117 protein-coding genes, 4 tRNA genes and 2 pseudogenes (2 of these 123 only partly in view) are annotated in these 108,433 nt (G+C 71.3%); 74 read left to right on the top strand and 49 right to left on the bottom strand.

What is annotated here, in order from left to right:
- On the bottom strand, positions 1-465 hold the beginning of the coding sequence (locus tag AB5J73_RS13830; protein WP_370970122.1) for a tetratricopeptide repeat protein. Its footprint begins 579 nt before the window's first position; only the first 465 of its 1,044 coding nucleotides appear in the window; its start codon is at positions 463-465; its stop codon lies beyond the left edge, outside the window.
- Between the two features lie 175 nt (positions 466-640).
- On the opposite strand from AB5J73_RS13830, the gene AB5J73_RS13835 reads away from it, so the two are divergent.
- From AB5J73_RS13835 to AB5J73_RS13845, 3 genes are all read left to right on the top strand, one after another.
- Positions 641-1,315, top strand: a complete 675-nt coding sequence (locus AB5J73_RS13835) for an HNH endonuclease family protein (RefSeq protein ID WP_370970123.1) — start codon at positions 641-643, stop codon at positions 1,313-1,315.
- A 10-nt stretch (positions 1,316-1,325) separates the two neighbouring features.
- The gene (locus tag AB5J73_RS13840; RefSeq protein WP_370970124.1) at positions 1,326-1,964 is read left to right on the top strand and encodes an alpha/beta fold hydrolase; all 639 of its coding nucleotides are present in this window, start codon (positions 1,326-1,328) and stop codon (positions 1,962-1,964) included.
- A gap of 149 nt (positions 1,965-2,113) precedes the next feature.
- Entirely contained in the window at positions 2,114-2,863 is a 750-nt protein-coding gene (locus tag AB5J73_RS13845) for a 3D domain-containing protein (RefSeq protein WP_370970125.1), read from the top strand.
- A 143-nt stretch (positions 2,864-3,006) separates the two neighbouring features.
- Here the strand turns inward: AB5J73_RS13845 and AB5J73_RS13850 are convergent, their stop codons facing one another.
- The gene (locus AB5J73_RS13850) at positions 3,007-3,645 is read right to left on the bottom strand and encodes a nitroreductase family protein (protein ID WP_370970126.1); all 639 of its coding nucleotides are present in this window, start codon (positions 3,643-3,645) and stop codon (positions 3,007-3,009) included.
- Between the two features lie 18 nt (positions 3,646-3,663).
- On the bottom strand, positions 3,664-4,641 hold the full coding sequence (locus AB5J73_RS13855; protein ID WP_370970127.1) for an aldo/keto reductase: 978 nt from the start codon (positions 4,639-4,641) through the stop codon (positions 3,664-3,666).
- A gap of 47 nt (positions 4,642-4,688) precedes the next feature.
- Between AB5J73_RS13855 and AB5J73_RS13860 the strand changes: the two genes are divergently transcribed.
- Complete coding sequence (locus AB5J73_RS13860; RefSeq protein ID WP_370973141.1) at positions 4,689-5,168, top strand: MarR family winged helix-turn-helix transcriptional regulator; 480 nt, start codon at positions 4,689-4,691, stop codon at positions 5,166-5,168.
- Here the strand turns inward: AB5J73_RS13860 and AB5J73_RS13865 are convergent, their stop codons facing one another.
- The 3 genes from AB5J73_RS13865 to AB5J73_RS13875 form a co-directional block, all read right to left on the bottom strand.
- Positions 5,169-5,588 (bottom strand): ATP-binding protein, encoded by a 420-nt coding sequence (locus AB5J73_RS13865; protein ID WP_370970128.1) that lies wholly within the window; start codon positions 5,586-5,588, stop codon positions 5,169-5,171.
- Positions 5,589-5,650: 62 nt separating this feature from the next.
- Positions 5,651-6,430, bottom strand: a complete 780-nt coding sequence (locus tag AB5J73_RS13870; protein ID WP_370970129.1) for a SigB/SigF/SigG family RNA polymerase sigma factor — start codon at positions 6,428-6,430, stop codon at positions 5,651-5,653.
- Entirely contained in the window at positions 6,427-6,843 is a 417-nt protein-coding gene (locus AB5J73_RS13875) for an anti-sigma factor (RefSeq protein ID WP_370970130.1), read from the bottom strand. The genes AB5J73_RS13870 and AB5J73_RS13875 overlap by 4 nt, the downstream gene beginning before the upstream one ends.
- A gap of 163 nt (positions 6,844-7,006) precedes the next feature.
- Here AB5J73_RS13875 and AB5J73_RS13880 point away from each other — a divergent pair, with 163 nt between their 5' ends.
- The 3 genes from AB5J73_RS13880 to AB5J73_RS13890 all read left to right on the top strand — a co-directional run bounded on the left by AB5J73_RS13880 (position 7,007) and on the right by AB5J73_RS13890 (position 8,730).
- Positions 7,007-7,315: a WhiB family transcriptional regulator gene (locus AB5J73_RS13880; RefSeq protein WP_160697384.1), complete on the top strand. Its 309-nt coding sequence runs from the start codon at positions 7,007-7,009 to the stop codon at positions 7,313-7,315.
- 218 nt (positions 7,316-7,533) lie between these two features.
- Positions 7,534-7,887, top strand: a complete 354-nt coding sequence (locus AB5J73_RS13885) for an STAS domain-containing protein (RefSeq protein WP_086862300.1) — start codon at positions 7,534-7,536, stop codon at positions 7,885-7,887.
- Between the two features lie 54 nt (positions 7,888-7,941).
- Positions 7,942-8,730, top strand: coding sequence for a metal-dependent hydrolase (locus AB5J73_RS13890; RefSeq protein ID WP_370973143.1), 789 nt, complete (start codon positions 7,942-7,944; stop codon positions 8,728-8,730).
- On the opposite strand, the gene AB5J73_RS13895 is transcribed toward AB5J73_RS13890, so the two are convergent.
- Complete coding sequence (locus AB5J73_RS13895) at positions 8,693-9,409, bottom strand: nuclear transport factor 2 family protein (RefSeq protein WP_370970131.1); 717 nt, start codon at positions 9,407-9,409, stop codon at positions 8,693-8,695. The two genes, AB5J73_RS13890 and AB5J73_RS13895, sit on opposite strands and share 38 nt — an antisense overlap.
- A gap of 141 nt (positions 9,410-9,550) precedes the next feature.
- Between AB5J73_RS13895 and AB5J73_RS13900 the strand changes: the two genes are divergently transcribed.
- Entirely contained in the window at positions 9,551-10,111 is a 561-nt protein-coding gene (locus AB5J73_RS13900; protein ID WP_370970132.1) for a TetR/AcrR family transcriptional regulator, read from the top strand.
- Here AB5J73_RS13900 and AB5J73_RS13905 read toward each other — a convergent pair.
- Both AB5J73_RS13905 and AB5J73_RS13910 read right to left on the bottom strand, forming a co-directional pair.
- A complete protein-coding gene (locus tag AB5J73_RS13905; protein WP_370970133.1) occupies positions 10,085-11,410 on the bottom strand; it encodes a LuxR C-terminal-related transcriptional regulator in 1,326 nt (441 codons plus the stop codon). The two genes, AB5J73_RS13900 and AB5J73_RS13905, sit on opposite strands and share 27 nt — an antisense overlap.
- Positions 11,411-11,419: 9 nt before the next feature.
- Positions 11,420-12,652: an MFS transporter gene (locus AB5J73_RS13910; RefSeq protein WP_370970134.1), complete on the bottom strand. Its 1,233-nt coding sequence runs from the start codon at positions 12,650-12,652 to the stop codon at positions 11,420-11,422.
- A 140-nt stretch (positions 12,653-12,792) separates the two neighbouring features.
- On the opposite strand from AB5J73_RS13910, the gene AB5J73_RS13915 reads away from it, so the two are divergent.
- Both AB5J73_RS13915 and AB5J73_RS13920 read left to right on the top strand, forming a co-directional pair.
- Positions 12,793-13,116 carry a hypothetical protein gene (locus tag AB5J73_RS13915; RefSeq protein WP_370970135.1) on the top strand — a complete coding sequence of 108 codons (324 nt, stop codon included), beginning with the start codon at positions 12,793-12,795 and terminating at the stop codon, positions 13,114-13,116.
- Between the two features lie 38 nt (positions 13,117-13,154).
- Positions 13,155-13,622, top strand: coding sequence for a hypothetical protein (locus AB5J73_RS13920; protein ID WP_370970136.1), 468 nt, complete (start codon positions 13,155-13,157; stop codon positions 13,620-13,622).
- On the opposite strand, the gene AB5J73_RS13925 is transcribed toward AB5J73_RS13920, so the two are convergent.
- Positions 13,619-15,256 carry an ABC transporter permease gene (locus AB5J73_RS13925; RefSeq protein WP_370970137.1) on the bottom strand — a complete coding sequence of 546 codons (1,638 nt, stop codon included), beginning with the start codon at positions 15,254-15,256 and terminating at the stop codon, positions 13,619-13,621. The two genes, AB5J73_RS13920 and AB5J73_RS13925, sit on opposite strands and share 4 nt — an antisense overlap.
- A complete protein-coding gene (locus AB5J73_RS13930; protein WP_370970138.1) occupies positions 15,253-16,149 on the bottom strand; it encodes an ATP-binding cassette domain-containing protein in 897 nt (298 codons plus the stop codon). Before AB5J73_RS13930 ends, AB5J73_RS13925 begins: the two co-directional genes overlap by 4 nt.
- Positions 16,150-16,242: 93 nt before the next feature.
- Here AB5J73_RS13930 and AB5J73_RS13935 point away from each other — a divergent pair, with 93 nt between their 5' ends.
- Positions 16,243-16,731 carry a GbsR/MarR family transcriptional regulator gene (locus AB5J73_RS13935; RefSeq protein ID WP_370970139.1) on the top strand — a complete coding sequence of 163 codons (489 nt, stop codon included), beginning with the start codon at positions 16,243-16,245 and terminating at the stop codon, positions 16,729-16,731.
- Here AB5J73_RS13935 and AB5J73_RS13940 read toward each other — a convergent pair.
- Positions 16,728-17,291 carry a TetR/AcrR family transcriptional regulator gene (locus AB5J73_RS13940; RefSeq protein WP_370970140.1) on the bottom strand — a complete coding sequence of 188 codons (564 nt, stop codon included), beginning with the start codon at positions 17,289-17,291 and terminating at the stop codon, positions 16,728-16,730. The genes AB5J73_RS13935 and AB5J73_RS13940 overlap by 4 nt on opposite strands.
- Positions 17,292-17,373: 82 nt before the next feature.
- Here AB5J73_RS13940 and AB5J73_RS13945 point away from each other — a divergent pair, with 82 nt between their 5' ends.
- The 4 genes from AB5J73_RS13945 to AB5J73_RS13960 all read left to right on the top strand — a co-directional run bounded on the left by AB5J73_RS13945 (position 17,374) and on the right by AB5J73_RS13960 (position 20,208).
- Positions 17,374-17,985: an NAD(P)-dependent oxidoreductase gene (locus AB5J73_RS13945; protein ID WP_370970141.1), complete on the top strand. Its 612-nt coding sequence runs from the start codon at positions 17,374-17,376 to the stop codon at positions 17,983-17,985.
- Between the two features lie 65 nt (positions 17,986-18,050).
- Complete coding sequence (locus AB5J73_RS13950) at positions 18,051-18,713, top strand: SGNH/GDSL hydrolase family protein (protein ID WP_370970142.1); 663 nt, start codon at positions 18,051-18,053, stop codon at positions 18,711-18,713.
- A gap of 419 nt (positions 18,714-19,132) precedes the next feature.
- Positions 19,133-19,738: an RNA polymerase sigma factor gene (locus AB5J73_RS13955; protein ID WP_370970143.1), complete on the top strand. Its 606-nt coding sequence runs from the start codon at positions 19,133-19,135 to the stop codon at positions 19,736-19,738.
- Positions 19,735-20,208: a carboxypeptidase regulatory-like domain-containing protein gene (locus AB5J73_RS13960; protein WP_370970144.1), complete on the top strand. Its 474-nt coding sequence runs from the start codon at positions 19,735-19,737 to the stop codon at positions 20,206-20,208. Before AB5J73_RS13955 ends, AB5J73_RS13960 begins: the two co-directional genes overlap by 4 nt.
- Here the strand turns inward: AB5J73_RS13960 and AB5J73_RS13965 are convergent.
- Both AB5J73_RS13965 and AB5J73_RS13970 read right to left on the bottom strand, forming a co-directional pair.
- Complete coding sequence (locus AB5J73_RS13965; RefSeq protein WP_370973145.1) at positions 20,205-20,960, bottom strand: polysaccharide deacetylase family protein; 756 nt, start codon at positions 20,958-20,960, stop codon at positions 20,205-20,207. The two genes, AB5J73_RS13960 and AB5J73_RS13965, sit on opposite strands and share 4 nt — an antisense overlap.
- A gap of 114 nt (positions 20,961-21,074) precedes the next feature.
- Entirely contained in the window at positions 21,075-21,512 is a 438-nt protein-coding gene (locus AB5J73_RS13970) for an SRPBCC family protein (protein ID WP_370970145.1), read from the bottom strand.
- 68 nt (positions 21,513-21,580) lie between these two features.
- On the opposite strand from AB5J73_RS13970, the gene AB5J73_RS13975 reads away from it, so the two are divergent.
- Together AB5J73_RS13975 and AB5J73_RS13980 are read left to right on the top strand one after the other, a co-directional pair.
- The gene (locus tag AB5J73_RS13975) at positions 21,581-23,548 is read left to right on the top strand and encodes an FUSC family protein (protein WP_370970146.1); all 1,968 of its coding nucleotides are present in this window, start codon (positions 21,581-21,583) and stop codon (positions 23,546-23,548) included.
- 23 nt (positions 23,549-23,571) lie between these two features.
- A complete protein-coding gene (locus tag AB5J73_RS13980; RefSeq protein ID WP_370970147.1) occupies positions 23,572-23,781 on the top strand; it encodes an antitoxin in 210 nt (69 codons plus the stop codon).
- Here AB5J73_RS13980 and AB5J73_RS13985 read toward each other — a convergent pair whose 3' ends face one another.
- The 3 genes from AB5J73_RS13985 to AB5J73_RS13995 are packed head-to-tail and all read right to left on the bottom strand — an operon-like array spanning position 23,782 to position 27,340.
- The gene (locus AB5J73_RS13985; RefSeq protein ID WP_370973147.1) at positions 23,782-24,735 is read right to left on the bottom strand and encodes a prephenate dehydrogenase; all 954 of its coding nucleotides are present in this window, start codon (positions 24,733-24,735) and stop codon (positions 23,782-23,784) included. It abuts the gene before it with no gap.
- Positions 24,736-24,785: 50 nt separating this feature from the next.
- Positions 24,786-26,798, bottom strand: a complete 2,013-nt coding sequence (locus tag AB5J73_RS13990) for an FAD-dependent oxidoreductase (RefSeq protein WP_370970148.1) — start codon at positions 26,796-26,798, stop codon at positions 24,786-24,788.
- Entirely contained in the window at positions 26,798-27,340 is a 543-nt protein-coding gene (locus AB5J73_RS13995; RefSeq protein ID WP_370970149.1) for a PadR family transcriptional regulator, read from the bottom strand. Before AB5J73_RS13995 ends, AB5J73_RS13990 begins: the two co-directional genes overlap by 1 nt.
- Positions 27,341-27,444: 104 nt before the next feature.
- On the opposite strand from AB5J73_RS13995, the gene AB5J73_RS14000 reads away from it, so the two are divergent.
- Positions 27,445-28,383, top strand: a complete 939-nt coding sequence (locus AB5J73_RS14000) for a patatin family protein (RefSeq protein WP_370970150.1) — start codon at positions 27,445-27,447, stop codon at positions 28,381-28,383.
- On the opposite strand, the gene AB5J73_RS14005 is transcribed toward AB5J73_RS14000, so the two are convergent.
- Complete coding sequence (locus AB5J73_RS14005) at positions 28,380-29,222, bottom strand: SAM-dependent methyltransferase (RefSeq protein ID WP_370970151.1); 843 nt, start codon at positions 29,220-29,222, stop codon at positions 28,380-28,382. The genes AB5J73_RS14000 and AB5J73_RS14005 overlap by 4 nt on opposite strands.
- A complete protein-coding gene (locus AB5J73_RS14010) occupies positions 29,219-29,668 on the bottom strand; it encodes a MarR family winged helix-turn-helix transcriptional regulator (protein WP_370970152.1) in 450 nt (149 codons plus the stop codon). Before AB5J73_RS14010 ends, AB5J73_RS14005 begins: the two co-directional genes overlap by 4 nt.
- A 151-nt stretch (positions 29,669-29,819) precedes the next feature.
- Here AB5J73_RS14010 and AB5J73_RS14015 point away from each other — a divergent pair, with 151 nt between their 5' ends.
- Both AB5J73_RS14015 and AB5J73_RS14020 read left to right on the top strand, forming a co-directional pair.
- The gene (locus tag AB5J73_RS14015) at positions 29,820-30,782 is read left to right on the top strand and encodes an alpha/beta hydrolase (RefSeq protein ID WP_370970153.1); all 963 of its coding nucleotides are present in this window, start codon (positions 29,820-29,822) and stop codon (positions 30,780-30,782) included.
- Between the two features lie 147 nt (positions 30,783-30,929).
- Positions 30,930-32,135, top strand: a complete 1,206-nt coding sequence (locus AB5J73_RS14020) for an alpha/beta hydrolase (protein ID WP_370970154.1) — start codon at positions 30,930-30,932, stop codon at positions 32,133-32,135.
- A gap of 3 nt (positions 32,136-32,138) precedes the next feature.
- On the opposite strand, the gene AB5J73_RS14025 is transcribed toward AB5J73_RS14020, so the two are convergent.
- On the bottom strand, positions 32,139-33,017 hold the full coding sequence (locus AB5J73_RS14025; protein ID WP_370970155.1) for a hypothetical protein: 879 nt from the start codon (positions 33,015-33,017) through the stop codon (positions 32,139-32,141).
- A 190-nt stretch (positions 33,018-33,207) separates the two neighbouring features.
- Between AB5J73_RS14025 and AB5J73_RS14030 the strand changes: the two genes are divergently transcribed.
- On the top strand, positions 33,208-33,849 hold the full coding sequence (locus tag AB5J73_RS14030) for a DUF4383 domain-containing protein (protein ID WP_370970156.1): 642 nt from the start codon (positions 33,208-33,210) through the stop codon (positions 33,847-33,849).
- 15 nt (positions 33,850-33,864) lie between these two features.
- Here AB5J73_RS14030 and AB5J73_RS14035 read toward each other — a convergent pair whose 3' ends face one another.
- Entirely contained in the window at positions 33,865-34,854 is a 990-nt protein-coding gene (locus AB5J73_RS14035; RefSeq protein ID WP_370970157.1) for an SCO0930 family lipoprotein, read from the bottom strand.
- 119 nt (positions 34,855-34,973) lie between these two features.
- Entirely contained in the window at positions 34,974-36,353 is a 1,380-nt protein-coding gene (gene pcaB, locus AB5J73_RS14040; RefSeq protein ID WP_370970158.1) for a 3-carboxy-cis,cis-muconate cycloisomerase, read from the bottom strand.
- Positions 36,354-36,421: 68 nt separating this feature from the next.
- Here pcaB and AB5J73_RS14045 point away from each other — a divergent pair, with 68 nt between their 5' ends.
- Positions 36,422-37,063 (top strand): TMEM175 family protein, encoded by a 642-nt coding sequence (locus AB5J73_RS14045; protein WP_370970159.1) that lies wholly within the window; start codon positions 36,422-36,424, stop codon positions 37,061-37,063.
- A gap of 4 nt (positions 37,064-37,067) precedes the next feature.
- Here the strand turns inward: AB5J73_RS14045 and AB5J73_RS14050 are convergent, their stop codons facing one another.
- Positions 37,068-37,610: a DinB family protein gene (locus tag AB5J73_RS14050; RefSeq protein WP_370970160.1), complete on the bottom strand. Its 543-nt coding sequence runs from the start codon at positions 37,608-37,610 to the stop codon at positions 37,068-37,070.
- 212 nt (positions 37,611-37,822) lie between these two features.
- Here AB5J73_RS14050 and AB5J73_RS14055 point away from each other — a divergent pair, with 212 nt between their 5' ends.
- The gene (locus tag AB5J73_RS14055) at positions 37,823-38,668 is read left to right on the top strand and encodes a hypothetical protein (RefSeq protein WP_370970161.1); all 846 of its coding nucleotides are present in this window, start codon (positions 37,823-37,825) and stop codon (positions 38,666-38,668) included.
- A gap of 23 nt (positions 38,669-38,691) precedes the next feature.
- On the opposite strand, the gene AB5J73_RS14060 is transcribed toward AB5J73_RS14055, so the two are convergent.
- A complete protein-coding gene (locus tag AB5J73_RS14060) occupies positions 38,692-39,228 on the bottom strand; it encodes an AAA family ATPase (RefSeq protein ID WP_370970162.1) in 537 nt (178 codons plus the stop codon).
- A gap of 112 nt (positions 39,229-39,340) precedes the next feature.
- Between AB5J73_RS14060 and AB5J73_RS14065 the strand changes: the two genes are divergently transcribed.
- A tRNA-Lys gene (locus AB5J73_RS14065) sits at positions 39,341-39,413 on the top strand.
- A gap of 6 nt (positions 39,414-39,419) precedes the next feature.
- Here AB5J73_RS14065 and AB5J73_RS14070 read toward each other — a convergent pair.
- Positions 39,420-40,346, bottom strand: coding sequence for a hypothetical protein (locus tag AB5J73_RS14070; protein ID WP_370970163.1), 927 nt, complete (start codon positions 40,344-40,346; stop codon positions 39,420-39,422).
- A 284-nt stretch (positions 40,347-40,630) separates the two neighbouring features.
- Here AB5J73_RS14070 and AB5J73_RS14075 point away from each other — a divergent pair, with 284 nt between their 5' ends.
- The 8 genes from AB5J73_RS14075 (at position 40,631) to AB5J73_RS14110 (ending at position 47,828) form a co-directional block, all read left to right on the top strand.
- Complete coding sequence (locus tag AB5J73_RS14075; protein WP_370970164.1) at positions 40,631-41,395, top strand: trypsin-like serine protease; 765 nt, start codon at positions 40,631-40,633, stop codon at positions 41,393-41,395.
- A gap of 95 nt (positions 41,396-41,490) precedes the next feature.
- Positions 41,491-42,198, top strand: coding sequence for a trypsin-like serine protease (locus AB5J73_RS14080; protein WP_370970165.1), 708 nt, complete (start codon positions 41,491-41,493; stop codon positions 42,196-42,198).
- A gap of 50 nt (positions 42,199-42,248) precedes the next feature.
- Entirely contained in the window at positions 42,249-42,752 is a 504-nt protein-coding gene (locus tag AB5J73_RS14085) for a histidine phosphatase family protein (RefSeq protein ID WP_370970166.1), read from the top strand.
- A 56-nt stretch (positions 42,753-42,808) separates the two neighbouring features.
- Complete coding sequence (locus AB5J73_RS14090) at positions 42,809-44,896, top strand: xanthine dehydrogenase family protein molybdopterin-binding subunit (RefSeq protein WP_370970167.1); 2,088 nt, start codon at positions 42,809-42,811, stop codon at positions 44,894-44,896.
- On the top strand, positions 44,893-45,147 hold the full coding sequence (locus tag AB5J73_RS14095) for a hypothetical protein (RefSeq protein WP_370970168.1): 255 nt from the start codon (positions 44,893-44,895) through the stop codon (positions 45,145-45,147). Before AB5J73_RS14090 ends, AB5J73_RS14095 begins: the two co-directional genes overlap by 4 nt.
- Positions 45,144-45,986: a xanthine dehydrogenase family protein subunit M gene (locus AB5J73_RS14100; protein WP_370970169.1), complete on the top strand. Its 843-nt coding sequence runs from the start codon at positions 45,144-45,146 to the stop codon at positions 45,984-45,986. Before AB5J73_RS14095 ends, AB5J73_RS14100 begins: the two co-directional genes overlap by 4 nt.
- Complete coding sequence (locus AB5J73_RS14105; protein ID WP_370970170.1) at positions 45,983-46,444, top strand: (2Fe-2S)-binding protein; 462 nt, start codon at positions 45,983-45,985, stop codon at positions 46,442-46,444. The genes AB5J73_RS14100 and AB5J73_RS14105 overlap by 4 nt, the downstream gene beginning before the upstream one ends.
- Before the next feature lie 85 nt (positions 46,445-46,529).
- Positions 46,530-47,828, top strand: a complete 1,299-nt coding sequence (locus tag AB5J73_RS14110; protein WP_370970171.1) for an alginate lyase family protein — start codon at positions 46,530-46,532, stop codon at positions 47,826-47,828.
- Positions 47,829-47,875: 47 nt separating this feature from the next.
- On the opposite strand, the gene AB5J73_RS14115 is transcribed toward AB5J73_RS14110, so the two are convergent.
- The 3 genes from AB5J73_RS14115 to AB5J73_RS14125 all read right to left on the bottom strand — a co-directional run bounded on the left by AB5J73_RS14115 (position 47,876) and on the right by AB5J73_RS14125 (position 49,514).
- The gene (locus tag AB5J73_RS14115; RefSeq protein WP_370970172.1) at positions 47,876-48,592 is read right to left on the bottom strand and encodes a trypsin-like serine protease; all 717 of its coding nucleotides are present in this window, start codon (positions 48,590-48,592) and stop codon (positions 47,876-47,878) included.
- 162 nt (positions 48,593-48,754) lie between these two features.
- Entirely contained in the window at positions 48,755-49,126 is a 372-nt protein-coding gene (locus tag AB5J73_RS14120; RefSeq protein WP_290050714.1) for a hypothetical protein, read from the bottom strand.
- 22 nt (positions 49,127-49,148) lie between these two features.
- A complete protein-coding gene (locus AB5J73_RS14125) occupies positions 49,149-49,514 on the bottom strand; it encodes a hypothetical protein (RefSeq protein WP_370970173.1) in 366 nt (121 codons plus the stop codon).
- A gap of 445 nt (positions 49,515-49,959) precedes the next feature.
- On the opposite strand from AB5J73_RS14125, the gene lanKC reads away from it, so the two are divergent.
- The 4 genes from lanKC (at position 49,960) to AB5J73_RS14145 (ending at position 56,452) form a co-directional block, all read left to right on the top strand.
- Complete coding sequence (lanKC, locus tag AB5J73_RS14130; protein ID WP_370970174.1) at positions 49,960-52,515, top strand: class III lanthionine synthetase LanKC; 2,556 nt, start codon at positions 49,960-49,962, stop codon at positions 52,513-52,515.
- A 39-nt stretch (positions 52,516-52,554) separates the two neighbouring features.
- Positions 52,555-52,701, top strand: coding sequence for a SapB/AmfS family lanthipeptide (locus tag AB5J73_RS14135; RefSeq protein WP_370970175.1), 147 nt, complete (start codon positions 52,555-52,557; stop codon positions 52,699-52,701).
- 128 nt (positions 52,702-52,829) lie between these two features.
- Positions 52,830-54,497, top strand: a complete 1,668-nt coding sequence (locus AB5J73_RS14140) for an ABC transporter ATP-binding protein (protein ID WP_370970176.1) — start codon at positions 52,830-52,832, stop codon at positions 54,495-54,497.
- Entirely contained in the window at positions 54,494-56,452 is a 1,959-nt protein-coding gene (locus AB5J73_RS14145; RefSeq protein WP_370970177.1) for an ATP-binding cassette domain-containing protein, read from the top strand. Before AB5J73_RS14140 ends, AB5J73_RS14145 begins: the two co-directional genes overlap by 4 nt.
- A gap of 271 nt (positions 56,453-56,723) precedes the next feature.
- On the opposite strand, the gene AB5J73_RS14150 is transcribed toward AB5J73_RS14145, so the two are convergent.
- Both AB5J73_RS14150 and AB5J73_RS14155 read right to left on the bottom strand, forming a co-directional pair.
- Positions 56,724-57,137 (bottom strand): acyl-CoA thioesterase, encoded by a 414-nt coding sequence (locus AB5J73_RS14150; protein WP_370970178.1) that lies wholly within the window; start codon positions 57,135-57,137, stop codon positions 56,724-56,726.
- Complete coding sequence (locus tag AB5J73_RS14155; protein WP_370970179.1) at positions 57,131-58,411, bottom strand: hydroxyacid-oxoacid transhydrogenase; 1,281 nt, start codon at positions 58,409-58,411, stop codon at positions 57,131-57,133. The genes AB5J73_RS14150 and AB5J73_RS14155 overlap by 7 nt, the downstream gene beginning before the upstream one ends.
- A gap of 135 nt (positions 58,412-58,546) precedes the next feature.
- On the opposite strand from AB5J73_RS14155, the gene AB5J73_RS14160 reads away from it, so the two are divergent.
- From AB5J73_RS14160 to AB5J73_RS14215, 12 genes and pseudogenes are all read left to right on the top strand, one after another.
- Entirely contained in the window at positions 58,547-60,205 is a 1,659-nt protein-coding gene (locus tag AB5J73_RS14160) for a thiamine pyrophosphate-binding protein (RefSeq protein WP_370973149.1), read from the top strand.
- A 214-nt stretch (positions 60,206-60,419) separates the two neighbouring features.
- Positions 60,420-60,593, top strand: coding sequence for a hypothetical protein (locus tag AB5J73_RS14165; RefSeq protein WP_166640346.1), 174 nt, complete (start codon positions 60,420-60,422; stop codon positions 60,591-60,593).
- Between the two features lie 206 nt (positions 60,594-60,799).
- Positions 60,800-61,003, top strand: coding sequence for a cold-shock protein (locus AB5J73_RS14170; protein ID WP_004563013.1), 204 nt, complete (start codon positions 60,800-60,802; stop codon positions 61,001-61,003).
- A gap of 64 nt (positions 61,004-61,067) precedes the next feature.
- A pseudogene (locus AB5J73_RS14175) lies at positions 61,068-61,286 on the top strand (heavy-metal-associated domain-containing protein); the annotation flags it as partial.
- A 197-nt stretch (positions 61,287-61,483) separates the two neighbouring features.
- Positions 61,484-62,519, top strand: a pseudogene (locus tag AB5J73_RS14180) (ATP-NAD kinase family protein).
- Positions 62,516-63,415 (top strand): thiamine pyrophosphate-dependent dehydrogenase E1 component subunit alpha, encoded by a 900-nt coding sequence (locus AB5J73_RS14185; RefSeq protein WP_370970180.1) that lies wholly within the window; start codon positions 62,516-62,518, stop codon positions 63,413-63,415. Before AB5J73_RS14180 ends, AB5J73_RS14185 begins: the two are co-directional and overlap by 4 nt.
- A 10-nt stretch (positions 63,416-63,425) precedes the next feature.
- Positions 63,426-64,376 (top strand): alpha-ketoacid dehydrogenase subunit beta, encoded by a 951-nt coding sequence (locus AB5J73_RS14190; protein WP_370970181.1) that lies wholly within the window; start codon positions 63,426-63,428, stop codon positions 64,374-64,376.
- A gap of 77 nt (positions 64,377-64,453) precedes the next feature.
- Positions 64,454-65,716, top strand: coding sequence for a GAF domain-containing protein (locus AB5J73_RS14195; protein ID WP_370970182.1), 1,263 nt, complete (start codon positions 64,454-64,456; stop codon positions 65,714-65,716).
- A gap of 18 nt (positions 65,717-65,734) precedes the next feature.
- Positions 65,735-66,847 carry a sensor histidine kinase gene (locus AB5J73_RS14200; protein ID WP_370970183.1) on the top strand — a complete coding sequence of 371 codons (1,113 nt, stop codon included), beginning with the start codon at positions 65,735-65,737 and terminating at the stop codon, positions 66,845-66,847.
- Positions 66,848-66,941: 94 nt separating this feature from the next.
- On the top strand, positions 66,942-68,360 hold the full coding sequence (locus AB5J73_RS14205; RefSeq protein WP_370970184.1) for a hypothetical protein: 1,419 nt from the start codon (positions 66,942-66,944) through the stop codon (positions 68,358-68,360).
- On the top strand, positions 68,357-69,331 hold the full coding sequence (locus AB5J73_RS14210; protein WP_370970185.1) for a glutamate ABC transporter substrate-binding protein: 975 nt from the start codon (positions 68,357-68,359) through the stop codon (positions 69,329-69,331). The genes AB5J73_RS14205 and AB5J73_RS14210 overlap by 4 nt, the downstream gene beginning before the upstream one ends.
- Before the next feature lie 55 nt (positions 69,332-69,386).
- A complete protein-coding gene (locus tag AB5J73_RS14215) occupies positions 69,387-72,047 on the top strand; it encodes a tetratricopeptide repeat protein (protein WP_370970186.1) in 2,661 nt (886 codons plus the stop codon).
- 38 nt (positions 72,048-72,085) lie between these two features.
- On the opposite strand, the gene AB5J73_RS14220 is transcribed toward AB5J73_RS14215, so the two are convergent.
- Entirely contained in the window at positions 72,086-72,679 is a 594-nt protein-coding gene (locus AB5J73_RS14220) for a PaaI family thioesterase (RefSeq protein WP_247015589.1), read from the bottom strand.
- 237 nt (positions 72,680-72,916) lie between these two features.
- Between AB5J73_RS14220 and AB5J73_RS14225 the strand changes: the two genes are divergently transcribed.
- Positions 72,917-74,251 carry an MFS transporter gene (locus AB5J73_RS14225; RefSeq protein ID WP_370970187.1) on the top strand — a complete coding sequence of 445 codons (1,335 nt, stop codon included), beginning with the start codon at positions 72,917-72,919 and terminating at the stop codon, positions 74,249-74,251.
- A 340-nt stretch (positions 74,252-74,591) separates the two neighbouring features.
- Here AB5J73_RS14225 and AB5J73_RS14230 read toward each other — a convergent pair whose 3' ends face one another.
- The 4 genes from AB5J73_RS14230 to AB5J73_RS14245 form a co-directional block, all read right to left on the bottom strand.
- Positions 74,592-75,059 (bottom strand): hypothetical protein, encoded by a 468-nt coding sequence (locus tag AB5J73_RS14230; protein ID WP_370970188.1) that lies wholly within the window; start codon positions 75,057-75,059, stop codon positions 74,592-74,594.
- Between the two features lie 5 nt (positions 75,060-75,064).
- Entirely contained in the window at positions 75,065-75,616 is a 552-nt protein-coding gene (locus AB5J73_RS14235; protein WP_370970189.1) for a SigE family RNA polymerase sigma factor, read from the bottom strand.
- Positions 75,617-75,620: 4 nt separating this feature from the next.
- Complete coding sequence (locus AB5J73_RS14240; protein ID WP_370970190.1) at positions 75,621-75,923, bottom strand: hypothetical protein; 303 nt, start codon at positions 75,921-75,923, stop codon at positions 75,621-75,623.
- Positions 75,924-76,204: 281 nt separating this feature from the next.
- Positions 76,205-77,416 carry an Ig-like domain-containing protein gene (locus AB5J73_RS14245; RefSeq protein ID WP_370970191.1) on the bottom strand — a complete coding sequence of 404 codons (1,212 nt, stop codon included), beginning with the start codon at positions 77,414-77,416 and terminating at the stop codon, positions 76,205-76,207.
- A gap of 457 nt (positions 77,417-77,873) precedes the next feature.
- On the opposite strand from AB5J73_RS14245, the gene AB5J73_RS14250 reads away from it, so the two are divergent.
- The gene (locus AB5J73_RS14250; RefSeq protein ID WP_003097368.1) at positions 77,874-78,077 is read left to right on the top strand and encodes a cold-shock protein; all 204 of its coding nucleotides are present in this window, start codon (positions 77,874-77,876) and stop codon (positions 78,075-78,077) included.
- A gap of 89 nt (positions 78,078-78,166) precedes the next feature.
- On the opposite strand, the gene AB5J73_RS14255 is transcribed toward AB5J73_RS14250, so the two are convergent.
- Positions 78,167-78,601, bottom strand: coding sequence for a hypothetical protein (locus tag AB5J73_RS14255; RefSeq protein WP_247015575.1), 435 nt, complete (start codon positions 78,599-78,601; stop codon positions 78,167-78,169).
- A 667-nt stretch (positions 78,602-79,268) separates the two neighbouring features.
- Here AB5J73_RS14255 and AB5J73_RS14260 point away from each other — a divergent pair.
- From AB5J73_RS14260 to AB5J73_RS14310, 11 genes are all read left to right on the top strand, one after another.
- Positions 79,269-79,523 (top strand): hypothetical protein, encoded by a 255-nt coding sequence (locus tag AB5J73_RS14260; protein WP_086860904.1) that lies wholly within the window; start codon positions 79,269-79,271, stop codon positions 79,521-79,523.
- Positions 79,524-79,673: 150 nt separating this feature from the next.
- The gene (locus AB5J73_RS14265; RefSeq protein WP_370970192.1) at positions 79,674-80,447 is read left to right on the top strand and encodes a hypothetical protein; all 774 of its coding nucleotides are present in this window, start codon (positions 79,674-79,676) and stop codon (positions 80,445-80,447) included.
- 99 nt (positions 80,448-80,546) lie between these two features.
- A tRNA-Glu gene (locus AB5J73_RS14270) sits at positions 80,547-80,619 on the top strand.
- Between the two features lie 21 nt (positions 80,620-80,640).
- Positions 80,641-80,714 (top strand) — tRNA-Asp (locus AB5J73_RS14275).
- 31 nt (positions 80,715-80,745) lie between these two features.
- Positions 80,746-80,819 (top strand) — tRNA-Phe (locus AB5J73_RS14280).
- Positions 80,820-81,180: 361 nt separating this feature from the next.
- A complete protein-coding gene (locus AB5J73_RS14285) occupies positions 81,181-81,582 on the top strand; it encodes a hypothetical protein (protein WP_370970193.1) in 402 nt (133 codons plus the stop codon).
- Between the two features lie 264 nt (positions 81,583-81,846).
- Positions 81,847-82,185, top strand: coding sequence for a tyrosine-type recombinase/integrase (locus AB5J73_RS14290; protein WP_370970194.1), 339 nt, complete (start codon positions 81,847-81,849; stop codon positions 82,183-82,185).
- A gap of 43 nt (positions 82,186-82,228) precedes the next feature.
- The gene (locus AB5J73_RS14295; RefSeq protein WP_370970195.1) at positions 82,229-82,810 is read left to right on the top strand and encodes a class I SAM-dependent methyltransferase; all 582 of its coding nucleotides are present in this window, start codon (positions 82,229-82,231) and stop codon (positions 82,808-82,810) included.
- Positions 82,811-83,416: 606 nt separating this feature from the next.
- A complete protein-coding gene (locus tag AB5J73_RS14300; RefSeq protein WP_370970196.1) occupies positions 83,417-84,811 on the top strand; it encodes a hypothetical protein in 1,395 nt (464 codons plus the stop codon).
- A 120-nt stretch (positions 84,812-84,931) separates the two neighbouring features.
- Positions 84,932-85,282, top strand: coding sequence for a YciI family protein (locus tag AB5J73_RS14305; protein WP_370970197.1), 351 nt, complete (start codon positions 84,932-84,934; stop codon positions 85,280-85,282).
- 33 nt (positions 85,283-85,315) lie between these two features.
- Positions 85,316-86,101 (top strand): arylamine N-acetyltransferase, encoded by a 786-nt coding sequence (locus AB5J73_RS14310; RefSeq protein WP_370970198.1) that lies wholly within the window; start codon positions 85,316-85,318, stop codon positions 86,099-86,101.
- Here the strand turns inward: AB5J73_RS14310 and AB5J73_RS14315 are convergent.
- Positions 86,095-88,416, bottom strand: coding sequence for an EAL domain-containing protein (locus tag AB5J73_RS14315; RefSeq protein WP_370970199.1), 2,322 nt, complete (start codon positions 88,414-88,416; stop codon positions 86,095-86,097). The two genes, AB5J73_RS14310 and AB5J73_RS14315, sit on opposite strands and share 7 nt — an antisense overlap.
- Before the next feature lie 40 nt (positions 88,417-88,456).
- On the bottom strand, positions 88,457-89,185 hold the full coding sequence (locus AB5J73_RS14320) for a rhomboid-like protein (RefSeq protein WP_370970200.1): 729 nt from the start codon (positions 89,183-89,185) through the stop codon (positions 88,457-88,459).
- Positions 89,186-89,354: 169 nt separating this feature from the next.
- On the opposite strand from AB5J73_RS14320, the gene AB5J73_RS14325 reads away from it, so the two are divergent.
- Positions 89,355-89,873: a hypothetical protein gene (locus tag AB5J73_RS14325; protein WP_370970201.1), complete on the top strand. Its 519-nt coding sequence runs from the start codon at positions 89,355-89,357 to the stop codon at positions 89,871-89,873.
- Here AB5J73_RS14325 and AB5J73_RS14330 read toward each other — a convergent pair whose 3' ends face one another.
- Positions 89,874-90,320, bottom strand: coding sequence for a pyridoxamine 5'-phosphate oxidase family protein (locus AB5J73_RS14330; protein ID WP_370970202.1), 447 nt, complete (start codon positions 90,318-90,320; stop codon positions 89,874-89,876).
- 87 nt (positions 90,321-90,407) lie between these two features.
- Between AB5J73_RS14330 and AB5J73_RS14335 the strand changes: the two genes are divergently transcribed.
- Complete coding sequence (locus AB5J73_RS14335) at positions 90,408-90,983, top strand: TetR/AcrR family transcriptional regulator (RefSeq protein ID WP_370970203.1); 576 nt, start codon at positions 90,408-90,410, stop codon at positions 90,981-90,983.
- Here AB5J73_RS14335 and AB5J73_RS14340 read toward each other — a convergent pair.
- The gene (locus tag AB5J73_RS14340) at positions 90,934-92,256 is read right to left on the bottom strand and encodes a nucleobase:cation symporter-2 family protein (protein WP_370970204.1); all 1,323 of its coding nucleotides are present in this window, start codon (positions 92,254-92,256) and stop codon (positions 90,934-90,936) included. The genes AB5J73_RS14335 and AB5J73_RS14340 overlap by 50 nt on opposite strands.
- Before the next feature lie 119 nt (positions 92,257-92,375).
- Here AB5J73_RS14340 and AB5J73_RS14345 point away from each other — a divergent pair, with 119 nt between their 5' ends.
- The 5 genes from AB5J73_RS14345 to AB5J73_RS14365 are packed head-to-tail and all read left to right on the top strand — an operon-like array spanning position 92,376 to position 96,648.
- The gene (locus tag AB5J73_RS14345) at positions 92,376-93,515 is read left to right on the top strand and encodes a 5-methyltetrahydropteroyltriglutamate--homocysteine S-methyltransferase (RefSeq protein ID WP_370970205.1); all 1,140 of its coding nucleotides are present in this window, start codon (positions 92,376-92,378) and stop codon (positions 93,513-93,515) included.
- Positions 93,515-93,832 (top strand): NIPSNAP family protein, encoded by a 318-nt coding sequence (locus tag AB5J73_RS14350; RefSeq protein WP_370970206.1) that lies wholly within the window; start codon positions 93,515-93,517, stop codon positions 93,830-93,832. Before AB5J73_RS14345 ends, AB5J73_RS14350 begins: the two co-directional genes overlap by 1 nt.
- A gap of 1 nt (position 93,833) precedes the next feature.
- Positions 93,834-94,625, top strand: coding sequence for an IclR family transcriptional regulator (locus AB5J73_RS14355; protein ID WP_370970207.1), 792 nt, complete (start codon positions 93,834-93,836; stop codon positions 94,623-94,625).
- A 24-nt stretch (positions 94,626-94,649) separates the two neighbouring features.
- A complete protein-coding gene (locus AB5J73_RS14360) occupies positions 94,650-95,879 on the top strand; it encodes an NAD(P)/FAD-dependent oxidoreductase (RefSeq protein WP_370970208.1) in 1,230 nt (409 codons plus the stop codon).
- Positions 95,880-95,910: 31 nt separating this feature from the next.
- The gene (locus tag AB5J73_RS14365) at positions 95,911-96,648 is read left to right on the top strand and encodes a Clp protease N-terminal domain-containing protein (RefSeq protein WP_370970209.1); all 738 of its coding nucleotides are present in this window, start codon (positions 95,911-95,913) and stop codon (positions 96,646-96,648) included.
- 96 nt (positions 96,649-96,744) lie between these two features.
- Here AB5J73_RS14365 and gndA read toward each other — a convergent pair whose 3' ends face one another.
- Complete coding sequence (gndA, locus tag AB5J73_RS14370; protein WP_370970210.1) at positions 96,745-98,184, bottom strand: NADP-dependent phosphogluconate dehydrogenase; 1,440 nt, start codon at positions 98,182-98,184, stop codon at positions 96,745-96,747.
- Between the two features lie 84 nt (positions 98,185-98,268).
- Positions 98,269-99,189: an MBL fold metallo-hydrolase gene (locus AB5J73_RS14375; protein ID WP_370970211.1), complete on the bottom strand. Its 921-nt coding sequence runs from the start codon at positions 99,187-99,189 to the stop codon at positions 98,269-98,271.
- Between the two features lie 237 nt (positions 99,190-99,426).
- Here AB5J73_RS14375 and AB5J73_RS14380 point away from each other — a divergent pair, with 237 nt between their 5' ends.
- The 4 genes from AB5J73_RS14380 (at position 99,427) to AB5J73_RS14395 (ending at position 102,659) form a co-directional block, all read left to right on the top strand.
- The gene (locus AB5J73_RS14380) at positions 99,427-100,290 is read left to right on the top strand and encodes a helix-turn-helix transcriptional regulator (RefSeq protein WP_247015542.1); all 864 of its coding nucleotides are present in this window, start codon (positions 99,427-99,429) and stop codon (positions 100,288-100,290) included.
- Positions 100,291-100,378: 88 nt separating this feature from the next.
- A complete protein-coding gene (locus AB5J73_RS14385) occupies positions 100,379-101,209 on the top strand; it encodes an SAM-dependent methyltransferase (RefSeq protein WP_370973152.1) in 831 nt (276 codons plus the stop codon).
- The gene (locus AB5J73_RS14390) at positions 101,206-102,054 is read left to right on the top strand and encodes an SAM-dependent methyltransferase (protein WP_370970212.1); all 849 of its coding nucleotides are present in this window, start codon (positions 101,206-101,208) and stop codon (positions 102,052-102,054) included. Before AB5J73_RS14385 ends, AB5J73_RS14390 begins: the two co-directional genes overlap by 4 nt.
- On the top strand, positions 102,051-102,659 hold the full coding sequence (locus AB5J73_RS14395; protein WP_370970213.1) for a trans-aconitate 2-methyltransferase: 609 nt from the start codon (positions 102,051-102,053) through the stop codon (positions 102,657-102,659). The genes AB5J73_RS14390 and AB5J73_RS14395 overlap by 4 nt, the downstream gene beginning before the upstream one ends.
- Positions 102,660-102,738: 79 nt before the next feature.
- On the opposite strand, the gene AB5J73_RS14400 is transcribed toward AB5J73_RS14395, so the two are convergent.
- Entirely contained in the window at positions 102,739-102,993 is a 255-nt protein-coding gene (locus tag AB5J73_RS14400; protein ID WP_370970214.1) for a hypothetical protein, read from the bottom strand.
- 3 nt (positions 102,994-102,996) lie between these two features.
- Complete coding sequence (locus AB5J73_RS14405; RefSeq protein ID WP_370970215.1) at positions 102,997-103,266, bottom strand: hypothetical protein; 270 nt, start codon at positions 103,264-103,266, stop codon at positions 102,997-102,999.
- Between the two features lie 287 nt (positions 103,267-103,553).
- On the opposite strand from AB5J73_RS14405, the gene AB5J73_RS14410 reads away from it, so the two are divergent.
- Positions 103,554-103,808: a DUF397 domain-containing protein gene (locus AB5J73_RS14410; RefSeq protein ID WP_370970216.1), complete on the top strand. Its 255-nt coding sequence runs from the start codon at positions 103,554-103,556 to the stop codon at positions 103,806-103,808.
- A 135-nt stretch (positions 103,809-103,943) separates the two neighbouring features.
- Here AB5J73_RS14410 and AB5J73_RS14415 read toward each other — a convergent pair whose 3' ends face one another.
- The 5 genes from AB5J73_RS14415 to AB5J73_RS14435 form a co-directional block, all read right to left on the bottom strand.
- Positions 103,944-104,489, bottom strand: coding sequence for a hypothetical protein (locus tag AB5J73_RS14415; RefSeq protein WP_370970217.1), 546 nt, complete (start codon positions 104,487-104,489; stop codon positions 103,944-103,946).
- On the bottom strand, positions 104,482-105,624 hold the full coding sequence (locus AB5J73_RS14420; RefSeq protein WP_370970218.1) for a hypothetical protein: 1,143 nt from the start codon (positions 105,622-105,624) through the stop codon (positions 104,482-104,484). The genes AB5J73_RS14415 and AB5J73_RS14420 overlap by 8 nt, the downstream gene beginning before the upstream one ends.
- A 15-nt stretch (positions 105,625-105,639) precedes the next feature.
- Positions 105,640-106,032 carry a FixH family protein gene (locus AB5J73_RS14425; RefSeq protein WP_370970219.1) on the bottom strand — a complete coding sequence of 131 codons (393 nt, stop codon included), beginning with the start codon at positions 106,030-106,032 and terminating at the stop codon, positions 105,640-105,642.
- On the bottom strand, positions 106,029-107,426 hold the full coding sequence (locus AB5J73_RS14430; protein ID WP_370970220.1) for a hypothetical protein: 1,398 nt from the start codon (positions 107,424-107,426) through the stop codon (positions 106,029-106,031). The genes AB5J73_RS14425 and AB5J73_RS14430 overlap by 4 nt, the downstream gene beginning before the upstream one ends.
- A 95-nt stretch (positions 107,427-107,521) precedes the next feature.
- Positions 107,522-108,376, bottom strand: coding sequence for an alpha/beta fold hydrolase (locus AB5J73_RS14435; protein WP_370970221.1), 855 nt, complete (start codon positions 108,374-108,376; stop codon positions 107,522-107,524).
- Between the two features lie 54 nt (positions 108,377-108,430).
- On the opposite strand from AB5J73_RS14435, the gene AB5J73_RS14440 reads away from it, so the two are divergent.
- A protein-coding gene (locus AB5J73_RS14440; RefSeq protein ID WP_370970222.1) for an ABATE domain-containing protein crosses the window boundary here: on the top strand, positions 108,431-108,433 show its 5' end (the start). It continues 552 nt past the right edge of the window; the window shows 3 of its 555 coding nt (coding positions 1-3); the start codon lies at positions 108,431-108,433; its stop codon lies beyond the right edge, outside the window.

Here is a 108,433-nt window from a genome sequence, read left to right on the forward strand (position 1 = left end):
GTCGATCATCGCGCTGGTGGTGCCGGCGTCGGCGGCCTGCCGCAGCCACGACTCGGCCTCGTCGCCCTTGCCCTGCTCGCGGAGCAGGTGCCCGAGCGCGGCGATCGAGGGCAGGTCGCCGGTGCGGGCGGCCTCGCCGTACCAGTGCTGGGCCTCGTCGCGCTTCCCCTGCCGTTCGTACGAGCGGGCGAGGTTCAGCATCCCGTGCGGGTCGCCGGCCAGCGCCGCTTCGTGGTACCAGCGCTCGGCCTCTTCCTGGGCCCCGCGCTCGGCCAGCAGGTGGGCCAGCGACGTCATCGAGACGCGGTCGCCGCCCATGGCGGCCTTGCGGTACCAGGACTCGGCCTCGGCGAGCTCCCCGCGTTCGCGCATGGCCGAGCCCATCCTGGCCATGGCGACGACGTTGCCGCCTTCAGCGGCTTTGCGCTGGAAGAACTCGTCGAACTTCTTGAGCCGACCGGGCATCGGCTGCTCCCTCCGGATGGGTCCTGCTCCGGTAGTCGCAGTTCTTGGGCCCGGTGTGACACCGCCGTGGGTGGGCGAGATCACATTCGCGCCAGGTCGTCGTGTCGGCGCGGTTGTCCCAGGCCGGCACGGGTGAGACTACGCCGCGCGCACCCGCAGGTGAGAGGAGAAAATCTTGGCGGCCCGCAGCTTTCGGCTCAGCGTGACGCAACGGATCCTGCTGGTAGTCGCGATCCTCGCGGTCGCCCTCTTCGGGTACTGGGTGACGAGCAGGGGGGCGGGCGCGACCCCGCCGTCCACCGCGGGCCCGGTGCCGGTCAGCGCCGCCGACGCGCAGAAGCAGCTCGACGAGCTGACGATCGCCGCGCGGACGTCCATGGACGGCTACTCGCGCGAGAAGTTCAAGCACTGGGACAGCCAGGGCTCCGGCTGCGACACCCGCGAAGTCGTGCTCAAGCGGGACGGCAAGGACGTCCAGACTGACAAGGACTGCAAAGCGACGGCCGGGACGTGGACCAGCATCTACGACGGCGAGACGTGGACGAAGCCGACCGACCTCGACATCGACCACATGGTCCCGCTCGGCCAGGCGTGGGCGAGCGGCGCGAAGACGTGGACGGCCGAGAAGCGCGAGCAGTTCGCCAACGACCTGACCCGGCCGCAGTTGTTCGCCGTCACCGACAACGTCAACCAGCAGAAGAGCGACAAGGCGCCCGACCAGTGGAAACCGCCGCTGGTGGCGTTCTGGTGCACCTACGCGACCGACTGGATCGTGGTGAAGCACCACTACGGCCTGACGATCACGCAGGGGGAGAAAACGGCCTTGACGGACATGTTGCGCCGCTGCTGAGCTGGCCGCCATGACGACTTTCGCGCTGGTCCACGGGGGCGGCGGCAGCGGCTGGGACTTCCACCTCCTCGGCCCGGAGCTGGTCGCCCGCGGGCACGACTTCGTCGCGCCGGACCTGCCGATCACCGACCGGGCGGCCGGGCTTTCCGACTTCACCGACACGGTGCTGGCGGCCTTGGGGGACGCGTCGGACGTCGCCGTCGTCGGGCATTCGTACGGTGGGTTCACGGCGCCGCTGGTCGCGTCGAAGGTGCGGGCGCGCCTGCTCGTCTACCTGGCCGGGATGGTCCCGGCGCCGGCCGAGCCGCCGGGGGAGTGGTGGGGCAACACCGGCTTCGCCGCACCGGCCGGGCTGTCCGAGGCCGAGCAGTTCTTCAACGGCGTCCCGGCCGCGCTGGCCGAGGAGTGCCAGGCGCACGGGCGCGAGCAGGTCAGCAAGGAGTGGGACGAGCCGTGGCCGCTGGCGGCCCACCCGGACGTCCCCACGCGGGTGCTGCTCTGCCGCGACGACCGGTTCTTCGCGCCGGACTTCCAGCGCCGCGTCGCCCGGGAGCGCCTCGGCTTGACGCCGGACGAGATCGACGGCCCGCACTGCGTCACCCTCAGCCACCCGGTCCAGCTGGCCGACCGCCTGGTGAGCTACCTCTAGTTCACCGCCGCTGCGCCGATCGGGTACCGGGAAGCCTTAAAGGTCTAGACCTATTGACTGTGTGGTCCAGGCCACTTAACGTCGTTTTCCGGCGGTGAACCCGCTCGCGTCACCTCCACCCCGGTCCCCACCATGGAGGTTTCCCCGTCATGCGCCCAGTCCGGGTCCTCGCACTGGCGGCGCTCGCCGCCGGCGGTCTGCTCGTCGCTCCCGCCGCACCGGCGTCGGCCGCGGCTTTGCCCGCCTGCCGGCACTTCTACCCGGGCCCGATCCCGGACCGCCCGGTCACCGGCGGACAGGGCCCGGGCACCCTCGTCGGCGCGGTGGACGTGAGCGGCCGCCTGCCCGCCCCCGGTTCCGTCAGCGGCGGCCTCGGCGCCGACGGCAAGGTCACCTTCACCTTCGCCCGCGTCCCCGGCGCGAAGGCGTACCGCGCGTTCCGCAACGGCCAGGCCCTGCAGTGGATCAGCGACTGGGGCCAGCCGACGCTCACCGTCACCGACGCGAGCCCGTGCCAGGACGCGAACTACCAGCTCTACGCCATGACGGCGGAGGACAACTCACCCGGCTCGCTCGGCCGGATCTCGACGGCCTACCGCCTCGACACCGCGAACCGGCTCGCGACCTACCGCATCCCCGCCGGCACCACGCTGGACTACCGCGTCACGTCCTACAACGACGTCGCCCAGACCGCGCTCGGCTACAGCGCCGGCCCGGGTTTCTGCGCCGTCGACGCCCGGATCGTCCCGTGGGGCACCCGGTTCTCCGTCCCCGGCTACGGCGAGTGCTACGCGGCGGACATCGGCAGCTGGATCGCCGGCGACATCGTCGACGTCTGGCTGCCCGGGTCCCAGGCCGACGCCTGGGGCATCCAACGGCTCACCCTGACCGTCCGCTGAGGAGGGACCGTGAAGGCCGAGTCCGCGCTCGCGGCGACATTCAAGGCCGGCACCGGCTGAGCCTCCCGCCCGCCGAAAGGCCGTGAAGGCCTCCTTGCCGACGTCCCCCCCCTCTGCCCCGGCAAGGAGGCCTTCATGGGCGGTCACCAGCGATCGAGGTGCAGCACCTCTTCCAGGGGCTGCCGCGCCGCGGGCTTGAACGTGTCGCCCGTGTAGAACGCCGTCGGGATCAACGCCGCCTGGTGCACGTTCTTCGGCAGCTCCAGCACTTCGGCCGCCTCCTGCTCGTACTTCAGGTGCAGCGTCGTCCACGCCGTGCCGAGCGTCACCGAACGGGCCGCCAGCATGTAGCTCCACACCGACGGCAGCAGCGACGCCCACATGCCCGCCTGGTTGCCCGCCGGCAGCTCCGCGGACGCCGTCTCCAGGCACGGCACCACCAGCACCGGGACGTCACCCATCCGGTCGGCCAGGTACGCGACGCTCTCGCCGACCCGCTTCTGCACCGGAGCCCGCGAAGGGTCGTCCGCGAACTGCTTGCCCGCTGCGTTCGGCGACGCCAGGTACTCGTGGCAGGCGCGGCTGTAGATCCGCCCGAGCGCGGCCCGCTGGTCCTCGTCGGTGACCACCAGCCACTGCCACCGCTGCGTGTTCGAACCGCTCGGCGCCTGCAGCGCCACCTGCACGCAGTGCTTCACGAGGTCCAGCGGCACGGGGCGATCCAGGTCGAGCCGCTTGCGCACGGTCCTGGTGGTGGTCAGGAGCTCTTCGGGCGTCATCATCGGCCCATCATGCCGGGCTCACCAGCGATCGTGCACCAGCGGCCGGATCAGCTCGTCGTACGTTTCGCGGACGCCCGCCAGCGCCTCGGGGGACAACGCGGGCAGCGCCGCCGCCGTGGTGTTCGCCGTGGCCTGCGCGGCGTTGCGCGCGCCGGGGATCACCGTGCTCACGCCCGGCTGGTCGATGATCCAGCGCAGCGCGAACCGCGCCAGCGCCTGCCCCTCGGGCACCAGCCCGCGCAGCCGCTCGACGGCCGCCAGCCCGGCCTCGTAGGGCACGCCCGAGAACGTCTCGCCGACGTCGAACGCCTCGCCGTGGCGGTTGAAGTTCCGGTGGTCGTTCTCCGCGAAGGTCGTCGAAGCCGTGTACCGGCCGGACAGCAGGCCCGACGCCAGCGGCACCCGCGCGATGATCCCGGCGCCCGCCTCCGCCGCGACCGGCAGCACCCGCTCCAGGGGCTTGAGGCGCAGGCAGTTCAGGATGATCTGCACCGACGCCACGTGCGGCCGCGCCAACGCCGTCAGGGCTTCTTCGCACGTCTCGACGCTGACGCCGTAGGCCTTGATGCGGCCCTCGTCGACCATCGCGTCCAGGGCGTCGTACACCGCGTCCGAGGAGTACACCGGCGTCGGCGGGCAGTGCAGCTGCACCAGGTCGAGCGTGTCGACGCCGAGGTTGCGGCGCGACCGGTCGTTCCACTCGCGGAAGTTCGCGGCGACGTAGTTCTCCGGCACCTGCTCGACCCGGCGGCCCATCTTGGTCGCCACGAAGACGTCGCCGCGGTCGGCGAGGAACCGGCCGACCAGCCGCTCGCTGCGGCCGTCGCCGTAGACGTCGGCGGTGTCGAAGAAGGTGACACCGCCGTCGGCGGCCGCGTGCAGCACGCCCAGCGCGTCGTTCTCGTCGACCTCGCCCCAGTCGGCGCCGAGCTGCCAGCAGCCGAGCCCCACGACGGACACCTCGCGGCCCAGCCGGGCGATCTTCCGGTTCTCCATGCCGCGATCCAAGCACACGGCCCCGCCTATGATCGGCCGTCATGGCCATGACTTCGGGTCCGGACGGACTGGGGACCCGGCTGCGGCACGTCCTCGAGATCCTCGACGGCGACGTCGCGCGGTTCCTCGCCGACATCGGCCTCGACGGCTACCGGCCGCGCTACTCGCCGGTGGTGCGGGCGCTGCTGGCCCGCGGCCCGCTGGCCATCCGCGACCTCGCCGCGGAGATGCGCGTGACGCACTCGGCGGCCAGCCAGACCGTCGCGCAGATGAACCGGGCCGGGCTCGTCGTCCTCGAACCGGGCGCCGACGCCCGGCAGCGGATCGTGTCGCTCACCGCGAAGGCGCGTGACCTGCTGCCGCTGATCGAAGCGGAGTGGGCCGCGACGACGGAGGCGTCGGAAGCGCTGGAAGCCGAGCTGCCGTACTCGCTGCGCGCGCTGCTGGACGCGATCGTCGAAGCCCTCGACCGGAAGCCGTTCCGCGAGCGGATCGGGGAGACCGACGCCGCGCGCGAGCTGCGCTGATCAGGCGTCGGCGACCCGGAAGACCGCCCAGACGTACTTGCCGCCGGGGCAGCGTTCGAAGCCCCAGTCCACCGACAGCGCCTGGACCAGCACCAGCCCGCGGCTGCGCGCCTCGGCCGGGGACGGCGCCCGCAGCTCGGGCAGCAGCGCGCCGGTGTCGTACACGCGCAGCGTCAGGTGGCCGTCCGCGTACTCCAGCTCCAGCCGCTGCGGCCGCTCGCCGTGCTCGAAGGCGTTCGTGACCAGCTCCGACGTGGCCAGCAGGACGTCTTCCAGCCGGCGCTCGCACACGCCGAAGCCGAGCAGCGCCGACCGGACCTCGTGCCGGGCCAGCGCCGGGGCGGTGACATCGGCCGGGAGGAACACCCGCAGGGGGGCGGCTGCCGCGGCGGTGTGCTGCGGCATCTTCGACGTCGTCATCCGGTCCCCCTCCCAGTGAGTTCGGTACCGCCCGCGAAGTACCCAAGCGGGTGAGCGGCTAATCAGGTGCCTTCGGCCAGCTCGGATTCGTCCAGGCCCGAACGCAGCTTCTTCAGCGTCGCAGCCAGCAACCGCGACACCTGCATCTGGGAGACCCCGACGCGGCGCGCGATGTCCGATTGGCTCATCCCGGAGCCGAACCGCAGCGCCACGATCTTGCGCTCCCGGTCCGGCAGGCTCTCCAGCATCGGGCGCAGCGCCTCCCGCAGCTCGGCCTGGCCCAGCTCGGCGTCCGGCGCCCCGAACCTCGTGTGCGCCGCGTTCTCCAGCAGGTGGTCGAGCGAAGCGCCGTAGCGGCCCTGGCCGGCGCGAAGACCCTCGTAGACGTCTTCGATGGGCACGCCGAGGCGCCCGGCGATCTCACTCGGCTTCGGCGCGCGGGAGAGCTGCACGGTGAGCTCTTCGCGGGCGGCCGAGATGTTCGCGTTCAGCTCCTTGAGCCGCCGCGGCACCCGCACCGACCAGCTGTTGTCCCGGAAGTGGTGCCGCAGCTCCCCGGAGATGGTCGGCACCGCGAACGCCAGGAAGTCCGTCCCCTGATCGGGGTCGAACCGGTCGACGGCGTGGATCAGCCCGACCGTGGCGATCTGGACCAGGTCCTCCATCGCCTCGTCGCGGTTGCGGAACTTGCGGGCCAGGTTGCGCGCGAGCTCCAGGTGGGCGCGCACGAGGGTGTCGCGGATGCGGTCGCGTTCCGGCGAGTCCGCGGGCAGCGCGGCGAGCTGGGCGAACAGCGCGCCGACGTCCGGTTCGTCCCCCCTGCTCTCGGCGGGACCGCTCACGAGTCCGCCACCTGGCTTTCCCGGACCAGGTCGACCCGGGACAGGTAGCGGCCGTCCTTCGGCGTGATGGTGCGCTCGGCCGTCGTCGCGAGCGCGGTCAGCAGCTGCCACGAAAGCCCGGTGTCGTCCTCGTGGTCCGGGGAGTCCGAAAAGACCGAGACCGAGACCTCGATGCGCGGCCCGCTCCACGAGAACACGCACGTGAGCTTGCCGTCCGCGCTGGCGGGGAGCAGCAGCGAGCAGGCTTCGTCCACCGCCATCCGGAGGTCCTCGACGGCGTCGAGGTCGAAGTCCTGGCGCATCGCGATGTCGGCCACGATGGTCCGCAGCGTGGGCACGACGTGCGGGATCGCGGCCGTCCGCACCTCGATGACCTGCGCGCCTTCCGGGACGAGCGGGGCGTTGTCCTCCACGTTTGTTCCTTTCTCCGGCTCGCGCTGCGGGGGGTCGGCGGTGTCCTCTCACGCCCGGTCAGCGAGATGCCCGTGGGGTGAGCAAACCAAACCCGCGTTTGATCCGCTCCACCGGCGGGCATGTAGCCGTCGACATGCTGATCCTGGGAAAGGCGGGGACGACATGGCTGACGTGAGCCGGCTGCCCAACGTGGTTGCTGAAGAGTGGGAATGGCAGCTGAACGGCTCGTGCCGCGGTGCGGACAGCAGCCTGTTCTTCCACACGGACAACGAGCGGGGTTCCGCGCGCGAGCGGCGCGAGTCGCGGGCCAAGGCCATCTGCCAGACCTGCCCGGTCCTGGCGCAGTGCCGCCGGCACGCGATGACCGTGCAGGAGCCGTACGGCATCTGGGGCGGCCTCGGCGAGATCGAACGGCGGCAGCTGTTCCTCCGCCAGCGACGGGCCGCGCGGAAGACCGTGAGCGCGCACTGACCAGGCACGATTCAGGTGCACGTGAACAGCTCGCGCGAAAGGGCGGCGGCCGTGGCGGGCTCGGTCGCTTCCTGGGTTAGGGTTGGCCCCGGAGTTGCCTTGACCGTGCCGGGCGCGGGGTTCTGCCCCGGGCTGTGGAAGGCGCGGTGACACGGTTGCCGCTTGAGACAGCAGGCGCGTACCCGGCGCAGGAGCAGCGCCTGACGAGGAGAAACTGCATGCCCGCAGCCGACCAGAACGCCACCCCGCCCGGGTTCGGCATCACGCTGGACACCGACGCGACGGAGCCCCGGGTGGTGGTCACCGGCGAGCTCGATCTGCTCACCAGCCCGCAGCTGCAGGAGGCCCTGGCGGGGCTGATCGCGGACAAGCGCGCGCAGCGGGTCGTGGCCGATCTGACCGGGGTGACCTTCTTCGATTCCTCCGCGCTGAACGTGGTGCTCCGCGCACAACGCCAGGCCGGCGAGCAGGACGTCGAACTCGAGGTCGTCCCGAGCCCCGCGGTGAGCCGAGTGATCGAGCTCACCGGCGTGGCCGAACACCTGAGCGTGTCGGAGGACCCCCAAGCCTGACCGCCCGCTACGGTTCCGCGGACTGGTTCGCGGGATCCTGGGGGCGGCACGATGATGGGGCGGACGCATGCCCTGAGCGGCTGGTGCGCGGGCTTGGCCCTGGCGCCCGCGGTCGGGGTGGGTTCGGTGCACCAAGCGGTGGTCTTCGCGGCCACCACAGCGGGTTTCACCCTGCTGCCCGACCTCGACCACCCCGGCGCGAGCGCGTCCCGCCTCCTCGGCTGGCTGACCGGCGCCCTGTCGTGGCTGCTGCGGCGCGTCTCGTCGGCGTTCTACGCGCTGACGAAGGGCCCGCGCGACGAGAAGGTCACCGGCCAGCACCGCCACCTTTCCCACACGATCCTCTTCGCCGCGGGCTTGGGCGCGTTGACGTCGTGGGGCACCGAAAAGGGCGGCCCGTGGGCGGTCGTCGGCGTGGTGGTCTTCGGCTTGATGCTGGCGGAAGGCGCACTCGGCGACTGGCTCCTCCCGGTGAGCGGCGCGGCGGTGGCGTGGTGGTTCTTCACCGCGCCCCCGGACCGCGCCGGCGAACTGGCGTCCATCTCGGGCTGGCTCGGCATCGCGGTCGCGGCGGGGTGCCTGACCCACTGCCTGGGTGACGCGCTCACCGAGTCCGGTTGCCCGTTCCTCTTCCCGATCCCGATCGCCGGCGAGACCTGGTACGAGCTGGGACCCCCGAAGGCCCTCCGGTTCAAGACCGGCAAGAAGGTCGAGAAGCGGTTGATCTTCCCGGTGTTCGTGGTGCTCGGCGTGCTGCTGGTGCCCGGGGTGTGGGACTGGTCGGTCAGCACGTTCGAGCGGCTGTTCATCCCGCCGTCGTCCCAGCAGGCGACCACGCCTTGAGCCGCTCGGCGGCCGCGGCGGTGTCGGTGTAGTCGCGGGTGTGCTTGATCCGCCCGTCCTCGACGGTCAGCACCATGACGTAGGAGACGGCGAAGGCCTCGCCGCGCACCTCCTGGTGCAGGTCGAACTCCGCGACGAGCTTCCGCGGGTCCGCCGTCTCGTGGACGACGACGTTGGCGGCTCCGGTGATCCGCCGGCTCCCACCGGCGGCGTGGAAGCGGCGGCGGAGCTCTTCGCGGCCCTTCGTCACGCGGGGCACGCCGGGGAGGGTGAAGGGCATTTCGAGGGTGACGTCTTCGGCGTAGAGGTCGGCGAGGTCGTCCCACCGGTTCTCGACCGAGGCGGCGAGGAAGCGGTCGAAGACCTCACGCGTGCGGAGCGCGGCGAGGGCGGTGTTCGGGTAGTCGCGGTACGCCGTGATCTCCCCGCCGGTCACCGTCACCACCCCGACCGACGAAGGGTGGCCGGACACCCGCAGCTCCAGGACGAAGCCCGTCTCCGTCACCTCCGCCGTGACCTGGGCTTCCCGCACGCCCAGCGCGCGCGCCCGGGCACCGGCCGCGCCCAGTTCGGCGACGATCGCCTCCCGGCCTTCGGTGCGCAGGCCGAGGAACGGCCGCTCGTACACCGCGTCGGCGGCGAAGAGGTCCGCGAACGGCCCGGTGTCGAGAGTGGACATACCAAGGCGGACCAGCCGGGCGATTTCGGGCACGGTGCGGGTCATCGGAATTCTCCTGGAAGACTGGACGTTGAATCGGAACGGTGCACCCGCTTACGACGATACGGAGCGAGCGCTCCGTTTGTCAACGAGGAGAGCTTGATGGAGAAGATGCGCGCGGACGCACGGCGCAACCGGGCCAAGGTCCTGGCCGCCGCGGAGGAGGCGTTCGCCGTCGACGGGCTGGCCGTGCCGCTCGACGACATCGCGCGGCTGGCCGGCGTCGGGGCCGGCACCGTCTACCGGCACTTCCCCAGCAAGGAAGCGCTCTTCCAGGCCGTCGTCCTCGAGCGCATCCAGCAGTTCGCCGAGGAAGCCCGCGCGCTCGCCGAAGCGGACGAGCCCGGTGAGGTCTTCTTCGACTACTTCGTCCGCGTCATCCACCAGGCGTCCCTCAACCGGGCCATCTGCGACGCCCTGGCCGAGTCCGGCGGGCACGCCTTCAAAGCCGGGGCGGGCGACGACTTCCGCGCGGGCTTCGCGCGGCTCCTCGAGCGGGCGCAGGCGGCCGGCGCCGTCCGGCGGGACATCGACGGGGACGACCTGCGCGCGCTCATCGTCGGCTGCCTCGCCGTCGAGCGGTACGCGCCGGGCAGCGAGCACCTCGTCCGCGTCGTCGTCGACGGGCTGCGGGCGTCAGCCGGACAGGGCGATGTCGCGTAGCTGCGCCCGGCTCGCGATGCCGAGCTTGGGGAACACCTTGTACAGGTGGTAGCCGACGGTGCGCGGGCTCAGGAACAGCCGCGCGCCGATCTCGCGGTTGGACAACCCCGCCGCGGCCAGCTCCGCCACCTGGCGCTCCTGCGCGGTCAGCCGCCCGCCGCCGCCCGCGGCCGACCCGGTCGCCCGCAGTTCCCGGCCCGCCGTCGCGGCCCACTCGGTCGCGCCGAGGCTGTCGAACAGCTCCCAAGCCGTCCGGAGCGCCACCTTCGCCTCGGTGATCCGACGGTCGCGCCGCAGCCGCTGGCCTTCGCGCAGCCGGGCGCGCGCCCGCTCGAAGGGCCGGTCGTCGGGCGGAGCCGGGGAAAGCCCGCCGGACGACGCCTCGGCGTGGTCGCGGGCGGCCGCGGCGGCGACGTCCCGGTGGCCCAGCGCGGAAAGCCGTTCCACGGCCGGCTCGTACTCGCCGCGGGAGAGGTGCAGCGAGCCCAGCGCCCAGCGGGCCTGCGCCGCCGCCAGCGCGTTGTCTTGGGCCGGTGCTTCCCGCAGCACGAGCGTCGCGTGCTCCCGGCACGCCTGCGCGTCACCGCGCAGGGCGGCGAGCCGGGCCAGCACCGCGTGCGCGTCCGCCGACGTCACCCGCTGCTCGGCGGCGGTCCGCAGCGCCTCCGCCGCGTGCGCCCGCGCGTCGGCCCAGCGGCCCAGGTCCAGCTCCACTTCGGACAGCCACGTCAGCAGGACCGCGTACAGCGCGAGGATCCCGTTGGCGCGCAACCGTTCCGCGGCGACGAGCCCGAACTCCCGGGTCGCCTGCCGGTGCGGCCCGCGGCGGCTGATCGCCATCGGGACGAGCCAGCGGTGGGCGTGCCGTTCGGTGAGCGACGCCGGGACCGCGTCGAGGAGCTCCCACGGGTCCGGCACTTCGCCGTCGCCGGTGAGCAGCCCGGCCAGGACGTGGTAGCCGGGTTCGCAGTCCAGCGCGGTGATCCGCCGGGCCAGCCCGGCGACGTCGGCCCACCGGTCGCGGTGGTGCGCGGCGTCGATCGCCAGGAACAGCAACCGCGCCGCACGCTCGGGACCGACCTGGTCCGCGAGCCGCGTCAGGTGGTCCTGAGCGGCGGCGAGGTTCCCGCTGTAGAGCTCGATCAGCCCGCGCAGCCGTCCGGTCAGCGGCCGCGCGACGGGCTCGCGGACCGTCGAAGCCATGACGTCCAGGAGCCGCCGGGCCCGCACGGGGTCACCGGCCTTCCACGCCGAGTGGGCCGCCTCGCAGAGCCGGTGCGCCCGCGCGCTTTCGTCCATGCCCCGAAGCTAGGTCCGCCCCGCTGAGACGCCGTTCAGGTCACGCAGCTTCCGCAGCGGCGAGCACACCAGGATCGCCGCCGAAGCGAGCACCCCGGCGGCGGCGAGCTGCATCGTCGCCCGCATCCCGAACGCGGTCGCGAGCGCCCCGCCGAGCAGGCTGCCCAGCGGGACGACGCCGAGGATCAGCGTGCGGGTGATCGAGTTGACCCGGCCCAGCAGCTCCGGCGGGGCGACCGCCTGCTGGAAGCTCATCCCGAACACGTTCAGCACGATGACGCCGTAGGTAGCGAAGAACCCGGCGGCGACGTAGCAGGCGAGCGCCCACCCGCGGCCGGTGAACGGGTAGAGCTGGTAGGCCAGGCCGAACAGCACCCCGGCACCCCAGAGGGCCCGCGCCTCGCCGATCCGCGCGCCGAGCCGCCGCGCGGTGAGCCCGGCGGTGAGCGCCCCGGTCAGCGACGCGGTGCCCAGCAGTCCGATCGCCCACGCCGAGAGCCCGACCTCCCGGGACAGGAAGGCGATCACGATCGCCAGGTGGGCCGACTGGAAGAGGCTCGACACCGCGCCGTGCGCGCTGATCGCCAGCAGGACGCGGTTGCCGCGCACCACTCGCAGTCCTTCGCCGATCTCGCGCAGGAGCCGCCGCGGCCGAGGGGCGGGACGCACGTCCGGCGTCTCGATGCGGCGCAGCCACAGCGCCGACCACAGGTAGCTGACGGCGTCGGCGGCGAGCGCGGTCGCGGCGCCGAGCGCCTGGACGATCAGCCCGGCCAGGCCGGGGCCGGCGACCGCGGCCATCGACAGGTTCGTCTGGAGCCGGGCGTTCGCGTCCGGCAGCTGCTCGCGCGGCACCAGCCGGGGGAGGTACGTCTGGTGCGCGATGTCGAAGAACACGCCCAGGAGCCCGGCCCCGAGCACGACGAGGAGCAGCTGGGGCAGGCCGAGCACGCCGAACAGCGCGGCGACCGGGATCGTCGCGAGCAGCGCCGCGCGTCCGGCGTCGGCGGCGATCAGCAGCGGGCGCTGGCGGATCCGGTCGCACCAGGCGCCGACCTGCAGGCCGAGCACCAGGTAGGGCAGCGTCTGCGCGGTGCGCAGCAGCGAGACCTCGAAGACCGACGCGCCGAGGGTGGCGACCGCCAGCAGCGGCACCGCCAGCACGTCGATCCGGCTGCCGAACTGGCTGGCGAGGTCGGCGATCCACAGTCGCCGGAAGTCGCGGTTCCCCAGTGCCCCCATGATCCCAACCTGGCAGGTGCGCGCGCAGAGCGCAACAAAGTTGAGCTGACTCGACTCAAGCTGCACTTTCGGTAACGGGAAGTAAGATCGACGCGAGTTAGTCCTCGTACCTGCGCTGCGCGTGGCGAGGGGGTGCCCGGATGAGTGGCCGACCTACCTGGGGTTCCGCCGCGGTCACCGGGCTGGCGGGCTTCGCCACCGGACTGCTCGTCGCCGCGCTCCTCGTCGCCGGCCGGCCGACGCCGCGGCCCGCCGAAGTCACCGCGCCGCCGACCAGCACCGTGCCCGCTGTCCCGGTCACGGTGACCGCGTCCGTGCCGCCGTCGACGGTGGTCTCCGTCGAGACGTCCCCGCCGACGACCACGACGAGCCGGGTGGAGGTCACGGTGACCTCGACCCCGACCTCGGTCACCCCGACGTCGACGTCGCCGGTCCTGCCGTTGACCAGCGGCTGGCGCGACTGACGGTGCAACCGTCCGGCCGCCGGTCCCGTCTGGCCGTCATGCGAAGGATTCCGTGGATCGCCGTGGTCCTGATCGGCGCGGCCGGGTGCGGGCGGGCGGAGGTCGCCTGCACGGCGATCGGCACCCCGGTCGGCATCGGCCTGTCGGTTCCCGACCCGGCCGGCATCACCCGCGCGACGCTCGACGCCTGCTGGGGCGACCGGTGCGTCACCCGGCAGGTCGCCCTCTTCCCCGCGACGGCGGCGGGCGCGACCTCCTGCACGGGGACCGGACCGGACGCCGCCTGCGGCGTGTCGATGGTCCCGACCGGTGGCCTCCAGGGCTTCGCCGACGTCCCGGGCCTGCCCGCCGAGCCGGTGCGGGTCACCGTCCGGTTCGACGACGACAGGCCGCACGGCGTCGAGGTGACGCCGTCGTTCAGCGAGCCGAACGGCCCCGCCTGTGGGAAGGCGGGGCCGCAAGCCCAGCTCCTGGTGGGCGCCGGCGGCGAACTGCGGGTGCGTTAACCGACGTCCCGGCGCTTCCAGCCGGCCAACCCGGCCCCCAGCGCGACGACCGCGACGGCGAGCAGCCAGACGATCGGCGTCGCGGTGAGCTCCTGGCCGGGGAGCTTCGGCGGGTGCTGGAACGGCGAGACGTCCAGCACCGCCTGCGGCAGGTTCACCACCGGGCCGAACAGGCTGAGCAGCAGCGCCAGCGCGCCCACCGCCCACGCGGCGGCCGAGTAGCCCGGCAGCAGGCCGAAGATCGCCACCGCGAGCGCGACCACCACCCAGGCCGCGGGCAGCTGGACGAGCATTCCGGCGAGGGAGTCGCCGACCGAGCCGCCGACGTCGCCGGTGCGCAACCCGTTGGCCAGCCCCATGAACAGCCCGCCGGCCAGCAGCAGCACCGCCGTGCCGAAGAACGCGAACACCAGGTGGCCCACCGCCCAGCGCAGCTTGCCGACGCTCGTGGCCAGCACCGGCTCGAGCCGGATCGCGGTCTCCTCGCCGCGCATCCGCAGCACCGCCTGGATCCCGTACAGCGACGCGACCATCGCGAACATCCCGGCCATGGCGGCGAGGAACGCCTGCGTGAGCGCCTCGCTGCCGCCGAGGCGCGCCATGATCTCCTGCGCCTGCGGGCTGGAGCCGACCAGGCCGCCGATGCCACTGGCGATCGAGCCGAACACCGCGCCGACCACGGCCATCCCGATCGTCCAGCCGAGCAGCGGCCCGCGGTGCAGCCGGACGGCGAGCGCGAACGGCGTCCGCAGGCCCGCCGCCGCCCGCGCCGGGCCCGGCCGCGGCGGCAGGATGCCGACCCCGACGTCACGCCGCGGCAGCAGCCAGTACCCGGCCGCGCCGACGACCAGTGCGAAGGCCACCGGCAGCAGGAGCACCCACCAGCGTTCGCCGGCGAACGCGCGGACCTGCTGCACCCAGCCGATCGGCGACAGCCACGACAGCCAGCGGGCGTCCACAGTGGAGTCACCGGCGCCGCGCAGCAGGAACGCGGCGCCGACCACGGCGGTGCCGATCCCGTTGGCGGTGCGGGAGTACTCGGCGAGCTGGACGGCGACGGTCGCGACGGCCGTGAAGACCAGTCCCGTCAACGCTTGCGACGCGCCGAAGGCGAGCGAACCGGCGGCGGGCAACCCGGCGCCGACCATGCTGCCGCACTGGATCAGGCCGATCAGCACGCTCGCCCCGCCGGCGACCAGGACGGCCGACGTCAGCGCCGCGTACCGGCCGACGACCGCGGACGCCAGCAGCTCCGCGCGGCCCGTGTCCTCCTCGGCGCGGGTGTGCCGGGTGACCGTGAAGACCACCATCAGCCCGGTGAGCAGGGCCAGGAACCCGCACATGCGCCAGGAGATGAACCCGCCGGCGGTGGTCAGGTCGAACGGCGGCCCGTAGAGCAGCGCGTACGACGGGTTCGTGTTCGCGCCGGCCTGCAGCGCCTGCCGGTCCGCGGCGGTCGGGTAGAACTGCGTGAACGTCTTGACCGTGCTGGCCGGGACGATGCTGAGCAGCACGATCCAGATCGGCAGCACGACGCGGTCGCGGCGCAGCGCGAGCCGGGTGAGGTGCCAGGTGCCGGCGAGTTCGTGCGCCGGCGCGACCTCGGCTTCGGCACGGGAGAGCGTCGCGGTCATTTCGCGCTCGCCTCGGTGGTGTAGTGCCGCAGGAACAGCTCTTCCAGCGTCGGCGGCTGGCTGACCAGGCTGCGGACGCCGACCTGGGTCAGCTGGCGCAGGGCCTCGTCGAGCGAGCGCGTTTCGACGTCGAACCGGACGCGGTTGCCGTCGACCTTGAGGTCGTGGACGTTCGCCAGCTTCGTGAGCCCGTTCGGCGGGCCGGCCAGCTCGGCGGTGATCGACGTCCGGGTCAGGTGGCGCAGTTCGGCGAGCGTGCCCGACTCGACCGTGCGCCCGTTGCGGATGATGCTGACCTTGTCGCACAGCGCCTCGACCTCGGCGAGGATGTGGCTGGAGAGCAGCACGGTCCGGCCCTGCTCGCGCTCCTCCTGGATGGCGTACTGGAACGTCGCCTCCATCAGCGGGTCGAGGCCGGACGTCGGCTCGTCGAGGATCAGCAGGTCGACCCGCGAGGCGAGCGCGGCGACGATGGCGACCTTCTGCCGGTTGCCCTTCGAGTACGTCCGCCCCTTCTTCTTCGGGTCGAGGTCGAACCGTTCGATCAGGTCGGCGCGGCGCTTCTCGTCGAGCCCGCCGCGCAGGCGGCCGAGCAGGTCGATCACCTCGCCGCCGGAGAGGTTGGGCCAGAGGTTGACGTCGCCGGGCACGTAGGCCAGGCGGCGGTGCAGGCTCGCGGCGTCCTTCCAGGGGTCGCCGCCGAGCAGCCGGACGTCCCCCGAGTCCGCGTGGAGCAAGCCGAGCAGGACCCGGACGGTGGTCGACTTCCCGGCGCCGTTCGGGCCCAGGAAGCCGTGCACCTCCCCGGCGGGTACCTGCAGATCGAGGCCGTCGAGGGCCTTCGTCCGGCCGAACGACTTGTGGAGGCCGGAGATCGCGATGGCGTTTTCCATGCTTCGGAAGCTACACTGGTTTCACAAAGTTGTGAAGTTAAGAAAATGTCTAGATTGAGTGATCTTGCTGGGGGCTTACGGGAGGATGGGCCGATGACGACGCCTGACACGAAGCGAGATGAGGACGCCGTCCGCCGGTACGTCGAGAGCCTCGGGCTCGTGCTCTCGCAGATCGGGATGCAGCGCATGCCCGCCCGGGTGTTCGCCGCGCTGATGACCACCGACGACGCCCGGTTGACCGCCGCCGACCTGGCTTCGCAGCTCTCGGTCAGCCCGGCGGCCGTCTCGGGCGCGGTCCGCTACCTCGAACAGATCGGCCTGGTCGCCAAGGAGCGCGAGCCGGGCGAGCGCCGCGACCACTACCGCCTCTACGACGACCTCTGGTACGCCACCTTCCTCAAGCGCGACCGCATGATCATCATGTGGCGCGACGCGGCCGAAAACGGCATCGACGCCTTGGGCGAGGACTCGCCGGCCGGGAAGCGGCTCGCCGAGATGCGGGACTTCCTGTCCTTCATGCTGGTCGAGCTCAACGGCATGTACGAGCGCTGGCACAAGCTGCGCGAGGAGAAGAACGCCTAGAGCGCGGCGAGCAGCGTGTCCGCGAGCCGGCCGGCGAGATCGGCGGGCTCGCGCTCTTCGAACGTCGCCAGGAACGCCTGCTGGAAACAGGCGCCCAGCAGCAGGGACGCGGCCGCCTCGACGTCCGTGCCGGCCTTGACCCGGCCCAGTGAAACCTCGGCCCGCAGGTAGCCCGCGACGCCGTCGAGCAGCACCCGCGGGCCGTGCTCGCCCAGCCGCTCCCGGTGGGACCGCAGCAGCTCGCGCGAGGAGAACACCGAAACCGCGATCGGGAACCCCTCGAGGTAGAACGCCAGGCCGAGCCGCGCAACCCGGGTGAGGTTGTCCCGCAGCGACGCCCGCCCCGGATCCGCGGTGAGCTCGCCCAGTGCCGCTCCCAGCGCGGGCAGCTCCTCGCCCAGCACGCTGAGGAACAGGTCGGTCTTGTCGCGGAAGTGCTTGTAGAGCATCGCTTCCGAGTACCCCGCGGTCTGCGCGATGACCTTGGTCGTCGCGTGGGCGTAGCCCTGCTCGCGCATCACCTTCGCGGCCGCGGCGACGATCTCTTCGCGGCTTCCCATGGCGGCTCCTGAGTGCGTTCTCAGCGTGGTTAGTGAACACTCACCCTACCTGGTGAGTGTTCACTAACCGAGGAGGAGACACATGCGGATCACCGTTCTGGGCGCGACCGGCGGCGTCGGCGGCGAGGTCGTCAAGCAGGCTTCGGAGCGCGGCTGGCACGTCACGGCCGTCGTGCGCGACCCCGCCAAGCTGCGGCTGCCCGCCGAGGTCGTCGTCGCCGGCCTGCACGAGCAGGGGAAGCTGGCGGCCGCGTTCGACGGCCGGGACGCGGTGCTCTCCGCGCTCGGCTCCCGGGATCGCAAGCCGACGACGGTCTGCGCCGACGGCGCCCGCGCCGCGCTCGAAGCCGGGGTCAAGCGCCTGCTGGTGGTCAGCGCCGCCGGGCTGGACACCGACGGGGACGGCATGTTCACCCGCACGCTCGTGAAGCCGCTGCTCGACGCGGTCCTCAAGCACGGGTACGCGGACATGCGCGCGATGGAGGACCTGGTCATGGCCAGTGCGGCGGACTGGACCGTCGTCCGGCCGCCGATGCTGCTCAACGGGCCGCGCACCGGCGTCGTGAAGAGCCGCCTCGACGGCAACGTGCGCGGCAGCTACACGATCCGGCGCGCCGACGTCGCCGCGTACCTGCTCGACGCCGTGGCGGACCCCACGCTGATCAGGGCGAAGGTTTCCATCGCCCACGGCTAGCCTCCGCCTTCCTCCCCGCCGCCGCCCTCAACGGAGGCGCTTCGCGCCGCTGGTCTAATTCCGGGATGGTGATCCTCGCGCAGGCTGTCTACGTCAAGCGGACGACCCCGCGGCTCCCGGGTGCCGCGGGACCCACCGAAGGGCTCGTCCCCGGCGACGGCGAGCCGTTCCGGCTGGCCGTCCTCGGCGAGTCCACAGTGGACGGCGTCGGCGCGGCGGACCACGAGGAAGCGCTCACCGGCTGCCTTGCCCGCGAGCTCGCGCGCGACGGCCGGGCCGTGCGCTGGCAGGCGGTCGGGCGGACCGGCGCCAACGCCCGGACCGTCCGCGCCGAGCTGGTCCCGCTGCTGCGCCCGGCCGACCTCGTCGTGGTCGCCCTCGGCGTCAACGACACCATCGAGCTCCGGACCGCCCCGGCCTACCGCCGCGACCTCCTGGCCCTGGTCGTCGAGCTCCGGCGGCGGTTCGGCCCGGTCGACGTCGTCCTGGCCGGGGTGCCGCCGATGTCCCGCTTCCCCGCGCTGCCGCGGCCCTTGCGCGACGTCCTGTCGGCGCGGTCGACGGCGCTCGACGCGTCCGCCGCGGCCCTCGCCCGCGTCCCCGGCGTCACCCACCTCCCGATGGACCCCGCGCTGCTCGACCCCGCGGCCTTCGCCTCGGACCGCTTCCACCCCGGGCCCGCGGGCTACGCGCGGTGGGCGCAAACGCTTGCGGACCACATTCGGTGATCGTCCGGCCTCGATCCGTCGATCTTCAAAAAACTTCGCCGGTTCGTGTATCTGGCCGTCCCGCCACTGCGTCCTGTGGAGCAGCCGAGGACGGAAGAACGCGACAGGGGGTGTCGAGTTCGACGAAAACGCGGTGCCCGGGAGCCGAGGGGGCTTCCGGACACCGTCGGCCGGGTGCCCTTCGGGGGAGGGGACACCTGGCGGGGCCCGTTGGGGAGCGGGTCCTTGAGGGAGGGGAGCACCGGTCGGTGCGGGCGCATCCGCGCCGGCCGGTGCCTCCCGCAGCAGACCACTGACCGCCAGCGCACGAAGTAAGTGACTTGATGTATCCGAGATCCACCTGCACGCTCCTTCCCCCCGAAGGACCCGCGATACTGCCATTGCCGACTCGAAGACTCTTCCGAAGAGGGGCAGATACCGTGACCGACGTGCAAACCACAGAGGTGGACCCGCCGTGGGAGGGTCTGACCGGCGCCGAGCTGCACGCCGCGTGCATGCAGGCCGCGCGGGACGGTGACCGCCGGGCGATGGACCGCCTCGTCGCCGAACTCACCCCGCTTGTGTGGCACGTCGCCCGCGCCAACGGCCTCGACCGCTCGGTCGCCGAAGACGTCGTCCAGACCGTGTGGCTCGCCCTCTTCAGCCAGCTCGGCAAGCTCCGTGATCCCAAGGCCCTCGCCGCCTGGTTGATCACCACCACCCGCCGCGAGGCCACCCACCCGTTCGGCCGCCGCATCCAGCCCGTGCCGTTGAGCGACGAGGTCGCCGACGCGATGCCGAGCACCCAACCGGCCCCCGAAGACGAAGCCGTCCGCGCCGACCGCGACCGCCGGGTCTGGCGCGCCTTCGTCCGGCTGCCCCAACGCTGTCAGGAACTGCTCCGGCTGACCGTGCTCGCGGGTCGGGCGGAATACCAGCTCGTCGCCGAGGCGCTGCGCATGCCACGCGGCAGTGTCGGACCGACCAGAGGACGCTGCCTCGACCAGATGCGCGACCTCCTCGTCAGTGAAGGGGGAAGCCGATGAACGACCTCGGAGCGCCGGGTGAGGCCTTTTCCGATGACCTGATCCTGGCCGGGATCGGCAGCTTCCTCGACGAGTTCGACCCGCCACCGGGTGACCTGGTGCAGCGGGTCCAGTTCGCGCTCGCGCTCGGGGACCTCGACGTCGAGGTGGCCCGGTGGGAGCGGCTCGACGACCTCGCCGGGGTCCGCGGCGGCGGCACGGGCACGATCACGTTCACCGTCAGCGACCTGACGGTGATGATCAACCTGACGAAGATGGGCAAGCTGCACCGCATCGACGGCTGGCTGGTGCCGGCCGGGCAGTACGGGGTCGAGGTGCGCGTCGCCGAGCACGGCACGTCGTCGACGACCGCCGACGAAGGCGGCCGGTTCGTGCTCGACAACGTGCCGCGCGGGACGACGCAGATCCTCGTGCACCTCGGGGACGTCACGTGCCGCCGGACGGTCGTGACGCCGACCGTGGTGCTCTAACCGAGGAAGTCGGCCAGGGGGACGGGGGTGAGCCCGTCCTTCTTCGCCTGCTCGACGAACGCCGTGTAGTCCTCTTTGAACGTCTTCCGGAAGTGCATCAGCACGATGTCACCCGGCTTGAGCTTGTCGCCGGCCTGGAACTGGACGTGCCCGTCGTTGACCGCGGCGGTCCACAGCACCGCGGCGCGCATCCCGCACGCGGCCGCCGCGCGCAGCGTGTTCTGGTCGTAGTTGCCGAACGGCGGCCGGAACAGCGCCGGCCGGACCCCGAGCGACGCCTGGAAGTCGTCGGCGTCCTCGCAGATCTCCTTGCGCTGGAACTCGTACGGCTTGCCCTTGAGGTTCGGGTGGTCGACCGTGTGGTCGCCGAGCGTCGCGCCGGTGGCGTCGAGGATCTGCTTGAAGTAGGCCTCGTGGCCCTTCACGTACTTCTGGTTGAGGAACAGCACCGGGTGGGTGCCGTTCTGCTGCATCAGCTTCAGCGCGTCCGGGTCCTTCACGGCGCCGTCGTCCATGGTGAGGAAGACGTACGGCTTGTCGGTGGTGATCCGCTTGACCACGGGAACCTGGCCGTTCTCGACCGCGGGCGCCTTCTGCTGGACCGTGCCGAACGGGTACGGACCCGGTGTCGTCGCGCCCGGGCCGCCACCCGGCGCCGGGTTCGGCTGGCTGGTGCCGAACTCCCGCTGGTCCGGCTCGCTCGCCGAGCACGCTGTCAGCGCCAGTGCCGCCGCGACGACGATCGCCGCCATTCGCTTCATCCCGCGTCCCCTCCCCGGTGGCCGAAAAGACCACCCGAAAGAGTGACGTGGGAGGGCGGCGGGAAGTTGCGCCGGACGATCTTGGTGTGGCCTGGCGCACCCAGGTCAGCGCCCGGTTTCGGCCGCCTTGACGAGCTTGCCCGAGAACAGCCGGATCACCGCGCGCAAGCCGGCGGCCAGCGCCGGGCCGCTGCCCTTGACCGGCTCGGTGAACGACCCCGTCCACCGCAGGTGCGTACCGCCGTCGGCGGTGGGGGTGAGCAGTACCTCGGCCCGGTAGTCCTTGATCGGGTTGGCGCCGAAGAACGTGTAGACGTGCTTGCGGCCGGGCTCGTATTCGACCGTCTCTTCGCGGATCAGCACCGGCCACAGCCCGACCTCGCGGACGGCGCCGACACCGGGGCCCGGCCGCTTCCAGCGGGCCTGCACGATGAGTGGCTTTCCCCACTCCGCCCAGCGCGGGCCCTCGGCCTCCCGGGCGAACAGCGCTTCGGGTGGCGCCGTGCTCGTGCGGTTGACCTCGAAGGAGTACTTGCGGCCCACCGGAACCTCCCGCGTTGTTGACAGATTGATAATTAAGCGTGTCCGGCAGCGTAGGTCAAGATGGGGGCGTGAGCACGCCGCGTCCCGACCTCGCCGCGCCGCACTGGCTGACCCAGCTCCTGCGCAGCAAGCCGGTCCCGGTGCCGTGGAACATGGTCGCCCGGGCCGTCGTCGCGCTGGCCGTACCGCTCGCGGTGGCGTACGCGGCGGGCGACATCGCCGTCGGCGCGCTCATCTCGACCGGCGCGCTGCCCGCCGTGCTGTCCGAATCGGCCGGGCCCTACCGCTACCGCGCGCGCCGCCTCGGCGGTGCGACCCTGGCCGCGACGGCCGGGTACCTGGTCGGGCTGCTCACCGGCGGCGTCCCGGCGCTGTCGGTGCCCGCGGTGATCCTGGTCGCCGCGGTGTCCGCGCTGATCAGCGCGGCCGGCAGCAACGCCTCCGTCGCCGGCCTGCAGATGTTCGTGTTCTGCGTGCTCGGCACCGGCCAGCACGCGACCGGCGTGCGCGTCGAAGCCCTCTTCGGTTTCTTCTGCCTCGGCGCCGCCTGGAGCTTCCTGGTCGCGCTGGTCAGCTGGACCTTCCGGGCGACCAGCCCCGAACGCACCGCCGTCGCGCACGTCTACGTCGAGCTGGCCGCGATGCTGTCCGCGACCGACGAAGCCGTCTCGCGGGTGGCCCGCCACCGGCTGACCACCGCGATGAACACCGCCTACGACCAGCTGCTCACTGCGCGCTCGTGGCTGTCCGGCCGCGACGCCGCCTACCGCCAGCTGCTCAACCTGCTGTCGGCCACGACCCCCGCGGTCGAGGCGTCGGTGGCACTGGTCCACGCCGGGCGCCGCCCACCGCGGGAGGTCATCGACCACTTCGTCGCGCTGTCGGCATCGGTGCTGGCCAGCCAGCCGCTGCCGGAACCGCCGCCGGCGCCGCCGGAGGAAAGCGATCCGCGGCTCGCCGCGCTGTACGCGGGCCTGGTCCGGATCGGCAAGGGCGACGACCGCAAGCGCCGCGAGCCGACGCCCTGGTACCGGCGCCTGCGGGCGTGGGCGGGGTCGTTGGCGTCCGGCCCGCTGACCTGGATCGCCGCGCTGCGGCTGACCCTCTGCGTCGCGATCGCCGAGGTCGTCGGCCTGCTGGTGCCGTTCGAGCGGTCCTACTGGATCACGCTGACCGTCGGGATCGTGCTCAAGCCCGACTTCGGCTCGGTCTTCGGCCGCGCGGTGCTGCGCGGCATCGGCACGCTCGTGGGCGTCGGGATCGGGGCCGTGGTGCTCGCGGCGGGCGGGCGCGGCTGGGTGCTGGTCGCACTGATCGCGATCTTCGCCGGCGGCGTCGCGGTCGGGAAGGTGCGCAACTACGGCATCCTCAGCGCGTTCGTGACGCCGCTGATCATCCTGCAGATGGACCTGGCCAACACCGGCAGCTGGAACGTCGTGGTGGCGCGGCTGGTCGACACCGCGCTCGGCTGCGTGATCGTGCTGGTCTTCGGCTACCTGCTGTGGCCGGGCAGCCGCCGTCCCCAGGTCGGCGGGCGGCTGGCCGACGGGCTGGACGCCGTCGCGAAGTACGTCTCGTGCGCGCTCGTCGAGGCGTCTTCGGGGGAGGCCCGGCTGGCGCGGTCGCGGGCCCGGCGTGGCGCCTACCGCGCGCTGGCGGACCTGCGGACGGCGTTCCAGCAGGTCGTCGTGGAGCCGTCGGCGAACGGCCGCCAGGCGGTGGCGTGGTGGCCGGTGATCGCCGCGCAGGAACGCGTCGCGGACGCGGTCACCGAGGTCGGCGTGACGATCGGGCGCGGGGTACCGCCGCCGGACCCGGCCGACGTCGAGCTGCTCACGGCCGCGCTGGACGAGCTGGCGGCCGCGATCCGCGAGCAGCGCGAACCGCGGTCGGTGCCGCTGCCGGACCGCGAGCAGCTCTCCGGCGTGGTCGACCAGCTGGAGTCGGCGTTCGACGCCGTCCGCGGCCCCGACCTGGCCGAACGCACCCCGCCGCGGCTCGTCCGGCGGTTCCTGCCCTACCACAGGCGCACGTGACGTCCGTGTTGTTCAATTGCCCCATGGGAATCGACTTCGAGGCGTTGAAGGGCAAGGCCGAAGAGGCCCTGCGCGAGCACAACGACAAGATCGAGGAGGGCCTCGACAAGGCGGCGGACTTCGCGAAGTCCAAGTTCGCCGGCCACGACTCGCAGATCGACGGCGGCGTCGAAAAGGCCAAGGACTTCCTCAACAAGTTCGACGACACCCCGGACAACCCGCCCGCGCGCTGACTACTGGACCTCGCCGGTGGCGATCCCGTCGGACAGCCCGGTGATCCGGCCGCCGCGCTCGCCGAGCGCGATCAGGCCCTGCCGGGCGTCCGGCGCCGCCAGGCTGATCCGGACGCCCGCGCGTTCGGCGTCCAGGTTGGCGGCGAGGGCCTGCGCGCCCTCGTAACCCGCGTTGATCGTGGCCGCCAGCCCACCGGTCGACGCGAGCGAGCCGCGCGCGGCACCGAGCCGGCCGAGGGCTTCGTCGACGATCGGCAGCAGCGCGTCCCGGTTGCCTTCGGTCATCGCGCGCACGAGGTGCGGGTTCGAGCCCGCGACCCGCGTGCCGTCCCGGTAGGACCCGGCCGCGAGCGACATCGCGAGCGGGCCGCCCTCGGCGCCGATCGTGGCCAGGATGGCCGCGAACAGGTGCGGCAGGTGCGAAATCCGGGCGACGGCCTCGTCGTGCGACTCCGCCGGCAGCGGCACGACGTGCGCCCCGATGTCGAGCACGAGCGCGGCGACCTCGGCCCAGGCCTCGAGGTCGGTGTCGTCCTCGACGGCGACGACCCAGGCGGCGCCCTGGAACAGCGTGGCGTCCCCGGCCAGCCAGCCCGAGTTCGACGTCCCGGCCATCGGGTGCCCGCCGACGTACCGCGTGTACGGCACGCGGCGCCGGACCGCGTCCAGGACCGGCGCTTTCACGCTGGTCACGTCGGTGAGCAGGCAGTGCGACGCGTGCTGGTTGACCAGGCGCAGCAGGTCTTCGACGGCCGGGAGCGGCACCGCGAGCACGACCAGCGCGTCGTCGGCGGCGGCCCGGTGCAGCGCGGCTTCGACGTCGGTCGTGACGTCGTAACCCGCTCTGCTGGCCGCGTCGGCGTCCCCTTCGGAAACCGCGGCGCCGAACGCCGTGCGGCCGCTGGCGGCGGCCGCACGCAACAGCGACCCGCCGATCAGCCCGAGCCCGATCACGCATACGTCTCGCACGGGCCCCATCCTGCCAGTGCCGGACGCATTCGGTGCTACAGCGATGCGGCGAGCCTCGTTCCCTGGTCGATCGCGCGTTTCGCGTCGAGTTCCGCGGCGACGTCGGCCCCGCCGATGAGGTGCACCGGGAGCCCGGCGGCGCGCAGTTCGTCCGCGAGGTCCCGCACGGGCTCTTGACCGGCGCAGACGACGACCGTGTCGACTTCCAGCAGCCGCGGGGTGCCGTCGACGGTGATGTGCAGGCCCTCGTCGTCGACCCGGTCGTAGCTGACGCCGGGGAGCTGCTCGACGCGCTTGGCCTTGAGCGCGGCCCGGTGCACCCAGCCCGAGGTCTTGCCGAGCCCGGAACCGATCCCGGTCTTCTTGCGCTGCAGCAGGTACACCTGCCGCGGCGACGGCTCGGGCTTCCGTTCGGCGAGCCCGCCCGGCGCGGTCTCCGGGTCGGTGACGCCCCACTCGGCCATCCACGCGTCGAGGTCTAGGGCCGGCGAGTCCGCGTGCGTGAGGAATTCGCTGACGTCGACGCCGATGCCGCCGGCCCCGATCACCGCGACCCGCGCGCCGACCGGCTTGCCGTGCTTCACGACGTCGACGTAGGACAGCACCTTCGGGTGGTCGATCCCGGGCAGCGACGGCACGCGCGGCGCGACGCCGGTGGCGAGCACGACCTCGTCGAAGCCGGCGAGGTCGGTGGCTTTCGCGCGGGTGCCGAGGTGCAGCTTCACACCGGTGACTTCGAGGCGCCGCTGGTAGTAGCGGATGGTCTCGGCGAACTCCTCCTTGCCGGGGATCTTCCGCGCGATGCCGAACTGGCCGCCGATCTCGTCGTCGGCTTCGAACAGCTCGACGCGGTGCCCGCGCTCGGCGAGCGCGGTCGCGGCGGACAGCCCCGCAGGCCCGGCCCCGACGACGGCGACGTGCTTCTGCCGCCGCGTCGGCGACAGCGTCAGCGTGGTTTCGTGGCCGGCGCGCGGGTTGACCATGCAGGACACCAGCTTGCGCTTGAACGCGTGGTCGAGGCAGGCCTGGTTGCAGGCGATGCAGGTGTTGATCTCGTCCTCGCGGCCGGTCTCGGCCTTCCGGATCCACTCCGGGTCGGCGAGGAACGGCCGCGCCATCGACACGAGATCGGCGTCGCCGCTGCTCAACGCCTCCTCGGCGACCTGCGGCATGTTGATCCGGTTCGACGTGACGACCGGGATCCCGACGTGCGGCTTGAGCTTCCCGGTCACCCAGGTGAACGCGGCGCGCGGCACCGACGTGACGATCGTCGGCACGCGGGCTTCGTGCCAGCCGATGCCGGTGTTGATGATGGTGGCCCCGGCGGCCTCGACCTCCTTGGCGAGCGCGACGACGTCTTCCCAGCGCTGGCCGCCCGGGACGAGGTCGAGCATGGAGAGCCGGTAGACGATGATGAAGTCCTCGCCGACCTTTTCCCTGGTGCGCTTGACGATCTCGACGGCGAACCGGCGGCGCTTCTCCGGCGTGCCGCCCCAGGCGTCGCTGCGCTTGTTGGTGCGCTCGGCCAGGAACTGGTTGATCAGGTAGCCCTCGGAGCCCATGATCTCGACGCCGTCGTAGCCCGCTTCGCGCGCGAGAGCGGCGCAGTTCGCGAAGGCGTCGATCTGCTTGCGGACGCCGTGGCCGGTCAACGCGCGCGGCCGGAACGGGTTGATCGGCGCCTTGATGCTCGACGCGGACACGCTCAGCGGGTGGTAGGCGTACCGGCCCGCGTGCAGGACCTGCAGCGCGATCTTGCCGCCGGCCTCGTGCACGGGAGCCGTGAGCTGCCGGTGCTGCTTCGCCTCGGCGGACGTCGTCAGCTTGGACGCGAGCGGCAGCAGCCAGCCGGTCTTGTTCGGCGCGAACCCGCCGGTGACGATCAGCCCGACCCCGCCGCGGGCGCGTTCGGCGTAGTACTCGGCGAGCTCGGGGAAGTGGGAGGCCTTGTCCTCGAGGCCGGTGTGCATCGAGCCCATCAGGACGCGGTTGCGCAGCGTCGTGAAGCCGAGGTCCAGCGGCGAGAGCAAGGTCGGGTACGGGGTCATCAGGCGTCCTTGGGGTGGTGGAGGGCGGCGAGGACTTCGTCGAACCACTCGACCTGGCCCTCTTCGACGCGGATGCCGCCGCGCAGGACCAGGTACTGGTGCAGGTGCCGGCCGTGGAGGGCCGCGGGCGCGGGGAAGTCGCGCTTCTCGATCTGGCGGTAGACGTCGAGGCGTTCGGCGTGCTGGTCGCGGTGCCGGACGATCTCTTCGGCGACCTTCGCCGGATCGCCGAAGGTGGCGCCGCGGATCTTCACGGCGAGTTCGACCGGACCGGCGCCCGGGTCGGGCTCGGCCAGCCAGCGGACGAGTTCGGCGCGGCCGTCGGCGCTGACCGTGTAGACCTTCTTGTCCGGCCGCCCCGACTGCGCGACGACGTCGACGGCCACCCAGCCGGCCTCTTCCATCCGCTTCAGCACGCGGTAGATCTGCTGGTGGGTGGCGCTCCAGAAGAGCCCGATCGACTTCTCGAAGCGGCGCGTGAGCTCGTAGCCCGAACCGGCGCGCTCGGACAGCGAGACGAGGATCGCGTGCTCCAATGCCATGGGCCGAGCGTCCTATGCAACGAGTTGCAGTGCAACGAGGCGCGCATCACTTCACCCCCCTGAGTGAGGCAAATCGGGTCGACTCCCCGCGCGAAACGACCAGGATGGGAGGAGTGCACCCGGTACTCGAACTGATCTCCGAACGGCTGGCGACGGGCAGCGTCCCGGGCGCACGCACCGACGGCAGGCGCCTCGCGCTCGCCATCGAAGGCGGCAGCAGCCGCGGCACGTACTCCAGCGGCATGGCCCTGGCGCTCGACGAACTCGGCGCCGTCCCGGTCTTCGACGCCGTCTACGGCTCATCGGCCGGCGCGCTGAACGGCGCCTGGCTGCTCAGCGGGTGCTCGTCGACCGGCGTACGCACCTGGTGGAACCCGGTCGTCATGCGCCGCATCATCAACCCGCTGCACACCCTGCGCGGCCGCGCGGTGATCGACCTCGAATACCTCGTCCACCAGGTCTACTCGGTGCTGGAACCGATGGACTTCCCGGCGATCCTGGCCAACCCGGTGACGTTCCACCCGCTGGCCACCGACGCCGACACGGGGGAGTCGACCGACCTGCACCCCTTCCTCGGCGACGTCGACGCGATCAAGGTCGCGCTCGCGGCGTCGTCGTGCATGCCGGTGCTGGCCGGGCCGCCGATCCCGATGGCGGGCCGCCGCTTCGTCGACGCGGGCGTCGCCGAGCCCATCCCGTACCGCACCGCGCTGGCCCAGAACGCGACCGACGTCCTCGTGCTGCGCACCCGCCGCGCGGACGAGCTGCCGCTGCCGCCACCGCGCGCGTACGACGTCGTGGTGCCGAGGTTCCTCCGGCGCCAAGCCCCGGGCACGATCCCGGCGTGGCGCGACACCTACCGCCGCGACGTCGAGGACGAAGAAGTCTTGGCGTCCGATTCGCGCATCCTGAGCATCCGGCCACCGGTGGGGGCACCGGACGTGGCCACGCTGGAGCGGGACCCAGAGGTGCTGCGCAAAGCCGTCGAGCTCGGCAAGAGCGCGGTCCTCGACGTGCTGGAAAGCCTGCGAGAAGCCTCTTAGGGCTTGCGCGCGACGCCGCCGATCACCCGCGACTCCGACGGCGACCCGGCGAACACGGTCCGCTCGTCGGGGTGCCACGCCGGCGCGTAGACGAGGCCGGGCGCCAGCATCGGCCAACCGCCGAAGAAGCGTTCGAACTCGGCCATCGGCCGCAGGAAACCGGGGTTCGTCGTGGTCTCGTAGTACTCGAGCAGGTCGATCAGCGCCTGGCGCTCGTCGTCGTTGACCGGGTTCTCGTTGGTCATCTGCGACAGCACCAGCAGCGAGCCGGCCGGCAGCCGGTCGCGGTAGAACTCGAGCAGGTAGTCCGGGTTCTGCTCGTCCTTGATGAAGTGCATGACGGCGTTGATCACCAGCGCCATCGGCTCCCGCACGTCGATCACGTCGGACGCGGCCACCCGGTCCCAGAGGTCTTCCGGCTGCAGGAAGTCCGCGGCGATGGCGTGGTGGCGCTCGGGGTCGGCGGTGTCGGCGAGCAGCAACGTCGAGTGCGCGAGCGCGATCGGCTCGTTGTCGATGTAGAGCACGCGCGTGTCGAGCTCTTCGCGCTCTTCGTCGGCGACCTCGTGGACGTTGCCCGCGGTCGGCAGCCCGGAACCGATGTCGACGAACTGCCGGATGCCCTCGCGGACGCACTGGCGGACCGCGCGGCCGAGGAACTGCCGGCTCGTCAGGCAGTACTCGCCCATCAGCGGGAGCCGCGCGCGGACCTTCTCCGCGAACTCGCGATCGATCGCGTAGTGCGTGTTCCCGCCGATGAAGTAGTCGTAGATCCGGGCCGCCGAGGGGCGGTCCAAGCTGCTTTCGACGGCCTTCAGCGCGTCATCGTGGTTGATCATGCCGGTGCCTGAGCCTCCCGATAGGCGTTCACCGACTCTGTCAGGCGGTCCAGCTCGGCCCGCAGCCGGGCCACCCCGGCGTCGTCCAGGCTCATCGCCGTGCCGATCACGCCGGGGATGCCCTGCGCCTTCTCGCGCAACGCTTTCCCGGTCTCGCTCAGGCTGACGCGGACCGACCGCTCGTCGTCGGCCTGCCGGTTCCGGACCACCAGTCCCGCCGTCTGCAGCCGCTTGAGCAGCGGCGAGAGCGTGCCCGAGTCGAGGTTCAGCTCGGCGCCGAGCTCCTTCACCAGGCGGTGGTCCTGTTCCCAGAGCGCCAGCATGACCAGGTACTGGGGGTAGGTCAGGTCGAGGTCTTCCAGGACGACCCGGTACAGCGACGTCACCGCGCGCGACGCCGAGTACAGCCCGAAGCAGAGCTGGTCGTCCAGCCGCAGCGATGCCATGGCGGCCTCCTCTCTCGTAACGCTCCATGCTCCCCGACATCGGACTGCGCGGCAACTTAAGTGCGCTGCATCTCATTGGACATCATTCAGTTGTGCACAACTCAGTTGGGAGCTACCTTGATGGCATCAGCTTCGAACCGAGGAGGACGACATGACCGCCAACCCGCACAACCTGGCCCTCGAACCGGCCGCGCAGGCGTTCGCCGAGGCCACCGACCAGCCGCCGTACCTGTTCCAGCTGCCGCCCGCGGAAGGTCGCAAGGCCGTCGACGGCGTCCAGGACGGCGACGTCGCCATGGCCCCCGCGACGGTCGAGGTCATCCAGGTGCCCGGCGGCCCGACCGGTGAGGTCGAGACCCGGATCGTCCGCCCCGAGGGCGTCGAGGGCCCGCTGCCGGTGATCGTCTACATCCACGGCGCCGGCTGGGTCTTCGGCGACTTCCACACCCACCAGCGGCTGGTGCGCGAGCTCGCGGCCGGCGTCGGTGCCGCCGTCGTCTTCCCGGAGTACGACCGCTCGCCGGAGGCGCGCTACCCGGTCGCCATCGAGCAGAGCTACGCCGTCGCGAAGTGGGTCGCTTCGAACGGTGCTTCGCAGGGGCTGGACACTTCGCGCATCGCGATCGCGGGCGACTCCGTCGGCGGCAACATGACCGCGGCGCTGACCCTGCTCGCGAAGCAGCGCGGCGACGTCACCTTCAAGCAGCAGGTGCTCTTCTACCCGGTCACCGACGCGAACTTCGACACCGCGTCGTACCTGGAGTTCGCCGAGGGCTACTTCCTCGGCCGCGAAGGCATGAAGTGGTTCTGGGACCAGTACACGACCGACCCCGCCCAGCGCGCGGAGATCACCGCGTCCCCGCTGCGCGCGTCGCTCGACGAGCTCGCCGGCCTGCCGCCGGCCCTCGTGATCACCGGCGAGGCCGACGTCCTGCGCGACGAGGGTGAGGCGTACGCGGCGAAGCTGCGTCAGGCCGGCGTGCCCGTCACGGCCGTCCGGTACCAGGGGATCATCCACGACTTCGTGATGGTCAACGCGCTGCGCGAGACCCACGCCGCCGAGGCCGCGATCACCCAGGCCATCACGGTGCTGACCCGCGCTTTGGGGAAATAACTGAGAAAACGCTGAGTTCGGCGTGCGTTGCGGCCCTATGACAGAAGTCACAGGGCCGCAACTTGTCCATGGGCTCAAACGTGATATATACGCGAGTCCCGGGGGGTTCCGGGTGCGCATTCACTGCCCGCCCGGAAGGACCGACCCATGAACCTGAGCAGCATCCGGCTGGATTCGCCGGTCAACATGATCGTGGTGGTCGTGCTGACGCTGCTCGCGATCATCGCGGTCCCGTGGTTCTGGGACCGCTGGAAGCGCAAGCGCCTGTGGCGCAGCGCCACGATCCTGCTCGCGGTCGTCCTGCTGGTCTTGACCACCGGCATGGCGGGCAACATGATCGGCGGCTTCTTCCCCACGGTCGGCTCGCTGCTCGGCACCGGCGTCTACGCCGGCCAGGGCACCGACGCCGAGGCGGCGCAGAACGGCGAGGACCTCGAGAAGCTGCGCGACACCGGGGTGGCGCACGCCCGCGAAGGCAAGGGCACGGTCGTCCACATGAAGGTGACCGGCCGCCGCACCAAGCTGACCCGCGACGTCACGGTGTACCTGCCCCCGCAGTACTTCGACGCGGCGTACAAGGAACTCCGGTTCCCGGCGATCGAGTGGATCCCCAACTACCCGTCCGGCCCCGAGGTCTTCGCCGTCTACGGCATGCCCCAGCAACTCGACGCGGCGATCGCGCGCAAGGCGTTGCCCCCGACGGTGGTCATCGTCCCCGACCCGACGGGCGTCCCCAAGGTCGGCCACGACACCGAATGCGTCGACGAGGTCAACGGAACGGCGAACGACACCTACCTGACGGCCGACCTGCGCGACTGGGCCCTGCAAAAGCTCGGCGTGGCCCCGAACCGCCAGGCGTGGACGATCGCGGGCTGGTCGTCCGGCGGGTACTGCGCGATGAACCTGGTGACCCGCCACCCGCAGTGGTACGGCCAGGCGGTCAGCGTCAGCGGCTACGACAAGGCCCAAATCGACGCCGAGACCGAGGACCTGTTCCACGGCCGCCAGGACATCAACGACGCCAACAACGTCCGCGTCAACGTCCGCCTCCACCCGTCCCCGGTGCAGATCCTCGCCATCTCCGGCGAGAAGGAGAACTACGAGAGCTACGCGATCGACCAGATCCGCGCCGCGGCCCGCCCCCCGATCCAGTTCACGTCGTGGCGCATCCCCGACGCGGGCCACAACATGAACACCTTCAAGTCCCAGATCCCCGACGTCCTGGCCTGGATCGGCGCCCACACGACGAGCCCGGCCCCGGCGGGCCGCCAAGCGGAGACGACGGGCGGCGTCCTGCCGTGGCCCTTGCCGAAGTCCGGCGCGCACGGAGCACTGGCGGACACCGACCAGTAGGCCTCAGCCGAGCAGCGCGCGGACGATCGCCGTCACCCGCTTCGAACCGGTCGCGTAGTCGACCGAAGCGGGGTGCTCGCTCAACACCACCACGATGTAGCGGTCCCCGTCGCCGACCACACCCGAGGTGTGCAGCATCCGCGTCGGCCGGCAGCACGACCAGCCCTGCTTGACCGCCCACGGCCGGTCCCCGGCGGCGTCCGGGATCCCGAAGTACTGCCGGAACCCGTCGGACCCCCGCTCGGTCGCGTCCCGCAGCGCGGCCATGATCGCGCCCGGCGCGTGCTCCAGCACGTACTGGTAGATCCGCACGACGTCCCGCGCGGTGATCCGCGTGTCACCCCAGCGCCCGGGATCCTCGGGCGCCCGCGTCCCGGTGAGCCCGAGCTTCGCCGCCCAGCGCGTCACGATCGCCGGCCCGCCGTAGGCCGACCAGAACTGGCTCGCGAGCTCGTCATCGCTGCGGGACAACATCTTCTGCACCGACGCCGTGGGCCCGCCCCGCTCGAGCACGGCGAGCGCGATCAGCAGCTTCACCAGCGACGCCGACGTGTACGCGCGGTCCGCCCGCACCGACGCGGTCGCCTCCCCGCGCTGCCGGTCGAACACGACCGCGCTGACGGTCCCGCTCGACATCAGCCGGTCCAGCTCGGCAGCCGCCACCTTCGGCGCGCTCTTGGGCGTCGGGGTGGCGCTCTTGCTCGGTGTCGGCGTCGGAGTGGGGGTCGGCGTGCTCGCCGGAGATTCCGACATCGTTGTCAGCGATTCCGCGACCGCGAGTGGCGCGGACGCCGCCGGGACGTCTTGACGCGCGGTGATCACCACCGCGCCGACCGCCCCCAGGCACAGCCCCACCAGGAAGATCCCGCTCAGCTTGCGCATGATCCGAATTGCCTGGAACACCGCGCGCTGTTCGCCGAAACGGGTGAATTTGTGGGATAGGTCTCGCCGGCCGCCCCAACCGCGAACGCGCAGGTGGCCCGCGGGCAAGCACCGTCGTTTCGCTCACCGTGTTCGCGGGGTACCTGAGGGCGGTGACGGTCGTCACCACCCGCTGGGAAGGACTGGAGTCATGACTCACGCGAAAGGCGCACGAATCCGGGTTCGCGGCCTGCAGCCGGCGCAGGTGCTGGCCGGACTGGCCGGGATCGCGTTCCTCGTCGTCGGCATCATCGGATTGACCAGGACGGGCTTCGGCAACTTCGCCGGCCACCACGACGCGGGCTTCTGGCGGTTCTCCGCCAACCCGCTCATGAGCCTGGTCCGCATCGGAACCGGCGTCATCGGCCTGCTGCTGGCGTTCGGCTCGGGCCGCGCCCGGACGTTCGGCTGGCTGCTCTTCATCGGTTACGGCCTGCTGTTCGTGTGGGGCCTGATGATCGACGGCCTCATCTCGACCAACCCCTTCGCCACCGCCGGCAACCCGATGGACATGGGCCCCGCCGACACGTGGCTGCACCTCGGCGTCGCGGCGCTCGGTCTGCTGATCGCCGTCTTCCCGGCCCGCCGCACCATCCTGCTGCCCGAGGACGAAACGGCCGACGAGCCGGCGCTCGCCGAGCAGCACACCGAGGTCATCGACCGCGACCGCGTCACCCGCACCGACGAGCCGGTGACCGACCAGCCGCGCCGCCGGTCGTTCCTGCGCCGCCACCACGACGAGCGAGGCCCGGAGGCCGCTCGTGAAGAGCGTCCGCCGGGCCTCGCCCACTAGGGATTTCGGGGTGGCTCAGTAGGTGGTGCCACCGGCGCCGGAGTTGCTGCTCCCAGCGCCACTGTCAGCCGGAGCCTGGTTGGCGGTGGAGCTGGGAGTGGTGCCGACCTTGCAGCCGTTGGGCTCGATGACGAACCAGGTGCCGTTGACGCCCATGCCGTTCGCGTCGCCCGGCTTCAGGTCCTTCGAGAAGGTGTAGACCGGCCAGCCGCCGATGGTGACCTGCTCGGTGCCGTCCGCGCGCTTGATGCTGCCGAGGAGCTTCGAGTCGATGCCCTGCAGTTCGACCTTGCCGTTGTTCGACAGGACCGCGGGCCACGTCTTGGCGCAGTCACCGTTGCAGGCCGACGTCTTCGCCTTCTTGGTGTCCTTCGTGAACAGGTAGAGCGTCATCCCGTTCTGGTCGACGATCGCGTCCCCGAGCCCGTCGATCTTGCTCGCGCTGAGCTTGACGACGCCGGCTTCGGCGGCGGCCTGCCCGGCCTTCCCGCCCTTGGCGTTGGCGGCGTACCAGGCGCCACCGACACCCTGCCCGGTCGCGTCCCCGGCCTTGGTGTCCTTGGCGTAGCGGTAGAGCGCCCACCCGCCGACGGTGATCTGCTCGGTGCCGTCGGACCGCGTCACCTTTCCGACGAGGCTCTTGTCGACACCCTGGACCTGCACGTCCCCGGTCGCCAGCATCGGCGGCCAAGCCTTGGCGCAGTCACCGTCGCAATTGGACTTCGGCGGCTTCGCCGTGTCCTTGTCGAACCGGTAGAGCGTCATCCCGTTCTGGTCGGTCAGCACTTGCCCGACGCTGGCGACGTCCGCGACGACGAGTTTCGATTCGTTCGACGCCGGAGCGGCGTTGCCCACCTGGCCGTTGGCGATCTGACCGCCGCCGGTGCCACCGGCCGCCGCCGGGGCGATGACCGGCTGAGCAGTTTCGGCACCCGAGCAAGCGGTGAGCACTGCCAGCCCGGCTGCCGCCGCGGCGACGGAGACGGCGATGCGCGTGCGAAGCATGGAAGTTCTCCTTGTGTCCGTTGGGGTTTCCCGCCGCTCGGTGCGGCTGCTTGATACCCACTACACGGACACCCGCCGGAGGCGGTTCAAAGTTTTTTCGCCCCGCCCCTGAGCTGCCGCTACGCCCCTTCGAGCGCCCGGTCGACCAGGACACCGGCGGCCCCGGTGTACCCGGCGGGGTCGAGCAGCTCGTCCAGCGCGGCCGGAGTCAGCACACCGGTGACGGCGGGCAGCTCGTCCAGCACATCCCGCAGCGGCCGGTCTTCCGCCACCGCCCGCCGCGACGCCTCACCCAGCAGCTCCTTCGCCTTCGCCTTCCCGAGCAGCGGCGCGAGCACGGCGGACAGCCGTTCCGAGACGATCAGCCCGTGCGTCGACGCCAGGTTCGCCCCCATCCGCTCCGGCTGGGCGCTGAGCCCCCGCGCCAGCTCGACGGCGGTGTGCGCGGCCCCACCGGTCAGCCGCAGGCACTCCCGCACCAGCTGCCACTCGGCGTGCCACACCCCAGCCGACCGTTCGTCCTCGGTCAGCATCGACTGCGTGACCCCCGCGGCCAGCACCGGCACCTGCAGCGCGGCCGAACGGATCAGCGTCGCGAGCACGGGATTCCGCTTGTGCGGCATCGCCGACGACCCACCCCGCCCATCGGCGGCGGGTTCGACAACCTCACCCAGCTCGGTCCGCGTCAGCGTCGCGACGTCCACCGCCAGCTTCCCCAGCGCACCGGCGGTGAAGGCGAGCGCCCCGGCAAGGTCGACGACCGGCGTCCGCAGCGAATGCCACGGCAACACCGGCACGGCGAGCCCGGTCTCCTCGGCGAACGCGGCGACGAGCCGTTCGGCGTAGTCCCCGCCGGCGGCGCCGTCCCCGGCCAGTCGGGCGTACTCCACGTACGCCGCCAGCGTCCCCGCCGCCCCGCCGAGCGAGACCGGCAGGCCGCCGTCGAGCAGCCGGCGGATCCGGACGGCCGCGTCCAGCACCAGCTGCCGCCAGCCCGCGGCCTTGAGCCCGAACGTCGTCGGCACCGCGTGCGCGGTCAGCGTGCGCCCGGCCATGGTCGTGTCCCGGTGCGTCCGCGCCAGCCCGGCCAGCGCCTCGGCGGTGGCGTCGAGGTCGGCGGCGAGCGGCCGCAGCGTCCGGTCGGCGACCAGCATCATCGCGGTGTCGAAGATGTCCTGGCTCGTCGAGCCGCGGTGCACGTACTCGGCCGCACTCCCACCGACCGCCGACGTCAGCGCCTTCACCAGGCCGACGACCGGGTTCGCGGTCGCCCGCGACCCCCGCGCCAGCTCGACGACGTCGATCCGCGCACTGCCCGCCGCCGCCGTGATCGCGTCCGCGGCCTCGGGAGGTACCGTCCCGAGCCGCGCTTGCGCCCTCGCCAGCGCCGCCTCGGCGTCGAGCATCGCGCGCAGCCAAGCCTCGTCGCCGGTCGATGCTTCGGCCGGCGTACCGGCCCGTACCGGGGACAGCAGTCCGGAATCGGGGTCGACGGTCATGGCGTCAGCATCGCACGCGCCTGGCCTCGGCGACGGTCACGCCGCCGCGTCTGGCACGCTCATCGGCCATGAGCAGTGCTCCGTCCACCGAGGACACCACCGGCGCCGAACCCCGGGGTTTCGCCGCCGAGCGGCTGACCTTCTTTTCGGACGCCGTCGTCGCCATCGCGATCACGCTGCTCGCGCTCGAGCTGCCGCTGCCGGAGGGCGCCACCAGCGCCGAACTGCTGCGTTCACTCGGCCATCACCAGTCCGAATACGTCTCCTTCCTGATCAGTTTCGTCGTGATCGGCGGCCACTGGCGCGCCCACCACCGCTTGTTCGACCACGTCACCACCCTCGACGGCGGGCTCATCCGGCTCAGCTTCGGCTGGCTGCTGACGCAGGTGATCATGCCCTTCGCCACGAAGGTGATCGCCGAAGACGAAGGGTTCGAATTCCGCTTCGTCTTCTACGCGCTCGTGCAGGTCGTCGCGCTGACGCTGTTCCTCCTCATGGCCCGGCGCATCCAGCGCAACCACCACTACCGCGCGGACACCCCGCCTGAGCTCTTCGGCAGGGTCTACCGCGGGGTCGGCACGATGGCCGCCGCCTTCACCCTCTCGATCCCGGTCGCCTTCCTCACGCACTGGGCCTACGCCTGCTGGATCGTCGTTCCGCTCGTGGTCAACCTCCTCTTCCGCCTCCGCCGCCGCGCGGCCACCGCCTGAACCGCTATTCGCCCGTCACACCGTCGATCCGCTCCCGGACCAGGTCGGCCTGACCGCAGTGCCGCGCGTACTCGCCGATCATGCGCAGCATCAGCCAGCGCAGGGCGAACGGTTCGCCCGTGCTGCGGCGGATGCCGGTCTGGTCCAGCGAGCTCGCCGCGACGATCTCCCGGGAGCGCGCGCACTCGGCGTGCCACAGGGAGAAGGCCTCCGCCACGTCACCGTCGAGCGAGGTGAAGTCCTGCTCCGGGTCGTCGTCGGAGTAGTACAGGTTCGGCAGGTCCTCGGCGGCGAACTGGATCCGGAACCACCAGCGTTCGACGCCCGTGAGGTGCCGCAGCAGGCCGTGCAGGGTCAGCGTCGACGGTGGTACCGAGCGTTCGGCCAGGCGGCCGGGGTCCAGACCGGCGCACTTGAGCTCGAAAGTGCGCCGGTAGTAGTCGAGGCTCTCGGTGAGAGCCTGCCGCTCGCCGGCGATCGGTGTCAGGTCCTCGCGGGGGCCGGTCAACCGGGCCGGGGCCGCGACCGGAGTGCTGTGTTCGGTCATGTGCGGAGCGTGCCACGTGGGTCCGACAATTTTCGGGGCGCCGGGGTGTCCGGTGAGCGGGCAACGGCCGGAAACCCCCAGTTCAGACACGGTTTCGCGAACCAGGTAACGAATTTCGGGGACGGCCGATCTGATCTTCGTCACCCCCGCTGCGCACACCGGTTCCCACGGTCGGAGCGGCACCCCTCGGTTCGGAACCAGGAGATCAAGACATGCAGCGAACCGGACGAAGAACCGCAGTACTGGCCGCGCTGACGAACGCGGCCCTGATCGCGGCCCCCGCCGTCGCGTCCGCGGCGCCCCCGCCCAGCTCGATCGACGTCAGCGCGACCACCGTCCACGCGGGCGACACGCTCACGGTCACCGAGCAGCTGTACAACCCGACGGACTTCACGGTCACCGGCGCGAAGGCGGCGCTCTACGCCAAGGAGAAGCCGGTCGTCGACCTGGTCGACCTGGTCTCCTGCACCGGCGCGATCGCGTGCTCGCCGTACCTCAGCAGCTTCCGCGGCGGCGTCGGCGACCTGGGTGCCGGCGAGAGCAAGACGGTGACGTTCACCTTCCGCGTGAAGGACGACGTCCAGCCCGGCCAGTTCACGCTCCAGCACCAGTTCGCCGGCGACAACTACGCGTTCGGCGTGGAGGACGGCCCGGTCGTCACGATCCCCGCGCCGAACGAGGCCGACGTCAAGGTCGCCCTGACCGGGACCGCGCGCCCCGGCCTGGTCGCCCGCGTCGACTACGTGATCACGGTGTCGAACACCGGCCCGGCCACCGCGACCGGTGTCCGCGTGACGGCCAATGCGGGTTCGGGCCGCACGGTCACCACCCTGACCGGCTGCACCCGCTCGGGCACGGCCCTGACCTGCACGATCGGCAACCTCGCCCCAGGCGCCTCGGCGACGGCGAAGTTCAGCTCCGAAGGCGGCTTCTTCGCCTGGGGCGCGTTCACGGCCACGGCCCAGCGCGCGGCGAGCACCCCGGCCGACCCGGAAGCGGCCAACGACAAGGCGTCGAAGAAGTGCACGGCCTACACCGGCCTGTTCGTGCAGTGCTGACGACGTTCGTCCACTGAGGAGCGTCACAACCTGAAGGCCGCCGAGCGGGCGCGTTTACGCACCGCCTCGGCGGTCTCTTCAATTGTCTGGTCCGTCGTGTCCATGACGTTCCGTTCGAGTTCGCCCAGCCCGGAGAACGCCGCGTGCATGCCCGTGAGCGGCTCGACCTCGGTGAGTTCCGGGGCACTGCGAGCGGTCCCGCGGGCGAGCGTGGCGTCGAGGTCCGGCCGCAGCACGACGTAGAAGAGGTCCAAACCGCCCCGCTTCGCGGCATCCCGGAACGGCTCCAGCGCCCACGGCCCGACCACACCGTCGAGAACGACGTCGTACCCACCGCGCGCGTAGCCACAAGCGGCCTCGGCGATGACCCCGAGCACGACCTCGTTCTGCCGGGCGGCCTCGGGCAGGTACGGCGCCACGAACCCGGTCCGGATCCAGACGTAGAAGCTGTCGGTGTGCAGGTGCACGGTGGCCCGCGAGGCGTCCTCGGTGACGAGGCGGGCAACGGTCGACTTCCCGGCACCGGGCGGCCCGGTGAGGATCAGCAGCGAACCAAGCATCCCCGCATCATGGGTGGCCCACCGGCCGAGAACCAGTCTTGACCTTCCGCGCGACCTCAGCCGGACCCCGGTGTGGAGGTGGCAGACCAGGGCCTGGCTAAACTGGGGGCGCGGGCCGTTAGCTCAATTGGTAGAGCTGCGGACTTTTAATCCGTAGGTTCTGGGTTCGAGCCCCAGGCGGCCCACTTCCATCACGGCCAGCTCCACCGCAGGCCGCGGATGCCCGGCGGCGCGCCCGCCGTGAACACGTGCGCCGGGGAAACCGGAGAAACCGCCGTGACGTCCCGCTCCGGTCCGCCGGAGGAGTCCAGCCGGTAGGCGTGGCAGGTCGCGGGCACCACACCCGGCGAGAAGTGGACCTCGAGCAGGTGCTCGGCCCCCGGGTGGCGGAAACGGCGGTCGTAGCTGGTGTCCGGCACCCCGTCGGAGTACTCGAATTCGTACTCCAGGATCGCGGTCTCGCCGACGGCCAGCGCCCGGTGGGGCACCAGCTCGCTGACCACGAACCCGGGCTCGGCCAGCACCTCCGTGCGCACCGGACGGCAATAGCGCGTCGACACCAGCCGCGGTGGGCGGCCCGGGGTGCAGCCGCGCAGGACCACCACCTTGGCCTGGACCGGCTCGGTGACCGCGCGGACGACTTCGCGGACGCGCAGCCGGGTCAACGCGCGGGTCGCGTTGACGTGCAAGCTCTCGTGGAGGCTGAGCACGACCAGTGACGTCTCGTCGGCCGCGTCGAAGGAGTGCAGCACGGACAGGACGCGCGCGCGGGGTTCCCACAGACGCTCCCAGCGCACCGCTCCCGACACCCCGGGGCCGGCGGTGAAAGGGTGGGCGAGCAGGTCGGTCAGCGCGTCCGCGGGCAGGCCGAGGACGCTTTCGAGCACCGAAACCGCGCGCAGTGACTCGGGTCGTTCGGGCCGGGTCCGGCCGGTGCGCCAATAGCTCAACGTCGTCGTGCTGACGGGCACCCCGGCGGCCGCGAGCCGGCCCTTGAGCCGGGCCAGGCCGAGCCCGCTGTGGTCGATGGCCAGCGTCAGCGCCCGGCTGAACGGACCGGTCGCGAGCGCGTGCGCCAGCGCCCGTCCGGCGGGCTCGGGTACCGCGAACAACGGCATCCAGATTCCTCAAGCGTCGATCCGGCCGAGGGTTCGCCCGGCGGGTCGCGGTGGATCGCACCGGACCGGCGGCGGACGTTCCGTCGGGTTTAACAGCAGCGGCGGCCCGGTGTCACCCGACGAACGTCGGCAGTGTCGATCAAGCGGAAACCGCGGGAAAGCGCAACCCGCCGAAGGAACCGTCCTGTTCCGTTGATCGGCTCGGGACTTCCAGCGGATTACCGGAAACGCAGCGCCCGCTTACGTTCGGTGAGTCCCCTCCGGTCCCCCAAGGGAGTCCCGAAATGCGTGAAAACCCCGGCCGGTTCGTCCGCGCCGCCGCCGTGCTCGCCGGTTCCTGCGCCGCGTTCGCGACGCTCGCCGCCGCACCCGCGTCGGCCGCCCCGGTCACGCCGCTCTCGCCCGACGCCCAGCCGTCGATCATCGGTGGCAGCACCGCGCAGAACCCCGGCTACATCACCCGGTTCAACGGCCACGCCAACGGTTACACGTTCTTCTGCACCAGCACCCTGATCGGCGCGCGCTGGGTCCTCACCGCCAAGCACTGCATGTACGACAACAACGGGCAGCGCCTCTCCGACATCGACCTCTACATCGGGTCGAACAGCGCTTCCGGTGGCGTGCACGCGAAAGCGGCGTCGACCTACCTGTACTCGGGTGGCGACCTGGCCCTGATCAAGCTGAACACCAACGGCGGCAGCACGTTCGCCCGGCTCGCGGCCAGCTCGTCGGACGCGAACGAAGGCGACGCCGCCCGCGTCTACGGCTGGGGCGCGACCCAGTCCACCGACGAAGGAAGCCACCAGTCGAGCGTGCTGAAGCAGGCTTCGGTGCAGATCTCCGACACCGGTGCCAGCGACTACTTCGGTGGTCCGGCGATCGAGGCCGCCACCCCCGACGGCGCGGTGGCCGGTGGCGACTCGGGTGGCCCGATGCTCGACGGCGGTGTCCAGGTGGGCGTGTGCTCGACCAGCGACCGCTCCAGCACCACCACCTACGGCAGCGTCGCGGCGGGTCGCAGCTGGATCCGCCAGGTCAGCGGGGTCTGACCGCGGGCCACCGGCCGGGATCCCCCGCCGGCCGGTGGCCCGTTTCCGCGTTCCCGAACCGGAATTCCCGCTACCGAGCCCGAAGGTGAGCGAACATGCGCAAAGTGCTTTCGACCGCGCTCGCGGTCCTCGCGATGGCCGTGCCCGGAATCGCGCAAGCCCAGCAGAGTACGGGCGCCCAGCCCGAAATCATCGGCGGCACCACCGCCACCGAGACCTACGGCTTCATGGTTTCGCTGAGCAACGGCTGCGGCGGCAGCCTGGTCGCGCCCCAGTGGATCGTGACCGCCGACCACTGCGGCAGCGCGTCGCAGGGCCGCATCGGCTCGACCAGCAAGAACTCCGGCGGCGAGGTGGGCCGCATCGACCGGCGGATCACCAAGCCCGGCACGGACCTCACGCTGATGCACCTGTCCACGGCGGCGCGGGCCACCCCGGTGCCGATGGCGACGAGCAACCCGGCCGCTGGCACGACCGCCCGGCTGCTGGGGTGGGGCTGCACGAGCTGGCCGAGCTGCAGCACGCCGACCACGCTGCGGCAGATCGACCTGCGCGTGCTGTCCAGCAGTTCCTGCTACGCCGGCGGTGGCGGCCCGGGCGACGTCTGCGTGTCCGGTGACCGCACGCATTCCGCGTGCCACGGCGATTCCGGCGGCCCGGCGATCGTCGGCACGACCGGGAACTGGACGCTGGTCGGCGAGACGCACGGCCCCGGCGACGACAATGGGGAATGCGCGACGAGCACCCTCTACACCGGGATCGCCCAGCACCTGACCTGGATCAGGCAGCAGACCGGGTCCTGACCGGCGAGCCCGTGGTCACCCGGTGGCCACGGGCTCGTTAGGCTCGGCGGATGGACGTGACCCGGTGGCTCATCGTCGTCCGCCACGCCAAGTCGGACTGGTCGGACGGCCTCCCCGACCACGAACGTCCACTGGCGCCCCGCGGGCTCCGTGCCGCGCCGAAGCTCGGACGCTGGCTCGTCGACTCCGGCCACGTCCCCGAACTCGTCTTCTGCTCCACCGCCCGCCGCACGCGCGAGACCTGGCAGCACGTCGCCGGTGAACTCCCCGCCGCACCGCCGGTGACGTACGACGAAGACCTCTACGGCGCCGACGTACCCGAACTGCTGAACGCCGCGAGCCGGACGCCACCCGAAGTCACCACGATCGCCCTGGTCGCGCACGAGCCCGGGGTCAGCGACCTGACCCTGCACCTCGCCGGGCACGGCGACGACACCCGCGACGTCCAGGTCAAGTTCCCGACCGGTGCCGCCGCCGTGCTCGCGACCACCGATCACTGGGACGCGCTCGCCACCGCCACGCTCGTGGCGTTCTTCCGGCCCCGCGACGCCTGAATATCGTCCCTTCGTAGGACGCGCGCCGGGTAGCGGAGGTGGCACCGTGAGTACTCGTGGAGGGACTGATCGGGGCGCGAGTGCCCCGCACGGAAGACCTGCGGCTGCTCACCGGCCGCGGGCAGTTCGTCGATGACGTCGAACTGCCGCAGGCGCTCGAAGCCGCCGTTCTCCGGTGTTCGTTGCCGCACGCGCGGATCAGGCGGATCGACACCCGCGCCGCCGCGCGGCAGGCGACCGTGCTCACCGGGGCCGAGGTCAAGGCCCTCGTCCGGGCTCCGCAGCCGGTGATCTGGCGGAACGTCCCCGACATGCGGCTCACCGACGCCTACCCGCTCGCGGTCGATCGCGTCCGCTACCCCGGCCAGGGGGTCGCCGTCGTCGCCGCGAAGGATCGGGCCGCCGCCGAGGACGCGCTCGAGCTCATCGAGGTCGAGTACGAGGAGCTGCCGGCCGTCAGCACCCTGGAAGAGGCGCTCGCCGAAGGCGCGCCACGGCTCTACGACGACTGGCCCGACAACGTCTGCGCGCGCACGACCGTCGCCACCGGGGACGTCGCCGCCGCGTTCGCCGAGGCCGACGTCGTGCTCGCGGAATCCTTCCGGTTCGCGCGCCAGATGGGGGCACCGCTGGAGACGCGGGGCGTGGTCGCGAACTGGGATCCGTTCACCGGCAAGCTCGACGTCTGGCTCGCGACCCAGGCCCCGAACCTCGCCCGCGAGTCGCTCGCCGAGGTCCTCGGCCTGCCCGCGGCCAAGATCCGCGTGCGGACACCGGACGTCGGCGGGGGATTCGGGAACAAGTTCGACTTCTACGGCGACGAAGTCCTGGCCGCGCTGCTCTCGCACCGCACCGGGCGGCCGGTGAAGCTGATCGAGGACCGCGTCGAGAGCTTCGTCGCCACCGTGCACGCGCGCGAGCAGAAGATCGACGTCGAGTACGCCGCGAAGGCCGACGGCACCATCACCGGCGTGCGCGGCACCGTCCACGGCGTGCTCGGCGCCGAACTCGGCACGATCGCCTTCGGCCCCTGCTTCACCGCCGCGGCGTGCATCACCGGGCCGTACGCGATTCCCGCGGTCGAGATGGACGTCGTCGCCGTCATGACCAACCGGACGCCGTACGGCTCGTACCGCGGCTGGGGCCTGCCGAAGGCGAACTTCGTGCAGGAGCGGATGATCGAGCTGCTCGCCACTCGGCTGAGCATCGACGCGCACACGGTGCGGCGCAGGAACTTCGTTCCCCCGGAAGCCTTTCCGTACCAGAGCCCGGTGTTCGTCTACGACAGCGGGCGCTACGCCGACTGCCTCGACCTGTGCCTCGAAGCCGTCGAGGAAGCGGGCTGGGCTGGGCGCGTCGCCGAGGCCAGGGCGCGTGGCGCGTGCGCCGGGATCGGGTACTCGTTCCACAACGAGATCACGGCGTTCGGCCCCAGCCGGATCGTGAACCTCAGCGGGCTGCGGCACTCCGGGTTCGACGAAGAGGTCGTGCGGATCGACGCCACCGGGCACGTGACCGTCCACACCGGACAGTCGGCGATGGGTCAGGGCTTGCACACCGCGTTGGCGCAGATCGCCGGCCACGCGCTCGGCGTCCCGATCGACCACGTCACCGTCGTCTCCGGCGACACGGAATCCTGTCCGTACACCGGGTACGGCACCGGCGCGAGCCGCGCGGCCGCGGTCGGCGGCGCCGCCGTGCTCACCGCGGCGACGCGGCTCAAGACGAAGGTGCTGCGGATCGCCGCCCACCTCCTCGAAGCCTCGCCGGACGACCTCGTCGTCGAAAACGGCCGGATCTTCGTCGACGGCGTCCCGCACCGGTCCGTCGGCATGGCCGAGGTCGGTGACGCGGCGTACCGGCGGCTGGCCGGACGCCTGCCCGAAGGCGAATCGCCGACGCTGCAGGAACGCGAGGTCTACGACCCGGTCAACGTCGCGACCGCGTTCGGCTGCACCGCCGTGCTCGCCGAAGTCGACCCCGAAACCGGGGTCGTGACCCTGCTCGGCTACCTCGTCGCGCACGACTGCGGCACGGTGATCAACCCGCTGATCGTCGACGGCCAGCTGCACGGCGGAGCGGCGCAGGCCATCGGCGGCGCGCTGTACGAAGAGCTCGCCTTCGACAGCGGTGGCCACGCGTGACCCGGACCTTCCGCGACTACCTGGTCCCGTCGGCGACCGAGGTCCCGCCGTTCACCCTCACGCACATGACCACGCCCGCCGACCACATCCCCGGTGGCTTCAAGGGCATGGGCGAAGCCGGGGTGATCGGCGGCGGCGCCGCGATCGCGCACGCCGTGGAGGACGCTTTGCGCGATTACGACGTCAAGATCACCGCGTTGCCGATCACGCCACCACGGCTGCTGGCCGCGATCAAGCGGGGCACGCGGTGAAGGCCGCCGCGTTCGAGTACGTCCGGGCGGCGTCCGTGGAAGACGCGATCACCGCGCTCGCCACCGGCGGCTCGCAGGTGCTCGCGGGCGGGCAGAGCCTGGTGCCGTTGCTGAACATGCGGCTCGCGCGGCCGTCGCTGCTCGTCGACGTCAACGGTCTCGACGAGCTCGCGTACCTCCGCCGGGATGGCGAGCACGTCGAAATCGGCGCGCTGACCAGGCAACGCGCCGTCGAGACGTCGGATGTCGTCCGGCAGGACCTACCGCTGCTCGCCCAAGCGCTGCGGCACGTCGGCCACGTCACGACCCGCAACCGGGGCACGCTCGGCGGCAGCCTCGCGCACGCCGATCCGGCAGCCGAACTGCCGGCCGCCGCGGTCGCTCTCGACGCGGAACTCAAGGTGCGTGGGCCGGGCGGCGAACGCGTGATCGGCGCGCGCGAGTTCTTCGAGGGTCCTTTCAGGACCGCGTTGACACCGGGGGAGCTGCTGGTCGCCGTCCGGTTCCCGGTGCGGCGGGCGGAGTGCGCGATCGAGGAGCTCTCGCGGCGCAGCAAGGATCTGGCGCTGGTCGCGGTGTTCGTCGCGCTGGAGCAGGCGGACGGCCGGTGCGCGCGGGCGCGGATCGCCGTTTCGGGGGCCGGCCCGACACCGATCCGGGCGGTTGCGGCCGAGGAGCTGCTGCACGGCCGGCCGCTCGACGACGCCGTGATCGCCGAAGCCGCGCGGGAGATCTCGGCCGCCACCGATCCGCCGTCCGACCTGCACGCGCCCGCCGACTACCGCCGTGAAATGGCCGCGGTGCTCGGGCGGCGGGCCCTCACGAAGGCGGTCCGATGAAGGTCACCCTGACGGTCAACGGCCAGCCGTGCGCCGCCGACTGCGAACCGCGCCGGACGCTGGCCGACTTCCTGCGGCACGACCTGGGGTTCACCGGCGTGCACGTCGGCTGCGAACACGGGGTGTGCGGCGCCTGCACGATCACCCTCGACGGCGCGACCGCGCGGGCGTGCTGCCTGCTCGCCGTGCAGGTCGAAGGGGCCGACGTCACGACGGTCGAGGGCATGGCCACCGGTGGTGAGCTGCACCCGCTGCAGGAGGCGTTCCGCGACCACCACGGCCTGCAGTGCGGCTTCTGCACGCCCGGGCTGCTGGCGACGGCGGCCGAGCTGCTCGCAGCCAACCCGGACCCGTCCGAAGCCGAGGTCCGCGAGGCGCTCGCCGGCCACCTCTGCCGGTGCACCGGCTACCAGTTCATCGTGGACGCCATCCGCGCGGCCGCGGCCAAGCTGGCCTGACCGCGGGCATTGCCCCAGCGAAGTTCACATGCGTACTCTCCATTCACTCACAGGTTTTCTGTTCATATTTGTGAATGGAGCGGACATGGTTTTCCGCCACACCGTCGTGGCCGCGCTCGCCGCGCTCGGCCTCGTCGCCACGTCCTTCGCCGCACCGGCGGAGGCCTCGCCACGAAGCTGCAGCGTCCCGGTCATCGGGCCGGTCTGCGCTCCCGACACCGCCGTCCTCGACGGCGACCAGCTGCTCCGGACGAAGTTCGCGGCGCTCGTCGGCGAAAAGACGTCCCGAACGGCGTTGAACAACCTCCTCGCCGCCGCGAAAACCGACCTCACGGCGGGGCCGTGGAGCGTCACGTCGAAGAAGCAGGTCCCGCCCAGCGGTGACAAGCACGACTACCTGAGCCTCGCGCCCTATTGGTGGCCGACCACCGAGCCGACCGCCGAAAACCCGTGGGGCTGCCCGTTCGTGCAGAAGGACGGCCAGCGCAACCCCATCGTCGACGAGATCACCGACCACGCCTACCGCGGCGACGCGTTCGCCGCGATCTACCGGCTCGCGCTGGCCTGGTACTACACCGGGGACGCGCGCTACGCCCAGCGTGCGGCGCTCGACCTGCGCACGTGGTTCCTCGACGCGGCCACGAAGATGAACCCGAACATGAACTACGCGCAGGGCATCCCGTGCAAGGTCGACGGGCGCGGCATCGGCATCATCGAGTTCTCCTACACGCTGACCCAGGTCGTCGACGCGACCGCGATCCTGGCCACCGGCGCCCCGGACTGGACGAAGGCCGACCAGGCCGGCATGACCGGCTGGTACACGCAGTTCCTCGACTGGCTGCGCACCAGCAAGAACGGCACCGACGAAGCCAAGGCCCAGAACAACCACGGCAGCTTCTACGACATGCTCGCCGCCGCGCTCGCCCTCGGCACCGGGCAGCGCGACCTGGCCAGGACGATCGCGCAGAACGCCGGGCCGGGGCGGATCGCGCCGCAGATCCAGGCGGACGGCTACCAGCCGCAGGAGGCGAGCCGGACGCGGAGCTGGCACTACTCGAACTTCAACCTCGTCGCGCTGACGCGGCTCGCCCAGATCGGCAAGCACGTCGGCGTCGACCTGTGGCACTACACCGCACCCAGCGGCGCGACGCTGTTCAAGGCGGTCGACTTCCTGATTCCGGCCGCCACCCAGGGCCAGGCCACCTGGCCGTACCCGGAGCTGGACTTCCGGCCGTACGCGGCGCTGGACGTCCTGCACGCGGCGGCCGACGCGGGCGATCGCGCGGCGCGCACGGCGTTGCCGAAGGTGCCGGTCCAGCCGGGCGGCGACCTCTACCCGGTCCGGCCCGCCGCCGAACAGCTCGACGACATTTCCACTTCCTGACGGCAAAAGGGGCCCGGTCGCATGACCGGGCCCCTTTTCTCCGGGAATCAGACCCCGGCGACCTGGGAAATCCAGCTGCGATAACGCGTGATGTTCGTGTACGCGGTGTTGTTCACCCGGTCGCTGGTCGACGCGACGCCGACCTGGCGGCCGGAAGCGAACATCGGGCCGCCCGAGTCGCCGCCGGCGGTGATGCCGTTGACGCGGTTCGCGCAGACGGCGACGCCGCCGGTGTAGTCGCTGCAGCCGATCGAGTTCACCCGGACCGTCGCGACCTTCAGGTACCGCGACTGGCAGTTGATCTCGGAGCCGCACTGGCTGGTCGCGCCCCAGCCGTAGACCGAGACGTTCTGCCCGACGGTGACGTCACCGACGTTGCCGAGCGGCGAGTACGTCGCGCTCACCGAGGTCGTGAGCCGGACGATCGCCAGGTCGGCTGAGCCCGGGTAGCGCGTGATGGTGGAGCCGGTGGCCGTCGTGCCGCCGCTGGTCTGGTCGAGGCTGCCGATCCGGAACGTGTAGGTGCCGGAGCTGCTCACGCAGTGCTTGGCGGTGAGGATGTACTGCGGCGCGATGATAGTCGCGGTGCAGTTCTGCTGGCCGTTCACGAACAGCCGGGCCGCCCAGGGGCCGCTCGTGGCGTTGCTGCCGCCGATGATCGACGGCTGGGCCTGCGGGGTGCTCTCGGCGGACGCGGGACCGCCGAGGCCGACGACGGCCAGTGCGGTGCTCGCGGCCAGCAGGACGAACTTGCCGAATTTCACGCTGACTCCTTTTCACGCGGGGGAGAACCGCGTGGGGGAAAGCCGGTGGGGACCGAACGACAAGAGTGTCCGAGTTTTAGGGGAATGTCCGGAACCGACGAAAGTCGCCGGTCGAATCCGTATTTATTGGCCCCGCGGGGACTACGTGCAGTTCCCGTACTGTTAGGCCGCGACCTCGGCGGGTGCCGTCTTGCGCAGCCAGTACAGCCCGATGACGGGCAGGACGAGCGGGATGAACAGGTAGCCCTCGCCGTAGACCGACCAGACGGTCGGGTGGCGGAAGGCGGCCGCGTCGACCAGGCTCAGCGTGCCGATGGTCAGCACGCCCAGCAGCTCGATCGAGCAGGCCACGAGGGCCACGCGCCACCAGCCGTCACCGCGGCGGGCGAGCGCGATCGTCGCGACGATGTAGACGACCGCGGCGAACGCCGAGAGCAGGTAGGCCAGCGGGGCTTCGTGGAACTTCGTGCCGATCTGGACGCCGGCCCGCGACGTCGCGGCCAGCGCGAAGATCGCGTACACGGCGACGAGCACCCGTCCGGGGCCGGTGGCCGTCCTACGCCGTTGCTCCACTCCACACCTCGTTCAATCGCAGCACCATCACCGGGATGGCCAGGCACGCGATGCCCAGCACCGCCGTGCTCGAGCGGCTCCGCTCGGCCAGCGCCCAGGCGGCGCCGACCGGCAGCACGACCAGGCTGCCGATCAGGTAGGCCAGGTACGTCGCCAGGCTGCCGGGGCGGTCACCGCCGGCGAGCAGCACGATGCCGATCACCAGCTGGGCGACCAGCAGCAGCTCCAGCACCGCGAGCGCGATCAGGAGCGGGTTGTCCGGCAGCCGGTTGCGTGCCGACTGGACGAAGCTCCAGAGCGCGACGAGCGTGGCCGCCACGGCGACCGTCACGGCGAATCCGAAGACCACCCGTTCCTCCTTCCGCTCGCCGGGCGCCAACTTACTCCGTGGTACCGGCGGGGCCGTCCGCCGAGGGGCCGCGGCGTGGCGCGGGCCACGTCGAGCTCCACTGTGGACAATCTCGGGGTCACACGACTTGCGCACATCGCGTTAATCGATCACCGCTCGACTTGATGGCATTCCGCCAATTCGACGGCTTATTCCGCCCGGCCCTTGTGTGGACCTGGGGGAGTGACGTAAAAAGCTTCGTGTTACACCACTACGGAGTGGTCGGCCTCCCGGCGAAAATCACCCTCGGTTCCGGTACTGGCTGGTAAGTGACCTTTTTGCCTACCTCGGATAGCCCAGTTGAACCCCCGGGTTGGCGGATTGGCCCAGGGCCGTTCGGCATGGGGGAATATTCCTCGTCCCGGCGCCGCGGTGCACTGGGGGATCGCACGGAGGGGTGTCCCGGATGGACCTGCGTTACGAAGCTTATTGCTTCGCCGACCCGTTGTTCTACGACGAACAACCGGAAATCGGCGCGCCGGTCGACGATTTCGCTTCGGCGCTGCCGACGCCGTCCGGCTGGGTGACCACCGACCGCGGCGTCTGGCGCGTGCTGCACCCGCAAGGCCGGGTTCTTCCTGGTCAGGGCTGGAAGATCCACGTCTCCGCCGGTCTGGACAACGCTCGCCGGGTGCTCGAGCAGGTGCACGAGTACTGTCTCGAGCACCGCGTCTCGTACAAGCACCTCCGCTCGATGCTGACCCTGCTCGCCCGGAATTCGAAATACGCGCCACGGGACGGCAGCGCCAAGCTGGTGACGATTTACCCGGCGGACGACAAGCAGCTCGAACGGGTTCTCGAAGACCTCTCGGCACGACTCGAGGGTGAGCACGGCGCCTATATCCTCAGTGACCTGCGTTACGGCGACGGGCCGCTCTACGTGCGTTACGGCGGATTCGCCGAACAGTGGGTCGAACACGACGGCAACCGCGTCCTGGCGATCCGCAAGCCGGACGGCCGGCTCATCCCCGACAAGCGGGAACCGACGTTCACCGTCCCCGATTGGGTGAAGATTCCGGCCTGTTTGCGAAGCAGTCTCGCCGCACGCAAGTCCGGCGACCCGGCCGAATTCCGCTATCGGGTGACGAGCTCCCTGCACTTCTCGAACGGCGGCGGCGTCTACGTCGCCGACCCCAAAGCAGGCGGCGACCAGGTCGTCCTCAAGGAAGCCCGCCCGCACGCCGGCCTCGACAAGGCGCGCGTCGACGCCGTCGAACGCCTCCGCCGCGAACACGACGTCCTCGTCCGGCTGGCCGGCGTCCCCGGCGTGCCGCGGGTCTTCGAGCGGTTCACCGTCTGGGAGCACCACTACCTGGCGATGGAGTACGTGCCGGGCAACTCCCTGGGCAACTGGCTGGCCCGCAACTACCCGCTGACCAGGCGCGGCACGACGGACGCCGACCTCGCCGACTACGCCCGGCGCGCGCTCGGCATCGTCGACGGCGTCGAGAAGACGATCGAGGCCGTCCACGCCCGCGGCGTCGTCTTCGGCGACCTGCACCCGCTGAACATCCTGGTCGACGACGACGGCCGGATCTCCCTGATCGACTTCGAGATGGCCTTCGACGTCGAGTCCGGCGACCGCCCGGCGCTGGGCGCGCCCGGCTTCCGCGCCCCGGCCGACCGCACCGGCTTCGAGATCGACGAGCACGCGCTCGCGGCGTTGCGGCTGTGGCTGTTCCTGCCGCTCTCCCAGCTGACCGAGCTCGCCCCACCGAAGCTGCCCGGCATCGCGGAGTTCGTCGAACGCCGGTTCGCGCTCCCCGAGGGGTACGCCGACGCCGCGGTCGCGGTGCTGGCCCCGCGTACGGCCCCCACGCCGCCGTCGCCGGTCCACACCGAGCTCGACCAGGAGAAACCGGACTGGCCCCTGGTCCGCAAGCAGATCGCCGAGGCGATCCTGGCCAGCGCGACCCCCAGGCGTCCGGACCGGCTCTTCCCGGGCGACATCGAGCAGTTCCGCGTCGGCGGTGCCTGCTTCGGCGTCGGCGCCGCGGGCGTGCTGCACGCCCTCGACGTCAGCGGCGCCGGCCGGTTCCCCGAGCACGAGCGCTGGCTGATCGATTCGGTCCGCCGCGACCCCCCGACTCGGCCCGGCTTCTACGACGGCAGCTACGGCATCGCCTACGTGCTGGAGAACTTCGGCCACCACGACGAGGCCACCAAGCTGCTGGCGTCGTCCGCGCGGCTGGTCGAGCAGACGACCGACCACGCCCTCGAAGGCGGCCTCGCCGGCATCGGGCTCGCGATGCTGCACTTCGCGACGGTCCGCCAGGACAACGAGTTCGGCCGCCAGGCCCTGACCACTGCCGTCCGGCTGGCCGAGGCGCTGGAGACGGCTCCGCCGCCCAGCAACTTCGCCCGCGCCGGTCTGCTGTCCGGCTGGTCCGGACCCGCGCTGCTGTTCACCCGGCTCTACGAGCGCACCGGCGAGCCCGCCTGGCTGTCCTTCGCCGACCAGGCGCTGACCCGCGACCTCGAGGAGTGCGTCCAGGCCGACGACGGCTCACTGCAGGTCCGCGACGGAGCGGCCCGCACGCTGCCCTACGCGGGCATCGGCGGCGCCGGCATCCTCCTGGTCGCCGAGCAACTGGCACGGCACCGCCCGGACGCCGCCGCGTGCGAGAGCCTCCCCGCCCTGCGCGAATCGTGCCGCGGCGAGTTCGTCATCCACCCGGGTCTGCTCTTCGGCCGCTGCGGACTGGCTGTCGCGCTCGGCATGGACCCGGCCCCGACACCGTCCATCCGCGCGGCGATCGACCTGCACCTCGCGCGGCTGTCCTGGTACGCGGTCCCGTTCAAGGGCGGTCTCGCGTTCCCCGGCAACCAGCTGCTGCGCCTGTCGATGGACGTCAAGACCGGCGGCGCGGGCATCCTCCTCGCGCTCGCCGCCCTCCTGGACGGCAAGGAGGTGCTGCCCTTCCTCGGCAGCACGCCGTCCCCCCAGACCTCCGGTCGCTGACCGGCGGACCCCGAAGAAAACCCGAAGGAAGGAACATCGATGGAACTCGTCCTGGAGCTGCAGGCCATGGAGACCCCCGAGCTGCTCGACGGCGGCCACGGCGGCCACGGCCACGGCGGCGCGTCGAACCTGAGCCTGCTCGCCTCGTGCGCCCACAGCACCATCAGCCTGCTGTCCTGCTACTGACCTGGTGGTTCGCCGGCGCGTAGTGCCGAGGTGAACGGTGCGGGAGCGGCACAGGCCAAGTGCGCCGCTCCCGCACGTTCATTCTGGCCCCCGGTACCGCCTCGGCAGTACCTGTCCGAAGGAGTGAGATGCGCGCCCGCGCCGATCGGCTGCTGACCAAGGTGGCCGACCTCGACCGCCTTCGTCTGGTCGCCGTCGTGGCCACGGCGTTGGTCGCCACCGCAGCCGGCCTCCTCCTGCCCGGCGCGCTCGCGGCCGCGGTGGACGCGGTCGTAGCGGGCCGCCCGAGCCACCGCGAAGTCTCTTGGCTGCTGCTGGTCGGCGGCGCGGAGATCGCCGCCGACGTCGTGGGCGGAATCCTGACGACCCGCCTGACCGCGACGGCGTCCGCCTGGCTCCGCCGCACCCTCTCGGACAAGCTGTTCGCGCTGGGCACCCGTTCCCGCTTCGCGGAGGGCGACGCGATCAGCCGCCTCACCACCGACTGCACGGGCGCGGGCGGCATCGTGACGATCGTCGTCCAGTGCGGCTCGATGCTCGTCATCTCGTCCGGCGCGGTGGTTTTGCTTGCCCTGCTGGACTGGCGGCTGGCGCTGGTCTTCCTGGGCAGCATCCCGTTCGCGTTGTTGCTCGCGCGCAGCCATTTGCGCCGCACCGCCGCCAACGTCCTCACCTACCAGCAGGTCTCCGGCGAACTCGCGGCCCGCATGGTCGACGCGGTCGCCGGCCTCCGCACCATCGCCGCATCCGGCACGGCTGATCGTGAAGCCGAGCGCGTCCTGCGCCCGCTCCCGAAGCTGACGCTCGCCGGCCAGAGCCTGTGGCGCACCCAGGCCCGGATGGTCTGGCGCGCCGGCCTGCTGACCCCGGCGGTCGAGCTGTCGGTGCTGGCCGCCGCCGGCTTCGGCGTGCTCGCGGGCCGCCTGAGCGTCGGCGACGTCGTGGCCACGCTCGGCTACGTCGCTCTCGCTCTCGCCCTGGTCACCCAGATCCCGCTGCTCACCATGCTGTCCCGGGCACGCGGCTGCGCGGAACGGCTCGTCGAGGTCCTCGACGAGCCCGAACCCGTGCCCGGCAAACTCCCGCTCCTCCCCGGCAACGGCACGGTCGAGCTCCGCGGCGTCGGTGTCACGGGCGCGCTCGCGGAGATCGACCTACGCATCGACGGCGGCACCCACCTCGCGGTCGTCGGCCGCTCGGGCTCGGGCAAGTCCGCGCTGGCGGGAGTGCTGGGTGGGCTGCTCCCGCCGGACGAGGGCGCGGTCGTCCTCGACGGCCGCCCGCTCGAGCGCATCCGCCCGGAGGAACTGCGTGCCGTCGTCGGCTACGCGTTCGAACGGCCCGTCCTGCTCGGCACCACGGTCGCGGACGCGGTCGGCTACGGCTCGTGGGCCGGCGAGTCCGCCATCCGCCGCGCCTGCCGGACAGCGCAGGTCGACGAAGTGGTCGTCCGCCTCCCGTCGGGTTACCGCACGCCATTGACCGAGACGCCCCTGTCCGGCGGCGAAGCCCAGCGGCTCGGGCTCGCCCGGGCGATCGTGCACAACCCGCGCGTCCTCATCTTCGACGACGCCACCGCCAGCCTCGACACGGTTACCGAGGCAGCCGTCGAGCGCGCTTTGTCTCAGGCGCTGCCAGGACGTACACGCGTCGTCGTGACCCATCGGGCCGGCACCGCTGCCCGCGCTGACCTGGTGGTCTGGCTCGAGGCCGGCCGGATCCGCGCGGTCGCCCCGCACGCCGTCCTGTGGCGAGAGCCGGGCTATCGGGGTGTCTTCACGGAGGACGACGAGTGAGCTTGCGCCGGTTGTACTGGTCTGCGCTAGCCAGACAGTGGCGCGGCGGTGTCGTGTTGCTGCTGTGTTCGCTGCTCGAAGGTCTACCGGCCTTCTTTTCGGGACGGCTGGTCGAGCTGTCCGTGGACCGCGGTTTCGCGGTCGGCGACCCAGCGGCAGGCCTCGGCTGGCTGGCGTTGTTCGGCTTGTCCGCCGTACTCGGCGCGTTCGGCGCCCGGATGGTCTGGCACCAGCTCGGCAAGGTCGTCGAGCCGCTACGCGACGCCCTCGTGACGGCCGTCGTCCGCGGCGTCCTGCACGACGACTCCCCACCGCGCAACCAACCGGACTCCAGCGGCGTCGCCCGGATCACCCAGCACGTCGAGGTCGTGCGCGACGCGACCGCCGGCCTGCTCGTTCAGGCCCGCGGCATGCTGGTGACGACGGCGTCCGCGCTCGCCGGCCTCGTGACCGTCGCCGGCACGCTCGTGGTGCCGGTCGCGCTGCCGGTGGTGTTGGCGCTGATCGTCTTCACCTGCCTCCTGCCGTCGCTGGCTCGCCGTCAGCGCGCGCTGACGCTGGCCGACGAACACACGGCAGCGACGGCCGGCGCCTCGCTGTCCGGCATGCGGGACGTCGTGGCCTGCGGTGCGCAGCCGGTCGCCGCGCTGGCGACGTACGACGCTGTCGACGCTCAAGCCCAGGCGGCAATCCGGGTGGCTCGATCGAGCGCCCTCCGAGCACTGGTGATCTCGCTCGGCGGGTTCGCGCCGCTTCTCCTCGCGCTCTCGCTGGCCCCGGGGCTGGTGGCCAGCGGCGAGCTGACCGCGGGCGCGGCCTTGGGCGCGCTCGTCTACCTGGCGACGACGATGCAACCGGCCTTGCGCGGCCTGGCTGCCACGGCCAGCACCGTCGTCTTGCGGCTACTGGTCGCTCTTCGCCGGTTGGCGGAGACCGCCGAACTGCCCGACGTTGCCGACGGCACTGCGACTCCGCGTGGCATCGACGTCCGGGTGCACGGCCTGACGTTCCGCTGGGGTGCGTCGGCCGAACCCGTGGTCCGTGGCCTGGACCTGGGTTTGCGGCCGGGGGAGCACCTCGCCGTCGTCGGGCCGAGCGGCATCGGCAAGTCGACATTGGCCGGGTTGCTCACCGGGATGCTCGCGCCGCAGGAAGGCCGAGTGTTGCTGGGCGGCGTCCCGGTGCGGGACGTGGCTGCAGCAGTGCGCCACGAGCTCGTGGCGCTGATCCCGCAGGAGGCGTACGTCTTCGCGGGAACGGTGCGAGACAACGTGAGCCTGTTCGCCCCGTCAGCTTCGGACGACGATCTGTCGTCCGCCGCGGACGCGGTAGGCGCGGGCGCGCTACTGCGGCGCTTGGGCGGCCTCGACGCCGAGATCGGTCACGGCGGCGAAGGCGTCTCCGCGGGCGAAGCGCAGCTGCTCGCGTTGGCCAGGGTGTACGCCAGTGCGGCGCAATTGGTGATCCTCGATGAAGCGACCTCCCATCTCGACCCGGTGACGGAAGCCCGCGCGGAGCGGGCCTTCGCCGCGCGAGGTGGTGTTCTGGTGGTGATCGCGCACCGGCTTTCTTCGGCACTGCGCGCGGATCGCGTGCTCGTCGTGGACGGGCGCGAAACCGCAGTGGGCAGCCACGCCGAGCTGGTGGCCAGGTCGGCGCGGTACGCGCAGCTCATGCAGGCCTGGGCGACACCGGTGCCCGACCATGCGGCCACCGGTGCCCGCCCGCCTGCTGGTGCAGGTGGTGAACCGGCGGATATCTCGACCGGTTCGCCTGTGGGCGGTGGTGCGGCCGCTGGCGGGGCGCCTTCCGGCAACGGCCGCACCACACTGAGTCCCTCCGTGGACGACGGTGGATCCGCGACCACCGGCGGGGCGCCTGCCGGCGGTGGTTCTACGGTCACCATGGGGCTGCCGGCCGAACACGATTCCCGGTGCAACCGGATCGACGCCTAGGTCGCCATCCGTGGTGCGAGCCGCACGTGCCAGCCGAGAGCTCGTCCACTGTGGACTGATCTCTAGTGCTCTTTCAGACTATCGCCGTCGGAGGGCGGGGGAAGCCCTCGTTTTCAATCTGTGGATAACTCGGCGGTTTTCGGGGTGCCTGTGGACAACTCGGGTCGATCCGCCGGTTCTGTCGGTGCCTTCGGGCATGATCGGAAGTACCAACAGAACACGGCCCGGACCAGCGTCGCCAGACGAGGAGGTGACCAGCAGGCGGTGCGCGTCAGCCGGGCTGCAGTGCTTCCAGTGCCTCGCGCAGCTTGCCCGAGAGCGGTGTCGGCCGGCGTGACTCGCGGTCCACGAAGACGTGCACGAAATGCGCTTCCGCGACCAGGGTCTCGTCGGCGGCGTACATCCCGATCTCGTAGCGCACGCTGGACTTCCCGAGGTGCGCCACCCGCAACCCCACCCGCAGCGAACCAGGAAAGGAAACCGATGAGTGATACCCGCAGTGCGACTCGACGCACAGCCCGATCACCTCCCCGGTCTCGATGTCGAGACCGCCCTGCTCGATCAGCCAGGTGTTGATCACGGTGTCCATCAGCGAGTAGTGGACGACGTTGTTCACGTGTCCGTAGACGTCGTTGTCCTTCCAGCGCAGCGGGACCGTCTGCCAGTGGGGGTACCCGTTCACCACAGCGACACCGACTCGCGCAGGATGTCCGACAGGTCCTCCGCGGACGCTTCGCGGGGAGCGGTGGCCAGCAGCCGTTGCTGCTTCAGCGTTCCCTCGACTAGGGAGTCCACATCGGACTCCGCGTAGCCGACGGCGCCGATGCCGTCCGGGATGCCGATTCGGCGCATCAGGTCGATCAGCACCGCGGGCAGGTGGTCGGCGAAGTCGCCGGGCCACTCGAAGTCGGGTGCCAGCAGGCGCGCGACGCGGAGGTGGCGGTCCGGGGCCGCGTCGAAGGTGAAGCGGAACGCGGCGGGCGCGGTCAACGACACAGCCATGCCGTGCGGCACCATGGGTTCTTCGCCCGGGTAGCCGTCCGGGTGGAAGTTCCTGACCTGGCCGGCGATCGGGTAGGCGTTCGCGTGCGGGATGTGCACGCCCGCGTTGCCGAACCCGAGTCCGGCGAACGTCGCGGCCAGGGCCATGGCTTCGCGGGCCTTGAGGTCGGAACCGTCGCGCACCGCAGCCGGGAGGGCCCACGACAGCAGCCGGAGGGACTGCTCGGCGAACATGTCGGCCAGCGGGTTGGACCCGCAGTACGGCACCCGCTGTTCCGGGCGCTTGCGCTCGAACTCGGTGTACGGCTTCGCGGTGTAGCTCTCCGCGGCGTGGCAGAGGATGTCCATGCCGCTGGCGGCGGTCACGCCGGCGGGCTGGCTGACCGTCAGCCGCGGGTCGACGACGGCGAGTGTCGGGCGCAGCCGCAGGTGGCTGATTCCGCTCTTGACGCGCAGGGACAGCACGTCGAGAACGCAGACCGTGGTGCTCTCGGAGCCCGTGCCGGTCGTGGTGGGTACCGCCACCAACGGCTTGAGCGGGCGGTCCGGTGCGCGGCCGCCGCCGACGGGGGCGTTGACGTAGTCCATCAGGTCGCCGTCGTTGCTGGTGAGGAGGTTCGCCGCCTTGGCGGTGTCGATCGCGGAGCCGCCGCCGACGGCCACGAAGGCGTCGTACGGGCCGGTTCCGCGGGCGAAGTCAACCGCCTTCTGCATGCTGACATCGGTGGGCTCGACGTGTACGCCGTCGAAGATCTCGGTCTCGATGCCGTAGCCGGCGATGCCGTCGGCGATGCGGCGGGGCCAGCCGGTCGCCGCCACCTGCGGGTCGGTCAGGACGAGCACGCGGTGGGCGCCGTACTGCGTCAGGTCGTAGCCGATCTCGTCGCTGGCGCCGGTTCCGTACTTCAACGCCGGTGCGCCATAAGTAAAAACGGTTTCATGTTCGGTTGCGGCCAAGACTGCGGTCCTCGCTCCCTTGATCGGCTAACAGTCGGTCAAAGCGGACATTCGGCCCATCCTTGCCGGGTTTCGGCGAAGATCACTTGACTGCACTGAACGGTGCCCGCCTAAGCTCTCCTCATTAGATACCAACTGGGAGCGACCGTCGCCCAGACGGCCGTGCGGATCCTGACCGAGGCGCGTGTCCGCCGCGTTTACGCGGTGGTCGGTGAGTCCTTCCTGGAACTGCTCGACGCGTTGCAACGCGAGCGGGAGATCACGCTGGTCTCGGCGCGCCACGACGCGGGTGCGGCGTTCATGGCGGAGGCCGAGGGCAAGCTCACCGAGCGTCCCGCCGTGCTGCTCGCCAGCCGGGGGCCGAGTGCGGCGAGCCTGGCGATCGGCGTCCAAACGGCGTACCAGGACGAGACCCCGATGGTCGTGCTGCTGGAGACGCCGGCGACCGAGCCGATGCCGTCATCGTCCGGGGAGCTGCCGACGTCGGACCTGACGGCGATGTTCGAGTCGATCGCCAAGTCGACGTTGCGGGTGACCGATCCGGACAGCCTGCCCGGGCTGCTCGCCCACGCGCTGACCACCTCGCAGGAAGGGCGGCCGGGGCCGGTCGTGCTCGGCGTGCCCTGCGATGTCTGGGGCATGCCCTACGACGCGGCGAAGCCGATGGCGCGGGTGCGGCCGCCGGCGTCCGGGACGTTGGGCCGTTCGGCGGATGCCGTTGCGCAGCTGGTGGACGAGGCCAAGTACCCGGTGGTGATCGTCGGCGGGCGGGCGCGGTCGGCGCGGGACGAGCTGATCGCCGTGGCCGACGAGCTCGCGCTGCCCGTCTACAACGCCTTCCGGCGGCAGGACGCCTTCCCCGAAAACCACGCCCGCTACGCCGGGCACCTCGGGCTCGGCATCCCCGCCCGGCAGCTGGACGCGCTCGAACGGGCCGACCTCGTGGTCGCCCTCGGCACCCAGCTCGACGAGGTGACCACGCAGGCGTACCGCTACCCGACGCCGCAACAAACGCTGGTGATGGTCGGGACCGGGATCGACGTCAGCCCGAAACGACGGGGGCTCACGTTCCGCGTCGACTCGGAGGTCGAGCCGTTCCTGCGGGAGCTGCGGGCGGTGGCGTCGCCGCGGACCAGGCGCGCTTCGGCGGCCAACGCGGCCGTGCACACCTTCATGACCCCGCCCGATACCAGCGGGAACACGCGGGTGCACCCCGTGGACGTCGTCCGGGCGCTGCGGAAGCTGGCGCCCGAGGACACCATCGTGACCAGCGATGCCGGCAACTTCGCGCAGTTCATGCACCGCTACTGGTGCTTCACCGCGCCGCGCAGCCAGCTCGGTCCCAGCAACGCCGCGATGGGGTACGCCGTGCCGGCCGCCGTCGCGGCGAAGCTCGCCGAGCCGCGGCGGACGGTCGTGGCCATGGTGGGGGACGCCGGGACGCTGATGACCGGGCAGGAGATCGAAACCGCCGTGCGGTACCGGGCGCCGGTGATGGTCGTCGTCTTCCAGAACGGCGTGCACGGCGCGCTCGCCATGCACCAGGCGCGGACGCACGGGCGGCTGTCCGGGGTGTCCATCCCGCTGACCGACTTCGCTTCGTGGGCGCGTGGACTGGGCGCGGCCGGGTACACCGTGGACGATCGGGAAGAGCTCGAGCCGATCATCGCCAGTGCGCTGGTGCGGCAGCGGCCGTGCGTCATCGACGTGCGGACGGACCCCGATGTGGTGACCCCGGACGTCCGGCTTTCGGCGCTGCTCGGGCAGGCTCGGCCGCAACCTCCCGCCCAGTAACGATTTCACTCGGTTTCATTACGGGAAACGCCGGGAAAGTTGTGTGGTAGCACGGCGAAGGCTCAGGTAGCCTGACGGTGTTCCGGTGGTGGTTCGCCGCTGAACCTTCCCGGCCGGGTCCCGGCGGGAGACAACCGGTTTCTGTCGGTGCCGCATGGCACCATCACGGTCATGACCCGCGCCGAAGCGGGCAGGGAACGAGGGGAGTTTCGACGTGACCGATCACCAGCACGCATCCGAACCAGCGCGGAAGTCCTCCGGCGTCGTACCGGTGCTGTTCAGCGCCTCCGCCGAGGCCCACGACGACGCCGTGGTCGCGGCCGAGCACGACACGGCGTGGCGTTCGCCGTTCACCACGGAGGGGCTGCGTCCGGCGAGTGGCGAATAGCTCACCCCGCCCGGGTGAAGACCGCTTGTCCGCCCTGGTCAAGGTGTGCTTTACTGCTGAAGGTCTCGATTTTTGTGTTCGTGATGAGTCACGCTCGCAGAACTCAGCGGGCGTAGTGTCTCCTCGCCGAGGAAGCAAACCGTCCGGGTGTTGACCCGGGTCGCCGAAGTGGCTTCCTGTTTTGGTGTTACACATGGAGATTTTTGATGACTCAGGGCACTGTGAAGTGGTTCAACTCCGAGAAGGGGTTCGGCTTCATCACCCCCGACAACGGTGGCGGCGACGTCTTCGTTCACTACAGCGAGATCCAGGGTAACGGCTTCCGTACCCTCGAGGAGAACGCTCGCGTCGAGTTCGAGATCGGCCAGGGCCAGAAGGGCCCGCAGGCCACGTCGGTCACCGTGATCTGACTTTGATCTTGGGGAAGGGCCGTCACCCGTTCGGGGTGGCGGCCCTTTTCGTATGCTGCGCACCATGATCGAGCACGGCTACACCGTCTCCGGGATGAGCTGCGGCCACTGCGCGCAGTCGGTCACCGAAGAACTCACGGCGCTGCCCGGAGTGACCGAAGTGGACGTCGACGTCGCCACCGGCCGGGTTGTCGTGCGCGCGGAGGCTGCGCTGGCCGAAGCCGACGTCCGGGGCGCGGTCGAAGAGGCCGGGTACACCTACCAGGGCGTCGTCAGCCTCGTCCCGTGGCTCCCGGCCGGAGCCGGAGCCTGCGCCCGGTCGGTTTTCTCCAGGTTGGACTGTCCACTGGAGATCATCAACACGGCGCGGGTGACGTTCGACGCCTCCTGGCTGCCGCTCAGCACTGCAACGGCCTGCAACCCTTCCTTCCGCGCCGCCCGCGGAGTCTCCTGTTCTCCGGTGAAGTATCGGGAGGTCAGGTGGGAGAAACGGTGGCGGGGATCGTCGCGAATCCGGCTTCGGGGCGGGACATCCGCCGGCTGGTCGCGCAAGCTTCGGTGTTCCCCACCGCGGAGAAGGCGAACATGGTCCAGCGGCTGCTGGCGGCGTTCGCCGTGACCGGGCTCGACCGGGCCCTCGTCTCGACCGACCTCGGCGGGATCTCCGCCGCGGTCCTGCGGGCGCTCGGCCGGGGCGGGACCTGGCCCGACGTCGACTTCTGCGAGGACGACCCGCTCACCGGCACCGCGGCCGACACGACCAACGCCGTGCGGCGGATGGTCGAAGCCGGGGCCGGGGTCATCGTCGTGCTCGGTGGGGACGGGACCGCCCGCGTTGCCGCCGCGGCCTGCGAAGACGTGCCGATCCTCGCGCTCTCGACCGGGACCAACAACGCTTTCCCGCAGATGCGGGAAGCGACCGTGGCCGGACTCGCTGCCGGGCTGATCGCGACTGGGCAGATCGACCCCGACCTCGTCACGCACCGGGTCAGCGTGCTGGAAGTCGTCACGAAGGCACGTCGTGAGATCGCGCTCGTCGACGTCTGCGTGTCGCTGAGCAAGCACATCGGGGCTCGGGCGCTGTGGGACCCGTCCACGCTCACCGAGCTGTACTGCACCTTCGCCGAGCCCGACGGTATCGGCCTCTCGAGCGTTCCAGGCCAGCTCTGTCCCAGCCCCCGATCCAGCCCGGACGGCGTCGCGCTGCAGCTCGGGCCGGTCGGGGAGACGCCCGTACGTCGTGCAGGCGCCGATCGCGCCCGGGCTCGTGCGGCCCGTCGGGGTGCGGGGGTGGGGCGTCCTCCGGCCCGGCGTGCGCGTCGAGCTGGCCGCGGCCGGCGGGGTCATCGCCCTCGACGGTGAGCGTGAACTCGAACTCAAGACGGGCGAGAGCGCGTTCGTCGAGCTCAAACCGGACGGGCCGTGGTGCGTCGACGTCCGGGCGGCGATGGCCGAAGCGGCGCGGAAAGGGCTGTTGCGCGCGGAGACCGACCCCGAAAAGGAGCGTCGGAGATGACGGACACCCTGCGGGAGGCGTACCGCGTGATGCGCACCATCCGGGCCTTCGAAGAGCGGGTGCACGGGGAGTTCGCGACCGGTGAAATCCCCGGGTTCGTGCACCTCTACGCCGGTGAGGAGGCCTCGGCCGCCGGGGTCTGCCTCCACCTCGACGACCGGGACGCGATCGCCGGCAGCCACCGCGGCCACGGCCACTGCATCGCCAAGGGCGTCGACGTCCACGCCATGATGGCCGAGATCTACGGCCGCAAGACCGGTGCCTGCCACGGCAAGGGCGGCTCGATGCACATCGCCGACCTCGCCAAGGGCATGCTCGGCGCGAACGGTGTCGTCGGCGGAGGGCCGCCGCTCATCTGCGGCACCGCGCTAGCCGCGAAACAGCAGAACACCGGCGGTGTCGGCGTCGCGTTCTTCGGCGACGGCGCCGGCAACCGGGGGACGACGCTGGAGGCGCTGAACCTCGCGGCCGTCTGGAACCTCCCTGCGATCTTCGTCGCGGAGAACAACGGCTACGCCGAAGCGACGTCGAGCGCCTGGTCCGTCGCGTCGGACAACATCGCCGACCGGGCCGCCGGGTTCGGCGTGCCGGGCGTGATCGTCGACGGGTTCGACTTCTTCGCCGTCCACGAAGCCGCCGGTGAGGCCGTCGAGCGCGCCCGTGAGGGTGGCGGCCCGACGCTGATCGAGGTCAAGTTCACCCGCTGCTCCGCGGGTCTCGACTGCCTCGAACGGTTCCGGGCGCGCGTCACCGACAGCGGTGAGCTGGGCGAACCGGTCCTCGATGACATCGACGCCGAAGTCGCGAAGCTCATCGAGGAAGCCGTCTCGGCGGCGAAGGCCGCTCCGAAACCCACGAGGGAAGACCTCGAGACCGACGTCTACGTGACGTACTGAGGAGCGCGCCGTGGCCAGGACGATCAGCTACCGCGAGGCGATCGCCGAGGCGCTCGCGCAGGAGATGGCCCGGGACGAATCGGTGCTGGTGCTGGGCGTCACCGAGGGCCTCAGCCACCGGTTCCCCGGCCGGGTGCTCGACACGTCGATCTCCGAGTCGGCCTTCGTGGGCGCGGCGATCGGTGCCGCGACGCGCGGGCAACGGCCGGTCGCGGAACTCGGGTTCGTCGACTTCATGGGCGTCTGCTTCGACCAGATCTTCAACCAGGCCGCCAAGTTCCGGTACATGTTCGGCGGCGGCGCCCGCACGCCGGTCGTCATCCGCACGATGTACGGCGCCGGGCTTCGGGCCGCCGCGCAGCATTCTCAGTGCCTGTACCCGATCTTCACGCACGTCCCCGGGCTGAAGGTCGTCGTCCCGGCCAGCCCGTACGAGGCGAAAGGCCTGCTCACCCAGTCGATCCGGGACGACGACCCGGTGATCTTCTGCGAGCACAAGGCGTTGTACGACACCAGCGGCGACGTCCCCGAAGAGAGCTACACGATCCCGTTCGGCGAGGCGAACGTCGTCCGGGACGGCGTCGACGTCACCATCGTCGCGATCGGCCGCATGGTCGCCGTGGCCGAGTCGGCCGCGGCCGAGCTGACGGCCTCCGGGATCGAAGCCGAGATCCTCGATCCGCGCACGACCAGCCCGCTCGACACCGGGACGATCCTGGCGAGCGTCGAGAAGACCGGACGGCTGGTCGTCGTCGACGAAGCGTCGCCGCGGTGCAACCTCGCCACCGACATCTCGGCGCTCGTCGCCAAGGAGGCGTTCGGCTCGCTGCGGGCGCCGATCGAGATGGTCACGCCGCCGCACACGCCGGTCCCGTTCTCCGACGCGCTCGAAGACCTCTACATCCCGGACGCGCAGAAGGTCCTCAACGCGGCGAAGGCGGTCGTGGAGTACCGGCGCTGACGCACAGCGAGATTGTCGCCACCTTCCGATCACCGGACCGAAAAGGCAGACTGAGGAGGCAGAGCGAGGAGTGGCGGTTGGGTCAGCGAGACCTCGAGGCAGCGTTGCCGGCCGGGGCGGACCCCCGGCGGCACGCGCGCGTCCTCGCGCAGGTGCACGAAGCGGCCCTGGCCGGAAAAACGCTGCCCAGCCGCCCGCGGGCGGTCATCGGCGCGTCCTGGCAACGGATGCGCCGGCTCGGCGTCGACCCGGACGGCCGCGCGCCCGCGCCCGTCCTGACCGTCGAACAGCTGGAGACCCGCCGCCGCACGAGCGGGCTGACCGAAGCCCTGCCGACCCTGCGCAGTGGCCTGCTGACCCTCGCCGAGCAGGCCTCGCACATCATGGTGATCGCCGACGCGAGCGGGCAGGTGCTCTGGCGAGACGGCAGCGCCGCCGTCCGCCGTCGCGCCGACGGGCTCGGGTTCGTCGAAGGCGTCGACTGGCGGGAAGAGTCCGTCGGCACCAACGCGATCGGCACCGCGCTGGTCGCGCGCCGCCCGGTCCAGGTCTACTCCGCCGAGCACTACGTCCGCGCCCAGCACTCCTGGACGTGCGCCGCCGCGCCGCTGCACGACCCGAGGGACGGCAAGCTCCTCGGCGTCGTCGACCTCTCCGGCCCCGCCGCGACCGTCCACGCGACGACGTTGGCGCTGGTCGACGCCGTGACGCGGCTCGCGCAGGCGCAGCTGCGCACCACCCACCTCACCGAGCTCGAGCGGCTGCGGGGCTTCGCCGCCCCGGTGCTCGGCAAGGTCGGCGGGCCGGCCGTGGTGGCCGACGAGCACGGCTGGATCGCCGCGGCCGCCGGACTCGCCCCGGTCGACCGGATCGCGTTGCCCACCGGCCTCAAACCCGGTCGCGTCTGGCTGCCGGCGTACGGCAACTGCGCCGTCGAGCCCGTTCCCGGCGGCTGGCTGATCCGGCCGGCCGAGGACGAGGGCGCGCCGCCCACCCGCGTCGTGCTCGACGTCCGGTCGCCGCGCGAACCCGAGCTGACCGTGGCCGGCGCCACCGGCACCTGGACGCACCGGCTCAGCCCGCGCCACGCCGAGATGCTGTACGTGCTGGCCAGCCACCGCGCCGGCCGGTCGGCCTCCGAGCTGTCGGCCGACCTGTTCGGCGACGCCGGCCGCACGGTCACCGTCCGCGCCGAGATGTCCCGGCTGCGACGCCACTTCGGCGGCATCCTCGACGCGAAGCCGTACCGCTTCGCCGACGACGTCGAGGTGCTGGTCCGGCGCCCGCCGACCCCCGAAGCCGTGCTCCCGCACTCCCTGGCCCCGGCGATCCGCGGCTGATCCGGGAAAGATGGGGGCGTGCCGAAACGTCCCCTGCTGCCGGACACCATCGCGCCGAGCTGGCTCGTGGTGCAGCTGCTCGGCACGCTCTTCTTCGCCGTGACGCTGCTCACGGCGCGCGAGCCGGACCCGCGGGTCTGGGCCGCGTACGGCGTCGCCAGTGCCTGCTGGCTCGGCTTCGTCGCCCTCTCGCCGCGGCTGCCGAAGACGGCCGCTGCGCTGCTCGCGGTCGCGAGCGCGCTGCCGGCCGCGCTCGTCGGCCAGGCCGGGGACTCCTCGGCGATCATCCTGTCCGCCATCGCGCTCGGCAGACTCGCGACGCTGACGACGGTCGGCGTCAGCGTGATCCTCGGCATCGGCCTGCTCGACATCGCCCTCGCGGTGACTTCTCACTTCCTCGGTGGGCAGAGCGTCGTCGACGCGGCGGTGCTGCTCCTGCTCGTCCTGGTCGGGCTCAACCGCCGCCAGTACGAGGTGCAGGCGAAACAAGCCGAAGCGCTGCTCGAACAGACGCGGCTCGCGCAGGCCGAACACGCGCGCGCCGCCGCGCTCGATGAACGCACCCGGATCGCCCGTGAACTCCACGACGTCCTGGCGCATTCGCTGGGGGCGCTGGGGGTTCAGCTCGAACTGGCCGAGGCGCTGCTCGAGGAGAAGTCCGATGTGGACGGTGCGCTGCGCTCGGTCAAGCGGTCGCGCCGGCTCGCCGCCGACGGGCTCGCCGAAGCGCGCGACGCCGTCGCCGCGCTCAGGCGGGACGTCCCGCCGCTGGCCGACGTGCTCGCCGCGGCCGCCGCCGCGCACGCGCGTGACCACGGCGTCACCGTCGCTTTCGACGCGGAAGGCGAGCCGCGGCCGCTGCCGTCCGCGGTGGTCGTCGCGCTCGCCGGCACCGCGCGGGAAGCGCTGACGAACGCGGGCAAGCACGCACCGGGAAAGGACGTCGAGGTGCGGCTGAGCTACGCGCCCGAGAGCGTCCGGCTCGACGTCCGCAATACCCTCGGTGTCACTCGACCAGGTGAAGGTTTCGGGTTGGCCGGAATGCGGGAGCGGCTGGCGCTGGCCGGTGGCACGCTGGACGCCGGTCCCGACGGCGGTCAGTGGCGCGTCCTGGCCGAGGTGCGGGCGTGAGATCACGTGCTGATGACAGCGGGCGGTGCCGGTGCCCGCGCGGTCGGCGACTCGGCTACCTTCTGCGAGTACAGGTTTTGGGGAGGAATCGGGGATGACCAGCACTGCGACGGCCCCGGGTCCGACGGCGCCCGCGCCGGGACCCCCGCCGCCGCCACCGGACGGCGGTGACCGCGCAGGGGGCCGCAGCGGGCTGCTGGGGCTGCTGGACCTGCCGGGACAGGGTGTCCGCGCGATCATCCGGTCCGCCGCGACGACCCCCGGCCGCCTCACCGTCATCGCCGTCGGGCTGGTGCTGCTGTCCCTCCTCGCCGGGCTGGTCGCGACGCTGTCGGTGCAGGACCGCGACGACACCATCACCGGCGTCATCGACCACCGCGAGCCCCTCGCCGCCGCCGCGCAGCAGGTCTACCGCTCGCTCTCGGACGCCGACGCGACCGCCGCGAGCGCGTTCCTCTCCATCGGCACCGAGCCGCCGGAGCTCCGCCAGCGCTACGAGCGCGACATCGCCGAAGCCGGCGCCGCGCTCGCGAAGGCCGCCTCCGACGCTGCCGACGTCGCCGACGCGGCCGCCCCGGTCGACGTCCTCAACCAGTCGCTGCCCGCCTACACCGGGCTCGTCGAGACGGCCCGCACGAACAACCGCCTCGGCTACCCGGTCGGCGCCTCCTACCTGCGCGAGGCCTCCGAGCTGATGCGGGCGAAGATCCTGCCCGCCGCCCAGGACCTCTACCGCGTCGACACCGAGCGGCTGATCGACGAACAGGACAGCGCCACGGGGTTCCCGTGGCTCGCCACGATCCTGGTGGTCGCGCTGCTGGCCGCGCTCATCGCCGCCCAGGTCTACCTGACCAGGCGCACCAACCGGCTGCTCAACGTCGGGCTCGTCGTCGCGACGGCCGCCGTCGTGGTCTCGCTGCTGTGGGGCGCGGTCGCGCTGGTCGTGCAGGGCAGCCTGGTCGGCAGCGGCCAGGCCGACGGCTCGCACCGCGTCGACGTGCTGGTCCGCGCGCGCATCGCCGCGCTGCAGGCCCGCGCCGACGAGACGCTGACGCTCGTCGCGCGCGGCGACGGCGCCGCCTACGAGAACGACTTCGGCACCAACGCGGCCCAGCTGGTCGGCCCGGACGGCCAGGGCGGCCTGCTCGGCGAAGCCCGCGGTCTCATCCAGGACGGCGAAGGCGCCACGAAGGTCGCCGACGCGACGAAGGCCGCGAACGACTGGCTGAAGGCGCACAAGGAAGTCCGCGCCCAGGACGACGCCGGCCAGTACCAGGAAGCCGTCGACTTCGCCGTGCTGGAAGACAAGACCGACGGCTCGGCCCCGGCGTTCCGGCGCCTCGACGACAGCCTCCAGGCGGCCATCGACGTCGGCAGGCAGGAATTCCTCGACGACACCCACAACGGCGACCGCGCGCTGACGCTGCTGGCCCCCGGCCTGGCCGTGCTCGCGGTCGTCGCCGCGGCGGGTGTCACCATGGGGATCCGGGAGCGACTGAGGGAGTACCGGTGAGCAGGCGGGGGAACACGGTCCGGGCGGGCGTGCTGGCGGTCGTCGCGCTGCTGGTGGCGTCCTGCGGCAGCCCCGGCAAACCGGTCGACCCGGCCCCGGTCGGCAACGCGGCCTGGCCCCAGCCCGCGCACGTGGGCGGCCCGGACGCGGCCGCCGGCGGTGGCGGCGACACCAGCTGCAACCCGCTGGCCAGCCTGCAGCCGGACAAGGGCACGTCGATCCCCGATGGCTCGACCATGGCGAAGATCAAGGAACGCGGCAAGCTCATCGCCGGCGTCGACCAGACCACCTACCTGTTCGGCTTCCGCAACCCGACCTCGGGCAACCTCGAGGGCTTCGACATCGACCTCGTCAACGAGATCGCCCGCTCGATCTTCGGCGCGCCCGAAGGCCGCGTCCAGTTCCGCGCGATCACTTCGTCGCAGCGCCAGGACGTCCTGACGCAGCACCAGGTCGACATCGTCGTGCGGACGTACAGCATCACCTGCGCGCGCAAGAAGGACGTCCAGTTCTCCTCCGTGTACTACGTCGCCGGGCAGCGGCTGCTGGTGACGAAGGAGTCGAAGGCGACGAAGCTGGCCGACCTGAGCGGCAAGAAGGTGTGCGCGGCGAAGAAGTCGACGTCGCTGGCGAAGATCGCGACGGACCCGGCCAAGCCGGTGGCGATCTCGGTCGACAACTGGTCGGACTGCCTGGTGATGCTCCAGCAGGGCCAGGTCGACGCGGTTTCGACCGACGACACGATCCTCGCCGGGATGGCCGCGCAGGACCCGACGCTGCAGGTCGTCGGCGACCAGTTCACGCAGGAGAACTACGGCATCGGCGTGCCGAAGGACAACGAGGACATGGTCAAGTTCGTCAACGCCGTGCTCGAGAACGTGCGCAACAGCGGTGCTTGGCAGAGCAGCTACCGCCACTGGGTCGAGTCGAAGCTGGGGCCGGCCTCGCCGCCGCAGGCGCAGTACCAGTGAGCGGGTCGCGACTAGGATCGGTTCCCGCACGTCGCCGGGGATCTGGGAGGTAGCAGTGTCGGAGGAACCGCGCCGTCCTCGGCACGCCGCGCCGGACGACGAACCGCAGCCGGCCACGCCGGGCAGCAGCTGGCAGCCGCCGCCACCGGTGCGGTGGGAGACACCGGAGCCGTCGATCTCGGGCCGCCTCGACGACGGCGAGCCGTCCCGCCCCGGGCCGCCCCGCGGCGAGGAGACCGTCTTCCACGCGCCCGTGCGCCGCCCGCCGACGCCGCCGCGCGGCGCGCCGATCCCGGGCGCGGACGACCCGACCAAGCCGCCCGGCAGCATGAACCCCGTCCTGCCGCCGGTCCAGCCGGTGCCCACGCAGGCCGTCCGCCCGCCGCAGCCCGACGAGCCGCAGCTGACGAGCGTGCTCGCTTCGCCGGCGCCGGAAACCCAGAGCATCATGCCGCCGGTGCCGCGGCCGGACACGGGTCCCGGCACCCCGCTGCCGGACCCGGGCACCGAAAGCGTGCTGCCCGAGCGCAGCAGCGAAGGACGGCACACCGGAACCGGCACCGGCACGGGAACCGGCAGCGGCTCGGACTCCCGGTCCGGCTCGTTCCCCGGCACCTCGCGGCGGACGTCGTCGCGGACGTCGCGCTCGCGCCGCGGCCGCCTCGGCGCCGGACTGGTCGAGGTCCCGCCGGTGCCCGCGCGCGATCCCGCGTCGGCGGTGCTGACGAACCCGGTGGTGTCGGAGGAAAAGCGCTTCTGCGGCAACTGCGCCGCGAAGGTCGGGCGCGGCAAGGACGGCAAACCCGGTTCCCCGGAAGGGAAGTGCGAGAACTGCGCCACGCCGTTCTCGTTCCTCCCGAAGCTGCAGCCGCACGAACTCGTAGGCGGCCAGTACGAAGTGCTCGGTGCGATCGCCTACGGCGGGCTCGGCTGGATCTACCTGGCGCAGGACCACAACGTCAGCGACCGCTGGGTCGTCCTCAAAGGACTGATCGACACCGGTGACGCGACGGCGATGGCGGCCGCGGCCAACGAACAGCGGTTCCTGGCCGAGGTCGAGCACCCGAACATCGTCAAGATCCACAACTTCGTGCAGCACCCGGACGCGCACAGCGGCACCACCGTCGGCTACATCGTCATGGAGTACGTCGGCGGCCAGTCGCTGCGGCAGCTCGCGCTGGCGCACCACCGGGAAAGCCGCCGCCCGGAGCCGCTGCCGATCGGCCAGGTCATCGCGTACGGGCTGGAGATCCTGCCCGCCATGGGGTACCTGCACAGCCAGGGCTTGCTCTACTGCGACCTCAAGCCGGACAACGTCATCCAGACCAACGAGCAGCTGAAGCTGATCGACCTGGGCGCGGTCCGCCGCACCGACGACTACGAGAGCCCGCTGTTCTTCACCACCGGCTACAGCGCGCCGGAACTGCCGACGCAGGGCGCGTCGATCGCGTCGGACCTGTTCACCGTCGGGCGCACGCTCGCCGTGCTGAGCTTCGAGTTCACCGGCTACACCACCAAGTTCAAGACGACGCTGCCCGGCCCGGACGCGGTCCCGCTGTTCGCGCTCTTCGGCTCGTACTACCGGTTCCTGCGGCGCGCGACGCACGCCGACCCGGACCGGCGGTTCCTCTCCGCCGAGGAGATGGCCGACCAGCTCACCGGGGTGCTGCGCGAGATCATGGCGCTCGGCACCGGCAAGCCGCGGCCCGGCGCGTCCACGGTGTTCGGCCCGGAGATCCGCACGTTCGGCGTCCAGCTGGTGGTGCCGGAGGCCGGCGCCAGCGTGCCGCTGCCCGGCGCCGACGAGGTCGTCGCCGGCCTGCCGATCCCGCAGGTCGACACGGACGACCCGGCCGCGGGCGTGCTGGCCACGACGACGACGCTCGAACCGCGCGGCGCCATCGAGGCCCTCTCCGGCGCGCCGCGGGAGTCGATCGAGGTCCGGTTGCGGATCGTGCGCGCCCGGATCGAACTGGGCGAGCTGGCGGAGGCACAGCGGCAGCTGCAGGCCGCCCAGTACCTCGCGATCAAGAACGGGTTCCCGCACGACTGGCGCATCGACTGGTACCGCGGCCTGATCGAGCTGGCCGGCGGCCGGTCGCGGGTCGCGCACGTCGCGTTCGAAGCGGTGTACGACGACCTGCCGGGCGAGGCGGCACCGAAGCTCGCGCTCGGCATCAGCGCCGAAGGCGTCGGCGACTACTTCGCCGCCGCGCGGTTCTACGAGCTGGTCTGGCGGACCGACCGCACCTACGTCAGCGCCGCCTTCGGCCTCGCCCGCGTGTACCTGGCGCAGGGCGCGCGCTCCAGCGCGGTCGAGGTGCTCGAGACCGTGCCGCCGTCGTCCACCCACTACGTCGACGCACAGGTCGCGGCGATCAAGATCAAGACGACGGTCACTAAGGCCAAGGGCCGCGAGACCCCGGTCACCGAGCACGACCTGCTCGACGCGTCGGCCCGGCTCGAACGGCTCCGCCTCGACATCGAGCGCCGCACCCGGCTCACCGCGAACGTGCTCGAAGCCGCGCACGAATGGCTCAAGCAGGGGCGGCCGACGCCGGGCGCGCGGGTGCTGGGGTGCGCGCTCGAGGAACGTGAGCTGCGGTTCGGCCTCGAGCGCTGCTACCGGGCACTCGCGCGGCTGGCGGGCACGGTCGAACAGCGCGTGGAGCTGGTCGACCGGGCCAACGAGATCCGGCCCCGGACCCTCACCTGATCAGGCTGACCCGTCACTTTCGTACCGAAAGTGACGGGTCAGGGGTTGATCTCCCAGTCGCCCTCTTCGCGGGCGCGCTGGTTCTTCGCGTGCTGCTCGGCCAGCTTCTCCAGCGCCTGCGGGTCGCCGTGCGTGCTGAAGTGCTCGAAGCCGACGACGACGAACAGCGCGCGGGCGCTGACCGCGATCTGGCCGTCTTCGGCGTCGAGGCGGCCGTCCGCGCTGACGTAGATCTTGCGGCCGGCGACGCCGTCGAGCCGCGTCTCGATGAACAACGTCGTCCCGACCGGCACCGGACGGCGGAAGTCCGTCTCGAGCTTGCCGGTGACCGCCGGACGGCGCATCAGGTTGCCGACCGCCGAGCCGAGCGCCTCGTCGAACGCGCAGGCCAGCAGGCCGCCGTGGGCGAGCCCGGGCGCGCCCTGGTGGGCCGCGGTGACGGTGAACCGCGAGCGCACGACCTGGCCCTCGCCGACTGTCGAGCGCAGGTGCAGCCCGGCGTCGGCCTCGTCACCGCACCCGAAGCACTCCGCGAAGTGGACGCCGAGCTCGGTGCCCGGCGCCGGCGCCTTCGGGTGCGGGACCGCGGGCTCCACCGCCACCGGCGGCCACGGTTGAGAAACACGACTCATGCGCTGACGTTAACCGGCGGGTAAGCCGCGGCCGCGTTCGCCCCGGCCGGGATACCGGGGACCTACATCTCTCAGTAGCCGGAAAGTTCCCCACTGTAGAAGTTTCGCGGCTCAGACTGCCGACCTGCGACGACCGGTCAAGACTGGGCTGATGAGCTCGAACGGCCCAATGGGCACTGCGCGGAGGAGGTCGTCGCCGGCATGAGCGAACCAGCAGCAACGACGGGCAAACCGTCAGTGGACGAGAGAACCGTCAAACGCGCCGTCTGGGCGTCGGCCATGGGCAACGCCACCGAGTGGTACGACTACGGCGTCTTCACCTCGGGCGCGATCGCCACCAGCATCGGCACGCTGTTCTTCCCCGGGGAAGGCAACGCGGTCCTCAAGTCACTGGCGCTGCTGGCGGTAGGGTTCATCGTGCGGCCGTTCGGCGGGGCGTTCTTCGGCCCGCTCGGCGACAAGCTCGGCCGCAAGCGGGTCCTCGCCATCACGATCCTGCTGATGTCCGGCTGCACGTTCCTGGTCGGCGTCCTGCCGACGTACGCCGGCAGCTACAGCATGGGCATCGCGGCCCCCATCGCGATCCTGCTGCTCCGGATCATCCAGGGCTTCTCGACCGGCGGTGAATACGGCGGAGCGGCGACGTTCATCGCCGAGTACTCGCCGACGAAGCGCCGTGGCTTCTTCGGCAGCTTCCTCGAGCTCGGCACGCTGGGCGGCTACGTGCTCGGCAACCTCGTGGTGCTGTCGGTGACGCTGTCCCTGTCGGCCGACCAGGTCGACGCGTGGGGCTGGCGGATCCCGTTCTTCGTCGCGCTGCCGCTCGGCCTGATCGGGCTCTACCTGCGGAACAAGCTCGAGGACACCCCCGAGTTCCGCCGGATGGAGGCCGCGGGCGAGGCGCCGAAGAAGGCGCCGCTCAAGGAGATCTTCGTCCGCAACTGGCGGATGATCCTCAACCTGATCGGCATCGTCCTGCTGCTGAACGTCGCGGACTACCTGCTGCTGACCACGATGCCGACGTACTTCACGGACACGCTGAAGATCAACGACAACACGTCGACGCTGATCATCATCGCCGTCGAAGTCATCCAGATGGCGATCATCATCCCGCTCGGCGCCCTGTCCGACCGGATCGGCCGGAAACCGCTGCTGCTCACCGCGGCCATCGGCTTCCTGGTGCTGAGCTGGCCCTGCCTCAAGCTGATGCAGTCCGGCAGCATCCTGTGGCTGTTCGTCGGGTTCCTGATCGTGGCGATCCTGCTGGTGTTCATGCTCGCCGTGATCGGCTCGACGTTCCCGGCGATGTTCCCGACCCGGGTGCGCTACGGCTCGTTCGCGATCGGCTACAACATCTCGACGTCGCTGTTCGGTGGTACCTGCGGTGTCATCGTGACGGCGTTGATCAAGAGCACCGGAAACGAGGACTGGCCGGCGTACTACTTGATGGCGGCGGCGCTGATCGCGATCCTGCCGATCATCAAGATCCCGGAGACGTCGCAGGTGCCGATGGAAGAGATCGACACCGAAGGCACCGGCGGGAAGCTGGCCTCCGCGGCCGCTCAGCGCTGAGCGGCCGCCGGACAGACGTGTGCCCCGCCCGGATCACCGGGCGGGGCACACGTGTTCGCTGAGGTCAGTTCGCGTCGCTCCGAGGAGTGAAGCGCTTGCGGGACCAAGCGGCGAGCGCGCCCGCGACAACGACAGCGATTCCGGTTTCGACGATGAGTGCGGCGAACACCATGTGCTTCCTCCTCGGGTTCTCGGGCCGGCGGCGACGCGTCCGGCTGAGCAGATGTCCGGTGTCCGATCGGAACACCACAGGGCATATCGCCACGGACCGCCCGGGTATTTCGTCGGAAACCCACGATGAAACGGTGATCTACACCACGTACCCCGACCTGCGAAAACGCTAGCGGGTGGTGCTCGCGACCGGTGGTTCCGGGACCGTCTCCGTCGGCTCCGAGGAGGGACGGGTGGTGGCCGACGGGGTCCGCTGCGTCGGACGGCTCGCGGACGGCGGCTGGGGCACCCGCGTCGCGCGCGCGGGCGTGCGACCCGGCTCGGCCGTGGGCGGCGCGATCGACGTCGGCGGGACCTCGGTGGTCGGCGGCTCGGCGGGGGCGCTGGTGCCGATCGTGGACAGCCCCGGACCGGCGGGTTGCACCGGTTCGGCCGGCCCGGCGCGGTGACCGGCCAGGAAACCGGCCACCGCCAGGACGACCGCCGTCGCGGCCGAGGTGCTCGCCACGGCGAGGCGCTTGCGCCGTCGCCGGACCCGGCCACCGCGCTCGATCACGTCGGCGGCTTCGAGGCGCATCGGCGGCGGGCCGCCGGCCGCGCCGGTCAGGTACGCGCGGACGTCGTCTTCGGGGTCCATGTTCGTCACCTCCCCTCCGTGGTCGCGCTGAAGGTCAGCGCGTAGTGCGGGCCGAGCCGGTTGCGCAGCGTCGCCAGGCCGCGGGAGGCCTGGCTCTTCACCGTGCCGGTGCTGCAGCCGAGGGCCTTCGCCGTCTCCTCGACGCTCAGGTCCTCGAAGTACCGCAGCACCAGCACGGCGCGCTGCTTCGGAGCCAGTACGGCCAGAGCTTGCCGGACGAGCCCGTCCTGGTCGCTCGCGGCCGGTTCCGCCGGGAGCTCCGGCGGGGTGTCGGTGAGCCGCTCCCGCTTCCACCTGCTGCGCCGGTGCTCGGCCAGGAACGTGCGGAGCACGACCTTGCGGGCGTAGGCGTCCAAGGCGTCGTGGCGCGACAGCCTCGGCCAGGCGAGGTACAGCTTGAGCAGCGCGGCCTGCGTGAGGTCCTCGGCCTGGTGCCAGTCCCCGCAGAGCAGGAAGGCGGTCGAGCGCAGGCTGTGCGCGCGCTCGCCGAAGTACCGGGCGAACTCGCCGTCCCACGGCGAGCCCGGCCCGGTCGACGGACGGGAGCGGGAGATCACCTGGCTACCGGGTCACCCCGATGGCCGGCAGGTGCAGGTCACCGGTCGGGCCCGCGGGCACGGCACGCGGAACGCGCGGAGCCTGCGCCGGCCGGGCGGCCCGGGTCGTCTCGCGCGGCGCCGGAACGGCGGACGGCGGCTCGGTCCGCCGGGTGGTCGGCGGCGCCGGGGCGACGGTCGGCTCGTTCGGGCGGGTGGTCGCCGACGGGGCCGGCGGCTGCGCGTCCGAAGCCAGCGCGATGCCACCGGACAGGGCACCACCGGCGAGCACGAGCGCGCCGAGGGTCAGGGCGATGCGGATACGCAAGACAGCTCCTCTTCTCGCGGACGCGACCGGGATCGTCGCGCCTCTGCCCGTAGTCATGCGGTGGGGCTTCGCCGGGGTTGCACCGGATTTCGCTGATCTTGAGGACGCGCGACGGGCGGGGGGCGTTGCGAGCGGACCGGGCGCGGTGGGCGAGCGCGACTTTGCCGGCGTCCGGTCGGCAGGTGAGGGGAGGGAGCCGTTCACGACGTCCGGTGCCGGAAACGCGAACGGCCGGGAAGCCCGCGATGGACTTCCCGGCCGCCCGGTCCTCCTGAGTGGTCTCAGCCGGCGAGGGCCGACAGCTTCTGCCAGCTCGCCCAGTCGTAGGTCCAGTCGCTGTAGTCGCCGTCCTTGGCGGTCAGCGTCTGCGTGCTGCCGGTGATCTCCACCGGGTCACCGGTGAGCACGCCGTCGTAGTACTCCTTCGCCCGCGCCGGCGACAGGTTCAGGCAGCCGTGCGAGACGTTCTTCTTGCCCTGCGCCCAGACCGACGCCGCCAGCCCGTGGATGAACTCGCCGTTGTTGGAGATCCGGACCGCCCACGGCACCACGACGTTTTCGTAGTGGTACTTCGGGTTGCTCATCGCGTACGTGGCCTGCTTGCCCATCACGACGTGCACGCCGCTGTGCGTCACGCGGCCCGGGTCGGAGTCGAGGCCGTAGCTCACCGGGTAGTCGGCGATCTGCTGGCCGTCGCGGATCACCTGCATGGTGTGCTGGGTGGTGTTGCCCTTGACGATCTGGGAGCGGCCGATCGCGAAGCTGGCCGACACGTCCTGCTTGCCGTACACGCCGTCGCCGATCTTGACGCCGTAGATCTTGGCGTTGACCTTCACCTGCGTGTTGGGCTTGAAGTACTCCTTCGGCCGCCAGTGCACCGAGGTGTCGCCGTTCAGCCAGGCCCACGAGCCCTCGGTCTTCGGCGTCGTCTCGACCGACAGCGCCTTCTCGACGGAGGCCTTGTCGGTGACGCGGCTCGGGAAGGTCAGCGCGATCGGCATCGCGATGCCGTACGTCTGGCCGTCACCGACGTTCAGGCTCGCCGACAGCTGGCGCTTCGGCTTGACGGTGGTGAACGCGCCCCCGATGGCGACGTTCTTCCCGTCGGAGCCCTGCGCCTGGCCGGACCAGGTGTAGGTCTTGCCGTAGCCGAGCTGCTCGGTGGTGTTCCAGCTCTTCTTGTCCGCCGACGCCTGGCCCTGGACCTGCTTGCCGTCCGGGTTCGTCAGCGTGACCGACAGGATGGTGCCGTCGGCGACCTGGACCCCCACCGGCTCGCCCGGCGCCACGTCCTGCGCGCCACCGGCCGGCGTCACCGTCAGCTTCGCGGGCTGCGCGCTGGGCGCGGGAGAAGCCGTCGGGCCCCCGCCCGAAGAGCCGCTCGCCGAGACCGTCGGTTCGCTGCTGCACGCCCCCAGCGCGAGCACCGCGACCAAGCCCAGTGCCACTGCCGCGCCCCGGCGCCGCGTGGAAGTCCTCACCGTCACACCCATTCCCCTTTGCCCCATTTGGTGCCTCCCCCCTTCGAGACGCCCCGTGGGCCACCGACGTTGAGCAAGAGTCGCGTGACGAAGGTCACAATGATCGCCGCGGGCTTTCACTGAGGGGGCACGAGCGACTCCAAGCCGTACCCGGTGATCACGGTGTCGCTGTGCTGCGCCAGACTAGCCGGTGGGTCCGACGGAACCGGGCGGGAGCCCTACGACGTTCCGGTGACCTTGGTGCGCAGAGCCGGTTTTCGCCTCGATCACGGGGTTCAACTTTGGCCAGATCCCGGTAGTCTGCTCTCAGGCCGTCGTTTTGCGTGTTCGTGGCTTCACACTCGCGGAACTTCTGACGCGAGCCATGGAGCCGACCCGCTCTTGACTCGTCTCGTTGGAACCGCCCGGGACGGTCGGGGTGCCGCTTCGGTGGCATTCGAAGCGGATCTGTGTAACGAGGAGTACAGCGGTGGCGCAAGGCACTGTGAAGTGGTTCAACGCGGAGAAGGGCTTCGGCTTCATCGCGCAGGACGGCGGCGAAGGCGACGTTTTCGTTCACTACTCGGAGATCGAGGGTCGTGGCTTCCGCACCCTCGAAGAGAACCAGCGAGTGGAGTTCGAGGTCGGCCAGGGTCAGAAGGGCCCGCAGGCCCAGAAGGTCCGCGCGATCTGACAACAGGCCCTCTGCGTTCTTAAGGCCTGAGTGAAGGGCCCCCGGCGATTCGTTCGCCGGGGGCCCTTTCTCATGGGGTGCTGGGGGACTCAGCGCCGTCCGAGGGCCGGCGCTTCGAAGGCGTCGGCGGGGAAGTGGAACTCGTCGGTGAGGTCGGTGAGGTCACCGGTCTGCTGGCGCTGGTCCTGCAGGGAGGCCGCCTGGCCTTCCCAGTTGAGCCGCTCGAGGATCCACTCCTGAGCGAGCGCCTGCGGCGAGATGTCCCGCTCGGCGGCGATGTCCTTCAGCTGCTGGTTGGCGATGAGGCTCATCCGGAGCTGGATGACCTGCGCCTCGCCGAAGCGCTTGCCGGTCCCGGTGCTCTCGTTGTCGGCATCGGGCGCCAGCGCGGCGAGGTAGGAGGTGAGTTCCTTGTCCTCGACGACACCGTCGTCCGCAGGCTTCGCGGCACCACGATGGCGTCCGGAGGACGCGGCTTTGAGGTTCGTCCGGCTGCTCAAGCGGCCAAGGGAGGGAAGAGGCACGCCAGCCACGATAACGGTTAGGTCTCACCACACAAACCACTGTGAGCCACGACACGCCCCCGAATTTCCCCATTCAGAGCAACCACCCCCCAATCAGCGCAATCCCGACCACCCAATTCAAGACAGAGTGCAACCAGCCAATAACCGAGCGAATCGATCAAGAAAACCCGTGTGATCCGCCGCCGAACTACCTCCGGAACGATGTGCGGACCCAGCCAGGGCGCCCAGCGCCCGAGGCGAACCACCCCGCCAGGCCGAACCGAAGGCACCGTGGGGGCTCCGGGGGCTCGGCCCCCGGGCAATACACCGGAATGAATGGGCCGAAGCGAAGGGCGAAGCCCGAGCAGGCCCAGAAATGGAGGACCCCCGCGCCAGGGGGAGGAACGCGGGGGTCGGAGGGGATCTCCACAGGCGCTGACCGGGGGTGTGTCAGCACTTCGATTGTTGCACGACTTGGTGGGGAGGGCGAGTGGAGAGCGGGAAATTTCCGCGCTGGGTGTCACTTCGCGGTGGGTGACGTTCGTTCGGGTGGTGCTCTTCTCCTGCCTTGCCGATTGCGCTGCGTTGAGCGGAGCGTGGCCTCAGGTTCACTCTCCGGGGGGCTGTGTGTGGCGGCCGGCGCTGGTTAGCCTCGCGGCCAAGCTGTTGTGAGCCGTGTGGAGGAGCTATGAGCGGGTCTGTTGAAGTGCGGCAGTTCCTCCTTCGGTACGAAGGTGCCGATGGGGGGAGTGCTCCGTTCGCCGGGGCGTTGCCGGCGCAGCGCAGTGGGGCGGGTGATGCGCAGCGGGTGTCCGATGATCAGGTTCGGCGGGCTCGGCTGGCGGTCGCGGCCGGGGCGTTGGGGGTCGAGGACTGTGTTCAGTTGCTTGAAATGCTGGGGTTGAACCTCGACGACGACGGGCAGGCGCCGGTTCAGCGGTGAGCCGGTGGGTCCGGTGTGGGTGCCGGACCCTTCCCGTGATGTTCTCGCAGGTTGGACGTCTTTCTGGGGGGTAATTGGCGGGTCGTTCCCGGTTCTTTGACGCGGGTTTCGTAACAGTGTTACGTTGGCTGGGTCGAAAGGGGAACGGACATGACGACGGCGAACCGGATCCGGTCGGTGGTCCAGGTGCTCGGGGGCAAGTTCATGACTTCGCCGGAGCTGGCGGCGGTCGAGGCGGAGGCCGGGCTGCCGCCGCGGTCGCTGTACCTGCGGGGGCGGTCGGCGGTGCTCGGGGACGTGCCGCCGAAGGTGGCCGCGGAGCTGTTCGGCATCTTCCCGCACTGGCTGTTCGACTTCGTCCTGCCGGCGGCGACGGCGGCCATCGACGCACCCGCCGCCGTCTGCGCCTACTCGGAGTCATCGGCGCGGTGGTCGCGTGTCAACCTTTCGGCCGTACCGGAACCCGGACGCCTGGCCGAGCTCTTGTTCCGCGTGGTCGACGCCGCGGACGCCAGCGGGCTGGCGCTGTTCGCCGGCTGGAAGAACGCCGAGCGGCCCGAGGGCGACGCCGAACGCCTCGGCTTCGCGCTGATGGTCTTCCGCGAGCTGCGCGGCGGCCTGCACTTCGCCGCGCTGCGCGCGCTGGGTGTGACGGTGCCCGAGGCGGTGGTCGCCGACCCCGAGGGCGGGCGCGCGCGGCTGCTGCGCACCGCGTGGCCGGAGGACGCGGCCGACGCGCTCGTCGCCGCGGCGGAGCGCAAACCGGACCTTCGCGACCGCCGGCGCGACGCCGAGGCGATCACCGACGCGCGGATCGACGAACTGCTGGCGTCCGAGCTGTCCGAAGGCGAGCGCGCCGAGCTTGAGCGCCGGTTGGCGGAACTCGCGGCGTTTGCGCAGGTCCCAGCCCCGTCAGGGGCTTAAGGAACCCCCTGTGCAAAGCGGTGGCGGCGTGCCCTATGCTTGTAATCGCTCCCAGGGGGACCTGAGAGCGCGGTCGGTCGGTCACCCGAAACCGGCCGGGCTCCCATCGTTCAGCGGCCTAGGACTCCGCCCTTTCAAGGCGGCAACGCGGGTTCGAATCCCGTTGGGAGTACGCAGTACAGTAGTAACGCAAGGCCCTGTGGCGCAGTTGGTTAGCGCGTCGCCCTGTCACGGCGAAGGTCGCGGGTTCGAGTCCCGTCAGGGTCGCAAGATCGTTCGGATCCTCGCCGGCGTTCCCGGCCAGGTAGCTCAGTTGGTACGAGCGTCCGCCTGAAAAGCGGAAGGTCGCCGGTTCGACCCCGGCCCTGGCCACCGTTCGAAGAAGCCGTCTTGACTCCGGTCAAGGCGGCTTTCTTGTATCTTGGCCGTGGCCGCCGTTGGCCTTGGTTGGCCGTCGCTAGTTGCACGTATGCTGCATGGCGGGCTTGGCAATCTCGAAACTCGCGGCGTCATCCGGCTTGCCCGCTGTGGCCCTCGCCGCATCCGCAGGCGACCTGCGAGGGATCGGCCTCCACCTACCTGTCGTCGTTCCGGGCGTAGACGCTTAGTCCGTTGGCTAGCTGCTTCGCCCGAACCGGTCATCGATCTTGCGTGGGCTCGCTGCTGCGGCCGTAGAGTGCAGAACGCGGCACCCGAGAGCATCGGCGTTGAGCAGGGCCAAACTCCACGCGCGATGGGACTGGTCGGCCGGCCGGGCGGTGGCGTGATGGCGAAGAAACAAGGTCGTCGCCGGGTTGGCTCCGTGCGCAAGCTGCCGTCCGGTCAGTTCCAGGCGTCGTTCATCGGGCCGAACAGTCAGCGTCAGCACGCGCCGAACACCTTCCGGACGAAGACGGATGCGGACCGCTGGCTGGTCGGAGTTGAGGCCGACCTCGCCAAGGGGGCTTGGCTGGACGACAAGCTCGGCCGGGAGACGTGTCGGCGGAACATGCGACTCCACATGGTCGAGCTGCTGGACAAGCCGCTGATCGCGATCACTCCACCCGTGGTCCGGAGCTGGTACGCCAAAGCGCTAGCCGGCCAGGCGGGAAAACGTCCATCGCTCAGTCGTACCGGTTCCTCCGGGCCGTCATGAACTCGGCGAAGCACGACGGGGCGATCGCGGTCAACCCGTTTCAGATCCCCGGCGCGGGCTCCGACAAGGCGAAGGAACGGGGGATTGCCACGCCCAAGCAGGTCGTGGAGGACGTCGACCTGGCCGATCACGTCGTTTGGGTGCGGAAGAACCGCGTGGAACTTCTGGAGAGCCCAAAGAAGTACGACAAGGACCCCAAGACGGACGCGGGGCGTCGGCCGGTGCCGGTTCCTCCGCACGTCATGCCGTACCTCCGGGACCACAATGAAGGAGTGGGCCGGTCGGGAGCGGTTCTTCGTCGGGCAGGACGGGCGGCCGATGAACGGCAACGCGGTCTACCAGACGTTCGTCCGGGCTCGTGTGAAGGTTGGCATCGGGGTCAGCTTCCACGACCTGCGGCACACCGGCCAGACGCTCGCGGCGAGCGCTGGGGCGACGCTGGCCGACTTGAAGAAGCGGCTCGGGCACTCGTCTGCTGCTGCGTCGCTGCGGTACCTCCACGCGGTTGAAGGGCGAGACAAGGAGGTGGCTGCCGAGTTGAGCAAGCTCGCTACACGTGGGGACGCTGCCAAGCTGCCCAAGTCGATCGTCGTCAAGCACTGAAAGTGTCGGTGGTCGCTGAGAGGATGCGATTGTGACGGAGCGTATGAAAGAGATCTGGGATGCCGAGGCGGCATCGTTCGACGATCAGCCGGATCATGGCCTGCGAGACCCGTCGACGCGGGCAGCGTGGTCCGATCTCCTTCTGCCACTGATGCCGACGGCTCCCGCCACGGTGGTCGACCTTGGTTGCGGGACGGGCAGCCTCGCCGTCCTGTTGGCCCAGGCCGGGTACGCCGTGGACGGCGTGGATCTTTCCAGCCGGATGCTCGCCGTAGCCAAGGAGAAGGCCGAAGCGGCAGGCGTGAGCCTCGGACTTCACGAGGGTGACGCCTCCAATCCCTCGTGCTCGCCGGGCGCGTATGACGTCGTCCTCGCGCGGCACGTGCTGTGGGCAATGCCCGATCCGGCCGCCGCGCTGGGCAGCTGGGTGCGCCTCCTGAAGCCGGGTGGTCGTCTGGTGCTCGTCGAAGGTCGCTGGTTCACCGGGGCAGGGGTCTCGGCGGACGAGTGCGAACGACTCGTGCGTGCTCGTCGAGAGGACGCGACGGTGACCCCACTGGACGACCCCACTCTGTGGGGCGGTCCGATCGAAGACGAGCGGTACCTGCTTGTCAGCCGGACTTGAACGGTCCCCAAGCACCGGTTTCAAGGGGGCGGGATGTTGCACGAGGGTTGCACGTGGCCGCAGTGCAACCCCCGTGAACTGCGGAAGCGTCTGCGCCTGAAAAGCGGAAGGTCGCCGGTTCGACCCCGGCCCTGGCCACCGTTCGAAGAAGCCGTCTTGCTGGTGGTCCTGTACTCCGAGCCCGAGTTCGCTGACGCTGCGGCGATGACCGCGGCCAGGGCGTCTCCGCAAGGCCGGCAGGTGGCTGCCGACGTCGCCAACTACGCCACCGGCGGGGCGATCGTCATCCACTACCCGGTGCAGGACGGGTAGGCTGACAACTCTCGTCGCGCGCGACGAGCGTCCTCGGGGGCCGCGAGCTGCTCGAGGAATCCATCCTTGTGCGTGAGGGGGTTGCCCCTCACGCGGGGGAGGGTGAGTGCAGGAGTCGGCTGCGACCCGTGCCGGTAGGTGCCGGTGGAAGGGCGTGGCAGGGCGAGACCCGGAAACCCGGGATCGGCCCTCCCGGCCGCCTTCTGGGCGGCGATCCCCATTACGTTCGACGAGGGGATCGTTCTGCCCTAAACTCGGGCCGTCGGGGACAATTTCCGCCGGGGAAACGGGTTCATGCTCGTCGTCGTGCAACTGCCGCTGGTCGATCTCCGGTTGCTGGCTTCATTTCCCACCGGGCGGCTGGCTTCTCCGCATTGGCCGGATCCGGTCAGCGACGACGAGTTCGTGCGGGACGCCGGCCCGATCCGGGATCGGCGGCGCGGGGGCATTTCCGACTGGTCCGGGGAAAGGGCCTTCTGCGACGCGAAGAACTTCGTCCGGTTCGTCGACGCGGAACCGCCCTCGCTTCGCGACGGCAGGCGGATCACCCCGGTGTTCCGCCGGCTCTATTCGTCCGGCGTCTCCGCCCGGCTCGACTTCGGGTTCGAAATCGACGATCGCCGCCGCGGCCCGCTGACCGTGGAAGCCCTGCGGGACATCGCGCGGGACTGCCTCTCGGTGAAGGTGCGCTCGGCTCCCGAGGGGGCCGGCCGGCCGCTCGGCGACAGCGGGAAAGCTCTGGCCAGGCGATTCCTCCAGGTGTCGACGGCCAAGTCCTTCGGGACCGGGGCGCCGGGCGACCTGGTGGCCGGTGGTCTCCCCGCGGTGCTGGTGGAACCCTCCGCGCGCCCGCACTGGGACCTGCGGAGCCGGCGTTCCGACAGCACTTCCGTCCACGGCTACCAGGTGGAGTCCGGTTCGAAGATCATCCCCGTCTGGTCGGTGGTCACCGGCGTCGTCGCGGACCGGGCGAGAGCCCGGCAGATCCGCGGGAACCTCTGGCGGCTGCACGCCGAGCGGGAATCGCTGCGCGGGGTCATCCGGGCCTGGAACAGCGCGCCGGAAGTCTTCTCGGAAGAAAAGCTGAAGAGCTTCCTCGCCGCCCAGCTGAAAATCCTGGTTCCGAAGGAGCGGGGCGGCTTCGACCAGTCGTCCGCACTCGCCTTCGCCGGGAACTGCGAAGAACTGGCCTCCCCGGCTGTTCTCCGCGGCCTGCGCTCGGAACTGCTGGGGCAGAGCAAAGGCATCCTCAAAAGCCTGGACCTGCTGATCGAGCGAACCGCGCGGCTGCCGGAAAGCACGACCAGGAACCACATCAGGATCACCTACGTCGACAAGAGGGTCATCGACATGAGCAGCAACGACAAGTACGAGATCAGCGCCCCGGTGTCGAACAGCGTGATCGGCCGGGACAACAAGGTCGAAGGCAACACCTGGACGGTCGGCGGGAAAGAGGACGCACTCCGCGAACTCGCCGAGGCGATCGAGCTGATGAAACCCCGGCTCGACGCGGACGAGGCCGCGGAGATCGACGAAGCGCACGCGGTGATCGTCGACGGCAAGAGCGAGCCGGGGCTCCTCAAGCGCGCGGCCAAGAAGATCCTCGGTGTGGCCACCTTCGCGGGCGAGGTCGGTGCCCCGGTCGTGGAAGCCGTGCGGAAGGTGCTGGCCGCGCTGGGTCTCGCGTAACAGGCCCGGTTAGGCCGAACGAGTGAACCGCCAAGTCGGATGTCCGGACCGGGGGAATAGCACCGACCCACCGGCGCAAGGCAGCCCGCGAGGGGCCGCCGCCCGAACCGGGGAGACGACATGCGCTACCTCCTGACCCTCCACATGAACCCCACCCTCTGGGCCACCCTCACCGACGACCAGAAGAACGGTGTCTACGAAGGACACGGCGAGTTCATCAAGCTCGTCACCGGCTCCGGCGAGATGGTCGAGACCAAAGCGCTCGCCGAACCGGCCGAGACCAAGACCGTCACCGTGAAGAACGGCGTGGCGCACACCGCGGACGGCGGCTTCGTCGCTTCCGAAGCCTTCCTCTGCGGCTACTACGTCGTCGACGTCGAGAGCGAAGCGCGGGCGGTCGAGCTGGCCGCGAAGATCCCGGACGCCCAGTACACCGCCGTCGAAGTCCGGAAGGTCGTGCACGAGGGTTGACCTCGATCAAGGTCGAGGGTGCAGGCTGGGCCCATGACCGATGAATGGGGCATCGACGCCGTCGATCTCGACGCTTACCTGGCGCGCACCGGGCAGCAGCGGCGCCCGCCGTCCGAAGCGGCGCTGCGGGAGCTCATGCGGGCGCACGTCGGCGCCATCCCGTTCGAGAACGTCGACGTCGTTCTCGGGCAGCACCAAGGGATTTCGCTCGACGTCGTGAGCGCCAAGCTCGTCGGGCGGCGGCGGGGCGGCTACTGCTACGAACAGAGTGGCCTCTTCGCCGCCGTCCTCGAACAGCTCGGGTACACCGTGCACCGGCTGTCCGCGCGCGTGCAGCCGCGGCGGCCCGGGCCGTACACGCACATGACGCTCGTCGTGGACGTCGACGGCCGCAGCTTCCTCGCCGACGTCGGGTATGGGGCCGGGATCCTCGACCCCATGCCGCTCGTGGACGGCGCCGAAGTCGACCAGGCCGGCTGGCCGCAGCGGCTCGTCCGCAACGGTGACTGGTGGACGCTGCAGAAGGACGGTGCCGACATCCTCGAGTTCCGGCTCAACGGGATGCACCCCATCGACTACGAGGTCTACCACCACTACACGTCCACGCACCCGAAGTCGCCGTTCACCGGACGGCTCGTGATCATGACGCTCGAACCGGGAGTCAGCCGGCGGCTCCTCGGCCGTGAGCTCACCGTCGAAAAACCCGGTGGCCACAGCGAAACCACCACGGTCGCGCCCGACGAACTCGACGCCACCCTCAAGGACCTCGGCGTCGAGCTGACCGCGGACGAGCTCGCGCGGCTCCTGAAGTCCTACTGACCGAACAGTTCGGCCGCCGCGACCGGGCGGCCGAGGTGGTAGCCCTGCGCCTGGTCGCACCCCAGCGACCGGAGCAGGTCCACCTGCTCCGCGGATTCGACGCCCTCGGCGATCACCGTCAGGTCCACGGCGTGGGCCATCGCGATGATGCTCGTGACGATCGCCGCCGCGTCGCGGGATTCGGCGATCCCGGTGATGAACGAGCGGTCGATCTTCAGCGTGTCCAGCGTCAGCCGCCGCAACTGGGCGAGCGACGAATAGCCGGTGCCGAAGTCGTCGATCGCCAGCAGCACACCCAGCGACCGCAGGGAGGCCAGCACGCCCGCGGCCGCTTCCTGGTCGCGCATCAACGCGCTTTCGGTGACCTCCAGGCACAGCGCGCCGGCCGGGAGACCGGTGCTGGCCAGCGCGTCCTGGACCGCGGGCACCAGGTGCGGGTCGTCGAGCTGACGGGCCGACAGGTTCACCTTCAGCGTCAGGTCCAGCCCGCCCGTGCGCCGCGCGGCCAGTTCCCGGGTCGTCGCGCGCAGCATCGCCTTGCCGATCACGTTGATCAGGTCGCTTTCCTCGGCGAGCGGGATGAACTCCGCGGGCGAGATCGCGCCCTGCCGGGGGTGCGTCCAGCGCAGCAGCGCCTCGACCGCGACCATTTCGCCGGTCCGCAGGTCGACGACCGGCTGGTAGGCGGGCCAGAGCTGGCCGTCGTGGACCGCGTCGCGCAGGTCCTGCTCCATCCGCAGCCGCCGCTGCATGCGCTTGCGCAGGTCGACGTCGAAGAAGTGGTGGCGCCCCCGCCCGAGCGTCTTCGCCTGGTACATCGCGACGTCCGCGTCGCGCAGCAGGTCCTCGGCGCTGCGGCGGTCGGCGCCGCCGACGAGGACGACGCCGATGCTGGCGTCGAGGTGCAGCTGCCTGCCGAGCACGCCGATCGGCTCGGCCAGCGCGGCCCGCAGGTGTTCGGCCAGCGCGCGGACCTCGGTGGGCTCGGTGACTTCGCCGGTGACGACGACGAACTCGTCGCCGCCGAGCCGGCCGACCAGGTCCTCCCGCCCGGAGCTGCGGCGCAGGCGCTCGCCGACGATCCGCAGCACCTGGTCGCCGACCGAGTGCCCGAGCGAGTCGTTGATGACCTTGAACTTGTCCAGGTCGAGGAACAGCACCGTGAGCGCGCCGCGCCCGCGGACGTCGAGCCGGTCGAGGACCAGCGTCCGGTTCGCCAGCCGGGTGAGCGGGTCGTGGGTGGCGTCGTGGGCCAGCCGCGCGCTGATCGCGCGGGTCTCGGTGATGTCGGTGAACGTCGTGACGACGGCCCGCGTGGTCGGGTCGTCCGGGTCGAGCAGCCGCGACGTCAGCGACACCCAGACGTCCCGCCCGTCCGGCCGGCGCAGGCGCACGACCAGGCCGTTGTGCGTGACACCGGTCCGCCGGGACTGCACCGACGGCATCTCGTCCGGCGGGATCCAGTGCCCGGACTCGGTGAACAGCACCAGCGTGTGGCACGGGACGCCGATCAGGTCGGGCTCGGGAACGCCGAGGATCCGGCACGCCGCCGGGTTCGCCGCCTCGATCAGCCCGGTCGGGCCCATCACCAGCACGCCTTCGTCGAGCGACGCGACGACCGTGCGGTAGTTCTGCTCGGCCCGCCGCCGCGCGGTCTCGTCGGCGCAGACGAGCACGTAGCCGTCGTTCATCCCAGCTGCCGAAACGCGGACCGCGAGGGGAGCGCCGTCCCGCCGCCGGTGCACCGCCTCGGCGACCCCGCCGCCGCGCCGGACGGCCGCCAGGTCCAGCTGCGCGCCGACCAGCTCGCTCGCGCGCCGCCCGACGGCTTCGGCCGCGGTCCAGCCGTACACCGCTTCGGCGGCCGGGTTCCAGCTGGTCACGACGCCTTCGCCGGTGGTCGCGATCAAGGCGTCGCTGACGTGCGAAACCAGCGCGGCCTGGTAGCGGAGGGCGTCCGCGGCCGCCTTCTTCGCCGTGATGTCCCGCATGACGACCTGGTACGCGGCAGCGCCCCGGAGGCGCACCACGACGGTTTCGACGGCGAACTTGCTCCCGTCGAGCCGGGACATCAGCGCTTCGACGGGCTCGCTCGCCTGCCCGGGCTCGGTGAGCCCGTCGACCTTCCCGGCCAGCTCGGCCAGCGAATCCTCGGCGACGAACTCGGCGAACCGGCGCCCGACGACGTCGGCGGCGCCGCGCGCGGCGAACGTTTCGAGCGCGGCCCGGTTGGCGTAGGTGAGGACGCCGTGCTCGTGGACGCAGATCGCGTCCGGACTCAGCTCGACCAGCTCGGTGAGCGAGTCAGCCTCCATGAGCGTCCGTCCCCCGTGCTTCGCGGCCGTGGCCCGTCGATTACACCACCGACTCCGACGCCTGCCTACCCGCCGCGGTCCGCAGCCGCGGACCCCAGAACAGCAGCCCGAAGTGCGCGGCGAACGCGTGGCCGAGCAGCGTGACGACCGAATCGAGGCTCGCCGGGTCGTCGCCGAGCCAGATCACCGCGACGAACGCCTCCACCGCCGCCAGCGCGAGGAGCCGCGCCCGGCCGCGCAGCAGGAACACCAGCGCGCCGGCCGTGGTGAAGAAGCCGTAGCTGACGCCGATGTCGAGCCAGTGCCCGGCCGAGGCCGGCAGGACGTGCGCGCTGATCAACGCCATCACCGGCAGCTCGGTGACGAGGGTGGCGAGCACGTGCCCGGAGAAGAAGACGGTCGCCGCGCGGCGGGCGCCGAACCGGCGTTCCAGCGGGGCGACGGCGATCGCGAAGATCACGACGTAGGCGAGCCAGCCTTCGTCGGAGAGCCACAGCGCGCTGGTCAGCAGCGACGTCAGCGGCCGCCGCCAGAGGTTGTGGGCGTCCGTGCTGGACAGCCGGAGCAGCCGCTCGGTCACCGCGGGGTCGGCGAACTTGAGCACCAGCGTCGTGCCGAGCAGGAGGACCAGGTAGCCGAACGTGAAGGGCGTCGCCTTCGGATTCGGGACGAACCGGACGAACTGGCGTGCGCTGAAGCGACGGGGGACGGCGATCGCGGGGACCGGCCGTCCGGCTTTCAGCAGCATGGACTGAGCTTCGCCGGTCATGCTGGGAGTATCACCAGTGCCAGCTTAGAAAACGCTGTGGTTGTCACTCACCGTCAGATCTCGCGACGGGAAAGAGATTTTTACCAGTTCCTCACCCATTTGGGTGGCTTGTGCGGTAAAAATACGGCCACGATCTAGGCCGAAAGGCCTCTCGGGAAGGTCTTTCGGGGTGAACGACGAGGTATCGGTCGCCGAGCTGCTCGTGCGCGAGGGCTGGGGCGAACGCGCGGGACCGGGGCAGTCGCGGTGGCGCGTGCTCGCGGTGATGCTCGCCGTCGTCATCGGCTGCGGCGCCGCCGCGGTGCTGGTCGGGCTCGGCGGCAAGGGTACGCCGGACGCGTCGGCGGTCGACCAGATCCAGGTGATCCCGTTCCCGCAGCGCACCACCGGGCTGGGCGGCGCCGGCCAGGCCACGGACTCGCCGCCGGAGGGCGGCACCGGCGGCGGCGACGTCGTCCCCGGCGTCGGCGTGCCCCGGGAGACCGTCACCGAGGTGCCCGGCCGGTCCCCGGCCACCGAGACCAGCACCGATCCCACGACGCCGACCACCACCCCGACCAGCGGCGACCCGTCCGGCTCGGCCACGCCGACCACCCCGACCACCACGGTCCCCGGTGGGCAGCAGCCGCCGCACTCGACGGCCCCGGCCCCGCCGCGGCCGACGTGCATCCTGATCATCTGCTGGTGATCACGCCAGCTTTTCCGCGATGTCGCTGAAGTCCGACGTGTTCCAGTGCTCCGGGCGCATCACGATCGCAATGTTGTTCCCGTGGGTGCCGTCCGTCGCGTCGGTGTAGGCCTCGCTCACACCTGGCGGCAGGTAACGAGCGGCGACCTCGGTGCGCTCCGCCTTGGTCATCGGCCACGTCTTCACCACCGGGCCCTCGACCGAGACGTACTTGTAGACGCCCTCCTGCTCCTGGACGCACAGCGCGAACCGGCCGGCCGCCTCGATCAGCCGGGTCTTGCGCAGGCCGGGCGAGGTCATCACGAGGACGTCACCGCCCGGCTCGTAGCGGTACCAGATCGGCGTGGTCAGCGGTGCGCGGCCGGGCTCACCGGCGACGCTCAGCACGCCGACGCGCGGCTCGGCGAGGAACGCTTCACGCTCTTCGCGGGTCATCTTGCGGGCCATCTAAGTCTCCCTAAAGCCACTTTGTTTGCTTTAACGATAGGCGCAGGTCGGCCACTAAAGCAAGCATAATTGCTTTAGGATGGGTTGATGACCCGACCCGGCGGCCGCAGCGCCCGTGTCCGCGATGCCGTGCACGACGCCGTGATCGAGCTCCTCGCCGCGGGGGAGATCGACGCGGCCATCCCGAAGATCGCCGAACGGGCCGGGGTGAACCCGACGAGCATCTACCGGCGCTGGGGCGGGCGCGACAACCTGCTCCTCGACGCGGCCGTGACGCGCCTGCGCTCGACGTCGCCGATCCCGGACACCGGTTCGCTGCGCGGCGACCTGCTCGGCTGGGCCGCGGGGGTCGAACGCGCCATGCGTGACCCGCGCGGCCAGATCCTGCTGCGTGCGCTGGTCGCGACGCTGGGCCCGGAGGAAAAGCCGCTCGAGTACCTGCAGGCCCGCGGCGAAGACCTCCAGGAAGCGCTGGACAGGGCCGAAGCGCGGGGCGAGCCGGTGCCGTCGGTCGACGAAGTCCTCGACTTCGTACTGGCCCCGCTCTACCTGCGCGTGTTGTTCCGCCGCCCGGTCGAGCCGGGCACCGGCGCTCAGCTCGTCGAGCGGCTGCTCACGGCGCTTCCAGCAGATCCGGCTCCGCCCGCCGGCCGAGGTGGTTGAACAGCAGGTTCAGCGCGAACGCCAGCACCGCCGCCACCGTGATCGAGCTGCCGCAGATCGTCTGCAGCCACGCGGGGAAGTGCTGGAAGATCTTCGGCGCGAACGCCGGCAGCAGCCCGACGCCGAGGGCGACCGCGACGATGAACGTGTTGTGGTTGCCGGAGAACTCGACCTTCTTCAGGTTCTGCGCGCCCACCGCGGCGACCATCGCGAACATCACGACCGCGACCCCGCCGACCACCGGCTGCGGGATCGCCGCGATGAACGCGCCGATCTTCGGCACCAGGCCCATCAGCACCAGGATCCCGCCGGTCACCGCGACCACCCAGCGGCTGCGGACACCGGTCATCCGGACCAGGCCGACGTTCTGCGCGAACGCCGTGTCGGGGAAGGAGTTCAGCACACCGCCGAGCACCGCCGAGAAGCCGTCCGTGGCCAGGCCGCGCGCGAGGTCGGAGTCGGTCGGCGGCCGCCCGGTGATCTCGCCGACGGCGATCATGTCCGCGGTCGACTCGGTGAACGTCACCAGCATGACCACGCACATCGACAGGACCGCGGCGACCGGGAACGTCGGTGCCCCGAAGTGGAACGGCGACGCGAGCCCGAACCAGCTCGCCGCGCCGAGGCCGTCCCAGTGCACCAGCCCCATCGGGATCGCGGCGACCAGCCCGATCGCGAGCGCCAGCAGCGGCCCGATCTGGTTGAAGAAGCCGCGCAGCACCCGCGTGAACAGCACCAGCAGCGCGAGCACGCCGAACGCGAGCAGGAGGTGCGACAGAGCCGCGTAATCCGGCGCGTCCGGGTCGTTGCCCGCGATCAGGCCCGCGCCCGGGCCGAGCAGCGAGACGCCGATGACGAGCAGCAGCGTCCCGGTGACCAGCGGCGGGAAGAACCGGATCAGCTTCGCAAAGGGTCTGGCGATGAGCAGCCCGAAGACGCCGGACGCCAGCATCGCGCCGTAGACCGCGGGCAGGCCGTACTGCGAGGCGATGAGGATCATCGGGTTGACGACGCTGAACGTCGCGCCCGCCACCACCGGCAGCCTGATGCCGAGCAGCTTCCCGACGCCGACCGCCTGGATCAGCGTCGCGATGCCCGCCACGAGCAGATCGGCGTTGACGAGCAGGCCGATCGTCGCCGGGTCCAGCTTCAGCGCGCTGCCGACGATCAGCGGCACCGCGACGGCACCGGCGTACATGATCGACATGTGCTGCAGGCCGAGCAGCGCCAGCCTGCCGGCGGGCAGGACCTCGTCTACCGGGTGTTTCGTCATGCACAGCCCCTTTCCGCGGTGGACAGCCAACGCGGTGCGCGTGACGGTGGCAAGACCCGGGTGTCATGATCTTGTTTCCGGGGGCGGCGGAACGGTCCCGGATGTGTGACCATCGGTGCATGACTTCGGGCGGTATTCCCCAGGTGGGCCCGCCGTTCCGCGCCGATCACGTCGGGAGCCTGCTGCGGCCCCCGGTACTGCGTGACGCGCGGCGGCGGCACGAATCCGGTGAGATCGGCGCGGAGCAGCTCCGCGCGGTCGAGGACGACGCGATCCGCGACGTGATCAAGATGCAGAAGGCGGCCGGGCTGAGTTCCGCCACCGACGGCGAATTCCGGCGCTCCTCGTGGCACATGGACTTCATCTACGCGCTGGGCGGTGTCTCGAAGAGCGACGAGCGGCTGCACGTCAAGTTCCACAACCTGGCCGGCGACCTCGAGTTCAGCCCGCCGGGCCTGCAGGTCGACGGCAAGGTGCGGCTCGACGAACCGATCTTCGCCCCGCACTTCGAATTCCTGAAGTCCCATGTGGACGAAGGCGTGACGCCGAAGCTGACCATCCCGTCGCCGAGCATGGTCTACTACCGCGGCGGCCGGGCGGCGGTCAGTGAGAGCGTTTACCCGGACCTCGAAGAGTTCTTCGCCGACCTGGGCGCGGCGTACGCGGCGCAGGTCTCCGCGGTGCACGGCCTCGGCTGCCGGTACCTCCAGCTCGACGACACCAGCCTCGCCTACCTCAACGACCCGGCGCAGCGGGAGCTCGTCGCGCGGATGGGCGGCGACCCGGACACCCAGCACCTGCGCAACATCGCGACGATGAACGCGGCGCTGGCCGACCGGCCCGAGGACCTGACCGTGACGACCCACCTGTGCCGCGGCAACTTCCGGTCCTCGTGGGTCGCGTCCGGCAGCTACGAGTTCGTCGCGGAAGCGCTCTTCGGCGACCTGGCCGTCGACGGGTTCTTCCTGGAGTTCGACGACGAACGCTCCGGCGGCTTCGAACCGCTTCGGTTCGTGCCCAAGGACAAGAAGGTCGTCCTCGGCCTGGTCACGACGAAGCGGCCGGAGCTGGAGGACGCCGACGTCCTGGTGCGGCGCATCGAAGAGGCGTCCCGGTACGTCGACGTCGACCAGCTGTGCCTGTCGCCGCAGTGCGGGTTCTCCTCGACCGAAGAGGGCAACGACCTCACCGCGGACGACCAGCTGCGGAAGCTGGAGCTGATCGTGGCCACGGCCGACCGGGTCTGGGGCGGCCACTGATGATCACGTGCGTCGTCGACTACGTCATCGACCCCGCGAAGCTCGCCGACTTCGAACGCTTCGCCGCCGCGTGGATGCGGCTGGTGCAGCGCGAAGGCGGCGTCCACCACGGCTACTTCCTGCCGTCGGAAGGGGCGAGCGACGAAGCCAGGGCGCTGTTCAGCTTCGAGAGCCTCGCCGCCTACGAGCGCTACCGGACGCTGTTCGGCGTCGACCCGGACTTCATCGAGGCCGACAAGATCCGCGACGAAAGCGGCTGCGTGGTGCGGTACCGGCGGTCGTTCATGCGCCCGCTCCTGCCCGACGACGACCTCTGACGTGCGCCACAGCGCGCGGCGGCCGACGTCGGTCGTGGACCGCGTCCTCGACCTGCTCGGTGCCTTCACCGCCGAGCGGCCGCGACTGACGCTGTCCGAGCTCAGCCGCCGCGTCGGGCTGCCGCTGTCGACCACGCACCGGCTGGCCGGCGAGCTGACCCGGCGCGGGGCGCTCGTCCGCGACGAAGCGGGCGTGTACCGCGTCGGGCTGTGGCTGTGGGAGGTCGCGTCGCTCGCGCCGCACGGTGCCGAGCTGCGGGAAAGCGCGATGCCGTTCCTGGAGGACCTCTACGAGGCCACGCACCAGAACGTGCAGCTCGCCGTGCTCGACGGGGCCGAGGTCGTCTACGTCGAGCGGATCTCCGGCCGCGGCGCGGTCAACGTCCTGACGCGGGTGGGCGGCCGCCTGCCCGCGCACGCCACCGGGGTCGGGCAGGTGCTGCTCGCGCACGCGCCCGCCGAGGCGCAGGAGGAGGTCCTGGCCGGACCGCTCAAGGCGTTCACGCCCAAGACGATCGCCTCGGCCGGGCAGCTGCGGCGCGTGCTCGCCGACGTCCGGCGCGACGGCTACGCGATCAGCGACGGCCAGGTCGAGCTGATCTCGTTGTCCGTGGCGGCCCCGGTCTACGACGCCACCGACGAAGTGGCGGCGGCGATCTCCGTGGTCGTCCCCGCCGAGGGCACGGACCCGCGGACGCTGGTCCCGGCCGTCCGGGCCGCGGCGCGGGGGATCTCACGGGTGCTCGGGGCGCCGCGGGCCCTGCGGTCGAGCGGCGGCTCCTCGACGGGTTGAGCCTCTTGTGATCGGATGGCGGGCATGGGTGCACAGAACACGGTTCTCGTCGTCGGGGCGGGGCAAAGCGGGTTCCAGGCCGTCGCGTCGCTGCGGGACCGGGGCTTCGACGGCCGGGTCGTGCTCGTCGGGGACGAGCCGGGCGTGCCGTACCAGCGGCCGCCGCTGTCGAAGGCCTACCTGGCCGGGACCGCCGGGCTCGACCAGCTGCACCTGCGCGGTGCGGACTTCTTCGCCGAGAAGGACATCGAACTGGTCGCCGGGCGGGTCGCCGCGATCGACCGCGAGGCTTCGCTGGTGCGGCTCGAAGACGGCCGCGAACTGGGCTACGACCACCTCGTCCTGGCCACCGGCGCCCGCAACCGCACGCTGCCCGTGCCCGGCGCGGACCTGCCGGGCGTGCTGACCCTGCGCACCCGCGACGACGCCGACCGGCTGCGCGAGTCCCTGGTGGCGGCCCGCGACGTCGTCGTGGTCGGCGGTGGCTTCATCGGGCTCGAGTTCGCTTCGCACGCCGGCCGTCCGGTGACGATCGTCGAGGCGCAGGACCGGCTGCTCAACCGGGTCGCGACGCCGGAGATCTCCGCCTACTTCGCCGCGTTGCACCGCGAAGCCGGGCACACGGTGCTGCTCGGCCAGGGGGTTTCGGCGCTGCACGGCGACTCGCGGGTGCGCGAGGTCGAGCTGTCCGACGGCACCCGGCTGCCCGCCGACCTGGTCGTCGTCGCCGTCGGCGTGGTGCCGGAGACGACGCTCGCGGCCGGCGCCGGGCTGCCGGTCGACAACGGCGTGGTCGTCGACGCGCACCTGCGGACGGCCGACGAAAAGATCTTCGCCATCGGCGACTGCGCGAACTTCCCGTGCGTGCAGGCGGGCGCGGCGACCCGGCTGGAGTCCGTGCAGAACGCCGTCGACCAGGCCAGGAGCGTGGCCGCGGCGATCACCGGAACCCCCGAGCCGTACGCGAGCCTGCCGTGGTTCTGGACCGACCAGTCGGGCGCGAAGCTGCAGATCGCGGGCATCCTGTCCGGCGCGGACAAGACGGTGGTGGCGGGCGACCGGGCCGCGGGCAAGTTCTCGGTGCTGTCCTTCCGCGACGACGTCCTGATCGCGGTGGAGTCGGTGAACCGGCCCGCCGACCACATCGCGGCGCGCCGGCTGTTCACCGCCGACCCGCACCCGCGGTACGCGGACCTCGAGGGGAGCGAGTTCGACTTGAAGGCACACGTGAGGGCCACGTCAACCCGAGGTTGACGCGACGCTTGCGTCAACCTACAGTTGACGCATGGACCTTCCTGCCAACGTCAAACTCGACGACCTCATCAGCGCGATCAAGAGCAACAACGACAAGGACGCCCTCGCCCAGCTGACCGACGCGGTCTACGTCGGCCAGCACCTCGGCGAGGTGGCCGACCACCTGATCGGCCACTTCGTCGACCAGGCCCGGCGCTCCGGCGCGTCCTGGACCGACATCGGCGCCAGCATGGGCGTCACCAAGCAGGCCGCCCAGAAGCGGTTCGTGCCGAAGGTGGACCCGGGCGGCGACCCGTCCGGCTCGATCGAACGCGTCTACGGCCGCTACACCGACCGGGCCCGCCACGTCGTGGTCGAGGCCCAGAAGGCGGCGGTCGAGCACGGCAGCCCGGAGATCGACACCGTGCACGTCGTGCTAGGCCTGCTGACCGAGCCCGCGGCGCTCGCCGCCGGCGCGATCGTGGCCCAGGGGGTCACGCTCGACGCGGTGCGGGAGGCGGCCGAGGCGCGGCTGCCGGAGCGGGCCGACCCCGCGCCGAACCCGGTGCCGTTCTCGGGTGCCGCCAAGAAAACCCTCGAGCTGACCATGCGCGAGGGGCTGCGGCTCGGGCACAACTACATCGGCACCGAGCACATGCTGCTGGCGCTGCTGGAACAGCGTGAGGGAGCCGGCTTCGAGGTGCTCGACGGCCTCGGCGTCAAGAAGGACAAGGCCGAGGCGAAGATCCAGGAGGTGCTGGCGGAGATCCTCGCCGCCCGCGGGCAGTGAGACTCCTCCTGGCCGCCGCGCTCCTCGCGCTGGTGCTGGTGACGCTGCTCTGATCGGGATGGACCAGGGGGTTTTCCCGATCAGAGCAGCACCGGATCAGGCGTCGGACTCCGGGCGGCCGTCGGCGGCCCAAGCCGTGTGGAACGAGCCTTCGCGGTCCACGCGGCGGTAGGTGTGCGCACCGAAGAAGTCGCGCTGGCCCTGCACGAGAGCGGCCGGGAGGCGGTCGGCGCGGAGGCCGTCGTAGTACGCCAGCGCCGTCGAGAAGCCCGGCGTCGGGATGCCGAGCTTGACCGCCGTCGAGATCACCGAACGCCACGAGTCTTGCGCGTCCTCGACCGCCTTGCGGAAGCCGCCCGACGTCAGCAGCGTCGGCAGCTGCGGCTCCTCGGCGTAGGCCGAGGTGATGTCGTTGAGGAACTTCGCGCGGATGATGCAGCCGCCGCGCCAGATCGAGGCGACCTTGCCGAGGTCGATGTCCCAGCCGTACTCGGTCGCGCCGGCCTGGATCTGGTTGAAGCCCTGCGCGTACGCGACGACCTTCGACGCGTACAGCGCCTGCTCGACGTCGTCGGCGAAGCGGTCGAGCGCCGAGCCGGAGAGCGGCGACGCCGTCGGGCCGCCGAGGCCGCGGGCCGCCGCGCGCAGCGGCTTCGAGCCGGACAGCGAACGCGCGAAGACGGCTTCGGCGATGCCCGAGATCGGGACCCCGAGGTCGAGGCCGATCTGCACGGTCCAGCGACCGGTGCCCTTCTGCTCGGCGGCGTCCTCGACGATGTCCACGAACGGCTTGCCGGACGCGCCGTCGACGTGCGCCAGCACCTCGGCGGTGATCTCGATCAGGTACGAGTCGAGCCGGCCGGTGTTCCACGTGCGGAAGACGTCGGCGATCTCGGCGGGGGAGTAGCCGCCCGCGTGCCGCAGCAGGTCGAACGACTCCGCGATAAGCTGCATGTCGGCGTACTCGATGCCGTTGTGCACCATCTTGACGAAGTGGCCGGCACCGTCCGCGCCGATGTGCGTGCAGCACGGCTCGCCGTCGACCTTGGCCGAGATGTCCTCGAACAGCGGGCCGAGCGACTCGTACGACTCCTTCGACCCGCCGGGCATGATGCTCGGCCCGTGCAGCGCGCCCTCCTCGCCACCGGAGACGCCGCTGCCGACGAAGTGCAGCCCGCGCTCGCGCAGCGCCTTCTCGCGGCGGCGCGTGTCGGCGAAGTGCGCGTTGCCGGCGTCGATGATCACGTCGCCCTCTTCGAGCAGCGGCGCGAACTCCTCGATGACGGCGTCCGTCGGACCGCCCGCCTTGACCATGATCACGACCTGGCGGGGCCGCTCCAGCGCGTCGACGAACTGCTGCGCGGAGTACGCCGGGATGAAGTCGCCTTCGTCACCGAACTGCTCCACCAGTGCGCGGGTCCGCTCCTCGGACCGGTTGTGCAGGGCCACCGTGTGCCCGTGCCGGGCCAGGTTGCGGGCCAGGTTGCGGCCCATGACCGCCAGGCCGGTGACCCCGATGCTCGCCTTCTTGCTCATCCGCATCCTTCCAACGACTCTCTCGATTCAGACCCTAGCCGGATCGAGGCCTCATGGGAGGTACGGCGCCGCGGCTCACGCAGTTCAGGAGAAGCAGCGGATGGGGCCCCGGTTGATCGCCACCATGTCCATGACCGCGGCCGCGAGATCGATCTGCGCACCCCATTCGGCGCCGTCCAGCTCGGCGTACGCCCGGTGGAGGTTGCCCGGCAGCCGCTCCTGTTCGCTCATCGCCGCGAAATCACCCAGGTCGGTGTCCTTCGCCACTTCCAGCGGGGACAGCCCGGCCGCCTTCCCGCGCTCGGCCGTCCGCTGGACGAACTCCAGGTAGGCGTCCACGGTGTCGACGACGTCGAGCCCGCAGGCCGGCCCGTGCCCGGGCAGGATCACCGCCGGGTCCAGCTCCCGGATCACGTCCAGCGCCTGGCGCCAGCCGGCCACCGAGCCCATCAGCGCGAACGGGCTGCCACCGTTGAACACCAGGTCACCGGCATAGAGCACGCGCTGCTCCGGCAGCCAGACCAGGACGTCGTTGGTCGTGTGGGCGGCGTGGCCGGGGTGGATCAGCTCGAGGGTCGTGCCGCCGGCGTGCACGGTCAGCCGGTCGTCGAACACGACCTCCGGCGGCCGCGACTCGAGCTCGCCCCAGTCGCTGCCGACGAAGATGCCGTCGAACGTCTGGATGCCCTCGGCGACCAGCAGCTCGCGGGTCTTGCGGTGGCCGACCACGGTCGCGGTCTTGACCAGGTAGTTGCCGTTGGTGTGGTCGCCGTGGTGGTGGGTGTTGACCAGCGTCGTGACCGGGCTGCCGGTGGTGGCGTCGACCGCGGCGAGCAGCGCGCGCGTGCGGCGCTCGGTCGAGCAGGTGTCGATGAGGACGGTGTGGTCGCCGGCGTCGACGAACCCGCAGTTGTTGATGTACCAGGAGCCGTCGGGCTGGACGTAGCCGTGGACCTGGTCGGCCAGTCGGGTGACGGTGGCGGCGGAGGGCGAGCGATCGGTCACGGCGCTCACTATGCCCCAGTCCGGGCTCCGCCGGTTGGCCGAATAATTAGGAATTTCACTGGTCCAGCCGAGTGATAGCGCAGGTGACTGGCAATCTGCGGCGTTTCCTGGAACGCTGCGCGATGTCATCATCGAGATCCGCAAGGTGAAGCACTAACCTGGGTGGGTTCGATAGTTCGCGTGCGACGGCGACCGGGAGGCCGCCGTCGCTTGGTAGTGGTCCGGGAGAGCAGGGCGATGGCCAGCACCGTCACCTCGCGCCGGAAGCAGCTCGGGAACGAGCTCCGGCATGCCCGCACCGCGGCGCGGATGACACAGCAGCAGGTCGCCGAGGTCCTCGGCTGCACCCAGGGCAAGGTCAACAAGATCGAGTCCGGTGCCGTCGGGGTGAAGCTCGGGGATGTGCGATCGATGCTGAACGCGTTCGGGATCAACGGCGAAGAGGCCGACACGCTGATGAACCTGGCGCGGGCCGCCGCCGGGCAGCGCGGCCACTGGTCCGGCTACCGCTCGGTGGTGCCGCACTGGTTCCGCACCTTCACCGACCTGGAACCCGCGGCCGCGGAGATCCTCACCTGGCACGGCGAGCGCATCCCCGGTCCGCTGCAGTCCGAGCACTACATGCTCAAGCAGTTCACCGAGGCCGGCGCCACCGACGTGACGTCGCTGGTGCGCAACCGCCTCGACCGCAAGGCCGTGTTCGAACAGCAGCAGCCGCCCTACTACCGGTTCATCATCAGCGAAGGCGCGCTGCGCCGGGCGCCCGGCGGCTACGCGCCCGCCGTGATGCTGGACCAGGTCGAGCACCTGCTCTCGCTGGAGCGGCACCCGCGGGTGTACGTGCACGTGCTGCCCTTCGGCGCGCGCCTGGCCGCGGTGCCCAACGACTTCACGATCATGCGCTTCCCGGACCGCACCCGGGACTTCGTCTACATCGAGCACTCCGCCGGTGGTCTGTACCTCGACGACGTCAAGGACTTCAACATCTTCGTCGACTCGTGGGACCGGCTGCGCGGCGCCGCGCTGGAGCGGCAGGAGACCCGGCAGTTCCTCAAGGAGCTTGCGGAGGGTTACCGCGCGCAGATGCAGCAGATCCAATAGGGCGAACGGACGCCTGAGGTATCGAGTCCGGTGAACAACTTTCGGTAGAGTCTTTCTGTTGCGCTGGAATCCACCGGAAGTGGACATCGTGGACCCCGACTTCCTCCCCGACGCCGTCGACCTCGACCGGCCGAACGTGGCGAGGATCTACGACTGGGCGCTCGGCGGCACCGCGAACTGGGCGATCGACCGGCAGTACGGCGAGCAGGCGGTGCAGGCGTTCCCGCTGGCCAAGACCCTCGCGCGGAGCAACCGCGACTTCCTCGGCCGCGCCGTCCGCTACTGCCTGGCCGAAGGCATCACGCAGTTCCTCGACCTCGGCTCCGGCATCCCGACGGCGGGCAACGTGCACGAGGTCGCCGACGACCACGCCGACGACAGCCGGTGCGTCTACGTCGACAACGAGCCCGTCGCCGTCGCGCACGGGCGGATCCTGCTGGAGGAGACCGGCGACCCCGACCGTCACGCCGTGCTGCACGCCGACCTGCGCGACGCCGAAGAGGTGTGGGAAGCCGCGCTGGCGACCGGGGTGCTCGACCCGGACCAGCCGATGTGCCTGCTCAGCGTGGCCGTGCTGCACTTCCTGCCGGACGTCACCGGTGTCCGCGAAGCCGTCCGCGACTACCGGACGCTGCTGGCGCCCGGATCGGCGTACGTGCTCTCGCACGCGACCGAATCCGGCGTCGAAGGGGAGGAGCTGGCGCAGATCCGGCGGCTCGTGAAGCTGTCCGAACAGTCGAGCTCCCCGGCGGTTTCCCGGTCGCTCGACGAGATCGCCGCGTTCTTCGGTAACTTCGACGTCGTCGAGCCCGGGATCGTGCCTGTGGGAGAGTGGCGCCCCGAGCCCGGCGCCGCCACGGTCCCCCTCGCGAGCGTGGTCGGCGGTGTCGGCCGCAAGCGTGAAGGACGGTTCGCATGACGACGCAGGATCCCGAGGCCCCCGAAGGCGTCGACCTGGAGCGGCCGAACGCGGCCCGCATCTACGACTGGTTCCTCGGCGGCACCGCCAACTGGGCCATCGACCGGCAGTTCGGCGAACAGGCCGTCAAGACGTTCCCGATGATCAAGACCGTCGCCCGCGCCGGGCGCGACTTCCTCGGCCGCGGCGTCCGGTACCTGGCGCGCAACGGCATCGACCAGTTCCTCGACCTCGGGTCGGGCGTCCCGACGGTCGGCAACGTCCACGAGGTCGCGGCGGAGGTCAACCCGAACGCGCGCTGCGTGTACGTCGACAACGAGCCGGTCGCGGTGGCCCACTCCCAGATCCTGCTGGAGCGCGAAGGCGTCGCGGACCGGCACGCGGTGCTGCAGGGCGACCTGCGCGACCCGGCCGACATCTGGAAGCGCGCGCTCGACACCGGCGTCCTCGACCCGAACCGCCCGATCGGCCTGATCATCGTCGGCGTCCTGTACTTCCTCGGCCCGGACGAGCCGGTGGCCCAGACCATCCGGAAGTACCAGTCGCTGCTGCCGTCCGGCTCGTACTTCCTGTCCTCGCACCTGACGAGCGACGGTCTCGAGGAGATGGCCGACTCCGACAGCCGCGAGTCGATCATGAAGCAGTACAACCGGTCGAGCACGCCGCTGCACCTGCGGACGCGCGAGGAGTTCACGTCGTTCTTCGACGGCCTCGAACTGGTCGAGCCCGGCATCGTCTACCTGCCGGAGTGGCACCCGGAGGAGATCGAGTCCAGGGCCACCAAGAAGCTCGCGAACGACCCGTCGTTCGTCGGCCACCTCTGCGGCCTCGGCCGCAAGCGGTGACGGTCACCCCCTACGACGCGGTCGCCGCCCAGTACGCGGAGTTCGTCGGCCCGATCTGGGACGCCGACCCGCTGGACCGGGCGGCGTGGACGGCGTTCGCGGACTACGTGCGCGGCCGCGGCCCGGTCGCCGACCTGGGCTGCGGGCCGGGCCACCTCACCGCGCACCTGCGGTCACTGGGGCTCGACGCGGCCGGCGTCGACCTGTCCCCGGCGATGGTCGAGCTGGCCCGCGCCGCGCACCCGGACCTGCGTTTCGACGTGGGTTCGATGGCAGCCCTGGACATCGTCGACGGCGCGCTCGCCGGGATCCTGACGTGGTACTCGGTGATCCACACGCCACCGGCGGAACTGCCGGGCTGCTTCGCGGAGTTCGCCCGCACACTGGCGCCGGGCGGGGTCCTGCTGCTCGGCTGCTTCGAAGCCGGCGGCGGCGAGGTGACGACGTTCGACCACAAGGTCACCACGGCGTACCGCTGGCCGCTGGACGACCTGGCCGCGCTGGGTGCCGCGGCGGGCCTCGTCGAAGTGGGGCGGATGCACCGCGAGCACACCGAAAACGAGCGCCCCTTCCGCCAGGGCCGCTTGCTGCTGCGGAAACCGTAGCCCGCGCCGGCTTCGAGGTCCGAACGTGCGAGAGCCCCGGTTCCAGCGGAACCGGGGCTCTTTCGTGGTGGTGCGGCAGTCAGGCGCGGGAGCCGATGCGGCCGCGCAGCAGGGGCGACAGGTCGATCGACGCCTCCAGCGGCCGCGTGGTGCGGACCCCGTCGGAGTAGCGCTGCAGCGGGAGGTCCTGGTCGGTCGCCCACGTGGTGGTCTTGCGCAGTGGTGCCTGGATCAGGCTGAAGCCGAAGCGGTTGCGGAGCTCGTCGCCGATCCCGCGGCGGCCACGGTGCTCTTCGTCTTCGCGGCGGAAGAGCGAGTTCATTCGGACGGCCATCGTCTACACCCCCAGCTCTCGTCGCGGTGCCCGGGCGGGCTCGCCGCCGGTCAGTCCGAGACAGGGTTCACACGGCATGCCGGCCCCGGGGGCCAGCCATTCGACGTCTTGCCGGGAAAGCGCTTCCCCGCATCTGGTTCGGACCAGCTCGGTACCGGCCGCTGCGGCGTCCAGGCCGAAGACGTGGACCACCCGGCGGGCCTCGCCGGCGGTGCCTTTGGCGAGCCTGCCCACGACGAGCACACCCGGTGGTGCGCTGTCCTCGACGATCACGCTGATCCTCCCCCATGAGGTTCCTGCGGTGGCTTGGTTCTTCGGTTTCGGCCACTTCGGCGCCGCGTGGGGACCGCCCGCCGCGCGCAGGCAGTCGTTCACCGACGCCGACGCCCCGGCCGATGCGATTAATCCTACTCCTGGAATAATCTTCATGTCGAGGCCGAAGCTAGTTGATCACCCGCTTGGCCCTGCGGCCTAGGCCATTGAGACACTGAGTAGCCGGGAACGCGTGCTTTCGACCAGGTCGCGGCCGCACCCCCCATCGACCCTCGGAGGTACGACCCATGGCGGATTATCCGTCGTTCGCGGATTACGATCCGAACACGGCCGTGACCCTGTTCGAAGAGGCCGCTTGGGAGAAGTCTTTCGCGAGCGAGCCCAACGGCGGCAGCTGCGTCGAGGTCAACCTGGGCAGCGAAGGCCTGATCGGCGTCCGGGACACCAAGCTCCCGACCAGCCCCGTCTTCGTGTTCGACACCGCCGAGTGGGAAGCGTTCCTGATCGCCGTCAAGGCCGGGCAGTTCGACCTGCCGGCCTGACCCCTCCCCTGCGCGGGTGATCATGATCACCCGCTCGAGTGCTCGAATGGCGAAGGCCCCCTTCCCCGTCCTCTGCGGTGAAGGAGGCCTTCGCGGCGGTCCGGATACGCGCGACCGCGGAATGTGGGCGAAATCTCACCCGATTGCCGGAAGCTCCCCGCCCCGCAACCGGCTCCGGGTGCGGCGCCACGCCACCACGACCAGCACCACCAGCCCGATCAGCGGCAGCGTGCTGATCGCCCAGCTCAGCCCCATCGGCGGCCCCGGCTGTTCCAGCACCGGCAGCGCGCGCAGCTCGCCGGTGCCGGACCCGGCGGGACCGTTGACGGTGAAGCGGAACGTCCACGCCCCCGGCCGCGGCATCGACCGGACGTCCAGGCCCCAGACCTCGAGCTTGCGCGGGTGCCGGACCAGCGGCTGCTTCCGGTTCTGCCCGCCCTCCGGGTTGACCATCGTGAGCGTGCCGGACTTCCCGTCGATCCCGCCGTCGGGGATGAACGTGAAGTCCAGCGACTGCATGGCCTTCAGCGGCCAGGTGCTGAACCCGACCGTCAGCCCGTACGGCCCGGCCTGCACCCGTTCGGTGTGCACGATGTTGACCGGCTCGTAGGCGTTCGCCGGCGCCGCGGTCGCGAACAGCAGCCCGGCGACGGCGGCCAGGGCCAGGAGTGCCTTACGCATCAGCGGTTTCCCCCTTCTTCGCGGGCGCCAGCAGGCAGAGCATCCCGCCGAACCGCCACCCGGCGAACCCGCCGAGCAGCCCCAGCGCCGCGCTGAGCACGGCGGTCGTCGTCAAGTACCAGGCCGGCGGCAGGTGCGCGCCGGTGTAGAGCAGGACCCGCTGCACGGGCAGGCTCAAGCCGATCAGCAGCCCGGAGATCCCGCCGACGACCACCGAAACGCGCCCGGGACGCCACCCGCGGCGCCGGCCGGCCAGGTAGCCCAGCTCCATCAGCGCGGCCACCGGCAGCAGGGCCATCGGCGTCAGCGACGGCATCTCCGGCACCCCGGAGATCGCGTCGCGCATCGGCAGCCCGACCATTTCGGCGTAGGCCTGCGCCGCCCACGGCGAGAACCACCAGAAGACCGCCTGCACGGCCGCGACCATCGCCGCGGTGCCGACCGCCCCGCCGGGACGGCGGAAGAACCCCGCGCCGACCGCGACCAGCAGCACCGCCATCATCGACTGGCCGATCGACACGGCGTCGGCGTAGTCGTCCGGCACCTGCTGCAGCCCGAGCGCCAGCACCGGCGCGAACGTCAGCAGCACGGTCAGCGACCCCAGCGTGCCGAGCCGGCCCCAGCGGTGCTCCCGCGCCGCGGCGAACACCGCGGTCGTGCCGATCAGTGAAACCGTGATCGACAGCAGCAACCCGATGTGCGGCGGCGAGTCGATGACCGCGTCGAAGCCGTAGAGCCCGTGCCACCACTGGTCCCACAGGCCGTACAGCAGGAACGTGGCCGCGCCGACCCCCGAGACGAGGTAGCCGAGCGGCGCGGCGAACGTCCGGCCGAACACGTTGACCACGCGCCCGCCGATCCGCGGGTCGACCGGGCGGCCCGCGCGGCGCGCCGCCGTCGTCAGCAGCACGACGGCGAGGCTCGCCAGGCCGACGACCGCGCTGCCCGCGTACAGGAACAGGTGCGGCAGCGTGAAGAACGTGTCCGGCCCGACGTCGCTGTGCCACTGGATGTCCCAGGTCAGCCCGACCAGCGACAGCAACGACCCGCCGAGCACGACGTTCGCCGGCAGCAACCCCGTTCGCGCCGGTTTCGCGACCGACGCCGTTCGGACGCCGGATGCGGTGAGATCCATTCCCCCGACCCTCCTTTAGTTGACGAGCAACGGAAAGACGACTTGAGCGGCGCCGCCCGGCCCCCGCAGCGAGACGGTGATCTCCCACTGCCCGGCCATCGGCAGCCCGACGTCCGCGGCGCGGAAGCGGCCGGGCCCGTCCGGTCCGGCGGGCACCGGCGCGAGCGCGTGCCCCATCTGCGCCATCACCGGCGCGACCGTGACGGCCTCGGGCGCCGGCCCGGTCACCGCCACCGCGAACGTGTTGCCGCCGATGCGCGGCCGGTCCGCGGAGAACTGGACGGTGTAGGGCCCCGAAACCGCTTGCTGCGTGGTGGGTTTCGCGCCACCGCCCGGCCACAGCAGCCACGCGAGCAGGCCCGCGGCGACGACGGCGACCGCGGCGATCAGCACTGTCGGGCGTTTCATCGGCCGGCTCCTGTCGTCGGGACGTCCACCACGGCGGGGACGGTCAGCACGTGGTAGCCGCGCTCGGCCTGCAGCCAGATCCGGTACCGGCCGGGCGTGGCGAAGGTGTAGGTGAAGCCGACGTCCGGGCCGTACGCGGCCACGGTCTCGTCGGGGCGGTCGAGCCGGCCGGCGACCGGCGGGATCATCGCGTGGACGTGCGCCCACGTCGGTGCCTTCGCGGCGCCTTCTCCGGCGGGCCCGGTGAACGGCCCGGTGACGATCAGGTGGCCGAGCATGCCCAGCCACGGCTGGAGGTCCTGGGCGGGGAAGCGCGCGGTGATCGTGGTCGGTGTCCCCGGGCTGACGGTCAGCTCGACCGGGGTGCCGTCGACCGTGCGCGGTCCGGGCCCCGGCGGTTCGGGCGCGGGGGCCGCGGTGCCCTTCATGTCCACAGTGGACCGGACGAGCTGGACGCCACCGCCGCGCCGGGCGAGTTCCGCGGCCACGGCGTACGTGCCCGCTTCGGGATCGGCGACGCGGACGCGGTAGTCGCCCGGGCCGACGCGCACCGGGTGCAGGTGGCTCAGCCGCCCGGACGGCGAGACGAGCACCAGGTGCACGAGCGCGTTGTCGTGCACCAGCAGGTCGTCCACCGGCCGGCCGGTGGCGCCGTCGGTGAGCCGCAGCTTCAGCTCGTCCCGCAGGGCGGCCACGGCGAGGTTCACCGGGGGCCGTGAGTAGTCCACTGTGGACGACTGCGCGCCGGCGTACGGGTCCGTGACGTTGTCGAAGGTCGGGTCCAGCTGGCTGCCGGCCGCGGGCGGCGGGGGAGTGTTCGCCGACAGCAGCGCGCCGGTGACGGCCACGGCGATCGCGGCGACCACCCCGCCCGCCGGGATGAGCGCGTAGGCCGTGCGTTTCGCCCGGACCCCGACGACCAGGGCGAGCAGCAGGAACGCGCCCGCGGCGACGAACCCGCCGTAGGTCGCCTTTTCCCATGGCGGCACCACGCGGGCCGGCACGATGAACGGGATGGTCGCGGGCGGGCCGGTGCCGTCGCTCAGCGACAGCTCCCACGGTCCCGGCTTGTCGACTTGCAGATTTCCCGCGTACACCCCGGGTTCGGCGCCGAGGACGACGTCGGTCTGCGCCCTGGTGATCCCGTCGGCCGCGACGCCGAGGCGCAGCGTGCCCGGCGCGGTGCCCTGGTGCGTCACGACGTCGACCCGCAGCGGCGACGGCGTCGTGTCGACCCGGCGGATGATCACGGTCAGCTCGCGTGCGCCGAGCGTCTGCGCGACCTGGACGTCGGTGCCGCTCGGCGCGCCGTCGGCGTGCGCGGTCCCGCCGCCGGCCGCGATCCCCAGCACGGCCAGCAGCATCAGCAGTGCCGCTTTCGATTTGCTCCCCATCGTGGTCCGAACCTAGCGACGGTGGCCGGTGGCGGGCGTCACGGCGGCGAGGGAACTCCGGTCCCCAGTGCGGGGGACCGGCACCCCCGGTGGTCTCAGGGGTCGAGGAAGTCCCGCAGGTGGGACACCACTTCATCGGGTTGTTCCTCGGGGAGGAAGTGGCCGCAGCCGGCGAGCGCGGTGCCGGTGGCGCCGGGTGCGTACTCCCGCCAGATCTCGAGGGTGGGGAGGGTGCCGAGCAGGCCGTTCGCGCCCCACAGCGCGAGGAGCGGCTGGGTGACGCGCTTCCCGGCGTCGAAGTCGGCGTCGTCGAGCTCGGCGTCGTCCGGGAAGGAGGCGCGGTAGTCGTCGAAGCCGGCCCGGAGCGCGCCCGGCTGGGAGAACGCGCGGACGTACTCGGCCTGCGCTTCGGCGTCGAGCGCGTGGCGCTGGTGGGTCCAGCGCTCGAAGAAGTAGCCGAGGTAGCCGGCGATGTCCCGGCCGGCGAGGAGCTCCGGCAGGTCGGGCTGGAGGTGGAAGAGCCAGTGCCAGTAGGCCTTGGCGACGCCGGCGTCGAGGCGCTGCCACATCGCGCGGGTGGGGGCGATGTCGAGGACGGCGATCCGGGTGACCTGGTCCGGGCGGTCCAGCGCCCAGCGGTGGGCGACGCGGCCGCCGCGGTCGTGCCCGGCGACGGCGACGCGCTCGAAGCCGAGGTGCGTCGCGAGCGCGGCGACGTCGGCGGCCATGGTGCGCTTGTCGTAGCCGGTCCGCGGTTTGTCGGTGCGGCCGTAGCCGCGGAGGTCGGGCGCGATGACGGTGTGCGTCCCGGCGAGCGGCTCGATGACCTTCCGCCAGCAGTGCGACGTCTGCGGCCAGCCGTGGAGGAGGAACAGCGGCGGACCGTCGCCGGCCCGGAGGTAGTGCATCTTCAGCCCGCCGACGGTCGCCATGTTCTCTAACCGGTTCATGGGGTTAGACGGTAGCGCTGCTTCTAACTGTATTCAAGGGTTAGAATCGGCGGCATG

The organism is Amycolatopsis sp. cg9 (genome assembly GCF_041346945.1).
Lineage (GTDB): Bacteria > Actinomycetota > Actinomycetes > Mycobacteriales > Pseudonocardiaceae > Amycolatopsis.

Bases quoted from the DNA above. Each gene is read 5' to 3' on its own strand.
- AB5J73_RS13990 (WP_370970148.1), bottom strand. From the start codon at position 26,798: ATGACCCCGTACCCGACCTTGCTCTCGCCGCTGGACCTCGGCTTCACG.
- AB5J73_RS14350 (WP_370970206.1), top strand. From the start codon at position 93,515: ATGATCACGTGCGTCGTCGACTACGTCATCGACCCCGCGAAGCTCGCC.
- lanKC (WP_370970174.1), top strand. From the start codon at position 49,960: ATGGACCTGCGTTACGAAGCTTATTGCTTCGCCGACCCGTTGTTCTAC.
- AB5J73_RS14415 (WP_370970217.1), bottom strand. From the start codon at position 104,489: ATGCGTAAGGCACTCCTGGCCCTGGCCGCCGTCGCCGGGCTGCTGTTC.
- AB5J73_RS13895 (WP_370970131.1), bottom strand. From the start codon at position 9,409: ATGTCCACTCTCGACACCGGGCCGTTCGCGGACCTCTTCGCCGCCGAC.
- AB5J73_RS14315 (WP_370970199.1), bottom strand. From the start codon at position 88,416: ATGGAGGCTGACTCGCTCACCGAGCTGGTCGAGCTGAGTCCGGACGCG.
- AB5J73_RS13940 (WP_370970140.1), bottom strand. From the start codon at position 17,291: ATGGGAAGCCGCGAAGAGATCGTCGCCGCGGCCGCGAAGGTGATGCGC.
- AB5J73_RS14080 (WP_370970165.1), top strand. From the start codon at position 41,491: ATGCGCAAAGTGCTTTCGACCGCGCTCGCGGTCCTCGCGATGGCCGTG.
- AB5J73_RS13980 (WP_370970147.1), top strand. From the start codon at position 23,572: ATGGGAATCGACTTCGAGGCGTTGAAGGGCAAGGCCGAAGAGGCCCTG.
- AB5J73_RS14185 (WP_370970180.1), top strand. From the start codon at position 62,516: ATGACGGACACCCTGCGGGAGGCGTACCGCGTGATGCGCACCATCCGG.
- AB5J73_RS13850 (WP_370970126.1), bottom strand. From the start codon at position 3,645: ATGATGACGCCCGAAGAGCTCCTGACCACCACCAGGACCGTGCGCAAG.
- AB5J73_RS14285 (WP_370970193.1), top strand. From the start codon at position 81,181: ATGGGACTGGTCGGCCGGCCGGGCGGTGGCGTGATGGCGAAGAAACAA.
- AB5J73_RS14430 (WP_370970220.1), bottom strand. From the start codon at position 107,426: ATGGGGAGCAAATCGAAAGCGGCACTGCTGATGCTGCTGGCCGTGCTG.
- AB5J73_RS14085 (WP_370970166.1), top strand. From the start codon at position 42,249: ATGGACGTGACCCGGTGGCTCATCGTCGTCCGCCACGCCAAGTCGGAC.
- AB5J73_RS13885 (WP_086862300.1), top strand. From the start codon at position 7,534: ATGCCCGCAGCCGACCAGAACGCCACCCCGCCCGGGTTCGGCATCACG.
- AB5J73_RS14220 (WP_247015589.1), bottom strand. From the start codon at position 72,679: ATGAGTCGTGTTTCTCAACCGTGGCCGCCGGTGGCGGTGGAGCCCGCG.
- AB5J73_RS14410 (WP_370970216.1), top strand. From the start codon at position 103,554: ATGGCGGATTATCCGTCGTTCGCGGATTACGATCCGAACACGGCCGTG.
- AB5J73_RS13930 (WP_370970138.1), bottom strand. From the start codon at position 16,149: ATGGAAAACGCCATCGCGATCTCCGGCCTCCACAAGTCGTTCGGCCGG.
- AB5J73_RS14105 (WP_370970170.1), top strand. From the start codon at position 45,983: ATGAAGGTCACCCTGACGGTCAACGGCCAGCCGTGCGCCGCCGACTGC.
- AB5J73_RS14045 (WP_370970159.1), top strand. From the start codon at position 36,422: ATGAGCAGTGCTCCGTCCACCGAGGACACCACCGGCGCCGAACCCCGG.
- AB5J73_RS13860 (WP_370973141.1), top strand. From the start codon at position 4,689: ATGACTTCGGGTCCGGACGGACTGGGGACCCGGCTGCGGCACGTCCTC.
- AB5J73_RS14265 (WP_370970192.1), top strand. From the start codon at position 79,674: ATGACGACGGCGAACCGGATCCGGTCGGTGGTCCAGGTGCTCGGGGGC.
- AB5J73_RS13960 (WP_370970144.1), top strand. From the start codon at position 19,735: ATGAACGACCTCGGAGCGCCGGGTGAGGCCTTTTCCGATGACCTGATC.
- AB5J73_RS14295 (WP_370970195.1), top strand. From the start codon at position 82,229: ATGAAAGAGATCTGGGATGCCGAGGCGGCATCGTTCGACGATCAGCCG.
- AB5J73_RS14400 (WP_370970214.1), bottom strand. From the start codon at position 102,993: ATGGCCGTCCGAATGAACTCGCTCTTCCGCCGCGAAGACGAAGAGCAC.
- AB5J73_RS14305 (WP_370970197.1), top strand. From the start codon at position 84,932: ATGCGCTACCTCCTGACCCTCCACATGAACCCCACCCTCTGGGCCACC.
- AB5J73_RS14030 (WP_370970156.1), top strand. From the start codon at position 33,208: ATGACTCACGCGAAAGGCGCACGAATCCGGGTTCGCGGCCTGCAGCCG.
- AB5J73_RS14290 (WP_370970194.1), top strand. From the start codon at position 81,847: ATGAAGGAGTGGGCCGGTCGGGAGCGGTTCTTCGTCGGGCAGGACGGG.
- AB5J73_RS14000 (WP_370970150.1), top strand. From the start codon at position 27,445: ATGGGAGGAGTGCACCCGGTACTCGAACTGATCTCCGAACGGCTGGCG.
- AB5J73_RS14260 (WP_086860904.1), top strand. From the start codon at position 79,269: ATGAGCGGGTCTGTTGAAGTGCGGCAGTTCCTCCTTCGGTACGAAGGT.
- AB5J73_RS13865 (WP_370970128.1), bottom strand. From the start codon at position 5,588: ATGACGACGTCGAAGATGCCGCAGCACACCGCCGCGGCAGCCGCCCCC.
- AB5J73_RS14140 (WP_370970176.1), top strand. From the start codon at position 52,830: ATGCGCGCCCGCGCCGATCGGCTGCTGACCAAGGTGGCCGACCTCGAC.
- AB5J73_RS13890 (WP_370973143.1), top strand. From the start codon at position 7,942: ATGGGGCGGACGCATGCCCTGAGCGGCTGGTGCGCGGGCTTGGCCCTG.
- AB5J73_RS14420 (WP_370970218.1), bottom strand. From the start codon at position 105,624: ATGGATCTCACCGCATCCGGCGTCCGAACGGCGTCGGTCGCGAAACCG.
- AB5J73_RS14380 (WP_247015542.1), top strand. From the start codon at position 99,427: ATGGCCAGCACCGTCACCTCGCGCCGGAAGCAGCTCGGGAACGAGCTC.
- AB5J73_RS14020 (WP_370970154.1), top strand. From the start codon at position 30,930: ATGAACCTGAGCAGCATCCGGCTGGATTCGCCGGTCAACATGATCGTG.
- AB5J73_RS13950 (WP_370970142.1), top strand. From the start codon at position 18,051: ATGGTGATCCTCGCGCAGGCTGTCTACGTCAAGCGGACGACCCCGCGG.
- AB5J73_RS14245 (WP_370970191.1), bottom strand. From the start codon at position 77,416: ATGGGTGTGACGGTGAGGACTTCCACGCGGCGCCGGGGCGCGGCAGTG.
- pcaB (WP_370970158.1), bottom strand. From the start codon at position 36,353: ATGACCGTCGACCCCGATTCCGGACTGCTGTCCCCGGTACGGGCCGGT.
- AB5J73_RS14230 (WP_370970188.1), bottom strand. From the start codon at position 75,059: ATGGACCCCGAAGACGACGTCCGCGCGTACCTGACCGGCGCGGCCGGC.
- AB5J73_RS13905 (WP_370970133.1), bottom strand. From the start codon at position 11,410: ATGGACGAAAGCGCGCGGGCGCACCGGCTCTGCGAGGCGGCCCACTCG.
- AB5J73_RS14205 (WP_370970184.1), top strand. From the start codon at position 66,942: ATGACCAGCACTGCGACGGCCCCGGGTCCGACGGCGCCCGCGCCGGGA.
- AB5J73_RS14390 (WP_370970212.1), top strand. From the start codon at position 101,206: ATGACGACGCAGGATCCCGAGGCCCCCGAAGGCGTCGACCTGGAGCGG.
- AB5J73_RS13935 (WP_370970139.1), top strand. From the start codon at position 16,243: ATGACGACGCCTGACACGAAGCGAGATGAGGACGCCGTCCGCCGGTAC.
- AB5J73_RS13845 (WP_370970125.1), top strand. From the start codon at position 2,114: ATGCGCCCAGTCCGGGTCCTCGCACTGGCGGCGCTCGCCGCCGGCGGT.
- AB5J73_RS14340 (WP_370970204.1), bottom strand. From the start codon at position 92,256: ATGACGAAACACCCGGTAGACGAGGTCCTGCCCGCCGGCAGGCTGGCG.
- AB5J73_RS13855 (WP_370970127.1), bottom strand. From the start codon at position 4,641: ATGGAGAACCGGAAGATCGCCCGGCTGGGCCGCGAGGTGTCCGTCGTG.
- AB5J73_RS13965 (WP_370973145.1), bottom strand. From the start codon at position 20,960: ATGGCGGCGATCGTCGTCGCGGCGGCACTGGCGCTGACAGCGTGCTCG.
- AB5J73_RS13920 (WP_370970136.1), top strand. From the start codon at position 13,155: ATGCGAAGGATTCCGTGGATCGCCGTGGTCCTGATCGGCGCGGCCGGG.
- AB5J73_RS14345 (WP_370970205.1), top strand. From the start codon at position 92,376: ATGACTTCGGGCGGTATTCCCCAGGTGGGCCCGCCGTTCCGCGCCGAT.
- AB5J73_RS13880 (WP_160697384.1), top strand. From the start codon at position 7,007: ATGGCTGACGTGAGCCGGCTGCCCAACGTGGTTGCTGAAGAGTGGGAA.
- AB5J73_RS14135 (WP_370970175.1), top strand. From the start codon at position 52,555: ATGGAACTCGTCCTGGAGCTGCAGGCCATGGAGACCCCCGAGCTGCTC.
- AB5J73_RS14365 (WP_370970209.1), top strand. From the start codon at position 95,911: ATGGACCTTCCTGCCAACGTCAAACTCGACGACCTCATCAGCGCGATC.
- AB5J73_RS13840 (WP_370970124.1), top strand. From the start codon at position 1,326: ATGACGACTTTCGCGCTGGTCCACGGGGGCGGCGGCAGCGGCTGGGAC.
- AB5J73_RS14435 (WP_370970221.1), bottom strand. From the start codon at position 108,376: ATGAACCGGTTAGAGAACATGGCGACCGTCGGCGGGCTGAAGATGCAC.
- AB5J73_RS14015 (WP_370970153.1), top strand. From the start codon at position 29,820: ATGACCGCCAACCCGCACAACCTGGCCCTCGAACCGGCCGCGCAGGCG.
- gndA (WP_370970210.1), bottom strand. From the start codon at position 98,184: ATGAGCAAGAAGGCGAGCATCGGGGTCACCGGCCTGGCGGTCATGGGC.
- AB5J73_RS14170 (WP_004563013.1), top strand. From the start codon at position 60,800: ATGACTCAGGGCACTGTGAAGTGGTTCAACTCCGAGAAGGGGTTCGGC.
- AB5J73_RS14310 (WP_370970198.1), top strand. From the start codon at position 85,316: ATGACCGATGAATGGGGCATCGACGCCGTCGATCTCGACGCTTACCTG.
- AB5J73_RS14360 (WP_370970208.1), top strand. From the start codon at position 94,650: ATGGGTGCACAGAACACGGTTCTCGTCGTCGGGGCGGGGCAAAGCGGG.
- AB5J73_RS14035 (WP_370970157.1), bottom strand. From the start codon at position 34,854: ATGCTTCGCACGCGCATCGCCGTCTCCGTCGCCGCGGCGGCAGCCGGG.
- AB5J73_RS13995 (WP_370970149.1), bottom strand. From the start codon at position 27,340: ATGGCATTGGAGCACGCGATCCTCGTCTCGCTGTCCGAGCGCGCCGGT.
- AB5J73_RS13925 (WP_370970137.1), bottom strand. From the start codon at position 15,256: ATGACCGCGACGCTCTCCCGTGCCGAAGCCGAGGTCGCGCCGGCGCAC.
- AB5J73_RS14010 (WP_370970152.1), bottom strand. From the start codon at position 29,668: ATGGCATCGCTGCGGCTGGACGACCAGCTCTGCTTCGGGCTGTACTCG.
- AB5J73_RS14055 (WP_370970161.1), top strand. From the start codon at position 37,823: ATGCAGCGAACCGGACGAAGAACCGCAGTACTGGCCGCGCTGACGAAC.
- AB5J73_RS14060 (WP_370970162.1), bottom strand. From the start codon at position 39,228: ATGCTTGGTTCGCTGCTGATCCTCACCGGGCCGCCCGGTGCCGGGAAG.
- AB5J73_RS14070 (WP_370970163.1), bottom strand. From the start codon at position 40,346: ATGCCGTTGTTCGCGGTACCCGAGCCCGCCGGACGGGCGCTGGCGCAC.
- AB5J73_RS14320 (WP_370970200.1), bottom strand. From the start codon at position 89,185: ATGACCGGCGAAGCTCAGTCCATGCTGCTGAAAGCCGGACGGCCGGTC.
- AB5J73_RS14330 (WP_370970202.1), bottom strand. From the start codon at position 90,320: ATGGCCCGCAAGATGACCCGCGAAGAGCGTGAAGCGTTCCTCGCCGAG.
- AB5J73_RS14025 (WP_370970155.1), bottom strand. From the start codon at position 33,017: ATGCGCAAGCTGAGCGGGATCTTCCTGGTGGGGCTGTGCCTGGGGGCG.
- AB5J73_RS14425 (WP_370970219.1), bottom strand. From the start codon at position 106,032: ATGAAACGCCCGACAGTGCTGATCGCCGCGGTCGCCGTCGTCGCCGCG.
- AB5J73_RS14050 (WP_370970160.1), bottom strand. From the start codon at position 37,610: ATGACCGAACACAGCACTCCGGTCGCGGCCCCGGCCCGGTTGACCGGC.
- AB5J73_RS14075 (WP_370970164.1), top strand. From the start codon at position 40,631: ATGCGTGAAAACCCCGGCCGGTTCGTCCGCGCCGCCGCCGTGCTCGCC.
- AB5J73_RS14005 (WP_370970151.1), bottom strand. From the start codon at position 29,222: ATGATCAACCACGATGACGCGCTGAAGGCCGTCGAAAGCAGCTTGGAC.
- AB5J73_RS13900 (WP_370970132.1), top strand. From the start codon at position 9,551: ATGGAGAAGATGCGCGCGGACGCACGGCGCAACCGGGCCAAGGTCCTG.
- AB5J73_RS13910 (WP_370970134.1), bottom strand. From the start codon at position 12,652: ATGGGGGCACTGGGGAACCGCGACTTCCGGCGACTGTGGATCGCCGAC.
- AB5J73_RS14335 (WP_370970203.1), top strand. From the start codon at position 90,408: ATGACCCGACCCGGCGGCCGCAGCGCCCGTGTCCGCGATGCCGTGCAC.
- AB5J73_RS13945 (WP_370970141.1), top strand. From the start codon at position 17,374: ATGCGGATCACCGTTCTGGGCGCGACCGGCGGCGTCGGCGGCGAGGTC.
- AB5J73_RS14110 (WP_370970171.1), top strand. From the start codon at position 46,530: ATGGTTTTCCGCCACACCGTCGTGGCCGCGCTCGCCGCGCTCGGCCTC.
- AB5J73_RS13915 (WP_370970135.1), top strand. From the start codon at position 12,793: ATGAGTGGCCGACCTACCTGGGGTTCCGCCGCGGTCACCGGGCTGGCG.
- AB5J73_RS14300 (WP_370970196.1), top strand. From the start codon at position 83,417: ATGCTCGTCGTCGTGCAACTGCCGCTGGTCGATCTCCGGTTGCTGGCT.